Consider the following 113,503-nt stretch of genomic DNA (forward strand, 5'->3'; position numbering starts at 1 on the left):
AATTTTCTTGGGTGATTTTAGTTACTATGAATATCTTGAATTTGTAAGAAAGGCTAAGTTGAACCTAAGCAATGAAGTTGCTGAAAGGATATATTATTGGGCCTATGGTAATCCACGAATGACGTATGAAATATGCTCTGCAGTTGAGGATGTATTATTACTTGACTCTGCTATTGATGTAGAAATCATAGATAAAATCGTAGGTATGATGTATCTAACTACGTTTGATCGGGTGCCACTTGATAATATTCGTAGTATGATTCAGAAAGATCAAGATATAGCAAGGGCTGTTATAAGTCTGAGAAATAAAGATTATCAGGCTATAGCCATGGCCCAAAGAAGGCAACTATACCTTTTAGGTGTAGTTGGAGCAAATTTTGAAAACGATAAAATAGCAATTAAAAATAGAATTATTGACAAAGCATTGTCGAAGGAATGGTTATTGGAAATTGTTGATGATGATAATAGCCTAATGGAGTTGGCAACTCTTGCATTTGCTAGAAAGGATTATGATGGGGTCATTAGCTTGCTTGAGGAAAGCATTGACAAGTATACTGGACTTGATTTTGTTGTTTTGCAACACGCAATAATAAATTCATATTCATTAAAGAGAAATTACAGAAGCGTTATTGATCACTTTGACAAGCATGGTATTGAAATTGCTCCAGATCAGATAAAAGATGTATTAATTGTTAAATTAGAATCTCTGTTCCTTTATGCATCAGCACTCACTGAGCTAAGTATGTTCGATAAGGCTTGCTATGTTTATTTAAAAATTATATCATTTGAAATACGCGATTTTTACTATTTTAAGTCTCTGCTTGCTGTTACATATTTAATTACGAAAGAGGAATCATCTTTAAACTTATTTAATTATTCTAATTTTGGACTTGAACTTGAATTCATTGCTATTATCAACAAGATATTGACTGAGCTAGAGTTTAGTGATCCTATAATGACTGAAGAGCAGATTAAGTCTATTAAGGTGAATTCTCATGTTAGTCTCGGAATGTATTATAAAGACCAAGATAAAATTGAATTAGCATTTAATCATTTTAAAGAAGCATTTAGTCGTTCAGCTTCTTACATTCAGCCATTTGTGTTATTTAACATGGCTGTAACTGCTAAATCCGTTGTTGAAAAGAATGGTTATCTTATTGAATCAGTTAATGCTGTTGTAAATAACAAGATAAATCTTAGAGCATGTTTAAATGGTGATCCTATACGATTTAGTTATATGATGGCTTTAAGCCTTGTGAATCAATGCCTATTATTTAGTCGGGAATATTCATTTATCTTGGTTAGGCATTTTTATGAGATTGAAACAAAACTTGCAGATATCAAAATTGATAAGGCCAAAAATATAGATCTTAATCAGCAGTTGATAGCAAGAGAGGAATTTATACTATTATCAATAAATGAATTCAGCGCATCATTGACTAAAGATCAAATCAGGTACAGTTACAAAATATTTAAAGAATCTAATTACTTGACGGTTTTGAGAGGTAAAGAATTCTTTATATCTGCTACTAAGGATAACTTTCTTAGTGATATGGATTCATTGGACTTATCCTATTTCTCTGTAATTACTCATAATGCTATTTTAGAGGAGGATCTAGAGCTTTCTCAAGCTCTAGTCAAGTTTATGCGTGATAACTATTTTAATCGATCCGGGAGGTCAATCTCTGAAATCACGCTTATGGATTACTATGAAATGGAGATAATGCGAAAAAAATCTAATATAACTGAGGTATTCAGTAAAGCTAAGTCTATTCTGGCTTTACTCAAAGGATATAACTCTGATAATAGTGATTCTGTCTTTGTAGATAAGAAAAACATTGACAACATACGTAATACTGCCTTTCAAACTTATACTGAGTTAGTTCCTAAATTCTCAAACGCAATCGATAATAGTATAGGTGGGCGTAATAGAAAAGTTACTGTCCAATTTAAAGACGGTTCAGTCGCAACTGATAAATTCAAGAGATTTGAAAAAGATATTGCCAAAGGACTGTGTAAAATATTATAGCTTCTTGAAGTTCTCATGTTTCACGCTAGATACACCAGCGAACCTTACTGATACAGCTTGTGCTAAGAGAATAGCTGTACGGAAAGAAAATCCACTACAGGCTGAAGCGAACGTGAAGCCGCTGCACTGGTGAAGCATATGATGGAGAAGCATAGCAGCCGAGAAATAGCAGCTCAGCTAAACAGTGCAGGATATAGAAGCAGACGTGGTAACGACTTTACCAATGCTCAGGCACTACAGCTGATACACCAGCTAACAGCAGCACCAGTAGTGAAGGAAGCACTAGCTGAGTAGAGAGGCTGTAAATAAAAAACCCTATCCATTCCAGATAGGGTTTTTCATTGTAGCTGCTACCAGTCTACTTATCTTGTCTTATAACCTCCAACTATGCCTGAAGCCATTCTCTTTACCGCAATCAAAGTTTTAGGACCGGTCGCGAAGCTGCTGAGTCCATTCGTTTCCCCTATTCGGAAGTACTTTGAACAGCCGAAGGTAGCCGTACGCTTAGTTTTCCAGCATTCTGGCCGTAGAACACACGGTATGACTCAAAACAACAAGTTCCCGCCAAATGGAGAAGCAATTTCCATTGGAGACTTAGCCAACTACAACCACCTGTACGAACTGCGCTGGAATTTCGAGCTGATTCTAACGAACAACTCGGAAATAACCGCTTACCGGCTACGGTTCCCTGAGCACGAAGGCATAAAGGTTACGATAGAGCCTGCGTTCGACTACACCTTTCCGCTCGCTCCGAACGCTCGTCGAGTCTACACCCTGACAGCTACTATACCCTACGAAAGCACACCAGCCGAAGCAGATAAAGTAGTCAAAGAAGGCCCAGCTAGTGTACTACGCATCGAGTACGAGAACATCAAAGGCAGACGGTACTACACCGACTTCTATGCAAAGGAGAAGGACGAAACGAAAAAGAACGAGTACGGAGTAGTTGAATAGACACTAGCTAGGATAGAAGACTATGAGCCTGTTTGACGATAATGACATCAGCTATTCTCAGTTTAACCGAATCTATGTTATCGAAGTAGTAATACAAGGTGAATGGAGAACAGGTAAAGAATTATATGATGATACGCTAAGCAAATATGAGTTTAAACATCCTTGGTTCACATCGTCCTATCATCCTATCGACAGCAAGAAAGGTTTGCTTTCGCTGCTTAAGCAGATTAGGTCGGATGCTGCGACAAAACAGATATTCCCATACTTACACTTCGAAGCACACGGCAACAAGGTAGGCTTACAGGTGAGCAGGGGAGTTATAATGAAATGGGAAGATTTAGCGGACGAGCTGCGTAAAATCAATATCGTTACGAAAAACAACCTAATGGTTTCACTCGCTTCGTGCTACGGTAGCTACATCTTGAAAGGTGCTAGATTGAATCAACGAGCACCCTTTTACGGCGTTATAGCACCTGTTGAGAGGATAAAGAGCACAGAGATAATCGAAGCCTACAACATTCTATATGACAATATTGTAAACTCAGATGATATTCATAAAGCAATAGACTTAATCAGAGCCAATATTCAACAACCCACTAGTAGAATAACCTATATACATAGTGAGACCGTTTTCAGAGCTATATCAGAGAACCTAGCAAGGGATATGCGTGAGCCTATCTACAGGCAGAAGCGGATTCTAGAAATGACCGCTAAGCATATGAGTAATGTTCACTTGCGATTAAACAATACAATTCCACAAATAATAGACCGTATTACAAACGTTGTAAACAACAGTGATAATACCTTTATTCAAATGATTCAGCACTTCAGAATGGATGATTTGAAGTAGCCTAAGCTTTCTTCATCAGCCAGCCTTTGCGTTTGAAGACTGCTCTGGTCCTAGTGGTAAGTGTGGGAATGAAGGGACAGTGAGGCCAGAGTATGATAGAGGGAGTGAAATTTTATTTTTTTAATTCCACTGCCTACGGCGTTTGATGTACTCATCAACGTCCGAAGAGGAAACACGCCAAGCGGCCCGTAATGAGTTCCCTCCTGTATTGGTGTTAATACCCGGTAAATGCCCGTTGGCTATCAGCTTTCTGACTTGCGCTGTGCATACTTTAAGCTTTCCAGCAACATCGGCAACTGTAAGGAGCTTAGGTTCGGAAACAGGAGCCGGTTTGCTTGCGGCTGACTGTGCTGCGAGTATTGCGTTAGCAATGGCTGTTGCTAGTGGTTGCAAGTCTTCAGGACGAACGGAAAAAGTGAGGTTCATACAGGTTAGGTCTGGTTCGTTGTTATACCAGCAACTATACCCAAAATGTTACCTGCCTAGCTAACGAAAGAAAAATAAAGCAATAGCTGCAAAGCCAGATAGTAAAAAGGAAGGAAAATGAGTGCTACAGACGCACCCAATGCTCTATAGCGATACTAACACGATATCGATAAAAAGAAAAACACCCATAACAAGCTCATTTAAAGCCTATTATGGGTGTTGGATGTGGTCGCGCCAGGAATCGAACCTGGATCAAGAGCTTCGGAGACTCCTATACTATCCGTTGTACTACGCGACCGGTCGGGTAGGTTTGGGGTGGCAAAACTAAGCAGAAAACGCTCGGTGCACAACTTCAATCCCGAATTCCCCCGTTTCGCGTAACGATTGTTCAGCGAAGCTGTAATATCAGCCCGCGTAAATTTTTGAGTGCTAGGGAGTAGGCAACCTGTGCCGGGCAAAGAATTTATGCATTGTTGCTTACTGCCTGGGCGCTACTGGCCACCACCAGCCGTAGGATATTCGGCTTTGGCAGCCGGCAAGGCGGTCGGGACCGGTGGAGCGTAGAATGTGGCCAGGGAACGGGTATAGCGCATGGCAGCCAGCTTTTGCCGCTGGAAGGCCAGCAGCTTGCGGGCGCCCTCCGGTAGGAGCATCAGCCCCGTAGCCGCCGTTTTTACACCGAATCGGTTGTCGAGTACCGTATCAAAGTAATACAGGTAGCGGTGTAGCCATTTAAAGTAGCTTTTAGCGGAGGTGTCAGCTGAGCCAAGGATAGAGAGGCCTTTCGTGTTGGAAGCCAGGGCCTGCTGGAGTTCCACTGCGTTGACTGGCTGCCCGTTCAGCAGTGGGACGATGTCAAACTGGCTGTCGACCATAATCCACTTGCCTTGGTCCGGCAGCCAGGCCTCCGTGAGAGCGTGGCCCGCAGCCGATGGCCGAGTATCCGCATCCGAAGCTTTGAGAAATAAGGGCCGGGCCGGAATGCCTACTGCATTCAGGGCCGTGGTCAGTACGGCGCCAAACTCAACGCATTGCACCGATTTGCCCAGCATGGCGGCCCGCAGGATAGCAAAAGCGTCCCGGGTTTGCAAGTCCTGCCGACCATCGTGCTCTAACCGATTGTGTACCCAGCGCGAGAGGGCAGTTACCCGCTCCAAGTCAGTGGAAGCAGTACCCATGGCCTCGTCCAGCCCATACATTTCCCGGAAACGAACCAAATACTCCGTGTCGGAAGTACTGTACTGAAAGGTATAGGCTGTAACGTCGGGGGCCTCTTCAAACTCCAGTGGGGTCGAGGCAACTTCGGCAGAGGCAAACAACTGAGCTTCAGCGGGGAAAGAAACAGCCGAAGTAGAGAAAGACAACAGTATGGTATAAATCAAATTTTTCATAAGACTGCTCGGTGAAAACTCCTTAACGAAGACAATTCGTTCTGGGTTAACCTCTATTTTCTACTTTCGAGTCAAAAGTAGTCGGCAGTGCTATACGATGATATCACATAAACGGGTGATACTATTTCTCTATAGAATACAAAAGCCCTTCTGGTGAACCAGAAGGGCTTTTGCCTGACAAAAGATGGGAGCCGTTATTACGAAATTCCCTGCTCGGCCAGTACTTCTTTTACTTTCTGGGCCGCATCCTTCAGCAGCACGGCTGAATACACCTTCAGGCCCGACTCGTCGATGATACGGGCGCCTTCTTCGGCGTTGGTGCCCTGCAGACGGACGATGATTGGCACTTTGATGTCGCCGATGTTCTTGTAGGCTTCCACCACGCCATTGGCCACCCGGTCGCAGCGTACGATGCCCCCGAAGATGTTGATGAGGATGGCCTTCACATTCGGGTCTTTCAGAATGATGCGGAAGCCTGCTTCTACGGTTTGAGCATTGGCTCCACCCCCTACGTCGAGGAAGTTGGCCGGCTCGCCGCCGCTGAGCTTGATGATGTCCATGGTGGCCATAGCCAAGCCGGCGCCGTTTACCATGCAGCCCACGTTGCCGTCGAGCTTCACGTAGTTCAGGTTCGAGGCCGAGGCTTCTACCTCCAGCGGGTCCTCTTCGTTGGTGTCGCGCAGCTCTACGAAGTCTTTGTGACGGTAGAGGGCGTTTTCGTCGAGAGTCACTTTGGCGTCAACGGCGAGAATCTTATCGTCCGAGGTCTTCAGCACGGGGTTGATTTCGAACATGCTGGAGTCCGTCTCGTCGTAGGCTTTGTAGAGAGCCTGCACGAACTTCACCATTTCCTTCTGGGCAGCGCCGGTGAGGCCCAGGTTGAAGGCAATTTTGGCCGCCTGGAAAGGGCGCAGGCCCACGCGCGGGTCGATGGTTTCCTTGTGGATTTTCTCGGGGTGCGCCTCGGCTACCTCCTCAATGTCCATACCGCCCTCGGTGGTATAGATAATAACGTTCTTACCGGAGGTGCGGTCCAGCAGCACGCTCATGTAAAACTCTTTGGTTTCGGAAGCGCCGGGGTAGTACACATCCTGGGCTACCAGCACCTTGTGCACTTTGCGACCTTCGGGGCCGGTTTGCTTGGTTACCAGCTGCATGCCGATGATGTTGCCGGCAATTTCTTTCACCTGGTCCAGGTTTTTGGCGAGCTTCACTCCGCCCCCTTTGCCCCGGCCACCCGCGTGAATCTGGGCTTTGATAACGTGCCAGCCGGTACCGGTTTCGGCGGTCAGCTTTTTGGCGGCCTCTACGGCTTCCTCGGCCGTGTCGGCCGTGTAGCCTTCCTGCACGCGCACGCCGTAGCGCTTGAGAATTTCTTTACCCTGATACTCGTGGATGTTCATAGAGGGTCGTTTTGAGGGAAGATTCGGGTGGGTGTTTGCGGCTGCGAAAGTAGGCAATTATCGGTAGTGCCACCTTATGCCCGGCGAAGTAACCCCGCAAGTCAGCTGTTGTTCAACGGTCTTAGATCAGGTAAATAGGCCTCAGGCTTGTCATTTACCGCCCAAACCACTCCGTCATGACCTGTTCGGCGGGCTTGTGCTGGGGCGTAAAATCGAGGTGGCGCCGGGCTGAGCGGTCGGGAGCCAGGCCGGGGTACCACTTCCACACGAACAAGCCCCGGAACCACTTCTCGGGCCAGAAGGTCTCAAACATAGCGGCGTAGCAGGCCGCCTGGGTGGCCTCGTCGGCCGTAGTCAGTACTGCCATCCGGTCGGGCCAGGCCCAGGGCTCAATGGCCGCGTCGGGGGTGGTTTTGTAGCCGATTTCGGTGAATACCACGGGTTTCTTATAGCGTTTCTGCACGGCACGTATGCGGCGAAACGGCTCCTGCCAGGCTTTCAGCAGGGCGGCTTTGTCGGGGCTTGCCGTTTTGCTGAGCGGGAAATACGCTTGAATCCCGATGAAATCGAGGGCATCCCAGAACTGAATCTGCTCAAACTCCCCGCTCCAGTTGGCCGCGTAGGTGAGGGGGCCGTGGTACACCTGCCGAACCCGGGCAATGAGGGCGCGCCACTCAGCTTCGTGGCCGGCGGTAGCGTGCTGCAGCTCGGTGCCGATGCACAGCGCGGCCATCCTGTGCGCTTCGGCCAGCTGGGCGTAGTGGAGAATAAACACCGAATAGCTGGCAAACCATTGCTGCCAGTCTGCCTCCGTGGTCATGTTGATGTCGCCGGGCCAGGAGCCCGTACCACCGCGCAGCCACAGGTGGGGCTTGAGCAGGGTTTGAATGCCGCGCTGCCGGGCTTGTTTGGCCGTTTGTACCAGGCCGGCATCACTCTCACCCCAATAGTGGCGGCTGCCCCGGCCTGTGTGCAGGCGCACCTCGGGCACGGCGGCCCCGGCCTGCCAGCCGAAGGGCGTCTGGGCTATCCACGTGACCCGGGCCTGTACCAGCGGCTCCATATCGGAGGAAGAGGCCGAGTCGCCAGCCACCCAGCTCACGCCGCGTAGGCGGCCGTCGGCGGGCGGTGGGCCAGCCGCAGTAGCTGCCGAGAGTTGTGGTCGTGGGGCAGGGGGCGTTTGGGCTGCCTGGCGCTGCCACACGGCTATTCCTACGCTCAGCAGCAAGGCCAGCAGCAGCCAGCGGCGGGCAGAAAGAAAAGGCATGGCAACGGGGAGTAACGGCATGGCCAAGCAAGATAGCCTACCAGCGAATATGAGTACTACATCTGCCCAACGGATGCACCCGCAACGGCCGACATTACGTAGATTTGTTTTCCGTACCCCGGCTCACCCTATTTGCTCCCCGATTTTGCTGCAAGCCATTAACGTTCGTAAAAGCTATAATACCCTGGAGGTCCTCAAGGGCATTGATCTGACGATTGAAAAGTCCGAAATCGTGTCCATCGTCGGGTCCTCGGGCGCGGGCAAAAGTACGCTGCTGCACATCCTGGGCACGCTCGATAATCCGGACTCCGGCGAGGTGCTGTTCGATGGCGAGTCCATCAACTCCCTGAGCCGGTCTAACCTGGCCAAGTTCCGCAACCGGCACATTGGCTTCATCTTCCAGTTTCATAACCTGCTGCCCGAGTTCACGGCCCTCGAAAACGTGTGTCTGCCCGCTTACCTGGCGGGGCGCTCGGAAAAAGAAACCCGGGTGCGGGCCCGCGAACTGCTTGGCATGCTGAACCTGGAGCGGCGCGCCGACCACAAGCCCTCGGAAATGAGCGGGGGCGAGCAGCAGCGCACCGCTGTGGCCCGTGCCCTCATCAACTCCCCCGAAATCATCTTCGCCGACGAGCCCTCCGGCAACCTCGACTCACAGAACGCCCAGGAACTGCACCAGATTTTCTTTCTGCTCCGCAAAGAGCTGGGTCAGACCTTCGTCATTGTCACGCACAACGACCAGCTGGCCGAAATGGCCGACCGCAAGATTGTGATGAAGGACGGGCACATCTGGGAAGGGCAGCTGGCGTAACCTCCGCTGTTGACCCTGCGTAAAAAGCGCACCTGGAAGGCAACTTTCGGGTGCGCTATTCTTCTGACCCCTGGTAATGCGTCCGGATCGAGCCGGGCCATTCTGCTACGGCTGCTGCCGCGTTTTCGAGACGTAGCAGCAGCCGTTCTTTTATCAGGCAAAAACGGGAAGCGTAAGGAGCTTTTTAGGCTTCCAGTATGTTCAGGAAGCTATGTTTATTTGCTAAAAATATTGGCTGGGTAATAATTTTAGATTTATGTGTTATAATATCTTGATAATCAATGATAAAAAATTATAAAAAACTGACTGATATTTGCACCTTTTATTGGGGCGGGGCGTTATCTTCACGTAACACAATACGGTACTAAAGGACATAAAAGGAAAGACGCCATGAGCGAAGCAACCAAGAACATCAAAGAGCCAGTTCGTAAGACTAAAGTTGAGAGCTTTGATATCTCGCGTTCTGACGAGACGCTCCATCTGGCGACGGACCTGGCTAAATTCATTAAAGACAACAAGCTCAGCACCACGGTGCAGGGCAAAGAGTTTGTGAACGTGGAAGGCTGGCAGTACGCTGGCTCGCGGCTGGGCATCGTGCCCATCGTCGACCACGTTATCAACGTCTCGACCGACACGGAAATCAAATACCAGGCAAAAGTGACGCTCTTCGATATGCGGAGCGGCCACACGGTAGGCGCTGGCTTTGCCATTTGCTCCAATAAAGAGCAGGGCAAGAAGTTTTACCAGGAGTTTGCCATCATGAGCATGGCCCAGACGCGCGCCATCGGCAAGGCCTACCGTAACATCCTGGCCTGGATTATTCGGGCAGCCGGTTACGAGCCCACGCCCGCCGAAGAAATGGACTATGGTGGAAACACCACCGCAGCTGAAGCGAAGCCTGCCGCCGCTACGCCCGTAGCGCCCATGAAGGCCGTGCCCGCTGAGCCACTGGCTCCCGCCGCCGAAGCTTCGGTAGCGTACGCCTCGGCTCCGCAGAAAGAGGAAATTATCCGGTTGCTGAACCATCCAGTCATCACGCGTCAGGAAAAGACCAAGATGCTGCTCAACATCAACCGCCTCGACGAAGAGCGTGCCACCGGTGCCATTGCTAAGCTGAAGAAAGCTATTGAAGATCGTGAAAACGGTCAGGCTGCCACGGCGGCTTAATCTTCTCCACGTCTTGTTCGAAAGCCCGGTTCCATTAGGAGCCGGGCTTTTTTGTGCGCTGCTGCCTGGGTATTGGGTGCGCCCGGCTAGTACCTTTGCCCCATGTCTTCCCTGCCGGCCACCGACGATATCGAGCACGTACTGCGCCAGACGTGGGGGCACACGGCTTTCCGGCCCTTGCAGGAGGATATCATCCGGGCGGTGCTGGCGGGGCAGGATGTGCTGGCTTTGCTGCCCACCGGTGGGGGCAAGAGCATCTGCTTTCAGGTGCCGGCCCTGGCCCGCCCCGGGCTGTGCCTGGTCGTGTCGCCGCTCATTGCCCTGATGAAGGACCAAGTAGACAACCTGCGCAAGCGCGGCGTGAAGGCCGAGGCCGTGTACGCCGGCATGAGCCACCAGGAAATCGACCAGACCTTGGACAACTGCGTGTATGGCCCGGTGAAGTTCCTGTACGTGTCGCCGGAACGCCTCCTGACGGATATGTTTCGGGCTCGGGTGGCCAAGATGAAAGTCAGCCTGCTAGCTGTGGATGAGGCGCACTGCCTTTCGCAGTGGGGCTACGACTTCCGTCCCCCGTACCTGCGCATTGCCGAGCTGCGTGAGCTGCTGCCCGGCGTGCCGTGCATAGCCCTCACGGCTACCGCTACCGCGCAGGTGCGCCAGGATATTGTGGAGAAGCTGCGGTTTGGCGCTACGCACCGAGTATTCCAGCAAAGCTTTGCCCGACCCAACCTTTCGTATTCCGTCCTGAGCACCGAAGACAAGCTCAAGCGTCTGCTGGAAGTAGTGCGCGGGGTGGGGCCCGACAAAACCAGCATCGTATATGCCCGCACCCGCCGCCAGACCGAAGACGCCGCCGCCTACCTGCAGCAGCACCAGGTGCAGGCCGCGGCTTACCACGCCGGCCTGCCCGCCGAGCAGCGCACCCGCATTCAGCAAGACTGGATGCAAAACAAAATCCGCTGCATCGTAGCCACCAACGCCTTTGGCATGGGCATCGACAAGCCGGACGTGCGGCTGGTAGTGCACCTGGATGCCCCCGACAACCTGGAAGCCTATTACCAGGAAGCCGGCCGCGCCGGCCGCGACGAGAAGTACGCCTTTGCCGTGCTGCTGCAAGGGCCCAACGATGCCGATGAGCTTTGCCGCCGCACCCGGCAGGCCTTTCCGGAGCTGGCGGTAGTGCGTCGGGTATACCAAGCCCTAGCCAACTTTTCCCGCACGGCCGTGGGGGGCGGGGAGCTGGTGGCCTTCGACTTCGACCTGCAGCAGTTTGCCGAAACCTACCGCATCAAAGCCCTGGATGCCCATAACAGCCTGCGCCTGCTGGAGCGGGAAGGATTTGTGCAGGTGAATGAGGCCGTCAACAACCCGGCCCGCGTGCACATCCCCATCGACCACACCGACCTGTACCGATTTCAGGTCGCCAACGCCCAGCACGACCAGCTCATCAAAAGTCTGCTGCGGTTTCACGGCGGGGAGCTGTTCGCGGGCTTCCAGCGGATTTCGGAAAACAGCCTGGCCCAGCACCTGCGCCTGAGCGTAGTGGAGCTGCGCAAGATGCTGCTGTTTCTGCACCGCTCGGGCGTTATTCAGTTTCAGCCCCGTCACGAGTCGCCGCAGGCCCTGTTCACGACCCCCCGCTTCGATGCCGACAAGCTACCCCTGGAGGAGAAGCGCCTGCACCAGGCCCGGGAGCTGGCCCTGCACAAAACCGAAGCGGTGGTACGCTATGGCGCCGGGGGGCGCTGCCGCCAGCAGCTGCTGCTAGAGTACTTCGGCGAGCTAAGTGCCCCGGCTTGCGGAGTCTGCGACTTTTGTTTAGCCAAAAAGAAGGCTGCGCAAGCGCCTACGCCCGTGCCGGCCCTGCGCGAGCAGGTGCTGGCCTTGCTGAATGCGGTGCCCCAAACCCCGCGCGAAATACTTACGCAGTTTCTGCCCGGCCAGGCTACAGCCGTTACCGAACTGCTGCGGGAACTAGTAGACCTGGGCGAGCTGCGCTACGCCCCCGACGGGCGGCTGCTAGTCTAACCGGGTGCGTAGGCCCGGAAAACGCTTGGTCAGGTTGGTGAGGTGTATCCGGCTTTTATAGTATGTCCCAAAAAAAAGCCGCCCTGGTTGCGCCCGAAACAGGGGCAACCGGGGCGGCTGGGCTAGGAGCATGCTCGAAGCTACTTCTGCAGCAGCTTAAGCAGCTCTTCGGCGACCGGCTCCGACGAAGCGGGGTTCTGCCCGGTAATCAGGTTATCGGCTTTCACAACATACGGAGCCCAGTCGGGGCCTTTGGAGTAGTGGCCGCCGTTCTGCTTGAGCATATCCTCTACCAGAAAGGGCACCACGTTGGTCAGTTGCACGGCTTCTTCTTCGGTGTTGGTGAAGCCTGCCACATGCTTGCCTTTCACCAGCGGCTCTCCGCTAGCGTCTTTCACGTGGCGCAGCACGCCAGGGGCGTGGCACACGGCCGCTACGGGCTTACCAGCGGTGTAAAACGTTTCGATCAGCTCAATCGACTTTTTATCTTCGGCCAGATCCCAGAGGGGGCCGTGCCCGCCGGGGTAGAAAACGGCATCGTAGTCGGCGGCCGAAATGGTGTGCAGGGGCACGGTGCTGGCCAGGGCCTGCTGGGCGGCGGGGTCGGCTTTGAAGCGCTTGGTGGCGTCGGTCTGGGCGCTGGGGTCGTCGCTTTTCGGGTCGAGGGGCGGCTGCCCGCCCTTGGGCGAGGCTAGCGTGAGCGTGGCACCAGCATCCCGGAATACATAGTACGGCGCGGCAAATTCTTCCAGCCAGAAGCCGGTTTTGTGACCTGTCTCGCCGAGCTGGTCGTGCGAAGTCAACACCATCAGAATGTTCATGGGAATGGGGTAAAAAAGGTGGGGTAGAAACCCGGGACAACCGAGAAGCGCCCGGGGGAAGAACGTTAAGCGATTTTCACCACGGCTTTGCCGGTATTCTCGCCCGCAAACAAGCCCAGGAAAGCGGCCGGAATATTCTCGAAGCCTTCGACGACGGTTTCGTCGAACTGCAGCTTGCCTTGGTTGTACCATTCCGTCAGCTGGCGCACACCTTCGGGCCAGCGCGGCAGGTAGTCGCTCACGATAAAGCCCTGCAGGCGGGCACTGGTTTTGAGAAGTTTGGCTTCGGGGCGGGGCCCTACCGGCTCAGTGGTGCTATTGTACAGCGAAATCTGGCCGCACAGCGCAATGCGCGCGTGCTTATTGAGCAGGTTGTAGACGGCGTCGGTAATAGCGCCGCCCACGTTGTCGAAGTAGCAGTCGACGCCGTTGGGGGCGGCGGCCGCCAGGGACGCGGCTACGTCCGCGGTTTTGTAGTTGAAGGCCTCATCAAAGCCTAGCTGCAGCAGGCGGGCTACTTTCTCGTCGGAGCCAGCCGTGCCAATCACCCGCGCGCCCTGGAGCTTGGCCAGCTGGCCCACCACCATGCCCACGGCCCCCGCCGCCCCCGAAACCACCACGGTTTCGCCGGGCTTGGGCTGGCAGATGTCGAGCAGCCCAAAGTAAGCCGTGAGGCCGGGCATGCCCAGTAAGCCCAGGTAGTAGCTGGCCGGGGCCTGGCTTCCGGCCGGAATCAGGCTGACGCTTTTTTCTGGGGCCACGCAGTACTCCTGCCAGGGCAGGTTGCCCACCACCAAACTGCCCACCGGCAGGGTAGTACTCTGCGATTCTACCACTTCGGCTACCACGCCGCCACTCAGGGGCTCGTTCACCGCAAAGGGCGCCACGTACGATTTGGCGCTGCTCATGCGGCCGCGCATGTACGGATCAACGGACACGTAGCGCGTTTTGAGCAGCACGGTACCGGGCTGCAGCGCGGGCAACTCCTGTTCCTCAAAGCGGAAGTGGGCGGCCGTCGGCTCCCCGTGGGGGCGGCTGGCCAGTACCAGGGTGTTGGTTTTCATCGGCATGTAGAAAAAACGACCCTGCCGTGTGTGAGGAAGGCCGTAGGCTGGAAAAAACAAGGACTGAATACGGATTCCGACAGCGCAGGCCAGCGGATCCGTACTCAGTCCTTGCGGAAGATGCCAGCTTTTACGCGGGGTTGTTCGTGGCGTTGAGGGTTACTTCAATGTTGCCGCGCGTGGCGCGGGAGTAGGGGCAAATGCCGTGGGCGGCCTCCACCAGTTGCTGGGCCTGAGCCTGCTCTACGCCGGGAATGTTCACGTGCAAGTCGGCCGAGATGCCGTAGCCACCGTCTTCAGCCTGGCCAAACCCGATGAAGGCCTCCACCGTCACGTCGTTCAGGCGCACGCCGGCCTGGCGTGCGGCCACGCCAAGGGCGCCTTCAAAGCAGGCGGCGTAGCCTGCGGCAAACAGCTGCTCGGGGTTGGTGGCGCCAGTCTTGCCGGGGCCACCCATAGCTTTGGGCGTGCTGAGAGCAATGTTCAGCACATTGTCGTCGCTGGTAACCTGGCCGTCGCGGCCGCCTTTGGCTTTTGCCTGAGCAGTGAAGATTTTCTCGATTTTCATGAGCAGCGTTAAAAAAGAAAAGTGAAAATGGCTGTGCTAAGTCAGCCGGGTAAGTAAGGTGTTCAATTGGAGGCGTAGGGCCTCAAACTCGGGTATCGACAGCTGCATGCGCTCCAGCAACTGTTCCGGAATCTGGCAGGCCCGCTGCTGCAGCGTGTCGCCGGCGGGCAGAATGCTGATGATAACGGACCGCTCGTCGTGGGGGGCCCGGCGGCGGCTTACCCACTGCTTTTGCTCCATGCGCTTGAGCAGGGGCGTGAGCGTCCCGGAATCCAGCAGCAGCTTGTCACCCAGCTCCTTCACCGTCAGCTCCCGGTGTTCCCAGAGCAGCAGCAACACCAGGTATTGCGGGTAGGTGAGGTCAAGCTCCTGCAGGAAAGGCTGGTAGGCCTTCGTCAGCATTCGGGAAACGGCATACAGGGGAAAACACAGCTGGTTTTCCAGCTTAAGCAATTCGGCTTTATCGGTGGGAGAAAGGTGTGAGTCCATGGTTTGTACTGGATTAACGTAATTGATTGTACAATGTTTAATTGTGAGCAATCAAAATTTTATAGAATGAGTAAGCAATTGGGAATGAGAAAGTAAATTTTTGTCAGAATGTTCAAAGTTCGTTTAGCCTACAAAGGCAGCGGGACCCAGCCTGTGCTGAGTCCCGCCCGAAATGGCAAGCTAAAGCCGTGCAGGAGCTCAGGCCTGCTGATACGCCTGCATTCCTCCCAGCAGGTTGCGCACGTTGCCGAAGCCTTGCTGCGTCAGGAAAGCTTTGGCGGAAGCGGAGCGGCTGCCGCCTTTGCAGTGCACAATGATTTCCTGATCTTTGAGTTCGTCCAGCTCGTCGAGCTTACCCGGCAGCTCGCCCAGCGGAATGTTGCGGCTGCCATTAATGCGTACTTCCTCGTTTTCCCAGGTTTCGCGCACGTCGATGATGATGGGATTTTCGCCGTTGGCCTGGCGCTGCTTTAGTTCAGTAGGGGTGATATCAGCCATAAGGTGGGCAAGGTGAGGATGAGGAAAAAAGGCGGGCCGGGTCCGGCCGTTGATAAAGCAAAGTTGGGTATTTCAGCAGATAAATGCGCAGACCGTTAGCGGGCCACTACCAAGCGGCGGCTGGTCCGCCCGCCCCCGGGTAGCTCCAGCTGCACCAAGTAAACGCCAGCGGGTACGGAAGCGGGCAGGCGCAGCTCGGGCTGACCAGCTTCAGCGGCTGGCTGCTGCCATACCGTCCGCCCCAGGGCGTCGAGCACCGTAGCCCGGGTGTAGCGTCCCTGCACCCGCACCACGCCCGAGCTGGGATTTGGATACAGGGAAAGTGCCCCCGCCAATTCGGCCGGCTGGCTGGCAGTTACCGTGCCCGTCATCACGGGGCGCATCATGGGGGCACCGGCCGGGGTTGTGCTGGTGGTGTTCCAAGCGCCCCGGGCCTGGTAGTACAAGTAGTCGGTGGGCACGGGGCTGTTCAGATCGAGCCCAAACCGGATAAACTGGCCCGTGGATGGCTGGCCGTAGCCCACCAGGAACGAGCCGCTGACGGGTACCGGGCTGGCAAAGCTTGCTTCTACAAAGCCAGTGGGGCCCGCGGTGGCCGGAATGGTGAAGGTAGCCGAGGCCTTGGCTTGTTCCTTGGGCTTGCCCGTAGCATCCAGCTCCCAGATGGCCACCGTAATTGTGCGCCCCGCGCTGCTCGGCAGCTCAGGGTAGAGCAGCACGCCTTTCACCTGGTCGGGCCGGTTCAGATCAATGCGGTAAGCAAAGTAGGAGGGGGAGCCCCCCGACAAAGCCGGTAGGTTCACGCTGGCTTCGGCGGTGCCGTCGTCGTAGGCATAGTAGTCAGCCAGCTCGGTCACGCGCGAGATGGTGTCGTTGGGCAGCGTGAGCGGGTTAGTTTCCTTGGCATCAAGGATAATGCGGTGCCGGATGCGCTGCGGCGTGCCAGTCAGGAGCTGGTTAGCCACGGTTCGCAGGTCCCCGGTAATAGGCAACTGCCGGGAGTTGGCATCAATGGAGCGGTTGCCCACCAGGTACGTCAGCTCGGCACCGCTGGGCAGGGCCTTGACCGTGCCTGCCCACTCAATAGGCGTGGGCTCCTGCCCGATGGAAAAGCTGTTGATGGTAGTGTACGTCTGGTCGTTAAGCTCCTCGGCGGGGTTGGGGGCGGCGGCCAGCTGCACGGCGGGCATGCTGGCGTAGCGCTTCAGCAGGGACGTGAGCGGGGCACTGGTCGCAAAATCCAGAAATGTGAGGTCCGAGGCCGAGCGGTTGCGGTCCAGCTTCACGTAGTCGATGCTCCAGGAGTCGCGGGTGAAGGCCAGGTTGCCCTGACTGTGAAGGCGGAACCGGAAACCCGCGTGCAGGTAGCGGCTTTCGTTTACCGGAAAAAGCTCCTGGGCAAAATCAGTGCGCTGGCCGGTGCTGCGCTGGGTCCAGATGGTTTGCCAGGTGCCGGCATCATTCAGAAACTCGAGGCGCAGGGCTACCGTGCGCGAGGAGCTGGCGGCCGAAGGCGCCCCCACAATACTGCCCGCCTGCCAGAAAAAGCTCAGGAATACCCCGGAACCGGCGTTCAGCCCGCTTAAATCGATGGGGAGGGAAGTGAGCGTGTCGGTGTCGCCGTAGAAAGAGGAGCTGCCGTACGACTGCCCGTTGGCCCGGAGCCCGTCAAACGTGGCGGCATTCCGGGAAGGGGGCGCTACCGCAAACCGGTTGCTGACGAAGGTGCCCCCCGCGGGGTCCCAGTGCTCGGGGTTGGGTACGCCCTCGGGCTGCTGGGCAAAATCATCGAAAAAGGGCAGGGAAAGTGCCGCCTTGCGGGCCAGCGCGGCTTGGTGCTTAGGCGGCGCTACGCGGCTGGGGTCGGCCGCCAGGGGGCTGACCTGCTGCGCCCACGCGCCCACCGTGGCCAGCATCAACCCGAGCAGAATACCGAAAAAAGTAAGAATACGCTTCATCGTGGGCAAGTTACTGGTTGAATAGTTGTCTTGTTTAATAGCTAAACGGATGCCGATGACCAAGCAGCTTCCCTGCTCCTGGCACTGGCTGCAAGGCGGTGTAAGCAACCATCAACCGTCCAACCGGCAAATCATTCTGGCCTGACAGCTGCTTCAACGAAAAAAGCCCGCAACCAGTGCGGCCGCGGGCTTTTTTCGGGAGGTTTCTTACTCTTACTGAACTTCCTTAATAGGCGCCTCACCGGCTATCCACAAGTCCACCAACTGACCCGTGCGGATGGTAGCACCCGGTGCCGATACCGGCCGTTGCCGCACAACAGTACCTTCGGTTTGGCCTTCTTCGGGAGCTTGATAGAAAGTGGCGCCCATAAGTAAACCTTGGCCGGCCAATAGGGTGGCGGCTTCATCGGCGGGCATATTCACGACGTTGGGCACTGGAAATTCTTGGTTGCCCAGACCGTCACCAACTTGTAAGTCTACTTTAGTGCCTTTGGCGATGGGCGCGCCGGGCGCAATTTCCTTGCCGTTAACCAGTTGCTTGAGTACCGCATTTTGTGCTGGGTCTGGTACCAGTTGAATTTGACCGACATTCAAGTCGTAGCTTTTCAGAATCATCTGGGCGTTTTTCACCGAGCCCTCTGTGAGCTTTGGCATTTTGATGACGGGTGGGTTTTTCATGGCCACCGCAATGTAGATTTTGCGGCCCTGCTTTACCCGGTCGCCGGGGCGGGGCTCCTGCGTGAGCACCGTGCCAGGCCGCACCGAGGCGTCGTAGCTGCTGTCGTCCACGAAGTAGGCCAGGTTCCGCTCGTCGAGGTAATCCTCCAGGGCTTCCTGGTTCATGCCTGTAATTTTGGGGACCACAATCGTTTCGCCGTGGTTGGTGGTGAAGGGCAGGTATACGTAGAAAAAGCCCAGCACCAGCACGGCTACCAGCGCCGCAATGGCGGCCAGGTGCTTCACCACATCCAGGGGCGTATCCGATTTAAAAAAAGACATTTGGTGGAGAACTTAGAGGATAGAGCTTAGATCTGAGAGTTCAGAACGAAGAAGCAAAGCTAGCGAGAAGGGAAAAGTCCTGGGCTAAGCTAGGGGAAAAGCCAATTACGAGGATATCGGGACGAGCCGGCGCTTTATGATTTGAGGGCTGATTTCTCAACTCGCTGCTTGCCAAACTCCAGAATCCGGTCGATGAACTCGTAGGGCGTGTAGCCGGCCAAAGCCGTCTGGTGGAAGATGCAGGTGGCGGGCGTCATGCCGGGCAAAGAGTTTACCTCGATGATGAGTACCTCCACGGCCCCGTTCTGGCGCACCCGCACAAAGGCATCAATGCGGGCGTAGCCCTGAATATTCAGGATTTCGGCCACCCGGCGCAGTTCCTTCTTCACCTCTTCCGACACGCGCTGGCGCTCCGTGAGGTCGGCGGCATAGCGGGCCGGGGTAATATTCTGGCCTTCGCCGGCCAGGAACTTCTCCTCCAGGCTCAGCACCTCGCCGGTGGCCAGGGCTTCCGATGCCTCAAAGACCTCAATCTGCAGCTGGCCATTTTCGTCCCAGTGGGTGAGCAGGCCCCCGGTCACTTCCAGGAAGTGCGCGGCCCCGTCGCGGCTGATGAGGGTTTCTACCAGGAAGGCATCTTTCTGCGGAAACTCTTCCTTGAAGCCCAGGCTGAGCGTGGTAGCCTCGGCAGGCATCAGGTCTTCCTGGTTGCGGAAAATCAGGCGGGTGAAGGCTTCCAGCTCCGCGCGGTTCTTGATTTTCTTTACGGCCGAGGAGCAGCCGTCGTCGGCGGGCTTGGCAATGAAGGGGTAGGGAAACTGCGTCTCCAGGCTGCGGTAGAAGCCTTCGGCATCGGCTTCCCACTCCAGGCGGTTGGCCATGCGGTGCTCGGCCACGCGCAGGCCCGCTTCTCGCAGGCGCTTGTTGGTTTCGAACTTGTTGATGGTAATGCTGGAGCTTTCCACGCCCGAGCCGTTGTAAGGCAAGCCAAATGTCTCCAATTCCCGCTGCAGGGCGCCATCCTCGCCGGGGCGGCCGTGCAGGGCAATAAACACTTCGTCTACCATGCCCGCCAGCTCCTCAAACGACACGCGCCGGGGCTGGGCCGTGGGTTGCCCGGCGTAGGTGCTGGTGATGCCCTGGGCCTCGCGGCGGATACGCTCCAGAATGGGGTGAAGGCCGTGGCCTGCTTCCATGTACTCCACTTTCTCGCGGATGTCGTCGGCGTTGTCCTTCAGCATCACGTTGATGGGCAGCACGTAGAGGCGGAATTCCTCGCTGTTGCCGGTCAGGAATACCGGCACCGGCTCGTACTTGATGCTGGAGCTGAGCTTTTCGTAGATATTCCGGCCGCTTTCCACCGAAATGTGCCGCTCCGAGGAATAGCCACCCATAATCACGGCCACCTTCGTGCGGGTGCGCTCCTCCGAAGCCCGGGCTGCCACGGCGGCATCCAGCTGCGTGAGCAATCCAGCCAGCTTCACGGGCCGTAGCCCGCCGCGCCGCCGCGCCGCCAGGGAAGTGCGAATCAGGAACGTCAGGAACTGCGACGGGTTGAGGCCGATTTCGGCGGCCTGATGGAAGAAGAACGAGGCCGGCAGCATGCCCGAGGTGGTGTTCGGGTCGTTCAGGAACAGCTGGCCATCGGGCCCAATGAAGCCATCCAGGCGGGCATATACCTGGAAGCCGAACGTGCGGAACATTTCCTCGCAGGCTTCCCGGATGCGCTGAATGTCGGCTTCGGGCAAGTCGATGGGCGTGATTTTGCGCGAGAGGCCGGGCAGGTACTTCGAGCGATAGTCGAACATTTCCTCGCCCTTCACAATCTCCGTAGGCGGTAGCGCCAGCGGCTGACCGTTGGCATCTTCGACCACAATGCACGAAAACTCGCGGCCCTGCACGAAGCTTTCTACCAGCACCTGGGTTTCGCCCTCCACGCTGGTCAGGCGCACGGCTTCGGCCGTTTGCAGCCGCTCGTTCAGCACGTTCAGCAACTGCTCGGGCTGGTAGATGAGTTGCGTTTCAGGTTCCGGGTTTTGGGTTTCGGGTTGGTCGTGCGAACCTGAAACTTGAGACTCGAAACCCGAAACTACCACGGGCAGGCCGATACCGTCGCGGATGTCAACCAGCTGCTGCAGCCACACCATTTTCTGGGTGTCCGACAGGCCATGCCACTCCGTTTGAGTGACGGTTTTGCGGAACAGGCTGCGTTCTACGGCAGCCTGAAATTTGGTCACGTCGGCTTCGCGTAGAATGCTGATGCCGATGCTGCTGCCCTGGCGCGGGGCCTTGAACACCAGCGGCAAACCCAGCTCGCGCACCAGGTAATCCAGGGTTGCCTGCGCATCGGCGGCGTCCCATTCTTCGGCCGTAACAAGGCGGAAATCGGGCGTCGGGCGGTTCAGGGCTTTGAGTAGCTTTTTCTGGGCAATCTTATCAATGCCGAAGGCTGAAGGGAGAATGCCGGAGCCCGAGTACGGAATGCCGTACCATTCCAGCAGCCCCTGGATAGCGCCATCCTCGCCGGCGGGTCCGTGCAAAGCCAGGAAGGCGAAGTCAACCAGGCTGGCCAGCTCCCGGGGCTCCACGCGGCGGCCTACTTCCGCGATGATGCGGTCCTGCTCGTCCAGGCTCAGCTCGCCCAGGCTTTCGAAGTACATCTGCACCGGTAGCTCCGCGGGCGGCAGCGCCGACACGGGCGGGTAAAAGTCGCGAATGGTGCCTTTGTAGATGTATTCCCAGTTGAGCAGGATGAAGTTGCCGCGGCTGTCCACAAACACGGGCACGGCCTCAAACAGGGACTTATCCAGATTATCGTACACGGTGCGGCCGCCCGCGAAGCTGATTTCCCGCTCGCGCGACGGGCCACCGAAGAAGATGCCAATTTTCATATCAGGGGCAAAGGTAGTATTTCAAGAGGTGAGGAGAGAATAAGCCGCCTGATGAAAACAAGCACGCGAGATTCCTCGCTCCGCTCGGAATGACGTTCTACCTTCCTCATCCGTTCCTTTATCCTCTCATCCCCTCATTACCTATCTTCGCCCCAGCCAAACCCAATTCCTGTTCCATGAAAACCCTCGATCAGTACAACTTCGCCGGCAAGCGCGCCGTGGTGCGCGTAGATTTCAACGTGCCGCTCGACAAAAGCTTCGCCATTACCGACGATACCCGCATCCGGGCCGCTACGCCCACGATCAAGAAAATTCTGCAGGATGGCGGCTCCGTGGTGCTGCTCTCGCACCTGGGCCGGCCCAAAGGTGGCCCCGAGGATAAGTACTCGCTTAAGCACCTAGTAGCCCGCCTGGGTGAGGAATACGGCCAGGAAGTACAGTTTGCCACCGACGCACTCGACGCTGAAGCCCAGGCTCAGGCGCTGCAACCCGGCCAGATTCTGCTGGTGGAAAACGTGCGGTTCTACGCCGAAGAAGAAAAGGGCAACGCTGAATTCGCGGCTAAGCTGGCCAAGCTTGGCGACGTGTACGTGAACGATGCCTTTGGTGCCGCGCACCGCAAGCACGCCTCCACGGCCGTTATTGCCGAAAACTTCGCCCCCGAGGACCGCGTGGGCGGCTACCTGCTGCAGGGCGAGCTGGACAATGCCAAAAAAGTGCTGGAAGAAGCCGAGCGCCCTTTCACCGCCATCATGGGCGGAGCCAAGATTTCCGACAAAATCCTCATCATTGAGAAGCTGCTCGACAAAGTAGACAACCTGCTCATCGGCGGCGGCATGGCTTACACGTTTGCCAAGGCCCAGGGCGGCAGCATCGGCAACTCGCTGCTGGAAGCCGACAAAATGGACCTGGCCCTGGAGCTTATCGAGAAAGCCAAGGCCAAGGGCGTGAACCTGGTGCTGCCCACCGACAGTCTCATTGCCGACAAATTTGCCAACGACGCCGAAACCAAAGTGACGCCGAACAGCCAGATTCCCGACGGCTGGATGGGCCTCGACCTCGGCCCGGATTCCATCCAGGCATTTTCCGACATCGTGCGCCAGTCGAAAACCATCCTCTGGAACGGACCCATGGGCGTGTTTGAAATGAGCAACTTCGCCAAGGGCACCGAATCGGTGGCCCAGGCCATTGCCGATGCCACCCAGCAGGGCGCCTTCAGCCTCATTGGCGGCGGCGACTCCGCGGCGGCCGTCAACCAGCTGGGCTTCTCGGAGCAGGTAAGCTACATCAGCACCGGCGGCGGCGCCCTGCTGGAGTACATGGAAGGCAAAGAGCTGCCCGGCGTAACGGCCCTGGGCTAGGTTAGAACTTAGAACCGAGAGCTTAGAACTGAGAGCCAAGAAAAGAGCGGGGCTTATCGTTCTGGCAACGCGCCAGCAAACGATAAGCCCCGCTCTTTTCTTGGCTCTCAGTTCTTGATCCTATGCTCTAAGCTCTCGGTTCTAAGTTCTAATTCAGATACGGCGTTTCCAGGTCCTGACCCATGAGCTTGAGCGGGTCCAGGGAAAGCCGGCCGGTAAGGCGGGTGCTGAGTGTGCGCAGCTCTTGCTCCGACAACACGTTGAGGTGGTGCAGCCAGTGGAGGCGGTGCAGCTGCAACTCAATCGGCCCCAAGGGATTCACCTGGGCGTATTCACTGCGCAGGTAGCCGTGGGCGCGGTGGCGTAGCTCGTCGGTGAAAGCCTCGAAAGCGGCCCGCTGGCTGGCTCTCAGCGGCATGGTGATGCGCAGGCGGTTGGTGTACAGGGTAGTGGTAGCGCCATACCAGCGGCGCAAGGCTACGATACTGCCCACCACCAAGCCAAAGGCCAGCATAGCTACCCAGGCCTCCGGGTCGTCGGCCATGTGCAGCGCCGCCGAGGCTAGGTGGTACCCAAGCCACACCAGTACCCAAACCCAGGAAAAAGACCAGGTGGGCTGCGTGTGCTCCACCGACACCGGCAGCAGCTCTTCGTAGGGAATTTCACTTTCCAGCCACGCTACACCGTTCCGCTTCCGCTGGCTGATGTATAAGCCGTGTTGCCGCAAAACCAGCAGGCTGGTTCCGCGCAAAAAGTGCGTTTGAGAAAATTGGAGAAACGTCATCGTGCGTGCCGGCCCGGTGCAACGCCCTGGCCAGCGGATCCATTAAGTAAAGCTAAACGGCGAAGGCGTAAAGCACAGCACAAAAATAAGCAGCATCAGCCAGCCCAGCACCTTGCGGGCGGTACTAAGTGGCTGTTCGTTGGGCGCCGGGGGGTGGTAGATGCCCGTTACCGTGCCCAGCAGCAAGCCAAACGCCAGCCAGCCCGGCTGCCCCTGCAGGGTGGGCAGGGCCGAGGCCACGGCTATCTGGGCGGCCCACACCGCCAGGGCCAGCATGGCGCCCCGCCGTGGAGTAGGCAGGGCCCGCCGAAACACCAGAAACAGGTAAAGCCCATAGGGCAGGCCCCAGTACAACCAGGTGCTGGAACTGGTGCTCAGGGAAAACAGGCCCAGGCCCGCGTAGAAAATGAAGGCGATGAACAGGGCCGCCGACAGCCGGTTGGCCCGCCGGAACCCCAGCAGCCCGTACAGGATGTGGCCGCCATCCAGTTGTCCTATGGGTACTAGGTTCAGGGCCGTGAAAAACAACGACAGCGCCCCGGCCATCAGCACGGGGTAGTGCATCAGCTCATTAGGATGCGGTAGCCGCGCGGGGTCAGCAAACAGGTATTCCAGGCCCTGATACAATAGAGGCTTGGCCAGCGTAATGGTTTCGCCGGACTGCTGGTACACGTAGCGGGCATATTCGGCACCGTAGACGCGGTACTCCGGGTGAATGGTGAAGATATACTCCAGCGGCGGCAGGTGCGTGAAGCCGTAAATAAGCACGGGTATGGCTACCAGAAACCCCGCTAGCGGCCCCGCTAGCCCTACATCGAAATACTCCCGCCGCGAGTAAATGCGGTCCTTAATGCGGATGACGGCGCCAAACGTGCCCAGCGTATTGAAAAAGCCCGTGAAAAACGGAATGTAGTAGGGCAGCGAAGCGCGGATCCGGTTGTGGCGGGCCGTGAAGTAGTGGCCAAACTCATGCACCGTGAGCACACCCAGGAAGGGCACCGAAAACCACAGCCCCTGCACAACCTCGGCAACCTGGAAACCCGGCTCAGCAAAAGTAAACCGGCCCGTTATCCATTCGGCCCCGGCCAGAGTAGTGGTAGCAAGGGTGACCAGAAACAAAACCAGGTGTAGCAGGTAACGCTGCCACCGGGGCCGCGCGGGTCGCTCGTAGCGCCGGAAAGCAACCGGACTTTCGGCTGCGGGGGCATCAAAATCAGGCGGAAGGGGAGTCGAAGGCACGAAGGGCAGGGGGGAGGGCGTCGGTGAGGGTGAGGGGCGGGGCCAGAAACAACGTACGTAGGCCGAGCCGCCGGGCCGTCTCAATGTGTTGAGAACTGTCTTCGATAAAAAGGGTTTCGTCGGCGCGCCAGTTCATTTCGCGCAGGGCATGCCGGAATATTTCTTCCCCCGGCTTGCGCAGGCCCACTTCTTGCGAGTAAAACACGCGGTCCAGACAATCGGCAATGCCGTGCTCCAGGCCGTACTGGGTTTTCAGCCGCCGGTTGATTTCCTCGATGTGAATCTGGTTGGTGTTCGAGAGCAGGGCCGTTTCGTGGCCCTGGGCGCGTAGCTCGGCAATGTAAGCCAGTCGCTCAGCCGGCACGTCCAGGAGCATAGCATTCCAGGCAGCGTCCAGCTCCTCATCAGTGGCCTGCAGTTCGTAGTGCGTGCGCAGCCCGGCCCTAAAGGCCTCCGGCGTAAGCCGGCCGGTTTCCATCAGGTCGAACAGCTCACTTTGCGCGGCCTGGGTGAAGGCAATGGTGCTGCCATGCTGGTGCAGGCGGGCCATGGCATCGAGGGTGCGCTGGTAGTCGATGTTGATAATAACGCCGCCGAAATCAAATAGCAGGTGGGGTTTCTTTGCCATGAAAGCAGGGGGTAACGTATTGGTGGTTTGCTAATTGCCTGATGAGGTGCGCATGCAGACCAGCGTCAGCGGAAGGCAGAAAGCCAGGGCCGTTGCAAATTCGCCCGCAAAAGTCGAAGTTTGCAGGGCTGAAACCAACCGCACGCGGTAGGTTTCGCACCGGGCCTATAGCTCAATCGGTTAGAGCAACTGACTCATAATCAGTAGGTCACTGGTTCGATTCCAGTTGGGCCCACAAGTGTACAGGAAAAACCCCGTTAGCAACCTTCTGACGGGGTTTTTCTCTTTTTAGGTAAAACATGGCTTTTTGGCTCATGTATGGAGCTCTAAAACGACCCCGTTAAACCAGAGCCACTACCGCTAATACCCTCCTTTGGCCGCTGACTTTCCACTCGGTTTTCTCATCGCGTCCTGGAGTTGGGTGAGCAGCGTCGCAGTGACCTCCTGAAAGCGCGTGCGCATGGCGGTGAGACTTCTGGCTCCATCTTCGTTGATGGCTTTCATTTCAATTAACTCAACTTCGGCCGGCTCCTGTGTGGAATCGTCCGGCCACGCAAAGACAAAATTCGTTGCCTCGTACCGGTAGCGACCCTCCCGTAGGTACAGGCGCACGGTATAGTGCAGCCTCAGGGTGGTCGTACGAGTTCGGGGAAGGCCATTGCCCGTACTCTCCAAAGGATAGGTACAGGCAAAAGGTTGAGCCCCCGACATGATGAGCACCTCGGTGTCCGGCTCGTGCTTAATGACCGGCGGTGTATCCGGGTGAGCCGTTCCGGTGGCCCATTCGCACGCGCGAGTCAGCAAATCGGGTTGGCTGACACCGACGACCGTCACGACGGCCTGGTAGTGGATGCGGTGCGTAACCGGGTCAAGGGGCCATGCCATGGGGGCTTGGCCCCGCGCAACGCTGGCGAGGCACACAAGTAGGCACACAAGGGGGAATAGTGGTTTCATTGGGGAAAAGGATAGGGTAACGAGTTGTGGTTCAGTAGTTTTGTCGTCGGTGCAGATGCAGCTCGACTTAACAGATTATCACTGTTATAGATAAAAAGGGACGATGATCAGGGAAGGTACATGTCGCGCCAAAGTCGACAACAGGTGTCTGCATCAAGCGCGATGCGGCTAATGGGAAAACATCAATTGCTATGGTGTGTTTTGCGGGTTAACGGCGGGGGGCGCAGAAGTATTCTGTCGGGCATGGCAGCGGAAGGTAAGACTTCACACGGCCTGTTTTTACTCGGCCATGCCAGACTACCGCCCAGCCGGACGAAGCCCGAACCGATGGTGTAGGTGCTGCGGTTGGCCGTGGGCTTGTAGAAGCCCACGAAAACCCGCTTCACGATAACGTGAAGCGGGTTTTTCTTTTACAGTCATGGGGTTCTGAGAAGTTTTTTAGGCCTGCAGAAAGGCGGGCTGCTCACCCGTGTATGTAAGAGTAAGCTGGTGCATGGCCCGGGTGCAGGCTACGTAGAGCATACTCCGATCCACCTCCGTCTTGTAATTCCGGGCCGAAGCAAAGGGCACGATTACTTCGTCGAATTCCAGCCCTTTCGCCAGGTGGGCCGTGGTGATGATGACGCCTTCCTTGAATTTGGTCGACTCATCCGTGAGCAGATATACGCCCGAGGCCTGCAGAGTCTCGTAGGCCTGCTTGGCCTGAGGCAAGGTTTTGCAGATAATGCCCAGGGAATGACGGCCCGAAGTTTGGAAGTTCGCCAGCAGTTGCTGAATGGCCTGCAGTTCCTCTTCCTTAGTGCTGAAAGCCTGCACAGCGGGCTCCGGACCGTGTCGTTCCAGCGGGAGAATACGGGGGTTGGGGGTGATGCGCTGGGCGAAGGCGGTAATTTCGATAGTGGACCGGTAGCTGCGGTAAAGCTTCACCACATCGGCCTGCGGAAACACCCGCTCAATGGTTTCGGCCGAGGACGCACTGTACGGATTCACCGTCTGGCTGACGTCGCCCAGAATTGTTTTGCGGCAGTGGAACAGGCGCGACAGCACCGCGTACTGCACGGGCGTGTAGTCCTGCATTTCGTCTACCAATAGGTGCTTCACGTGGCCGTAAGCCGAGGCGCCTTCCAGGCGGATGCGCAGGTAAATCAGGGCAAACACATCGGCGTACTCCAGGGGCCGGTGGTGGTCCAGCTTCAGCAGCTCCGGCCGCCCAAGCCAGCGGTAAAAATCCCGGTACAGGTCCAGCACGTTGTTGAACTTGAACATGCGCGGAATACCTTCCCCAATGGTGGCTTTTTCCTGGCCCGTGAGCTTGCGCCCGGCTTTATCGCGCACGTAGGCCCGCACATCGTTAGCCACCAGCGCAAACCGGTTGAGCAGGGGCACCCGGTGGTAGGCCCGAAACCTCTGCTGGGTGAAGGCCGCTGGCACCACGGTGCGGCCCACGCGCAGGTCGGCCACGGCGAAATAAGTGTTTTCGATGTGCAGCAGATACTGGTTGAGCTGGCTCAGAAACTCAAACGACGACTTGAACTGAATGCGCGCAATAAAGGCCGCGTCGTGCTGCTCCAGCAAAGCCGCTACCTGGTCGAAGAACGTCTGGAACTGGTACCGGCCTTCGAGCAGGTCGGCGGCCAGCTCTTCCATGCCCATTTCCGGAATGTGCTCCTCGCCCAGCTCCGGCAGCACGTTGGAAATGTAGTCGGCAAAAACCTTGTTAGGTGAGATGATGAGAATATCCTTGGCCGAAATGGTTTCGCGGTAGCGGTAAAGCAGGAAGGCAATGCGGTGCAGGGCAATGGACGTTTTGCCCGACCCGGCCACGCCCTGAATAACCATCACCGTAGCTTCCTCGTTGCGGATCACCGCGTTCTGGTCGCGCTGGATGGTGGCGACGATGTTTTTCATCTTATCGTCGGAGGACTTGGCCAGCTCCTGCTGCAGCACGTCGTCGTGGATGTTTACGGCGCTGTCGAGCAGGAACTCCAGGCGCCCATCCCGGATTTTGTACTGCCGCTTCAGGCCGATGCGGCCGTGCACGGTGCCCGAGGGCGTGGCGTAGGAAGCTTCCCCCAGCTCAAAGTCGTAGAACAACGAAGAAATGGGCGCGCGCCAATCGTAAATCAGGTTCTGGCGCTGCTGCTCGTCGAAAAAGGAATGCACCCCGATGTACACCGGCGCAGCGGCCTGGTTCTGAGGCGCAAAATCGAGGCGGCCGAAGTACGGGGATTGAACCAGCTTAATGAGGCGGCGCTTGCGGGCCACGGCGCCTTCGCCCGTGAGGGCCATGCGGTTGATGGATTGGTCGGCGGCCACCATGTCGGCTTCGTCCATGCCCGACTGGTGCTCGTGGATGTACTGCTTTTTCTGGCGCAATTCCGTGGAAAACTGCCGGACGGCATCATCCACTCGCCGCACTGCCAGCGTGAGTTTCTCCTTGATTTCTTCCAGGTATTCTCTTTCTTCTTGCTCGGTGGCGTTCATCGGGGGCGGCGCTAGGAAAACGGACCCCAAAGGTGCCAGCAATTTCCGAGCTACCGAAGCAACGGGCGTATTTTGTCGGGTGTTGCCGGGGGCAGAAGCGGCCGGGCCAAGCTCAAGGCTTACGGGTGACACGCGGAGCGCGCGGCCGTTGAGCCCGCCCCTCCAAGCAAAAAGTCGCCCGGGAACCACGCGGCTCCCGGGCGACTTTCTGCTTGGATAATTCGGTAAACGGTGTGTAGCGGCGTGTTGGCAAAAATTACGTGCCAAAGGGTACCGTCCGGCGGGTAGGGCAGGCCGGGTAGTTACTGCTTTGGTAAGGCATGCAGCCCAGGTTTCGCTATTCCAGCTCCTCCATACTGTTTCGAAGCGCTTCGCGGGCCATAGCCAGACTGGTTTGCCGGGCATCGGCCACCAGATAAATGAACTTACTGCCATCCGCCGTTAGCTTAATCAAGTGCAGCTGCGTGGTAAGGCTGATCAGAATGTCGTCGATGCTTTCCGTGGTCAGCTGCAGGGCGGCCAGGGCCTTCTGCTTTTGGCGGACCACTTCCGCGTTGTAAGCGGCGGCGGTTTCGGGGTTGAGGCTGCCCGCAGTAGAATGGTGGGCCAGCGTGTCGCCGGTATCGGCCTGGACTATGGCTACGGCTACCAGCGCTGGCAGGCTCTTGAGCAAGCCTGCCAGCGCCTTTTGGGCTGCCGCAGCGGCCATAGTTGCGTTGCGGGTGGCGGCCACCTGTTTTCGATACGTGCGGGCTTTCACATCTGCGGAATTAGGGTCACCCATGCCGGGCCGGCGCAACAACTAGAGCGGTTAGAAAAACAGCCAGCGACGTGCTTTTTTGGTGGCTTTCTGCTCGGCTACCATGTCGCGGGGCAGCAGGGTAACGTCCTGCGTGCTGCTGCTGGCGACCTGAACTTCGTCGTTGGTGTAGCCGCCGTAGCCGTACACGAGGGTGTTGGTGCCGGCGGGCACGCGCAGGGCGTAGGCGCCTTCGGCGTTGGTGCTCACCCCACGCAGGCTCCCTTTTTGCAGGACCGTAGCGCCAATCAGGGGCCGGCCGTTCTCATCCAGGATGCGGCCACGCACCGTAATCATGCGGGGGGCATTGGCCGCTTCCAGGGTAGCTGGCGCGGCCAGGGTAGTTATATCCTCATCGGAGTTATTGGTGAGGTTGGTGCCGGCAAAAACGGCTCCGGCCAGCAGGGCGCCGCCCATAACCAGCGTGGCCGCCCGCTGGCGGAAGCGTTTGGGTTCGGTGCGCATCAGCTCAAACTGGCGCTGCACCCACCCAATGGGGCGCACCTGCTCGCCCTGCTGCTTCATCTCGTAGAAGCGGCGCAGCGTATCATCGGCGTGGTGGCTGTTGGATTTCAGATACGCATCCACTGCTTGCGTATGAGGTTGGGCGAGGTCACCACGTAGGTAGGCGTCGCGGTATACGGGGAGAATTTCGCCAGTGGCGGGGTCGAAAGGGTAGGCAGTCAGTTTCATTGCTTCAAAGAATAAAGGTGATGGAGGAGAAGTGCGAGAGAAGCATAAGCAGCGTCAGCTTATGCCGGAAGTAGGCCGATTATTCTCCGGCGCAGGCGCGTATCACTGCCCGGGCCAGAGCCAGGTTGGTGTCGCGGCTATCGACGGCGAGGTAGAGCAACTGACGGCCTCCGGGTAGCGGGCGTAACAAGTGCAGCTGCCCGCTGAGCGTGATGAGGATGTCGTCAATCTGTTCGTTGGGCAGGCGCAGGGCGTGCAGGGCTTGCTTGGTCTGGCGCACCACTTCCGCGTTATAGCCACAGATTTTGGTCACGTTGGCGTCGCGGGAGGTGGTGTAACTCGCCAGTGGCTGGCCCGAGCTTAGCCCGATGACGGCTGCAACCAATACTTCCGGCAAATCGGCCAGCACGCGCTTGAGCATGGCTTCGGCGGCGGTGCGCTCGGGGCCGGCGGCCGCATCCGAAACGATGCGGTGGGTGACGCGGCCCGCACCAAATGGCAGACGTTGCAGGAAATCAAGTTTCATGGAGGCGAAGGCGCCCCGACCCACAATCATCAGCTTCGCTGCCAGTGGTGGCGCAGCCGGGCGGGGTCCGAGGGTTTAGGCAGTGCGCTTAGTTGAGCTGGCTTACATGGTCGCGCAATACCTCGCGGGCAATAGCCAGGTTGGTGTCGCGGGAGTTCACCACCAGGTAAATGAATTTGGTGCCGTTATCCGTCAGCTTCAGCAAGTGCGACTGGTTGCTGAGGGAGATGAGGATGTCCTCAATTTTCTCGCCCTGCAGCTTCAGCGCCGACATGGCTTTCTGCTTCTGCTTCACCACTTCCGTGTTGTAAGCGGCGGCCGTATCGGGGTTGATGGCGGGAGAGTTGGAGTGGGATGCCAGGCTCATGCCGGAGGTAACGTCAACGACGGCTACTGCCATCAGGCCGGGCAGATCGGATAGGATGCCCTGCACTACTTTACCAGCAGGAGAATTGTCAGAGTACGCCATGGTAGGGGAAGGTTGAGTGGTGGAAAAATGAAAAAATAGAGTTTAGGAAAGGCACGCTCCGCCAGAGCTTCTGGTGAGGCGTTTTTTTATACTATTACTGGTGGTGGTAGAGTGCCGTTTTAAACGATTAAGGCTTTTTTAGGGCTTTTAGGGCGTTTAAATGCGCTTTAGGTGCTGCCTTAAGCCGGAGCTTAAGTAAAGAGGAGCAAGGCGTAGGATAAGTGATATGAGGTACTATATTGTAGTTTAATCAGTTTTTATATGCTTCTGCTTGTCTTTGATAAGTTCAATTCATCTGCTTTTCATGTTATCAAATTACAAGGGTAGAATCGATTTAAAAAATGACGTACATCACTTTTTCAGTTGATTCATCTCAATTTCTAAACATGCTGCAACCCCGACGGTTTACTTCCCTTGGGGCTCAGTCGTACTGGGTACTGATTTCAACCAGGGTCTGGGGCTGCAGGAGAGTAATACTACTGCCCTTGGTAGCTATAATACCCTCTTCCTTCAGTTCCGAGAGCAGTCGGCTCACGGTTTCCTTGGCGGTGCCCACAAGGGAAGCCAGGTCTTCCCGGGAAATAGCAATTGTAAAGAGCTGGGAAGCATCCTGATGGTAGGTATCACGCAAGAGCAGCAACGCTTCGGCCAACCGCTCCCGCACCGGCTTATAAGCCATAGTCAGGGTGCGGTGGTCGGCCATGTTCAGGGCCTGAGAAAGCTGCTTCATGATAGCCCCCACAAACTGTACGTTCGATTGCAGCAGCGTCAGGATGTCCTGGCGTGGAATCAGACAGGCTACGCAGTCTTCCAGCGCCACTGCCGAGGTTTGGTAGGTTGTTTCGCCCAGCAGCGCGCATACGCCCACCACGTCGCCGGTATTGGCCAGCCGAATAATCTGCTCTTTGCCGTCGCCCGCTATTTTGGTGATTTTGACTTTTCCCTGATAGATGCAATGTAAGCCCTGGCATTGGCTGCCTTGGGTGTAAATCAACTGGCCTTTGAGGTAGAACTGGCTGACTTTACTGGTGGAAAGCAGCGCCAGTTGCTCGTGCTGGCAGGCGCTGAGAAGGCCTTGTTGCGCGCAGGGGCAAGAAGAGCAGTTCGGAACGCCATGTTTTTTGGGTAAATGGGAACCGTATCTCATACCATAACTACCGTCAACATCAACAACACTGTTCAGTTATAAGTAAAGCTAACCTTTCAGCGGACTTGTTGATTAGGCTCCTCAATAAAAATATTAATTATTTTAATTTGATGCCCATTTGTGGGCTTGGAGTGACCTTCGGTATGATTATTTTAATTATATTATTAGTTAGATACTATTCCCAATAAGTGGAAGCGGCCCCTGTCTTTTCCCAGGTTGGGCCAGTAATTTCGGGTAGGCGTTTACGGCCCTGGGCTATACAGGCCAGGAGCCGCTGGCAGCCGAAGGCTTCGTAGCAGCGCAGGGCTCCTGCCACGCCTGAGAGACGACGCAGCAGCCCGGTAACCCGAGAAAAGAGCCGGGCTCAGCGGCCGAAATCGTCCTGCAGCCGCACAATATCGTCTTCATCGGAGGGCCAGCCGGCCTGCGTGTGCTGCCAGATTTCGGCTACTATTCCCCAGGTGGCCAGCCCTACGAGGCGGTGCCGCTCACCCTGGCGCAGCAGGAGAGACTGACCCGGCCCGTACGTCTGGAGGGGGCCTTCTTCGTTGGTGGAACTGGTAGCTACTCCAACCGGGCCCTGCACCACCCGCCAGATTTCGGCCCGGCGGTGGTGGTACTGCCACGATAGGCGCTGGTGCGGGGCCACGAGCAGCAGCTTGGGGCTTAGCTTGCCGGAAATACGGAGTTCCTCCACGCTCATACCCGCGAAGTAGGCGTCGGCGAAGGGCTGGGCCTGGGCCTCGTCGAGCACGAAGAATCCGCCCCAGGGCCGGGTTCGATCCTGCTGGATGATGCCAAAACCCTGCTCTCGGAGTTGGTGCTCAACTTGTTGAAATAATTCCTGCCGGGACAACGCCGTACGCATAAACCTGGGAAAGATGAAGAAGCGGGTGGGAGTGGCTTAGTCTACGGGGTGGGCTGGGGTTCCCGGGAGCGGTGCAGGGAAGAATCCCGGATAACCAGCTCGGGCTTAAGCACTAGGTGCGGCGGGGCATAGGCGGGGCCGCGCTTGAGTAGTTGCAGAAACAAGCGCACGGCCGTTTCGCCCATCTGCTCGGCCCGCTGGTCTACTACCGTGAGGCGGGGCTGGGTCATGGTCGTAAATGGCTCGTTGCTGAAGCAGGCCAGGGCAATGTCCTGGGGCACCCGCAGGTTTTTTTCCCGCAACACTTCCAGGGCTCCTACCGAGGGAATGGCGTAGGCCGCAAAAATACCGTTGAGGTCAGGCTCCAGGGCCAGCAGGTGCTGCATTCCCAGGCGGCCGGCGTCGTGTGTGAGCGAGGGTAGCGCGTACACGGCGTGCTCGTGGAAAGGCAGACCGTGCGACTCCAGGGCAGCCTGGTAGCCCAGAAAGCGGTTACGGCTGGTGTTCAGGTGCTGAGGGCCGGCCAGGTGCGCAATGCGCGTGCAGCCCTGCTCAATGAGGTGCTTGGTAGCTTGGTAAGCCCCTTGGTAATCGTCCAGAATCACGGCCATGCTGTTGGGTAGCTCCGGCATCCGGTCGAAAAAAACCAAGGGAGTACCTTGCTGCCGGACCTGCTCGAAGTGCTGGGTTTCCTTGAACGTTGTGGCTGATACCGACATCAGAATTCCCTCTACCTGAGCAGCCAGCAGGGCATCGATGTTCTGCTGCTCGCGGCGGAAGTCCTCATTCGACTGACACATCATGAGCGTGAAGCCCTCCTGGGTGGCTACTTTCTCGATGCCATTCATCACGGCCGGAAAAAAATAACCGTTGATGTGGGGCACAATCACGCCCAGCGTTTTGCTGTGGCCTTTGCGCAACGCCGCCGCCAGCTGGTTGGGGCGGTAGTTGAGCTCCTGGGCCACCTGCCGGATTTTTTCCTTGGTAGTTTCGCTGATATCCTTGTGGTTGGCCAAGCCGCGGGAAACCGTGGAGGTCGACAGGCCTAGCTGCTGAGCAATATCGCGAATAGAGGTTTTATGCTTGGAAGGAGGCATACGGCAGCGCTGAGGAAAAGAAAGGAAGTACCTGTTGACCCCAAATGAACGCAACAGATGGTTACCAACAAGCGCCGGTGCCCGATTATCTGTTGCCGGGGCTCCCTGAGGCTGCCTGCTCCTTGGCGTCAGCTACAGCTTTGCCCGGTGGCCAAAGCGTACCCGAGGAGTCCCTCGTAAAGACGATGCCGGCATCAAGTCAGCCGCAGTTGCTGCAGCCAGCTTCTTGGAAAAGTCTCCCGCATGGGTAAGAAACATGCTCCGGGAAGGGGCTCCGGGCCGGCTCGGATAAGGAAGCAGGGGCCCCGGCAGCCAACCAAAAAAGCCGCCCACCTACAATGCGTAGGTGGGCGGCTAAGCCAGCCAAGCACTACCGGGCCACTAACGGCGACGCAGCAGATATACGCTGCCGGCCACCGCTAGGCCCACACCCAGCGCCAGGGCCGGGACAACCGGAAAATGGACGGGGGGTACGTATGTTATCCCGGTTTCATCGGCCTCAGCTGGGGTGTTCACGTAGCGCCCGTGACGGGGAACGGCCTGCTCCGCAAAATGCTCGGCCAGGTTGACCAGCGCCTGCCGGAGTTCCGAGCCACGCATAGGAATACCATGCCCGGTGGCTGCTACCGTCGGCTGCAAGGCGGCTAGCAGGCTAACGGAGCGGCTGGCCTGCGGCCAATCGGGGGTGAAATAGGCGGGTGGACCGTGTACTTCCTGCTTCTGGGCCAGGGTAGCCAAACCCGATTCGGCCCGTACGGTGACAAAGGCGTCGCCGGCAACCAGCACGCGCGAAGCTTCCTGGAAGAACGAGACGTGCCCGGGCGAGTGGCCGGGAGTGGCTAGCCACCGCCACCCGGGTAAGTGCGGACAACTCCCGTCCGCCGGCAGGGTATGTACCCGCGGGCCCAGATCAAGAGGCTGCTTGGGGTAAAGAAAGGACATGGCCGCCATCAGGCCACCGCCGACGGTGGGGTCGGGCGGCGGATAGGCCGATAAGCCCTTGAGGTAAGGTAGCTCCAGGGCGTGAGCATACACCGGCACCTCGGGCCATACCTGGAGCAGGTGCCCCAGGGCGCCCACGTGGTCGAAATGGCCATGCGTAAGCAAAATAGCGGTGGGCGGTACGTCTGCCCCGAAAAGTAGCGCCGCCTCGTGTACCAACTTAGGCCCCGAGCCGGGCAGGCCGGCATCAATCAGAACCCAGGAAGTGGGACTGGTGCGCACGTAGTACAAATTGACAAACACGTTGCGCAGCCCCCAGAGGCCATCCACGACCGGGAAAAGCGCGGGCGTATTAGCCCGGTTGGCAGAAGCAGTCATAGCAAGCTTGCTGAGATGAAAGACTGGACAGGCTTACTGCCCACCGGTAGTGCTGCCCGTGCTGCCGCTGGTGCTACCAGCCGGGGTGGTAGTTTCCACGCTGCCATTGTTGTTGCCCCCAGATGAGCTGCCGGAGGTCATGCCCGTTTCCATCGTGCCCCCCGAGGAACCCTGTTGATCTTCGAGGGTGCCACTGCCCGATTCCATGCCCATACCTGTAGAGTCGGACGCAGTGCCGGAGCTGCCGTTGATATCGGCGCTGCCGTTACCGTCAACGTCTGCCGTGCCAGGGTTGGAGGAATTGTTGGATTCGGTGTTGTTGCAGGCGCTAAAGGTGAGCATGGAGCTCAGGAGTGCGGTGGCCAGCAGGAACTTTCGGAACTTGGTCATCATAATCAAAAACGTGAGGTGAAGGCAAACCGGAGCGGCCGCCGTTATTCTACGTTGGCTATACGAGCGTTTCTGCCGATGATTAGCCGGAATTGCGTGGTGGTAAACTGGTATTTTCGGGGAGAAAAACGGAGGTGGTATCCGGGTTTTTCGCAAAACCAGTGCGGTGCGAGGGGGAAGGTTCTGCGTGGTTGTGCCCGGCAGTACGCTGTGGGAGCCAGAGCGGTCTGGCGGAGAAACGGGCTAACCTGCCACGCAGGCTGAAGGCGGAGTGCTACCGCTACGGGAAGTCCCCAACCTATGAGCAGTGAATAAACGTCTCTGGTACTCCCTCCTGACAGCACGGAGCCAGGAGCTGTTCTGGAACCAGGAAAACCCGTTTGCACGGACGCGTACGCCATGCTTACGTCCGAAAAAATCAGCATCCCGAAGAACTATGACTGAGTCTGGCGGCAGCGTAGAACTACCGGCTTGATAAACGATAGCTGAACAGTAAGGGTCTTTCGCGTTTGGTGGGAAAAACCCCGACAGTAACATCCGGGAAAGTCGGTAATTTAGCTGAAATGGGCATTTTTTGCTTGGGCAACAGCAACCCATTTCCCCTAGAGTTCCGTTCCTTTAGCTATCTACTTCATCCTCTTTTTTACGATACTCATGGCTCTTACTCAAGGAACTCAGCGTGGTGGTGCAGCCACCGCCGCCAGCGGCCGCAAAGGCACGCAGTCTACTGCTCCTGAAACCAAGAAAACCAGTCTGCGGGGCTTTGCCTCGATGGACCCCGAAATGCAGCGTCGTATTGCCAGCGAAGGCGGCCGGGCTTCTCACCTGAGCGGCCGCGGTCATCAGTGGACGTCGGAAGAGGCGCGGGCCGCCGGCCGCAAAGGCGGACAGGCCAGCCGCACGCAGACTAACGAGGAAAAAGGCAAGACCAGCACCAGCCGCAGCCGCTAAGCCCGGATTGCCCTCGGGCGGATCGGACAACCACGGAATTGCGAAGTAAAAAGCCCCGGAGAAGCACTCCGGGGCTTTTTGCTGGGCAGCCGCCGCGAAAAATGGCTCGAGGCTTAGGCATAAAGGCGAGGGGCCGTGGGCAGCGAGTACCGTTCGCCGCGAGCCAGCAGGTGCAGCTGCACCCCGCGCATGGTGAAGGGCGTGCCGGGCGCTACCTCGTGGATGTTGGTGGAGCTACAGTTGCGCGCGTCCATGACGACCACCAAGCCGCTGCCGAGTACTTCCAGCTCCCGGCCTTCCGTAACCAGCACGGCTGTGTCTTCTTCCAGCCCCAGGCCTATGCACGCTGGGTTGGTAGCGAGGATCTGGGCCATGCGCACTATGCGGCCCCGCGCAATGAAGTGCGTATCCACGGCCACGTCGTGCAGCAGCTCCAGGCCAGTGGTAATGTGGATTTCTCCCTTCAGAAACCCGGCATCGTCCCGGCCCTGGTAAATCATAGGCGTGCTCATAGCGGTGGCCCCAGCGCTGGTGCCGGCCACCACCAGCCCCTCGTGGGCGTAGCGGGCCTGGATGCGGCGCTGCAGGGCCGTGCCGCCCAGCAGGGTAGTCAGGCGCAGCTGGTCGCCGCCGGTGAAGAGGATGCCGCCGGCCTTATCGACCAGCGCCAGTGTGCTTTCCTCGTTGGCCTCCGTACGAGTTGCTATGTTCTGCACCACCACCTTAGGCCCACTGAGCTTCCGGAAAGCCTCTACGTAGTCCTGGCCGGATTCTTCGGGCAGGCCGGAGGCCGTGGGAATAACAAGCAGCGGCCCCCGGTTGCCAATCTCCTGGGCCAGGCGCTCCAAAATGGCTTCCGGCGCGAAGTTCACGTTCTGTGCCGATTCGGTCTGTTCATCGGCAGGCTTGCCCTTGTCTTCGTGGCCGCCGATAAGCAGCAGTTTGCCCGTGGGAAGAGGGCAGGTTTGCGCCGAAGGGTGTTGTTTTTTGGAAGGCATAGGCAGTACGAGTAAGGCTGAATCAAAGAAAAGCAAGGCCGGCAAAGCCCCGCCAGCTTGCTGCTACGGGCACATACGAGCCCGCCTGCGCTAAGGTGACGTCCCGCCGCACCAATACCCCGTCGCCCGCTACGCAACACCCCCGGCGTTGCCATCGGGCCGGCGTCGTTTGCGGCGTAGTGCAGCAAACCGTTGGCTACTACCCGGGAACAACTCCACCCTATGAGCACAAAAAACGCCCCGGCTGGCTAGGCGGGGCGTTTTACGAACGAAGCAGAGTCGGGCTTACTGGTTATCGGTGGGCCGAAGCACAAAGTAGATGTCGTTGGGCTGGTGGCCGGTGCTGAGCTGCATGCCCTGCTGGCGGCAGCCCTGGGCAGTGCAGATCAGCGAAACCGGCCCGCTCGTGGGTAGCAGCAGGGCAAAGTCGCCCTTTTCATTGGTACGGGCGCAGGCCTCGCCTCCCTCCAGCCAGATGGTGGCCCCAGCCAGCGGCTGTCCATCAGCCCCCACTACGCTGCCCGTGAGGGTAATGGGCGTTTCGAAGTAGGCTGTGGCCGCGCGCCGGGGCTGGGCGGCCCGCCGGAACACGTTGCGCGCGAGTTGCCGGATGCCAACGGGCTTGCTAACGATGGGGGTGGTGCTGACAGCAACCGGGCTACTGTTAGCGGTGGCCGAAGTCAGAACCAGCAATACGAGGGCAAGGGTACTGGTGAGGGCGCGAAGGAGTTGCATGGTAGGGGCGTAGAAAAACGGGGCAAGTAGACAGTAGGGGACTTACTGGGCGCTCATTTCCAGCGTCAGCAGGTCGGCGGCGGGCTGGCGGTCTTCCAGCAGGCGGAAGCTGTTGTACTGGCCGGCGGAGAGAATGCGCAGCATGGCCAAGTCGTAGCGGTGCATGACCTGGGCAATGCTGGGCGTGGCCAGCAGCGTTTCGTCGTCGGCCAGCAGGGGCGAAACCTCCGACTGCTCCGTGGCCTGCTGCAGCGCCTGCAGTTTCGCCAGCGTGACCTTGTGCACGGCCAGGGCCTGCTTGTGCGAAAGGCGCAGTACGTCGGTGAAGTAGGCTGTTACCTCCTGCGAGCGGTTGGCTACCTGCTTGGCGTAGGCGGCGGGAGCCGTACACTCCTTGTCCTGCAGGCCTTTGCTGTGCTCTTTGGCTGGGCCGGCCGCTAGTACCGAACCACTCAGGAGAGAGAAACCAAGCAGGAAAGTGAAGATCTTTTTCATGGCGGCAGGGAAGTTAAAAAGCAGTAGGAGAGGAGGATTAGCGGGAAGACGATGCAAACATACCCGCTGCCCGGAGCCCGGGGCCGGCTTTTTGTCTTAACCCTGCCGGGCGCTGTGTGAACGGTGGCTTTTTCTGTCTGAATGAAAAAGGGTAACTGCCTGCCGCATACTTTCACTGCTAGTCGAGCTTATGGCGGGCTTCATCGAATGAGCTGGGCTATTCACTCAGGGAAAAGTACCTTCGACGCCCAAGGCTGCGGTGGCAGCCCGCCCGCGCCCGGTGCGTGGCTTGGCTACCACCGCAGCCTTGGGTCCTGCTCTCGCCCACACCTCATTGCATGCCTAGTCCCGCACCACTCACCTGCGTCATCGTCGACGACAACGAAATCAACCGCCTCACCCTGGAACACTTGGTGGAGCTTACGCCCACCCTCACGCTGGCAGCCTCGCTGCCGGGCAGCGTGGAGGCCCTGCAGTACTTCAGCCAAGGCAACCGTGCCGATCTGCTGCTGCTCGATATCGAAATGCCTCAGCTCTCGGGCCTGGAGCTGGTGCGCCTGTTGCCCAAGCCGCCGCCCGCCATTGTGGTTGTAACCAGCCACCGCGACTTTGCCGTGGATGCTTTTGAGCTGCAGGTGGCCGACTACCTGGTGAAGCCGATTGGTTTGGGGCGCTTCAGCCAGGCTATAGCCCGCGTGCTGGAGCAGCGGCAGCTGGCCGAGCAGGCTGCTGCCGCCCCCGAGGGTGGCCCCGTTGAGCCCCACGGGTCGGAGCTGTTTGTGAAAGTGGGCCCGCGCATGCTGCGCCTCAATTTTGAGGACGTGCTCTACATCGAAGCCCTGTCTACCTATTCGGTGCTCGTGACGAAAACGCAAAAACACATTGTTTACCTTACCCTGAAAGCCATTACCGAGCGGCTGCCGTTTGCGCACTTTGCCCGCGTGCACCGCAGCTACATCGTCAACACCCGCCAGATTGAGGCTATCGAAGACAATATGCTTAAGCTGGGGCCCTACGAAGTGCCCGTAGGCAAGTCCTACCAGGAAGCTTTTTTCAAGCAGCTGCGTGGGCTTTAAAATAGCCCGGTACTTACGCAGCCGGCAGCTCGCGGGGCAGTTCCTGCAGGGCCCGCTGGAGCTTGGCAACCAAGCGGGCAACCAGGCGGCTGGGCTCGGCCTGGAGGGCGGTTTCCGGCTGCTCCAGCTGGCTTACCACCTCAGCCACATCAGGAATGCCGAGGGCCTCGAGGTTGGGCTTGATGTGGTGTACCAACGAGGCTACCTGCTCCCAGTTGCCGGCTGTAGCAGCGGCTTCCAGCTGCGCGAGCGAGGCCGGAATGTTGGCCAGAAACGAGCGGATAATTTTGATTACGAACGCTTCGCGGCCGTGCGCCAGGGCCCGCAGCTTCTCCAGGTTATAGGCGGCGGGCGGAGCGGCCTTTTCTAATAGCTGCTTCAGCTGCTGATAAAGCTTTTCTTCCTCGAAGGGCTTAGTCAGACAGGCATTCATGCCTGCCGCCAGGTACTGTTCATTATCCGCTCGGAAGGCGTTGGCCGTGAGGGCCAGAATCGGAACGTTGGCCTTCGCCGCGTCGGGCAGCTGCCGGATAGCAGCCGTGGCCTCCAGACCGCTCATTCCCGGCATCTGAATATCCATCAGGACGATGTCGTAAGCCCGCTGGCGGTACAAGTCCAGGCCAATCAGGCCATTTTCAGCCTCGTCCACGTGCATACCCCATTCCTCCAGCAGCAGACGCGCTACTTCGCGGTTGATTTCGTTGTCTTCGAAAAGCAATGCCCGCCGGCCTCGCAGAATGCCGCTGTCGAAGGCTACCGGCGCAACCGGGGCGGGGGCAGCATGGGCGCGGGGTAAAGTAAGTGTAAAGGAAAAGGTGCTGCCCCGGCCTACTTCACTCTGCAGGCGCAGCTTGCCTCCATACTGCTCCACCAGGGCCCGCGAAATACTCAAACCCAGCCCGGTACCGCCAAAGCGGCGCGTGGTATCGGCATACGCTTGGGTGAAGCCCTCAAAAATGCGCTCCTGCTGGGCGGTATCAATGCCGATACCGGTATCTTCCACCGTTACTTCCACGGTGAGGGAGGTGTCGGTGCTGGCTACCTCGCGCGCAATAACGATGATGCGGCCGCCGGGCTCGGTGAACTTGATGGCATTGCTGACCAAGTTGAGCAGGATCTGGTTGAGGCGGTACGGGTCGCCCAGCACCCAGGGGTAAGAGCAGGAGTTACGAAGGGGAGTACCGGCCACCACGAGGCCTTTTTCGGTGGCTTGGTGAATAAGCGGCTGCAGAGCCTGGGCAAAAGAGTCGCAGAGGTTGAAGGGCGTTTGCTCCATTTCCAGCTTGCCGGAGGTGATTTTGGCCATGTCCAGCACATCGTTGATGATGGTGAGCAAGTGCTGGCCCGAGCTGCGGATGATGCCCAGCCACTCCCGCTGGCGGCTGTCGAGCTGGGTTTTACTCAGCTGGGCGGCCATACCCAATACCCCGTTCATGGGCGTACGGATTTCGTGACTCATGTTGGCCAGGAAATTCTCGCGGGCTTTCACGGCCGCTTCAGCTTCTTCTTTCGCCCGCAGCATGGCCTGCTCGGCCTGTACCCGCGCCGTGATGTTGACCAGGTAGATGTTGGCAAACCCGGATTCGGGCAGGGGCACGACAAAGGAAGCAAAGTGGCCCCGCGCTATGGCCAGGTCCATTTTCTGCTCGGTGCCCTCGGCCAGGGCCGCGGCCGCTATTTGCCGGGCCGCCGCCAGCAACTGCTGCTGCTCTTCGGGGCAGAGGGCCGCGTACAGACTATCGGCCGACTGATTGGTATAAATAAGCTCCCCGTGCAAATCTACCCGCAGAATAGGGTTGGGATTCTGGCCCGGAATACTGGCTATGGATTGCAGCTGCTGGTGCAGACGCTGACGCTCCGTAACGTCGCGCAGGCAAACCAGCAGGTGCTCCGGGGCGCCGGGTGCTTCCTGCATGGGCAGAAAGTCGCGCTCCAGCAACCGGCCATCTTTGAGTTCCACCAGCTCATTGTAGGCCGGCTGCCTGTCGACCAGAAGTTGGTGCAGGCGCTCCGCAAATGCCTCCGGATGCGCCACGGCCTTGCGGAAGCGCTGCTGGATAGCCCGCGAAGAATGGCCTACCCACTGGCTGGCCGGAAGGGGCATGCCCCAAAGCTGGCAGGCCTGGTCGTTGATGAGCAGGAGGGTACCGGCCTCATCCAGTAAAGCTACTCCTTCCTGTAGTTGGTTGATCAGCAGGTGCAGACGCGTCTGCGCCGTGGCCGTGGCCGCCGAGCTTTCGAGTAGTTGCTGCTCCAGTTCCCGGATGCGCTGTTGAGCCCCGTCCAGGGTAGCGGGCAAGGAGGGGGATGAAAAAACAGGAGCAGCCATAGAAAACAACGCAGAATGGGGAACTTCACTAAAAGTACAGGAACTAGCCAGTACTTGCCGCGCAGCTTAGCCAAACAGCAGCGTTTGCCGGGTGAATGGGGTGTTTTTACGGCCGTAAGCGGGCCACGCAGCCGGGCAAGCAAAACCCGTCGGGGCAGATAGCGGTAAGTACTTTCAAGCTCAGCCAGAAATACGGGCCTATTTCCGCCCCGCCCGGCCGCTTCTCCAGCCCAGGATATGACGCCACAATTCCTTTTTGCTACCGGTATCGAAAACAGTAACCCTACCATTGCGGGAGGCACCGTGCGGGTAGATGAGCTGGCCAAGTGCCGGCACTACGAGTTCTGGCAAAAGGATTTCGACCTGGTGCAGGAGCTGGGCATTTCCTTTCTGCGCTACGGACCACCCATTCATACCACTTGGCTGGGCCCCGGGCGCTACGACTGGACGTTTGCCGATGCCACCTTCGGCGACCTGCGCCGCCGCAACATTGCCCCCATCGTAGACCTCTGCCACTTCGGCGTGCCCGACTGGGTGGGTAACTTTCAAAATCCTGATTTTCCGGCGTTGTTTGCGCAATATGCCCGCGCCTTCGCCCTGCGCTTTCCCTGGGTGCAGCTCTACACGCCCGTCAACGAAATGTACATCTGCGCCGAGTTTTCGGCCCTGTATGGGTGGTGGAACGAGCAGCTGCAGTCAGACCGCGGGTTCGTGACGGCCCTTAAGTACATTGTGAAAGCCAACGTGCTGGCCATGCAGGCCATAGCCGAGGTGCGGCCCGATGCGCTGTTTATCCAGAGCGAGTCGTCGGAGTACTTTCACGCCGAAAACCCGGCCGCCATCCGCCCGGCAGAGTTGCTGAACGCCAAGCGGTTCCTGTCGCTGGACCTGAACTATGGTCGCCGCGTAGACTCGGAAATGTACGAGTACCTGCTCGATAATGGCATGACCCGGGACGAATACCATTTCTTTCTGGGCAACCACCTCCGGCACCAGTGCATTATGGGCAACGACTACTACCGCACCAATGAGCACCGGGTGCGGGCCGATGGCAGCACTACCGCCTCGGGGGAAATATTTGGCTACCACGTCATCACCAAGCAATACCACGACCGGTACCGCCTGCCCGTGATGCACACCGAAACCAACCTCTGGCAGGGGCCCTGCGGCGACGAAGCCGTGAACTGGCTCTGGAAGGAGTGGGCCAATGTGCTGCGGGTGCGCAACGACGGCGTACCCATCGTAGGCTTCACCTGGTATTCTCTCACCGATCAGGTTGACTGGGACACGGCCCTGCGCGAAAACAACGGCACCGTAAATCCGCTCGGTCTCTATGACCTGAACCGCAACATCCGGCCGGTGGGTGTGGCCTACAAGCAGCTTATCCACGACTGGCGCCAGGTGCTGCCGGCCCAGAGTGTGTGCCTGCAGGTACCTATTGTGCTGCCCCTGGAAAGCAACCAGCCCTGGGCCCGGCAAAAGCAGGACCAGGCCGAGCAAACCCGCCAGGACACCACCACCGCTTCCGCCAACACCACGGCAGTGTAAGCCCCTTACGCAATAAGCCCCGCGGTTAGGGCGCTATCCAATTCCCTTCACTGATTTTTTGTTATGCGCTTCGAGAACAAAGTAGTACTGATTACCGGTGCCACGGGCGGCATTGGGCTAGCCACCGCCAAACGTTTTGCCCGCGAGGGTGCCCGCGTGGTACTCGTGGGCCATCACCAGGAAGCTCTGGACGAAGCCGCCCCCGAAATACTGGCCGCCGGTGCCCCCGAAGTGTGGGGTAGCTGCTGCGACGTGGCCGTGGAGGCTCAGGTTCAGGCTACCGTGGCGGGCACGCTGGAACGGTTTGGCCGCCTCGACGCCATCGTGAATAATGCCGGGCTAATGGAGTTCAAGCCGCTTCAGGAACTTACGGGCGAAGACTGGTTGCGCGTTCTGGGTGTAGATCTGCTCGGGGCATTTTACTTTATCAAGCAGGGGTTTCTGCACCTGAAACCCGGCAGCAGCATCGTCAACGTTTCCAGCATTCACGCGGTGGAAACGAGTCCGCTGGTAGCACCCTATGCCGCTGCCAAAGCGGCCGTAAACTCCCTGACCCGCTCGGCGGCCCTGGAAGGTAGGCCCAAAGGAATTCGGGTAAATGCCGTGCTGCCCGGAGCCATTGACACGCCTATGCTCTGGGAAAACCCCAACGTGAAAAGCGGAGCCGAAACCATAGACCCGGCCTACGTAGGGCAGCCCGAAGATGTAGCCTCCCTTATCGCCTACCTGGCCTCCGACGACGCAGCTTTCGTGCAGGGCGCCGAAATCCGGGTAGATGGCGGCCGCCTGGACCTGCTCTGAGCCAGTAGCCACCGCGTGGAGGAAAGCTGGTTCGTCGTTGGAGGTGGGCCAAACGGAAGCCGGCCGACTCGGGAGCTCCGAATCGGCCGGCTACACTGTTTTCGTTTGCCAGCAGCAGCCTTGCGGCGCGCAGCTCCCGAAAAAAACCAGATGGGGTGGGGTTACACCTGGCTAAACAGGACGTGGGAATTGATCATCGGGAAACCGGGGGGATTTGCTTCCCGATGACAATGCAATACTACAACAATCGTTTGAAATGACAGTAAGTATTGCCTCACTTTTTTCTGTGAGTAATCACTCACCTTGATGTTATTATTACATAATGATCTGATTTTATGAATATTATAATGATGTATATAATTTTGTCTTTATTTTTTTTGATGTGAATTGGAACCTGCAAACGGTTGCGGAATCCTGAGTCGTTGTTTAACGAATAGGTCATCAAGCGCCAGCAATTCCCGACAACCAAGTACTTTCGAAGCAAAGCAGAAAGTCAGTTGGTGGTGTGCTGTTCAAGCGCCACCGCCAGCAAACCTAAGAGTATATATGATTTACACATTTAACGGCTACATCCCGGTCGTCCACGAAACGGCTTTTGTGCACCCCCAGGCTACGGTTACCGGCAACGTTATCATCGGGCGCCAGGTGTACATCGGCCCGGGGGCGGCCATTCGCGGCGACTGGGGCCAAATCATCATCGAGGACAACTGCAATGTGCAGGAGAACTGCACCCTGCACATGTTCCCGGGAACCACGGTGCGGCTGCGCGAAATGGCCCACATAGGCCACGGAGCTATTATCCACGGGGCAACCATCGGCCGCAACGCACTCATTGGGATGAATGCCGTGGTGATGGACCGCGTGGAAATAGGGGACGAAAGCATTGTGGGGGCGCTGAGCTTTATCCGCGCCGATGAGGTAATTCCGCCCCGCAGCTTGGTCGTCGGCAACCCGCACAAGATCATCCGGCAGGTGAGCGACGACATGCTGGCTTGGAAAACCGAGGGCACCCAGATCTACATGCGGCTGCCTGGGGAGTGCCACGCCACCTTGCAGCCCTGTGAGCCCCTGCGCGAACTGCCCGCCGACCGGCCCGCGCAGGCTGCCGGCTATGCCACCTGGGCCGAAAGCAAAAACCAAGCAGCGGCTGAATAACTTTGCCATGGGCTATCCGGCTGCCGGTGCCCGCCAACTTCCCACCCATACTTCCCATTCCCCGGAATGATTCCCACCCTCGAAAATTACGCTTTAGGCCGCTGGATGTCGGGCACTGGCGAACAGCAGGAACTGCTTGATGCCTCCACTGGCGAAGTCATTGCCATTGCCAATGGTGAAGGCCTCGACTATGAGGCCATGTTTGATTATGCCCGCCGGACCGGCAACCGGGCCCTGCGGAAGATGACCTTCCACGAGCGCGGCCGCATGCTGAAGGCCCTGGCACTGCATCTGGACAGCAAAAAGGAAGAGTTCTATACCCTGAGCTACCGCAGCGGAGCCACCCGCGCCGACTCCTGGATTGATATCGAAGGCGGCATCGGTAACCTGTTTGCCAACGCCTCCCTGCGCCGCAAGTTCCCCGATAAACCGTTCTACGTGGAGTCGGACCCCATTGCTTTGTCGAAGGCCGGCAACTTTATGGGGCACCACATCATGGTACCCAAGGAAGGAGTGGCCATTCACATCAACGCCTACAACTTCCCTATCTGGGGGATGTTGGAGAAAATAGCAGTGAATCTGCTGGCCGGCATGCCCGCCATTGTGAAGCCCGCCGTGCCTACGGCTTACCTCACTGAGGCTGTGGTGCGCGAGATTATTGCCTCTAAAATTCTTCCGGAAGGGGCGCTGCAGCTGGTATGCGGCTCCGGGCAGGGCATCCTCGACTACGTCACGTACCAGGATGTAGTCACGTTCACCGGCTCGGCCGAAACGGGGCGCAAGCTGAAGGGCCACCCCCGGATCCTGGCCGAGGCTGTGCCGTTCAATATGGAAGCGGATTCGCTGAACTCCGCCGTGCTGGGCCCCGATGCAGTGCCTGGCACCGTGGAGTTTGACTTGTTTATCAAGGAAGTGCGCAAGGAAATGACGGCCAAAGCCGGGCAGAAATGCACTGCTATTCGCCGCATCATCGTGCCGGAAAACCTGGTGGAAGATGTGCAGATTGCTCTGGGTAAGGCCTTGGCGCAAACCACCGTGGGGCACCCGCAGGCCGAGGGTGTGCGAATGGGCGCGCTGGCCGGTCGGGCACAGGTACAAAAGCTGCGCGAGCAGGTGCGGCACCTAGCCAAGAACACGCCCATCGTGTACGGCGACCTGGACAACGTAGCCGTGATTGGCGGAGACTGCAAAGTGGGCGCTTTCGTGTCGCCTATTGTCCTAATGAATCCCGAGCCTTTCCGCTTTACTGATACCCACGAAATAGAAGCATTTGGGCCGGTAGCCACAATTATGCCCTATAAGGATGTGGATGAGGCCATTGCCTTGTCGAACCTGGGCAAAGGCTCCTTGGTGTGCTCAGTGGCTACCAACAACCCGCGCACGGCCCAGGACTTTGTACTGGGTGCCGCCACGCACCACGGCCGTATTCTGGTACTCAACGGCGAAGTAGCCAAGGAGAGCACCGGGCACGGCTCCCCGCTGCCCTTACTGATTCACGGCGGACCGGGCCGGGCCGGCGGCGGACAGGAAATGGGTGGCCTGCGCGGGGTTGAGCACTTTATGCAGCGCGTAGCCATTCAGGGTTCCCCCAGCATGATTACGGCCATTACGGAGGTGTACCAGCCCAAAGCCCGCCAGATTGAGCGCGACAAGCACCCGTTCCAGCATTATTTTGAAGAGCTGGAGATTGGGCAGACGTACGTGACGCATAAGCACACCGTCACGGAAGCCGACATCAGCAACTTTGCCAACGTCTCGGGCGACAACTTCTACGCCCACGTGGATGCTACTTCGCTGGAAGGCACGCTCTTTACCGGGCGCGTGGCCCACGGCTACTACATTCTGAGTAAGGCGGCCGGCATGTTTGTGGACCCCCGCAAAGGTCCGGTGCTGCTCAACTACGGGCTGGACGAGTGCCGCTTTACCAAACCCGTGTATCCCGGCACCACCATTGGCGTGAAGCTAACGGTGAAGGAAAAAATAGGCCAGGAAAAGCGCGACGCCGACGACGTAGCCAAGGGTATTGTGCGCTGGCTGGTGGAAGTAACCGACCAGGAAAACGAAACCGTAGCCGTAGCCACCATCCTGACGATGGTTAAAAAACAGGACCAGTCGTAACCCTGGGGCAGAAGCCGTGGTTTGGGGTAGAAGAACACCTTACTTTTTTGCGTTGATGAAGATACTGCTGGTAGAAGATGAGCCCAAAGTGGCGGCCTTCCTGGAAAAGGGACTGAGTGAGCAAACCCACGCCGTGGACGTCGCTTATGACGGCCTGCAGGGCCTGCAGCAGGCTCTGGCCACCAGCTACGACCTGATTGTGCTGGACCAGATGCTGCCGGGCCTCAACGGCCTCGATGTGTGCCGCCGGATTCGGGCGCAGAACACCTCAGTGCCTATTCTCATGCTCACGGCCCTGGGCGAAACCGACGACAAAATCCGGGGCCTCGATGCCGGCGCCGATGATTACCTGGTAAAGCCTTTTGCTTTTCAGGAATTGCTGGCCCGGATGCGCGCCCTCACGCGGCGGCGCCAGGAAAACCCGGCCGGCGAAGCCCCCCTGCGCCTGGCCGACCTGAGCCTCGACCCCGTGCGCAAGCAGGTGACGCGGGCGGGCCAGCCTATTCAGCTTACGGCCCGGGAGTTTGCCCTCCTGCACTTTCTGCTGCGCAACCAGGGCCGGGTAGTGTCGCGGGTGGATATCCTGGAGCAGGTGTGGGAAACCTCCTTCGACACGGGTTCCAACGTCATCGACGTGTACATCAACTTTCTGCGCAAAAAAATCGACAAGGACTTCACTCCCAAGCTGATTCATACCCTGGTGGGCATGGGCTACGTGATGAAAGAAGACTGATTAGTTGTATGAATGGCTGAGTGGTTGACTTGCTGAAGGGTACATAGTCGTTGGCCGAAACCTGCGAGTCAACCATCCAGCCATCCATTTCCTCATGCTTGAAAGCCACGTACTCTCATGACGATACGGATGCGGCTGGCGCTGCAGTTTGGAATAATCCTGGCCGTGACGCTGATGCTGTTTTCGGCGGTGGTGTACTATTTCAGCTACCGTACCGGGCGTGCGGCCTTCACCAACAGCCTGTTTGCGCGGGCCCTGGTAGTGGGCCACGTGTATGCCGACGGTGCCAACCGCACCGACGAAGCCAGCCGGGTCTCGTACCGACGCTACCTGCGCCAGTTTTACCGCACCCTGCCCGAGGAAGAAGTGCGCGTCTACGATGAAAACTTCCGGTTGGTATTTCGCGAGGGGGCTTCACCCCGGGGAGTGGTTCCGCCGGCGCGCCTGCGGTCCGTACAGCAGTCGGGGCAGGAAGTGTGGCTGGAGCCCAACTACTACCAGATGGTAGGTCGGCGCTACCACGACCGGCAGCGGCAGCGTACGTTCATCATCATTGCCTCTTCGGTTGATACTGACCATGCCGAGCAACTCCAAAGTCTGCGCGTAATTCTGGCCGGGGGGTTGCTGGTAGCGCTGGTGCTGGTAGGCATTGGCGGCTGGTTTTTCGCGGGACAGGCATTGCGGCCCATGCAGCGCATGGTGCAGGAAGTAGATGGTATTACCGGGTCCGATCTGCACCGCCGGCTCACGCAGGACAAGGAAGGGCAGGACGAGGTGTCGCACTTGGCGCAACGCTTCAACCGCTTGCTCGACCGGCTGGAAACGGCGTTTGTGGGCCAGCGCACGTTTGTGCGGGATGCTTCGCACGAGCTGCGCACCCCGCTCACCTCGCTTATCGGGGAGCTGGAAGTGGCTCTGCTGCAGGAGCGCCCGGCCGCCGAATACCGCCGCGTGCTGCAAAGCACCCTGGATGCCGCCCGCCTGCTCAAGGACCTAACCAACGGCCTGCTGCAAATAGCCCGCGCCTCCAACGACCCTTCCCAGATAGCCCGCACCACCGTGCGCCTTGATGAGCTGCTGCTGCAGGCCCACGAAGAAATGCAGCGCCGCCACCCCACCAGCCGCATCGACCTGGAGTTCCCCGAATCTGCAGGCCCGGCAACTACGCCTTATCTGGTGTGGGGCAACGAAGCCTTGTTGCTTTCAGCCATGCTCAACGTGCTGGAAAATGCCTGTAAGTTTTCGGGCGAGGCCGGTCACCCGGTGGTAGCCAGCCTAAGCACGCAAGCCGGCCGGGTAAGCCTGCAGGTGCACGACCAAGGCGTGGGTATGAGCGAAGCCGACCGGCAGCAGGTATTCGTGCCATTTTTTCGGGCCGAGTCGGTCCGCACGGTGCCTGGGCACGGCATTGGGTTACCGCTCACAGCCAAGATTATGGACCTGCACGGCGGCGCCATTCAGGTGCAGAGCGAGTTGGGAAAAGGTACCCGGGTTCGGCTGGAGCTGCCACTAGCCTAGAAAGCAGCGTCATTTAATGCATTTTTAATTCTCTTTTAACTACGACTTAACGCCGGAGCGGTACCCTTGTATTTATTCCTGTCAGAAAATCCACGTTTGGGTTTCCCTTCTGCTACTTATACATGGTTTCCTCCACTATCTCGCCCGCCCCGCCCACGGCAGCCTCGCCGATGGCGAGTCCGCCCCGTTCCCCGTTTAGCTCAATCTCCAGCGATGCTCCGGCTGGGTTGGTGGTCTTCCTGGTAGCACTGCCCCTGTGTTTGGGTATTGCCCTGGCCTCGGGAGCACCGCTGCTTTCGGGCATCATTGCCGGCATGGTGGGTGGGCTGGTTGTGGCCTGGATTAGTGGTTCGCAGCTAAGCGTGAGCGGCCCGGCCGCGGGCCTTACCGCCATCATCGTCACGGCTATCCAAACGCTGGGCTCCTTTGAGGCGCTGTTGGCTTCCGTGGTTGTAGCCGGCTGCATTCAGATCTTGCTGGGCGTGCTACGGGCCGGGTTTATTGCGCTATACTTCCCCTCGTCCGTTATCCGGGGCATGCTGGCTGCCATTGGCCTCATTCTGATTCTCAAGCAGATACCCCACTTTCTTGGGGCCGACGCCGACTATTTCGAGGACATGATGTTCCTGCAGTTTGATGGCCAGAACACCTTCTCTGCCATTCAACACGCACTGCAGGCCATCAGCCCCGGCTCGGCCCTGATTGGGGTAATTTCGCTTAGCTTGCTGCTTCTTTGGGACAACGTACTGGCCAAAAAAGTAAAGGCCCTGCGGCTGGTGCCGGCGGCGCTGGTGGTGGTGGTGCTGTCCATCGGCCTGAATGCTCTGTTCGACTCCGCCGCCCCAACCCTGCGCATCCGGCCGGAGCACCTGGTGCAGCTGCCCATCATCAACTCCTTCACCGATTTCCTGGCTACCTTCACCATGCCCGATTGGTCGGCTTTTTCGCGACCGGTGGTGTATCAGGTGGCTTTTACTATTGCCATTGTGGCCTCGCTGGAGAGCTTGCTCAGCGTAGAAGCCGTCGATAAACTCGACCCGCACAAACGGGTGACCCCGCCCAACCGTGAGCTAATTGCCCAAGGCATCGGCAACACGGTGAGCGGCTTGTTAGGCGGCCTGCCCCTCACGGCCGTTATCGTACGCAGCTCAGCCAACATCAATGCCGGAGGCCAGACGCGCATGTCATCATTTCTGCATGGCTTGCTGCTGCTGGTGAGCCTGCTGTTTTTGGGTTCCGTACTCAACTACATTCCCCTAGCCGCGCTGGCGGCCGTCCTGCTGGTGGTGGGCTTCCGGCTCACCCGTCCGGCGCTGTACCGCGCGCAGTTTAAGCTGGGCTGGCAGCAGTTTCTCCCGTTTGTGGTTACGGTGCTGGCTATTCTGTTTACTGACCTGCTCAAAGGTGTAACCGTGGGGCTGGTCGTGGGTATTTTCTTTGTATTGAAGGCCAACTACGAGCAGGCGTTCTTTCTGCGCGGGGCGGGCGCTGCACCGCACGCGGCCGACACTATTTACCTGAAACTGGCTGAGCAGGTGTCTTTTCTGAACAAAGCCAGCATTGTGAAGGTATTGATGGAGCTGCCCGAAAACTCCCACGTGGTTATCGACGGCTCATCTTCCGCCTCCATCGATTATGACGTGTTGGAAGCAATTGAGAACTTTCGCACTTCTGCGCCCGACCGGGGCATCCGTCTGGAGCTGATAGCCGTACCTCAGGTGGGCGTCATGGGCCACTAGTGCATGGCTCCAGCAAAGCCCCGCGCTTCTCACTATCATTTCTTTTCTTCCCAAATGAAAGGCATCGAATCCATCCTGGACAATAACCGCAAGTGGGTAAAAACCATGCGCGCCTCCGATCCGGACTTTTTTAACCGCCTGGCTAACGGCCAGAAACCCCGCTACCTGTTCATTGGCTGCTCCGACTCCCGCGTGCCCGGCAGCGCCATCACCGGCACCGGCCCGGGCGAGATGTTCACGCACCGCAACATCGCTAACATGGTAGTCAACACCGATTTTAACCTGCTTTCGGTTCTGCAGTACGCAGTTGAAGTACTGGGCGTGCAGGATATTATGGTGGTGGGGCACTACGGCTGCGGCGGCGTGGCCGCGGCGGCCAGCAACAAGCAATACGGCCTGATCGACAACTGGCTGACGAACATCCGCGACGTTATCCGGGTGCACGAGACCGAGTTGCTGCGTATTTCCGATGAAGATGCCCGGCTGCGCCGCTTGGTAGAGCTGAACGTAGTGGAGCAAGTACGAAACCTGGCTAAAACCAGCATCATTCAGAACGCCCGCAAGCGAAAAAACCCGCCCCGTCTGCACGGCTTGGTGTACGATATTAAAGAAGGCCTGCTGAAAGACCTACAGGTAGAAGACGACCTGATCCAGGAGCTCGAGCATATTTACGGCACTAAAACCGATGCCGAGCACGCCCAGGACGAGCATGAGCAGTACGCTGAGCGAGTGTTGGAAGAGCAGGTGGATAAGCAGCTAACCGACGAAATAGCGGCGGCTATCAAGCCGGCCAACCAGAAAGTGAAAGTCGAGAAATAGGAGAAGGAGAGCTCCGAAAAAGCCCTGGCTGATTTTCTACCTGCAACACAGGAAAGAAATCGGCCAGGGCTTTTTGCTGCAGTTCTGTGTAGCGTCCCCCAAAGACATCCACCCTTGGCTGCCCGCACTCCTAATATAAGGTTTTAGCAGGCCTGCTGCCGAAAAAGGGGGCAGTAAAGCAGTAAAGAGGAAGACACAAAGAAGGCTTGGCAAGGCCAATTAACTTAAACTAGCAAGAAGCCGTAGCTTCGCCCACCCGGCTATGTCCGGAGTAGTGGAGCTTCTCTCTTTGTCTATGGCACTTCCAATTTATCAGGTCGACGCGTTTACGTCCACCATGTTTGCCGGCAATCCGGCCGCTGTTTGCCCTTTGCCCGCCTGGCTGCCTGCCGATACCATGCGCGCCATTGCCGCCGAGAATAACCTGGCCGAAACAGCTTTCTTCGTGGCCCGGGGTGGGCAGGAGTTCGATATCCGGTGGTTTACGCCGGCCGTGGAAGTAGAGCTCTGCGGCCACGCTACTTTGGCCTCAGCCCACGTGCTTTACCAGCACCTAGGGTTTGAGGGCACCGAAATTGTGTTTCATAGCCAGAGTGGCCCCTTGCGCGTGAGCAAGGCCGAGGGCGGCCGCCTGACCCTAGACTTTCCGGCGCGCCCCCCGCACCCGCTGGCTACCCACCCCGACGGCCTGCTGGATGGCTTACGGGCTACTCCGCTTCAACTCCTGGCGGGTCCCGATCTGGTGTGCGTATTCAGTACCGAGGCGGAAGTGCGGGCTCTGCAGCCCGACATGGCCTACTTGGTCAAGGTGGAGTACCGCGCCGTCATTGCCACGGCCCCGGGCTCAGATGGAGTGGACTTCGTGTCGCGCTTTTTTGGTCCCCGCGTGGGCGTGCCCGAAGACCCCGTGACGGGGTCGGCGCATATCACGCTGGTGCCCTACTGGGCCGCCCGCCTCGGCAAAGCCCACCTGCACGCCCGCCAGGTTTCGGCCCGCAGCGGTGACCTGTGGTGCGAGCTGCGCGGGGACCGGGTGCTGATGAGCGGCCACGCCGTCACGTATCTGCGTGGGGAAATAGAAGTGTAGCTGCAGGGAATGAAGCGAAAGGAGCAGTGGCGGCGCGGGCTTAGGTACAGTATAGCGGCGGTATGGCTGGTGAATGGGTTGCTGTGCAAGGTGATGAACCTAGTGCCACGTCACGAGGCTATTGTAAGCCGGATTTTAGGTGCTACATATGCTACGCCTATCACCAAGCTAATCGGCGTGGCCGAAATTGGCATGGCCATTTGGGTGCTTAGTAAGCGCTGGATAAAGCTGAATACTGCTACTCAGATAGCACTGGTGCTGACCATGAACCTGCTGGAGTATTTTCTGGCAGCCGACTTACTGCTTTGGCACAGCTGGAATCTGGTTTTTGCGGGCTTATTTGCGTTATCGCTGTACTACTACGGCTTTGGGCTATCGACTGGGGTACATACAGATTAAGGTAAATGGCTACGAAACTTAGGCATCATCCTTTCGCTGTGGAGGCACTGCTGGCCCGAACGACGGTGCTGACCTATGCAGCTCCCGCCGCCGAGTTACAGCGGTTGCTGCCGGCGTGTCTCACGCCCGATGCGCTGGACGGCACGTGGGGCTTTGTAGCGGCCGCATTGGTACAAACTCATAACCTGCGACCAAAAGGCTTGCCTGCTTGGTTGGGCCAAAGCTTTTTTCTGATCGGGTACCGGGTATTTGTGCGCTATACTACGCCCGCTGGTAGGCGGCTACGCGGCCTGTATATTCTCAAATCAGAAACGGATAAGCGGCAAATGCAGTGGTTGGGCAATCTGTTTACGTCTTACCGTTACAGCGCCATTGACCTTGCGTACACGGCCACGGAAACCTCACTAGAGTTTATTTCGCGACGAGCAGATGTAGCCATTCAAGTAAGCCTGCTGCCGGAGGAGGTAGGGCTGCCAGCTACGTCTCCGTTCGGGAGCTGGCAGCAAGCCCGACGGTTTGCCGGCCCTTTGCCATTTACCTTTCATTGTGGAAGGTGTACGAGAGGCATGGCAGCCAAGACCCGTACAAGTGGAGCACGCGCGCGTGGGTTTTCTGACCCAGCTGCCCGTAAGTGAGTTGCGCCTGGCCAGCGCGTTTACGATGGAAAATATTCCTTACAGCTGGAAAAAAGGCCGGTCCGAACAATGGCGCGCATAAGAAAGCCAGCCGAGGGCGTCTGGAATATCGTTCGGTTCAATTGGCAATTCTACGCCTTAGCTGCTGGTGCCCTCTGCTTGCTGTTGGTGGCAGCCAGCTTGTATTTGGGCGTTCGGGCCTATGTTTTCGCGCTGGCAATGCTGCTCAGTATGCCGGTGGTGATTTCGCTGTTGGTATCTTACTACGTTTACGACTATTCCGGTTTATATTCCTTTGACTGGCTGACGATAGAGCAGCCTGCTACACCAGCAACTATCGTAAACATTCACGCCGGGTTTGATGAAACCAGCCACTTACTGCGCGAAAAATTCCCACTAGCAAACTTGCGTGTTTTCGACTTCTACGACCCGGCGCTGCACACCGAACTGTCCATCCGGCGGGCCCGTGTGGCGTGCGCGCCATTTCCCGGGACGGAGTCCGTCCAGCCGCACGCGCTGCCCCTGACACGAGCCTCTGCCGATTGGGTATTTGTTTTATTATCGGCCCATGAAATTCGGCAGCCAGTTCAACGGGTGGCTTTTCTCAAGGAATTGCGGCGTGTTCTTCAGCCCCAAGGGAAGTTGATTGTGGTGGAGCACTTGCGCGACCCGGCAAACTTTATGGCCTACACCATCGGGTTTCTGCATTTTTACTCTCGCACTACTTGGTTGAATGCATTTCAACAGGCGCGCTTTCAACTGCTTCAGGAAAAGAAAATAACACCGTTCGTTTCGGCCTTTACCTTGCAAGCTGATGGAACTGCAGCTTAGAATCATTGGGGCTTCGCTGGTATTACTGGCGATGCTTCACGCTGGCTTTCCCCGCTACTTCAACTGGGCGGGTGAGCTGAAACCGTTGAGCTTAATCAACCGGCAGATGATGTATGTGCATACGCTCTTTATTGCCTTGGTAGTCCTGCTAATGGGGCTCTTATGCATAAGCTGCGCTCCGGACCTCCTTCATACTCGTCTGGGGCACGGCGTAGCGCTAGGCTTGGGCGTTTTCTGGCTGGTTCGTCTGGTTGTGCAGTTTTTCGGTTATTCCGCAGAGTTGTGGCGTGGCAAGCGGTTTGAAACCACCGTTCACGTGGTGTTTTCGTTGCTCTGGCTGTACCTGACCAGTTTTTTCTTTCTGGTTTATTGGCAGTAGTGCATACTGCAGGTAGCGCGGAGTTATCGTCTACGCAGCGGGCTTCTTGCGGGCGGCGGCCAGTTTTTTACCGGCCACCGGGGCCGCGAGCTTGTCGGGATTATCGGCCAGGAACTTGCCCCAGCTTTTACCGCCGGCCTTCACGTTGTTGCCTTTCTGGTAGTGGTGGCAGAGGGCCACGCCCAGGGCATCGGTAGCATCCAGAAACTTAGAGGCCTCTTCAATGGGCGGCAGCCGCAGCGTTTGGCGCAGCATGTGGGCCACCTGCTCTTTGGTGGCATTGCCCGAGCCCGTTACGGCCTGCTTGACCTTGGTGGGGGCATACTCCACGTACGGAATCTGGCGTGACAGGCAGGCGGCAATGGCCACGCCCTGGGCCCGACCCAGCTTGAGCATACTCTGCACGTTTACGCCAAAGAACGGCGCTTCAATGGCCAGCTCATCGGGCAGAAACTCGTCGATCAGCTCCAGCATTCGCTCAAAAATCCGCTTGAGCTTGAGGGCGTGGTTGCTGCCGATCTTCTTCATGTCGATGACGTCGTAGCGCAGCACGGTTACCTGCTGGCCGCGCACTTCAATCACGGCGTAGCCCATAATCTGGGTGCCGGGGTCTACGCCCATGATGACTTTGGGCAGGAGCTCAGAAGCAGAGGCAAGGGGCAGAATCATAGGGAAAACAAGGGAGAGGCACCGCTATCTGGCGCGTTGTTGCGGCCGGCTGGATAACTTGCCAACTCAGTATAGGAAATTCGCCGCCATTTTGCCCCCCGACCACCTACAAAACTACGCACGAAAGCCCGAAGAACCCACAAGTCGCCGACGCGTCTGGGTAATCCTGGGCAAGCTGCTCATTACCGGGCTCACGCTGGCCTTGCTGTACCACTCCGTGGTGGCCGATGCGGCTACGGCCGCGGCCTGGCGCCAGCTGCTGCAGTCGGCCCTGACGGGGGAGGGGAGGGCACCCGTGCTGGCGGCTCTGGCCCTGGTTCCCGTCAACTGGGGGCTGGAGGCCTGGAAGTGGTGGCGGCTGGCCCGGCACCTTGAACCCGTGTCGTTCCGGCGGGCATTCCGGGCAGTGTTGGTTGGCCTTACGCTGGGCTTTGTCACGCCCAACCGGGTGGGCGACTACGCCGGCCGCATCATCGAGCTCAAAAGCCGTCGGCTTGATGCCCTGGGCGCCGTATTTCTGGGGCGCTACTGCCAGCTGGTTGCCACCGTGGTGGCTGGCTCGCTGGGGCTGCTGTACTTCCTGTTCACGTTCTACCTGCCTGGTTTTCCGGCTACCAAGCTGGGCCTGGTAGTGGCAGCCTTGTTTCTGAATCTGGCCGTGCTCGTACCGCTGTACCGGAGCCGACTGTTGCTGTCCCTGTTCACCATAGTGCGGCCTTTGCGGCGCTTCCGCCGCTACGTGGCCGTGATGCCCACGTACCCGGCGCGTCTGCTGTCGGCGGTGCTGGCCGGGGCCGGCCTCCGCTACGCCGTGTTCTGCCTGCAGTTTGGCCTGCTACTTTACGCGTATGGTGCCCGGCCTGCGGTAGGCCCCGCGCTGGCGGCCATTGCCGGCACGTTGCTGCTGAAGTCTTTGGTGCCCTCGCTCAATGCCCTGGCCGATGTGGGGGTGCGGGAGTTATCGGCCACGCATTTGTTTGGGCTGTTGGGCGAGCCGGTGCTGCCAGTGCTCAGCGCCAGCCTGAGTTTGTGGGTTATCAATATTGCCTTGCCCAGTGCCGCGGGGCTGCTGTTTGTAATGCGCCTGAAGGTTTTTCGCAAGCGTAAACCGACTACCTCATGATGAGCCTGCTCACGATGCTGGGGGTGGGGGTGGCTGCCGCTTATTTGGAGCAAATGGTCCGCTTCCGGCGGGCCTGGCAGCGCCTGTCAGTTAGCAGTGCCGTCCCGCCCGCAGCAGCCAGCGCGGCCCCGGCTTTTTCCGTGCTCATAGCAGCCCGCAACGAAGCCGAGAACCTGCCTAAGCTGATTGCCGACCTAGCCCAGCAGCACCCAGTGCCCGGAGGATTCGAGGTGCTGATTGTGGACGACCACTCCACCGATGCCACGGCAGCCCTGGTAACGCAGGCAGCGGCTACCGTGCCGTTTTCGCTGCGCTTACTGCGCCTAGCCGACGACCTCGCCAAGCCTTCCGGCAAGAAGGCCGCCATTACGGCTGCCATTGCGGCTGCTCAGGCTCCCTGGTTGCTGCTCACTGATGCCGACTGCCGCGTTTCGCCCGGCTGGGTAAGTGCCTTTTCCACCGAAGCCCGGCCCGAGGTGCAGTTTATCAGCGGGCCGGTGCTGCTTACCGGGGCTGGCTGGCTGGCTACGCTGCAAGGGCTGGAGCTGGCCGGGCTGGTTGGTGTAGGCGCTGCTTCCATCCAGCTGAATGCGCCCACCATGTGCAACGGGGCGAATCTGGCGTACCGGCGGGGCGCTTTCGAGGCTGTGCGGGGCTTTGCCGGCAACGAAGCCATTGCTAGCGGCGACGACGAGTTTCTGCTCCACAAGCTGCACCAGCAGTTTCCGGCCGGCATCCGGTTTCTCAAAACGCCCGAGGCCATTGTCCGGACAGCGGCGCAGCCTACGTTGCTGGACCTGCTGCGGCAGCGGGTGCGCTGGGCTAGCAAGTGGAAGCACTACCAAACGGCCGCGCCCCAGCATTTGGCCGTGGTGGTACTGCTGGCTAATCTGCTTTACCCGCTGGGGGCCTTACAATGGTGGTGGCGCCCACAGGATGGCCTCTGGATTCTGGGTGCGTGGTTGCTTAAGCTGCTGGGCGACGTTGTGTTTCTGAGCCCGGTGCTGCGGTTTCTGGGCCGACCCCGGTGGCTGAGGTGGGTGCCGGCGCTGCAGCTGGCCTACGGGCCCTACGCCTTACTGGTGGGGTTGTTGGGGTTGCGCGGGGGCTACGAGTGGAAAGGGCGGGAGGTGAAGTAAACGCACTAACTCAGGCGCTTTTTTCTGTTTCAGAAGAATTTTAGGGAGCAGCCCGGTTACTAGCTAGGCCGCCGCGAGGAGAAACTGTCCTCGCCGAAGTCGGCCCAGGCATAGCTGCTCCCTTATCTTGGCAGTGAATGACCGCCCAGTGCCCTATCTTTGTTTTCGCCCTTGCCTTCCTGCCGTGACTGACGCCGAATTCGACCTGCTCGACGAACTGTACTTCGTTTCCTCCTTCAACGACCTGGCCCAACGCACTGCCCTGCCCCCCGCGGAGCTTGATAAACAGCTGCGTAACCTGCTGGAGCAGGGCCTCGTGCGCCTCTACTGGCCCGATGCCGACACGGAACTGGCCTTCGAACCATCGTCGTTCGGCGCTATCAGCCGCGACTCCTTCTACCTGGCCTCCAAGGAAGGCTTGCTGCAACATAATACCCGGTAAGGATGGCTTCTCCTGCCTTGGTTCAGGCCGCTGCGCCGGTCCGCTCGCCGGGCTACTACGTGCGGAAACGGCTGCTGCAGAACCGGCCGGCCATGGCTGGGCTGCTGTTTATTGGCTTGTGCACCCTGGTAGCCGTGTTGGGCTACTGGATTTTGCCCGATAACTCGCCCTCGGCCAACAATAGCGTGGTGCAGCTGCAAAAGGAAGCGCCCGGCTTTCAGGCCACCTTGCTGCGCCTGCCCGTTGCCGACTCCTCGCGGGCGGCTTCTTCGGATAACCTCTTTCGGATCTGGTGGCAGGGGCAGGCCCCGCGCTTCCAGGAGGTGCCCATTGGCAGCTACCGGTTTCAGGGCGACTCCCTGCTAACCATGCCTTACCAAAACCACTCGGCCCTGGCCGATCAGGCCCAGCGGTACTCGCTGGCGGCGATGGTGGGGCAGGCGGGGCCAGCGGCTGAGCTGCGCCGTCGGGTAGAGCAGGAGCACATCATCCGGCGTACTTACTGGCTCGGCACCGATAAGGCGGGCCGGGATGAGCTCAGCCGCCTACTGCTGGGAACCCGGGTAAGCTTGGGCATTGGCTTGGTAGCCGTGCTGATTTCCCTGGCTCTGGGCATGCTCATCGGGGCGGTGGCCGGCTACGTAGGCGGCTGGGTAGATAGTGTGCTGCTGGGCCTGATGACGGTGGTGTGGAGCATACCGGGCATCATGCTCGTCATTGCTATTTCCCTGGCCCTCGACAGTAAAGGCGTCTGGACGTCTTTTGTGGCTGTGGGCCTCACCATGTGGGTAGATGTGGCCCGCGTGGTGCGCGGACAGATGCTGAGCTTGCGCGAAAAAACCTTTGTGGAGGCCGGCCGGGTGCTGGGCCTGCCCCAGAGCCGCCTGATTGCCCACCACCTGCTGCCCAACATGACGGGGCCGCTGATCGTCATTGCGACCAGCAACTTCGCGTCGGCCATTTTGCTGGAAGCGGGCCTGAGCTTTCTGGGGCTGGGCGTGCAACCCCCGGCGCCTTCCTGGGGCCTGATGGTAAACGAAGGTTTTCAGCTGCTGGGCACCAGCGCGGGCCTGTGGCTGACGCTCTTGCCCGGCCTGGCCATCAGCTTGCTGGTACTCAGCTTTAACCTGCTGGGCAACGGCCTGCGCGATGCTTACGACCCCAAAACCCCGCTGAATTCGTAGGAGAGTGTTTACTTGCGGGCCGCACCAGGAGCTGGCTGCTTCCCCTGCTGCTTGCGGAATGGGTTGTACTTTTGTCCTTTCGGACCGTGCTTCTGTATCTGCTCGTTCTTTTCCGCCGCCTTGTATTCTTCTGTATATGCCCGCCTCCGAACGCCTTATTTCCCTCGAAAAGCGGTTCTTTCTCAAGGAACGGGAATTGAATGCCCTGCTGGAAATTACCCAGGCCATCAACCTCGACTCCCCGGAGAATTCCCTGTACAAAATCTTTCAGTTCACGTTGCTGGGGCAGTTGAATATCCGGCGGCTGGTACTGTACGTGCGCGAAGAAGACCAGTGGCAGTGTGTGCTTTCCTTCGGGGCCGGGCTGCCCGATTTTCGGCGCATCCCGCTTCCGGAAGTGGCCCGGCAGAAGTGCACGCAGCTGGCTTGCCCGGTGCGCAGTCTGGAACTGGGACCGGAGTGGGACTTGCTCGAAACCATTATTCCGGTGGTGCAAAACGCCGAAGTGCTGGCCTATATTTTCATTGGCAATGTGCACGAAGACTACGAGCACGGGGAAGCCACCAAGTTTCTGGAAACGCTTAGCAACATCCTGCTATCAGCCATCCAGACGCGGCGCCTGGCCCGCCAGCGCGTAGCCGATGCCGCCATCCGCAAGGAAATTGAAATTGCCCAGGAAGTGCAGAGCATGCTCTTCCCGCAGAAGCTGCCCAACGATGCTTCCGTAGCCGTGCACGCCAGCTATGTACCTCACACAGCCGTAGGTGGCGACTACTACGACGTCGTGAGCCTCGACGCGGACCGGTTTCTGTTTTGCGTAGCCGACGTGTCGGGCAAGGGCGTGGCAGCATCCCTGCTGATGTCGAACTTTCAGGCGGGCTTGCGTACCCTGGTGCGGCAGCAGGTAGAGCTGGCCACCATCGTACACGAGCTCAACCACCTGATCTTCCGCAACTCCGGCGGCGATAAGTTTATTACGGTGTTCTTTGGGGTGTACGACCGCCGCACTCGCCATCTGCAGTACGTCAACGCCGGGCATAACGACCCCATTCTGGTCCCCGACTCCGGCCCCGTGAAGCTCCTGAAGGAAGGCACCATCATGCTGGGCGTGATGGATGATCTGCCGATGATGACGGTAGGCGAAACCATTGTGCCTCCACGCACCCTGCTGCTGAACTACACCGACGGCCTCACCGAAGTATTCAACGAGGCACAGGATGAGTTTGGGGAAGAAGGTGTAGTAGCCGCCTTGCGCCGGGGCCGCTACCTCCCGCTCACGCGCCTGCACACCGAGCTGCTGGCCGAAATCAAGGCCTTCAACGCCAAAGGCAGCCATTTCTCCGACGACATCACCATTCTGAGCTGCCGGTTTAAATAAGTTGCTAGTTGCTGGCTGCTTGTTATTCAGTGAATAACAAGCAGCCAGCAACTAGCAACTTTCCTTCTCGGGAATGGTCACGTCCAGCCGCATCAGAGCGGCCAGGGCGATGAAGAAGAAGGAGCCAATTTTGTCGACTTCCACCAGTTCATTAAGCAGTAGGTGGAAAACGATGATAAAGAACGATAAGCCGGCCGCCAGCACCAGCCGCCGATGCTCAGGGCGGGCACTGCGGTGGTAGAGGCGCTCCACCAGCAGCAGGGCTGTGCCTACCACCAGCACAAACAGGGCGCACCCCGGCACGCCCTGTTCCGCCAACAGCAGCAGAAAGTAGTTGTGGGTAGTAGAACGCTCGGGGTTGTCGCTCACGTACGTGCGGAACCCTTTGATAGTATAGCGCTTGTACTCAGGGTAAAACGTGCTGGGGCCGCTGCCCAACCAGGGCTTCTCGTGGGCCATGCGCGCCGCGGCTATCCAACGGTACAGCCGCTCCATACCCGATACGTCCTTGAGCTCATACGTCGCCTCCAAGTGTTTCTCAAAGTTTTGGCCGTTGAAGACCGTTTGCTCGAAATCGGGGGCGTAGCGCATAAAATTGCTTTGATAAGCAAAATAGCTTCCCGCCGCCACCGCCGCTACGGCAATGCCCATCAGCAGCCGCCGCGTCTGGCGCCAGCGCAGCACTAGGTAAAACCCGGCTGCAGCCGGCAACGACAAAAAGGAGGCCCGGGTATAGGACGTAATCAAGCCAAAAAACAGCAGCACAATGGCCGCCTGCCAGGCCCGGCGCGTGCGCCCGGGCAGAGCGGCCTGGGCCCCGTACAGTGCGTAGGGCAGGAGCAGAGCCAGCACAGTGGCGTAGGCCACGTGGTTGCGGTAAAAGGGCTGCAGCGCCGGGTGAATGGAGGCAAACCCGAAGCCTGTGCCTGCGTGCCGTACTACGGTATAGACCACCGTGAGGCACGCACTAAGGGTGTAAATGCCGCTCAGCTGCCAGAGCTTGGCAGGTTTCCGTAGCAGCAGCAGGGTGCCCAGCACAAAGGGAATCAGGTACCAGAGCTTGGCCAGCAGGAACTTCACCGACTTGACCGTATCGACGGAGGTGAGGGTGCTGGCCCCGGCCCAGAGTAACTGTAGCAGCAGCAGCGCCAGCAGGGGGTGCTGCCATTCCCGCGTGGTTAGCTCCTGCTGGCGGAAAAGCAGGGCCAGGGCCACGCAGGCCATGAGCACCAGCATAAGGGGCTCCGAGGGCACATCCATGGCCAGACCGCCGGGCAGCTGAAACTCGTGCGCAAACCCGAGCGTGAACAGAAACAGGTAAAAAACCAGCCGCCAGTCGAGCAGGATGATGGTCAGGGCCAGGATGCCCAGACCGGGCAGCAGCCCCCGGATGTCCCCGCGCAGCAGCCACCATGCCCCACCACCTACCAGCGTGAGTACGAAGGTGCCAAACACCAGAAACTCCGGGGCCGGGGCCCACCGCGGCAGGGTCAGGCGCGGCGGAATCATGCCGCCTGCGCTATGGCCCGGGGCGCGCGGTACCATTCCAGCGCGGCAATCAGCACCACCGACAAGCCCAGCGTAATGGCCACGCCGCCCAGCACAATCAGCCAGCGGATAGGGCGGGCTTTCTTGGTGGCCGGGTAGGCGGGCTGCACCACATATAAAGAAGAAATCCGGCTTTTCAGGGCTATGTCGGCGGCTTCATATTCGCCGTAGGCGTTAGCCATGCGGTTGGAAAGGTCCTTAAGTCGGGTTTCTAGCATCTGCACCGAGTCCAGCCCCTGCGCGTAGCCTTCCAGGTTGAAGCGGTTGCCGCTGTTGGTTTCCGTGAGTCCGCGCAAAGCCCGCCGCAGGCCGGCAATGGTAGCTGACGAGGCCCCGCTGCCTTCGGCCTGGCGCAGGGCGGCTTCCACCCGAATGACTTCCCGGGCCAGGTAGCGCGACTCTTCCTCCAGCCCGTAAATGCCGTAGTGGCGGCGCGCCTTCAGCATCTGCTGCTGGGTGCGGCGAAACGACTCATTCAGGTATTGGTAGCGGGTGCGGTAGAGGTCTAGCACTTTGCGGCGGTTATCCACGGTAAGCTGCTGGTTGATGGAGTCAATCAGGCCAACCATGGTATTGGCAATGCGCGCGGCCAGGTGCTTGTCGGTGTCCAGAAAAGTCAGCTCAATGGCGTCGCGCTCATTGTGCACGATGGACAGGTTGGAGTTGAACTCAAAGAGCACGTAGTTATCGGCCTCGTCGTTGCCGGGCGTGCCGGCGCGGTAGTGCTTGTATAGGTCGAACCGGCGGATCAGCGCTTCCGCCACGGGCTGCGACTGGCCGATGGTAATCACCCGGTCCAGGTCTTCGCCCCGGCCACCGGGGTCGAGGCGGCCCCCTTCGGCCAGGGTTCGGTCGGGGTCAATGGCCTGCGGATTGCTGGGAATAAACACCGCCGTAGACGCATACTCGTTGGGTAGCAGCAAGGCCACAATAGCGCTTACCACCAAGGCCAGTAAACCCGCTCCCAGCAACCACAATTTCCACCGATACAGGAGCGGCCACAAGCCAAACAAGGAATACCGAGACAGCATAATAATATGTAAGCAGTGACTGGCGCACGACCGGCGCTGCGGCACGCAAAACCGGACAAATATAGAAGAAAAATCCCCTGGCCGGGTTGCTGCACGGGCAAAGGAGCGGAGGTACTTTTCGTAGCTTTGCCCGCTTCTCCTCATTATCTACCCCCATCCGGTATCAAACGGTTTTTCGGAAATATCAGCCTCGTAGTACTGCTCAACCTGCTCGTTAAGCCGGGTTGGGTAGTGGTAGAAAACCTGGTACAGGACCGACTAGGCCACGCGGCCTACGGCACGTTTGCCGCGCTGCTGGCCCTTACTACCGTGCTGGCCCTACTTTCCGACCTGGGTCTGACGCACTCAACCGTGAAGCGCCTGGCCTCGGAGCCTGCCTACCTGGGGGAGGCGTTTCCTACGGTGCTGCCTTTGCGGCTGGGGCTCAACCTGCTGGCCCTGGTGATCATGGAAGGGGTAGGCCTGGCCTTAGGCTACCGGGGCGAGGCCCTGGGGCTGTTGGCGGCCATCGGCGGGAGTTTGCTGCTCACGCAGTACGCCCAGTTCCTGCGCGGCCCCCTGCAGGCGCAGCAGCGCTTTAATACCGATGCCCTACTCTCGGTGCTGGAAAAGGCTTTGCTGCTGGGCGTGGTGCTGGCGCTGCTGCCAATGGGCCTCTCGCTGGAGCGGTACGTGGGCGCCCGGCTAACGGTGGCAGCATTTACGGCTGTCCTTATTTACGGACTGCTTATGCGCCTGTACGGCTGGGTCCGGTACCGCTGGCAGTGGCCCGTTGCCCGGGCGGCCCTGGTTGATAGTCTGCCCTTTGCGCTCATTACTTTGCTCTACGGCGTGAATGAGCGCATCGACATGATTATGCTGGAGCGGCTGGCATCTCCTACGGAGGCGGGCTACTACGCCGGGGCCTACCGCTGGGTTGATGCCGTGATGATGTATATCTGGACCATCATGCCCTTGTTCTTTGCCCGGTTTGCCGCCGCCGTCGACGACCCCCAGGAGCAGGCCGCTTTGCTGCAGTTCGGGCAGCGCGTGGTGGCGGTGCCCATGCTGCTGGTGTGCGCTTTTGGTTTGTTTCAAGGGAAAGCCTTGTTCTGGCAGTTCCAGCACAGTGCTCCAGCCGAGGTGCAGCGCATGGCCTTGTGCGTGGGTATCCTGTTCCTGAATGTATTGGTGCATTCCTTGTTTGCCGTGTACGGGGCGCTGCTCAACAGCACCAACCACGTGCGGGCCGTAAGCCGGCTGGTGGTAGCCAGCATTGTGCTCAACGTGGGGCTGAACGTGGTGCTGCTGCCGCGGTTTGGGGCCGTAGCGGCAGCGGTAGATACCTTGCTGAGCGCCCTGCTGGTTTCGGGCGGGTACCTATGGCTGCTGTGGCGCCGCACCAAGGTGGCCATGCCCTGGGGCTTGCTGGGCCGGCTGCTAGCGGCCTTTGCGCTGCTGTGCCTGGGGTGGTACGGACTCCAGCAGCTAGACCTGCCTATGTCGTGGCTTACGGAAAGTGCATTGATGGGGGTGGCGCTGGCGGGTTTGGTTGTACTTTTGGGCATTGTGCGCGTGGCGGAGCTGCGGCGGCTATGGCCCCGGTAGCGGCTGCGTAGCCCAAAGCCCGCTTCTATTCCCGTTTCTTGACTACCACTTCCTCTTCCGCCACGCTGCTGCGTCGCCTGGATAAAATCGAGCAGCTGGCCCAGGCCGGCCGGTTGCGCCGCTTGTGGCACGCGCCGGCCCGCTACCTGTGGGCCCTGGGCTTTCGCACGTTTGTGTATGCCCACACCCACCGGGGCAAAGTGTGCCAGACGCCCACCTTCTTTGGGGTGCCCATGACGGTGGTGCTGCCCGCCGGCACCGACATCTACCTGCTGGGAGCCAAGTCCCACGGCTCGGAGCTGCGGCTGGCGCGGTTTCTTATCCGGGAACTGCAGCCCGGACAGCACTTCGTGGATGTAGGCGCCCACTTCGGGTATTTCACGCTGCTGGCCGCGCAGCTGGTAGGGGCCGCTGGGAGCGTGCGGGGCTTTGAGGCCGGCAGCCATACCTACGCCGTGCTTCAAGATAATGTGGCGGGCCAGGCCAATGTGCAGATCTTTCACCGGGCCGTATCAGATAAGGCCGAGCCAGTATCTTTTTATGAGTTTCCAGTCCAGTATAATGAGTTCAACTCCATGCACGTGGGCCAGTTTGAGCAGGAAACGTGGTTTGGAAGCTTCAAGCCCGCTTGTACCACGGTAGAAGCGGTTTCCCTGGATGAAGCCGTATACGCGGCTGGACCAGCGCCGCACATTATCAAGATTGACGTGGAGGGCGCCGAAGCTCAGGTGATTCGGGGGGCTGAGCATTTGCTGCGCCAGCAGGCTCCGCTCGTTATTCTGGAGTACCTGGCCCCAGCCCGGCACAACGCCAGCCACCGGGAAGCCGCAGCTTTATTGGCTGAACTGGGCTACCACCCGCACCGCCTCAATGATGCCGGCCGCCTGCAGCCCTGCCCCGACTTGGAAGCCTTCCTGCTCGAGCAGCAGCTTGACTCCGATAATTTCGTATTCAAGAAAACGCCGGCCTGATTTAACCGGCCCTGCGCTGCGCATTTGTGGAAATAGCCGTCAACACCCGCTTCCTGCTGCCCGGCGACAAGCTCGAGGGCATTGGGCGTTTCACGTATGAGACGCTCCGGCGGCTGGTGCAGCAGCACCCCGAGCATACGTTTCACTTTCTCTTCGACCGGCCCTTCGACGAGCGGTATCTTTTTGGGGCCAATGTGGTGCCGCACGTGCTGTATCCGCCGGCTCGCCACCCGCTGCTGTGGCTCACGTGGTTTGAGGGCGCGGTAGCGGTTTGGCTGCTGCGGCATCGGCCAGCCGTGCTGCTCAGCCCCGACGGCTACACCACCCTGGCCACCCGGGTACCGCGCGTAACCGTCATCCACGACTTGGCTTTTGAGCATTTTCCGCAGGATATTGACCGCCTGACCCGGCGCTATTATCAGTACTTCACGCCGCGCTTTGCCCGGGCCTCGGCGCGGGTGGTGGCCGTGTCGGAAGCCACGCGCCAGGATATCATGAGCACCTACGGGCTGTCGGGGGAGAGAATTCGGGTGGTGCCCAATGCGGCCGATGCCCACTTTCAGCCCCAGCTGGCGCCCGAGCAGCAGGCCACGCGGGAACGGTACAGCGCCGGCAAGCCTTACTTCTTGTTCGTGGGCGCCCTGCAGCCACGCAAAAACCTGGTAAACCTGCTGCGGGCCTTTGATGAGTTCAAGCAGCGTACCGGCGCGCCCACCAAGCTGCTGGTGGTTGGCCGCACCGCCTGGCAGGCCGGCCCCATCTTCGAAGTGTACCGCCACTTAGAGCACCGCCGCGATGTGCACCTGACCGGCCGCGTCACCGACGCCGAGCTGACGCAGCTGTACGCCGCCGCGCGGGCCACTGTGTATGTGCCGTATTTCGAGGGTTTCGGCATTCCCGTCATCGAGGCCCAGGCCTGCGGCTGCCCGGTCATCACCTCCAATTGCAGCTCTCTGCCGGAGGTTGCCGGGGGCGCGGCCCGCCTTGTCGACCCTTTCTCGGTAGCTTCCATTGCCGAGGCGCTGGGCGAGCTGCACGACGACGCGCCCCGTTGCGCCGCCCTGGCAGCATTGGGCCTGCAAAATGCTGCCCGCTACTCCTGGGACCACAGTGCCCGGCTCTTGTGGCAGGCGGTGGCGGAAGTGGTGGAGCCGGAAAGTCCTGCTGTCTAAGAAAGGCTGAGTACCTTCCGGGTCTTGATGGGGTAGTTTGCCCCCTGAAGCAGCCGGCAGCCCAGGGTAACCGGCCGTGCTTTTTTGTTTGCTATTGACTTTCAGCTTGCCCGTATGCGCCTGTACCGAATGCCTGAACCCTTGCGCCGCTTGCTGCCGGAATGCTGGTGGCAGATGCCCGCTACGGGCCGCACCCTGTACCTGACCTTCGACGACGGACCCATTCCGGAAGAAACGCCCTTCGTCCTCGAACAGCTGGCTCGCTTCGATGCCAAAGCCACGTTCTTCTGCGTGGGCGACAACGTAGTGCGCCACCCGGCCATAGCGCGGGCAGTGCTGGCGGCGGGCCACCGCCTGGCCAATCATACCCACCACCACCTCAGCGGCTGGACAACCCCACGAGCCGAGTACCTGGCAGATGTAGCCCGCTGCCAGGAGGCCCTGCTGGACGTGCTACCGGAACCTGAAGTCCGGCCCTTGCTGCGGCCGCCCTACGGGCGTATTACGCTGCCGCTGGCGCGCATTCTGAACGAACAGTACCAGCTGATTATGTGGGACGTGCTTACCTGCGACTACGACCACACTCTGGCGCCCGAGGACTGCCTGCAAACGGCCATTGGTTATTCCCGGCCCGGTTCTATTGTGGTGTTTCATGATAGCCTGAAAGCCAGCCGCAACCTGCGCTACGTGCTGCCGCGCTACCTGGAGCATTTCGCCGAGCAGGGCTTCACCTTCGCTGCTATCTAAGCCTGCGCATGATGCTTACCGCTGCCCTGTTGTGCTTCGTGGCGTTGTGGTTTGCCATGCTGGGCACTGCTACTGTACTGTTTGCCCGCCGCCACGAGCCGCGGGCCGCACCCGTCCCGCAGCCGCTCCCCCGCGTAAGCATTCTGCTGGCCGCCCGCAACGAAGAAGTGGCCATTGAGCGGTGTCTGGCTTCCATCCGGGAGTTGGCGTACCCAGCGCCGCTGCTGGAAGTATTACTGGGCGATGATGCCTCCACCGACAATACCGTGGCTATTGCGCAGGCCGTGATGCAGGACTACGCGGGTAGCTTTCGGGTGGTATCTATTCAGACCAATAAAGGACAGGCCCGCGGCAAAGCCAACGTGCTGGCCCATCTGGCCCGGGCCGCTACTTCCGATGTATTCTGCATCACGGACGCCGATATTGCCGTGCCCCGTACCTGGGTTTCGGGGTTGCTGCGGCGGTTGCAGGGCTCCGTGGGCATCGTCACGGGCATCACCGTAGTGCAGGGACCGCGCCTGTTCGACCAGCTGCAGCGGCTCGATTGGCTTTTGTCCTTATCCTTGGTACAGGTGGTGTCGGACTGGGGCAAGCCCGTAACGGCTATGGGCAACAATATGCTCGTAACGCGCCAGGCGTATGAGGCCACCGGCGGCTACGAGGCGCTGCCTTTCTCCGTCACGGAAGACTATGCGTTGTTCCGGGCAGTGTTGGGGCGGGGCTTCACGTTCCGAAACGTGTTTTCCCCAGAAGTGCTGGCTGAGTCCCTGCCTATTGGTACGTTGGGACAGCTGTTGCACCAGCGGCGGCGCTGGCTGCGGGGCGTCGAGGCGCTGCCCTGGGGGCTGCAAGCGGCTTTACTGGTGTATTCTGGTATCTATCCGGCCATGCTTGGATTGGCCTTCACCAGCGGGCCTTTGGCGGCGCTGGCCGTGTTGGGGGCCAAAATGGTAGCGCAGGGAGTGCTGACGGCCCTTTGCTTTTACCGGGTTGGGCTTCGGCCGCCCTTGCGCCTGTTGCCCTTGTTTGAGCTTTACACCGTTGGGCTTACGCTGGGGCTGGTAGGCTTCCGGGTGCTGCCGCTACGCTTTACCTGGAAGGGCCGCCAGTATGCCTGATTATGAGGGCTGCTGTTTGCTAGGTGCTGGTTTGGGCGTCGATAAGCCAGCAGTTGCACCAGTACCTTTGTGAGCAACTGGAAACCAGAAACTAAAAACAGAAACTCCTATACAATGCACCTCACCGATTCGCACGCCCACGTTTATTCCGAGCAGTTCAAAGAAGACCGCGACGCCATGCTGCAACGCGCCTTCGAAGCGGGGGTGCAAACCATCGTCATGCCCAATATCGACCATACCAGCATCGACGTGATGCTCGAAACGGAGCTGCAGCATCCCCGGCAGTGCTTTGCCATGATGGGGCTGCATCCGTGCTCAGTGGGCCGGCACTTTGAGAAAGAGCTGTACGAAGTCGAGACTTGGTTGGGGCAGCGGCCCTTTGCGGCGGTAGGGGAGTGTGGCATCGATTTGCACTGGGACAAAACCACGCTGCCCTGGCAGCAGGAAGCCCTGCGGGTGCAGATTGCGCTGGCCAAAAAGCACGACTTGCCGCTGGTGCTGCACACGCGCGAAGCCTTCCAGGAAACCGCAGAGCTCATTGAAACGGCCCAGGATGGCACCTTGCGGGGCGTGTTTCACTGTTTCTCGGGCTCCCGTGCCGAGGCGGAGCGAGTCATCGGGCTGGGGTTCAAACTAGGCATAGGCGGGGTAGCGACCTTTAAAAACGGCGGCTTCGACCAAGTACTGCCGGGTCTGGCGCTGGAGCACCTGCTGCTCGAAACCGACTGCCCCTACCTGGCGCCGGTGCCGTACCGGGGCAAGCGCAACGAGCCGGCGTATTTGCCACTGGTAGCCCACCGCGTGGCCGGGCTGCTGGGCAAAGACCTGGAGGAAGTGGCCGAGGCGACCACGCGCACGGCCCAGGAGCTGTTTCGGCTCTAGCAAAAGTTGCCGCCGGGGTGGGAAAACCGTGGTTAAACCCTTAGCTTGCTCAGGCGCCGGCCTCACCCACCGGCGTGTGTGCCTCGTTTCCTTACCACCCAACCGCGCTGTGCTTCGCTCTCAACCGGGGCGAAACCAGCACCACCTTTCCTCACCCTTGACTCAGTTACTGGATATCAACATCGCCGCCCCGGCTGCCCCGGAAGCGTCGCTGCTGCTCATTTACACGGGCGGTACCATTGGCATGGCTTACAACCGCCGCGGCGAAATGGTCCCGATGGAATTCAGCAGCATGTTGCAGCTGATGCCGGAGCTTCTGCAGTTCAACGTGCGCCTCACCGTGCGCAGCCTCGCCCAGCCCATCGACTCCTCGAATGTGATGCCCGCCGACTGGTTTACGTTGGTGGATATCATTCGGGAAAGCTACGAGGAGTACGACGGGTTTGTCGTTCTGCACGGCACCGATACCATGGCCTACTCGGCGTCGGCCCTAAGCTTTCTGCTCGAAAACCTCACCAAGCCCGTCATTTTCACCGGCGCCCAGCTGCCCGTGGGTAAGGTGCGCACCGATGCCCGCAAGAACCTGCTGACGGCTTTGGAGCTGGCCGCCGCCCGCGACCGGGAAACGGGCCGCGCCTGCGTGCCCGAAGTCAGCATCTTCTTTCACAACGTGCTGCTGCGCGGCAATCGGGCCAAGAAAGTGGAAAGCGGCCACTTCAACGCCTTCAAAAGTGAAAACTACCCGCCTCTGGTCCGGGCCGGCATCGACCTGGAGTATAACGACGCCTTTATCCGCTCCGCCGTGCCCCCAGGCCCCCCGCTTTTCCACCGGGAACTGGACGACCGGGTGACCATTCTGAAGCTCTACCCCGGCATTGCGGAACGCATGGTGCGCGGCATTCTGGAGGTAGATGACCTGCGGGGCTGCGTGCTCGAAACGTACGGGGCCGGCAACGCCCCCACCGCCGCGTGGTTTACCCGCGCCCTCCGCGACTCCACCGACCGGGGCCTCCACATTCTCAACGTGAGCCAGTGCGACGAAGGCCACGTGCAGCAGGGCCGCTACGAAACCAGCGCCCACCTCCGTGACTTGGGCGTCATCGGGGGGGAGGACATTACCACCGAGGCAGCCATCACCAAGCTCATGTACGTGCTGGCTCACCCGCTCACGGCCGCCGATACCGCGGCTGGCCTAGCCCGCGACCTGCGGGGAGAAATTACGCCCGCTTAAAGCGCGGCCAGCTCGGAGAATTACGCTCCGGCTTGCGTTTCCGGAAAATCGGGTGTTATTTTGCGCCACTTCCCAGCACCCAGAGAGGTGTCCGAGTGGTTGAAGGAGCACGCCTGGAAAGTGTGTATGGGTCTAAAGCTCATCGTGGGTTCGAATCCCATCCTCTCTGCAATAAACCCCGCTTGCAAGCTGCCAGCGGGGTTTTTCGTTTCATAGCCGGGATGTAGCCGTATCGTTTTAAGCGTTTTACACCCAACTGGCAGTCAACCGTGTGGACACGGCTTCTATTGATAAGCCGTTGAGAAGTATTTACTTGGCATGCGCCGCCCAAGTCTGCTTTGTCAGCTCATACACAAAGTTGAGCTTGGGCAACTCGCCGTAGTACGTTACCTCCTGTTCGGCTACTTTGATAGCGCCTAGCCGCTGAATGGCAATCTGCGAACGTACATTGCCGGCCCCGATGTGGAAGCGCACGGTTTCCACAAACTGGAACACGTAATCCAGCAGCAGGGCTTTGGCCGCCCGGTTGATGCCTTTTCCCCAGGAGCCGGTGCCGTAGAACGTGTAGCCAATGAGGATGCTGTTGTCCTGTGGATTGTAGTCGTAGAGACGGGTACTGCCCAGCGTAGCCCCCGTTGCTTTGTCTACCACTTTGAATGCTCCTTCGCTTTGCATAGCGCCTGCAAAGAAGGTGGTAAACACTGACCGCTGCCAACGGTCCTGGTTGGGATGTTGCTCCCAGATTTTGGGGTCGGCGGCCACGCTGTATAGCGCGTCAAAATCAGACGGCTGCAGGGGAAGCAGCCTGATAGCGTCGTTTTCCAGAACGGGCTGCAGGGAGAAAGGGCACATACTGGGTCGGAAACTAAGTGCAATGGGCAAAAACAGTCTGCCAGGGAGCAGGAATTGTGGACAAAAGCGGCAGATACGGGCAAAGAATGCAGTACGGCCCCGTTCTCGGTTGAAAGCGGGGCCGTGACAGGTAGTAAAGCTTAAGACTAATCGGCCAAAGCTATGAAGCGCTGTTGCAAGGCTTGGGGCGCTGTTTTCTCCCATTCTTCCAGGCGGGCCAGCTGCAGGGGAGAGAGGCCATCATGAAATTGCTTTTGCAGAGCCGTGAGCGTAGGGCCTTTGGGAGTAGCCAGGGCGCGGCGCAAAAGCTGGGCCTGATGTGGCTGGAGCTGAAGCGTATTCGACAGACTGCGCACTAAGTCGGACGGAGTCACGTCGGCGGTTGCCGGGGGCGTGGTGGCCGTCTGCGCTATGGCTGAGAAGCTGCTGAGCGTCACGGCAGCTACAACAAGCAGGAAACGGAGTGCAATAGGGGTATTCATAGGAGCAGTGCGGAAAAGTGGAAGAGTGCGGAAGCTGGGGCAAACGGCGGGCCGTTGGGGCTACGCCCGTAAATGTGCCTATTGAAGGTCGGTACTTGGATGAAAAATAGACCAATACCCGCCAGTGGGCGACCAACGACCCCTGGTGCCCGACAAAATATATTTCGAGCGGAATATAGAAATTAGGTGGACGTGGCGTACCACCTGCTGTTTCGGCCCGGCAGGTCAGGCGCCAAAAAAGTGCGCCCTCCTGAAACAGGGGGCGCACCACTCACTTGCTACTAGAAAAGGCCATTTATTGCCGCAGTGCCGGCGCCGACTCCAGCACGGCTAGGTCGGTTTGGGGCGTAATAGCCAGCACGTTCGGCAGGTCGGCCGGTATGTGGATTAGTCGCTTGTTGCCATTAGACTGCATGTGTTTGGCCGGTGCCGTAATAGTTACGCCATGCTTGCTGGCATAGTTCATCACCTTGCTGATGGCTACGAGCAGGGTCTGAATTTCCTCGGGATTACGTTCCCAGGCTTCATCCGTCTGCACGGCGGCGGTGCTTGGGTCGTTGCGGAACTTGGCGTTACGCGGCACTACGGTGGCCAGGTCCAGGCTGACGATGTTGGCGCGTTGCGTTGCGGCGTAGTACAGGCCTTGCAGCATCCAGCCCAGGGAACCGGTGCCTTTGTCGCCCAGTACTTTCACAACCAGCACGCGGGCTTCAGGGGAGTTGGCGTCATAGGACCGCTGGGGAGCGGCGTGTACTTCCTCGCCTGGGACGAAAGAAGCAGAACCTACCACATGGTTTTTAAATGCGGGAAGGAGTTGATTTCCCCGGCCCAGAACGGCAACTAGCGCGCCTTTGCCAACAGAGCCGGCGCGGGCGGCGGCCCCAGCTTTGATGTTAGCCGTGGCCTTGGCTCCCGGCAGGGAGGTACCGTGCGCGCTAGAACCAAGCTGAAGGGCAGTGTAGCCTATTTTGGCGCGGGCGGCCTGGGGCTTGGGCGCTTGGTAGCTAAAGTCATGAATTACGGCGCGAATACCCGGGATGTGGCTGGCTTTGGCCAGGAAGGCAGGGTCGTCGGACGTAGCCAGGGCCAGCCCCACTTCCGGCATGGTCCCGGTGATAGTGCCATTCGCCAGCCAGGCCTGATCCGTCAGGTCACCGGGCAGCTGGTCTGTAGTAGCTACCAGCAGGTAGTGTTGCGGCAGGCGGGTGGCGGGTTCCAAGCTCGGGGCCGGAACGGCCTGCGTTACGGAGCGGCTACGCTGGGCGGCATTGGTAATAGAATCTTCGGTAGAGCACCCACTCAGCAGCAGTACTCCCAGGCCCAACATCGAAAAATTACGAACTGTGAAAAAGGAAGCCATAACGGTGAAGGTTTAGTGCAGTACTAATAAATAGTAAAATATTTCAATTAGCAAGTAAAGTGCAATAAAAGATGAAATTATGTACATTCGCGAGTTGGGTGCTGAATTTTGCGCCCTGGCACCTGAAGCCGACTCAGCCGACGTCTCCTGTTGCAAATATTTTTCTATTATATATCAGTATATTATAATATTAAAGAGGAGAGTTCCGGGCCGACAGTGAGGTAGCAGAATACTGTTGAGTTAGCCGTTTCCTGCCTGAGAAATACGCGGCCTAACGTCCCCGTTGTCCAGCAAAAAGTAAATTCTTCGGAGGCTAAAGCCGGCTTGCTGAGATAGGGCCTTCTGAACTGCTAAGCGTTATGCTGGTCATGCGCCAGCCCAGTGGCAGGCGTAACCCAGCCAAGCTGCAACGGCCAGAACGCACAACGGCCAGAACGCACAACGGCCGGCTCCCAGGAAGGAAGCCGGCCATTGTAAGGGCGCGCAGAGGATTTACGGCACCTGCGTTACGGCGCGCCGGGCATTAACGCGACCATAGCCGTAGTAAGGGTCACGGCCGGGCTTACCGAGGTCATCGGCTGAAGCACGCAATGTCGCCAGCACCTTGGCTGGGTCCATTCTACCCCCGTTCTTGCCCACGACCAACGCGGCTACCCCGGCGGCGTGCGGGCCCGCCATGCTGGTGCCGGCCGACCAAGTATAGCGGCCCAGGCTGGTGCAACTGAATACCATATCGAAGGCGAAGGTGTACTGGCGTACGCCCGCCACAGTGCTGATATCCAGACCAGGGTAGGCTGAGTCGCCGCCGGGAGCAGCAAAGTCTACGTCGGAAGTGCCGTAGTTAGTGTAAGTAGCTACGCCATCGAGGTTGGTGCCAAGAGGGTTAAGGGCCCAGCCAGTGGGTGCCGTGGCCGAGATGGAAATAACGTTGGCAGCACCCGAGGGAATGTGAACTAGGTCCTGGTCGCGCTGGCCGTTGTTGGCATCATTGCCGGAGGAGGCAATAACCGTGGTGCCCTGCCGGGTGGCGTAGGTGGTGGCTTTGCCGATGGCCACCAGCAGTTCCTGAATTTCCTTGGTTTCGTTTACCCAGGTATCGTCCGTGGCGTCGTCGGGGGTGCCGTTGTCGTCGCGGAACTTGCTGTTGCGGGGAATGGCGGCACCCAGGCTCATATTGATAACATCGGCCTGCTGCGCTACGGCGTAATAAATGCCCTGAATCATCCAGGAGAATGACCCGGAGCCCGAATCACGCAGGACTTTTACCAGCAGCAGCTGGGCATCCGGCGCTACGCCAATGACGCCCAGCCCGTTATCGGCGGCAGCAATGGTGCCTGCCGTATGGGAGCCGTGGCTGAACGTACTACGAGCAAACTGCGCCGGCTCCCCGGGAACAAACGAGCGGCTACCCACGATGTTGGGTTTCAGATCGGGGTGGGTGAGGTCGAAGCCGCCGTCCAGAACGGCCACCAGTGCCCCGGCCCCGCGGGCCCCGGTGTTCCAGGCCTCGGGTGCCTCAATGGCGGTGTGGCCCCACTGCAGCGGGAAAAACCGCTCGTTGTCGCCAGCGCTGCCGGGGTTGGTGTTATCGGCTTCGGCAATGGCCTCCACGCTCCGCGCCGCCTCGGGGTTGAAGCCCTGGAAGCTAAAATCGTGGATGACGGAGCGTACCCCGCTGATGCGGGCGGCTTTGGCGGCGAAGTCGGGGTCGGAAGACGTGGCCAGGGCCAGGCCCGTGCCGGGCAGCTCGTCGGTGAGGGTGCCGTTGGCCGCCTGGGTCTGGGTGGCGAGGGCTGCGGGTAGCTCGTTGGTGCTGGAGATGATGATGTACTGATGGGCACGGCGCACCAGGCTGTTGCCCTCCGTTGCAACGGCGCTGCTAGCCGCTACCGACTGCGGGGCAGCCTCAGTCAGCCGAATGTCTTCTTTGCTGCAGCTGGCCAGTAAGCCAAGCCCAAGGCTCAGCAGCGAAAAGGCGCGGGGAGTAGAAAAGGATTTGTTCATAAACGGGGGTGGGGTGGTGAAAACGAACTTTTAAAAGAAAGGCCAAAAAAGCAGTCGAATGGCAACGGAAGCGCCGGATAGCAGGCTGGTTCTGACGACAATCTTGGTTAAGCGTCGAAATCGGGAATCGGGATTTGCCTGGTCTGGTTGTGGGGAAAGCAGCATGCGCCGTAGATTAGTTCAACGAGTTGCCCGCCTCTCGCGTACCCTGCTACCGGGTCGGCTGCCTTTTTCACCCGGTTGTCCAAAGCCCTATTTGCCCCAAAATCCCCCGTAACTTCCCCCGTGGCCAGATCGGTCGGTCGGCCCGTGGGGCGCGTGCCGCGCACAGATTCCCCTAATTATGAACGAACTTCAACGCCTGCTCCAAGCCTACGACGCGCACCGCGCGGCCGGGCAGGCCTGCGCCCTGGCCTCGGTCGTAGATGTAGCCGGCTCCGCCTACCGCCGCCCCGGGGCCCGTATGCTGGTTACCGATCAGGGGGAACTGACCGGCGCCATCAGCGGCGGCTGTCTGGAGGGCGACGCCCGCCAGCGGGCCCGCCGCGTCATTCAGTCGGGCCGCCCTGCCATTGTCACCTACGACTCCACCGACCCCGACGATGACCTGCAGTTTGGGGCGGCCCTGGGCTGCCAGGGCGTGGTGCAGATTCTGCTGGAGCCGCTCGATTTCCAGAACCCCTATAACCCGCTGGAACTTTTGCGCCGCTGGACCCAGCTAGGGGAGCAAAGTGCCGTGCTGGCGACGGTATTCAGTGCTGCCAACACTGCGGTGCAGGTGGGAGAGCGGCTGCTGCTCACCACCGGGGGCACTGTCCTAGGCAACTTTTCGGAAGAAGCCGAAAGTTACACGCAGCTGCTGGCCGATGCCCGGGCGGCCCTGGCCGCGGGCCAGCCAGCCACGCGGCACTACGCCGCCGGACCAGCGGCCATGCGCGTGAGCCTGGAAATTCTGCGTCCGCCCGTCCGCCTGGCCGTGTACGGGGCTGGCAACGATGTGCAGCCCCTGGTAAAGCTGGCCAGCAGCCTGGGCTGGCGGGTGGAGGTAGTCGATGGGCGGCCGGCCCAGGCCCAGCCCGGTCGTTTTCCCGAAGCCCACCAAGTGCGGGTAGTGCCCCTGGCCCAGCTGGCCACCCAGGCGCCCGAGGCAGACTTTTCCCTGCTCATGACCCACAACTATTACTACGACCTAGCCGTGCTGCAGCACTTGCTGACTGCGCCCACGCGCTACATTGGGTTGCTGGGCCCCCGCAAAAAATACGAGCGGCTGCTGGAGGACCTGCGCCAGCACACCCCGGATGCTGCCGAGCGGCTGCAGGGCCGCCTCTACAGCCCCGTGGGTTTGAATCTGGGCGCCGAAACCCCGGAGGAAATTGCGCTATCGGTGGTGGCGGAAATGCAGGCCGTGCTGGCCGGGCGGCCCGCCGGGTTCCTGCGCGACTCGCCCCATCCCATACATCCGCCGCTGCACGCAAACGTCCCGCTGGTAACTGATAATCGGGTAGATGCCAGCTGCAGTCTCTAGCAAAAAGCCGGATAGGTTACCGCCAGCCATTCTGCTGCTGGCTGCGGGGGCCTCTACGCGCCTGGGCCGCCCCAAGCAGCTGCTGGCTTACCAAGGAAAAACCCTGCTCCGGCGGGCCGCCGAAACGGCGGTAGCAGCGGCCGATGGCAGCCCGGTGCTCGTGGTAACCGGGGCCATCCACGCGCCCCTGCTACCAGAGTTGCTAAACCTTCCGGTACACGTGCACCACTGCCCCGAGTGGGCGGCTGGCATGGGTGCTTCGCTGAAGGCCGGCCTGCACTGCCTGGAGGCTATGCACCCGCTGGTAGCCGGCGTCACGGTGATGCTCTGTGACCAACCCCACGTGACGCCGGACCTTCTGCACCAGCTGGGGCGAGCGGCGGCGCAAAACAGTCGCCCGATGGCCGCCGCCGAATATGCAGGGGTACTTGGCGCGCCGGCCTTTTTTAGTCAGGCGGTGCTGGGTTTCTTACGGCAGATTGCGGATAGAGCCGGGGCGGGCCAGCTGTTGCGCCAGCACCGGGAAAGGGTGGTGCCGGTGCCTTTCCCGGCCGGTTTGCTGGACGTGGATACGGAGGAGCAGTACGCCGCCTTGCTAAGTCAGCCCCCAGAATAGCGGCCCGGCGGTGCAGTCATACTAACCTCCACCGGTAATTCCCGTTATCTTGCCCGGCTCCTGACTTCCTAGCCGCCTTGTATGACTACTGCTGCCCCAGCTGCCCCCGACGCGGGCTTCCAAAACATTCCCAAAGACGATAAGCGCATTACCCGAGGCTGGACGTTCTACGACTGGGCCAACTCGGTGTATCCGCTGGTCATTACCTCGTCCATTTTTCCTATTTACTGGGGCAGCGTAACCAAAGAGCTGAGCCCGGAAACCGACGTAGTAAGCTTCTTGGGCTATCAGGTGCCCGGCTCCTCGCTGCTGACGTATGCCATATCGGCCGCCTTCCTGCTCATTGCCCTAGTAAGCCCCTTCCTCACTTCCCTGGCCGATTACTCGGGGCGCAAGAAGCTGTTTATGCAGTTTTTCTGCTACCTCGGGGCCGCTTCCTGCGCCGCGCTCTACCTGTTCGACAAGACCACGCTGGTCATGTCCACGTTCATCTTTATTGCCGCTACGGTGGGCTTTTCCGGCTCCATCGTGTTCTACAATAGCTATTTGCCGGTTATCAGCTCCGAGGAGAAGTTTGACTCTCTCTCGGCCCGGGGCTTTTCCATGGGCTACATTGGTTCGGTGCTGCTGCTGGTCATCTGCCTGGGGCTGATTATGGGCCACGAAACGTTTGGGCTGGAAACCGGTCAGGCCACCCGCATCGGCTTCCTGCTGACGGGCGTGTGGTGGGCCGGCTTCGCCCAGATTCCCTTTGCCACCCTGCCCAAGGACCCTGGCCGCGCCGCCGGGGCGGCTACTTCCGACTCGGGCTGGCTGCTGAATGGCTTCCGCGAGCTGGGTAAGGTCGTAGCGCAGCTCAAACACCTGCCCAACCTGAAACGCTTCCTGCTGGCGTATTTTACTTACAATATGGGCGTACAGACGGTCATGTACGTGGCCACCATCTTTGGCGACAAAGAGCTGCACCTGGAAAGCACTGCCCTGATTACGACTATTCTGCTGCTGCAACTAGTTGGTATCCTGGGTGCCTGGCTATTTGCCATGCTCTCGGAGCGCATCGGCAACACCCGGGCCCTGAGCTGGTCGGTGTTTATCTGGATGCTGATTTGCGTGGCGGGCTACTACGTGCAGGCGGGCTGGAGCTTCTACGCGCTGGCGGCCGTTATCGGCCTCACCATGGGCGCTATTCAAAGCCTTTCGCGCAGCACGTATTCCAAGATTATTCCCGAAAATACGCCCAATACAGCCGCCTTCTTCAGCTTTTTCGACGTGACCGAGAAGCTCAGCATTGTGATTGGCACGGCCGTGTTCGGGGTCATTGCCCAGCTGACGGGTTCCATGCGCAACAGCATTCTCTCGCTCATTGTGTTCTTCGTGCTGGGGCTGGTGTTTCTGCTCACGCTCCGCGGCAAAAAGCTGCGTGATGAGCCCACTGCCGGGGCCGAAGCCAGTGGCCCGCCGCCCGCTACGCCCGACGTAGCACTGCCTACCGCCTAAACAAGTCCGGCGACTTTCGCTACTTGCACGAGCATCGGGACGCCCGATGCTCGTGCTATTTTACACCCCCAATTCATTCCCACCAACCATGCACACGTCTTCCTTTCAGCAAAACATCCTGGCGGAGCTACACCACGAGCTGGCCGGCACCCGCACTATTCTGGAACGGGTGCCCTTCGAGCAAGCCGAGTATCGCCCTCATCCTAAGAGCATGAGCCTGTGGCAACTGGCTACTCACGTAGTCAACTTGCTGGCCTTTAAGAGCTTGTTTGTGACGCATGACTCCCGGGACTTCCTCGACCCCAATGCGCCCAAGCCCGGTCCCACGCCCACCAGTAAAGAAGAGCTGCTAGCCCGCTTCGATCAGTACAGTGCCCTACTGCGGGAGCAGTTGCAAGCCACCACCGACGAGAACCTGACCCATAACTTCCGGCTGCACCGGGGCGAACAAACTATCTTCGAGCAGTCGAAGGGGGCCGCCATCCGCCTTATGGGCCTCAACCACAGCATTCACCACCGTGGCCAGCTCACCGTGTACCTGCGCCTGCTCGACATTCCCGTGCCCGGTCTCTACGGTCCCTCTGCTGACGAGAAATAATTTTTCTAATATGCTGATGTGAGGAATGTGCTGAGGTGCTAATGATTCGCCGTCATTAGCACCTCAGCACATTCCTCACATCAGCATTTTACCTTTTATACACTTGCTCGCCGGCTATCCACGTCTGCCGGACTTTGGCGGTGCGCAGCTGCTCCTTGGGGGCTTTCAGCAGATCCGTATCCAGCACCACAAAGTCGGCGGCCATACCGGGGCGGATGCTGCCTTTCTGCTTTTCCTCGAAGGCCGCGTGGGCGGCCCAGGTGGTCATGCCGCGCAGGGCGTTGGGGCGGCTCAGGGCATTTTCGGGCTGGAAACCAGCGGCCGGGTAGTTCTTGGCATCCTGCCGGGCCACGGCCGAGTGAAAGCCGAATAGGGGGTTGATATCCTCCACCGGGAAGTCGGAGCCCAGGGCTACCTGGCCGTATTGCTTGCGCAGCTCCTCGTAGGCGTAGGCCGTTTTCAGGCGCTGTGCACCCAGCCGTTCCCCGGCCCAATACATGTCGGACGTAGCGTGGGTGGGCTGCACCGAGGGCACAATGCCGAACTGCCCGAACTTGGGCATATCGGCCGGGGTAATGACCTGGGCGTGCTCAATGCGCCAGCGCCGGTCCCGTTGGCCTTTCAGCGCTTCGCCATAGATGTTGAGAATGATGCGATTGGCCGAGTCGCCGATGGCGTGGGTATTCATTTGAAACTTGCTGGCCGCAATTTCCTTGGCGAGGGCACGGTATTCCTTTTCCGTAGACAGCAGGAAGCCGGTTTCCTTGGGCCGGTCGGCGTAGGGCTTTACCAGGCAGGCGCCGCGGGAGCCCAGCGCCCCGTCGGCGTACACCTTAAACGAGTTGATGGTGAGCCGGTCCTGGAAGACGGGGCCGTTTTTAAAGTAAAAGTCCCGGTTGGCCTTGGTCGGGGTGAGCATGGCGTAGAGGCGCAGCTTGAGCTTGCCGCTTTTTTGCAGGGCCGCCAGCTGGTCGATGTCGGATTTGTCGAGGCCGGCGTCGGCGAGGCTGGTCAGGCCCACGGCCAAGCAGTTCTGCTGGGCTTGCAGCAGCAATGTGGCCGTTTCGGCTGGCGTGGGGTCAGGGAGCTTGCTGCCGACCAGGCCCACGGCATTATCGACGAGCAGGCCCGTGAGGCGGCCCTGGGCGTCGCGCCCGATGACGCCCCCACTGATGGGCGTGCGGGCCGTGATGCCCGCCAGGTCCAGCATTTTCTGGTTGGCAATGGCCGCGTGCCCGTCCACCCGGCTGATAATCACCGGTACGTCGGGAAACAGCTGATCCAGGGTGTCCTTGGTGGGAAACTGCTTTTTGGGCCAGTCGTTCTGGTCCCAGCCCCGGCCGTAGAGCCACGTGGCCTGGGGGTACTTCCGGCGGTTTTGCTGCAAGCGCTGCACAACTTCGCCCCAGGAGGCGGTGCCCACCAGGTCAGCACTGGTCAGGCCCAGGGCGTAGCGGTAGAAGTGGCAGTGCGCGTCGTAGAAGCCGGGGTAGATAAACTGGCCCTGGGCATCCACTTCCTGCTTGGCCTGGTACTTGCCGCGCAGCTCGTTGGCCGTACCTACGGCCACGAACTTGCCCCCCTGCACGGCAAAAGCCTGGGCGGTGGAAAATGTGGAGTCGACGGTGTACACCGTGGCGTTGTAGACGAGCAGGTCGACGGACTGGCGGGTGCCGGACTGGCAGGCACTGAGCAGCACCGGGAGGGCGGCCAGCAGAGGACGCACGCGCCCGGCTAGACGGCGAAACAGGAAAAATGTCATGCGGCGAAAGTACGCAACCTGCCCCGATATGCTGCTATCGGCCCGTGCGGCAGCGGCGCAGCCAGCGCAGGGCCGTCGCCTCATCGGTAAACCGCTGCAGCTGATAAGGCGTACCGTTGATGGCGGCCAGGGGCGGAATGGCGTGGTTGGTGAGCACGCCGGCCAGCTGGTGCGGGGCCATCAGGAAGGCGAGGTACACGGTGGCCCCCAGGCGTGGGTACAGCTTGGGCAGAAAGGTTTCAATCATCCAAAGCACGGTGGCCGCATCGGCTGGGGCCTGCCAGCGCACCGTGTCTACCAGCCAGAACCGGCACTCATACGCCTCTGCCACCTCCAGCAGCCGATGGTAGCCCTGATTGAGCTCAAACGGCATGATGGAGCGCTGCCATTGCCCCACCAGCACCCGCCGCCGGGCGTGGTAGGTGATGGCGAAGTAGGCGGGCGAGGTAATCGGGGGCATGGGTTGGGAAGGCAGTGGGCCAAAACGCAACGGGGCGCCGGCTTCCAAAGAAACCAGCGCCCCGCAAATAGCATTTTTTTCGGCTACTCGAACCGCATGTGCTTCACCGATTCGCCCGAGTTCTTCAGCTCCAGCAAGGAGTCGATGCCGATCTGCAGGTGGGTAGTCACGTAGTCGGAGGTTACCTTCTTGTCGCTCTCGGCCGTTTTCACGCCTTCGGGCGTCATGGGATTGTCGCTGACCAGCAGCAGGGCGCCGTGCGGAATTTCATTGACAAACCCCACAGTGAAGATCGTAGCCGTTTCCATATCCACGGCCATAGCCCGGATCTGGCGCAGGTACTCCTTGAAGTTTTCGTCGTGCTCCCACACCCGGCGGTTGGTGGTGTACACCGTGCCGGTCCAGTAGTCTTTCTCGTGCTTCTTGATCATGGAAGACACGGCGCGCTGCAGGCGGAAGGAGGGCAGGGCCGGAATTTCGGCCGGCAGGTAGTCATCCGAAGTGCCCTCCCCGCGAATGGCCGCAATGGGCAGGATCAGGTCGCCGAGCTTGGTTTTGTTTTTCAGCCCGCCGCACTTGCCTAGGAATAGCGCTGCCTTGGGCTTCACGGCCGAAATCAGGTCCATAACGGTAGCCGCCATGGGGGAGCCCATGCCGAAGTTGATGATGGTGATGCCGTTGGCCGTAGCCGTTTGCATGGGCTTGTCGAGGCCGCGCACTTCTACGTCGAACTGCTCGGCAAACATGTGCACGTAGTTGATGAAGTTGGTCAGCAGGATGTACTGCCCAAACTCTTTCAGGGGCACGCCCGTGTAGCGGGGCAGCCAGTTTTCTACGATGTCGGCTTTGGTTTTCATATGATTTGGGGTCTTAGGGGCTTAGGGGCTCGGGAACTTGGGTTGAGATAGTAGCAATAGGTCCGATGATTACGAGCATCGTCGTTCCGTAGGCAAGTTTCTCTGCGCCAGGTTCCGTAAATAAAAAACCGCCGGAACCCTGGGAAAGGGGTACGACGGTACGGAGCGAAAAGCGGGAGCAAACTACCCGGGGCCGTACCTTTGGAGGTGATGCAAGCCTTGAACCTGCCGCCTTTCGACTACAAACTTACCCAATCGGGCGAAAATTTGCTAATCTGGGACGTACTCCGCCGCCGCCACGTGGTGCTCACGCCCGAAGAATGGGTGCGCCAGCACGTGGTGCACTACCTGATCGGGCACCGCGGCTACCCCAAAGGCCTGCTCAGCCTGGAGCGGGGGCACACGTACAACCAGCGCCGCAAACGCACCGACCTGGTAGCCCTGGACGCCACGGGGCGGCCCCTGCTGCTGGTAGAATGCAAGGCTCCCTCGGTCCCAATTACCGCCGCTGTGGCCCACCAGGCAGCCACTTACAATCAAACGATTGGGGCGCCGTTGCTGCTGCTTACCAATGGGTTGCAGCATTTCTGCTGGCAGGTAGATCCGATAAGCCGGACCAATACCCAGCTGGCGGAAGTACCAGCATATAGCGGCTTGGTGCAATAAATAATAGCAAGATGTCCGGAAACTCTTTACTTTAAGCCAGCTTCATCCGGATTACGTTGGCTTTTGCCGGGCCGGCCATGCGTTGCAGCTTTGTAAGCGCTTCTACTTTATGCTTCCCTCAGACCGTATTCCGGCCCACGTTTTTTTTGAGCAGCACCCCGACGCCGTGTTCACCCTGAATGCGGCGGGCGAAATCGTGCGGGCTAATGGCCCGTTTGCTGAGTTGCTGGGTTGCCCGGCTGCCCAGGTAGCAGGCCGTAGCTTCTGGGCCTGCCTGCAGCCCGGGGAAAGAGAGCGGGCTGGGCAAGGCTTTGAGCAGGCCCTGGCCGGGGAAACCTGTGTGCTGGACCTAGCCTTGGGCGGGGCCGTAAGCCGGCGTATGACGTGCACGCTGTTTCCGCTGCTGATCAACGAGCAGGTGCAGGGCGTCCAGGGCATCCTGCAGGACGTGGGCCCGCCGAGCCAAGCGGAGAAGGGGCGGGAGCCGGAACACATGTTGTCCGTCATCTTCAACACCATTGCCGACGTGGTATTTGTGCTGGAAGTGGGGGAGGCGGGCAGCTTTCGATTTTCTTTTGCCAATCGGGCTTTCACCCAGACAACGGGCATACCCCTGGAACAGATACTGGGCAAACGCATTGAGGAGGTAATCCCGGAGCCCTCGCTGTCCATGTATCAGGAAAAGTACCGGCTGGCCGTAGCCACCCAGCAGCGCCTTGGCTGGCTGGATACCACAGTGTTTCCGGCGGGCCGCGTCACCGGCCAAGTCAGCATTACGCCCGTGGTCGAAGCCGATGGCAGCTGCCGGCAGCTGGTAGGCATCGTGCACGATCAAACCTCGGTCCTGCAAGCGGCCGAGGCGCTGACGGTTAGCAACGAACGGTACAAATACGCCATCCGGGCCACTACCGACGCCATTTACGACTGGAATATTCCCGAAAATACCCTCTTCTGGGGAGAAGGATTCGAGGCCTTGTTCGGGCACATGCTGGTGCAGAACGTCTCGAACCTGGATTTGTGGGCCGAGTTTATTCACCCCGATGATTCGCAGCAAACGGTCTATAGCCTAATGCAGGCCGTGGAAGCTCCGCACGTGCGCTACTGGCAGGGGGAATACCGCTTTCGGCGCGCCGATAACACCTGGGCCACGGTATTTGACCGCGGCTACGTGCTGCGCGACGCTGCCGGGCAGCCCCTGCGCATGATTGGGGCCATGCAGGATATTTCGGAGCGCAAGGAGGCCGAGGAGCGGCAGCGCCGTATGGCCCAGGAAGTTTTCAAGCAGAACGCCGATTTGCAGCAGTTTGCCTACATCGTCTCGCACAACCTGCGGGCTCCTCTGGCCAATGCGCTGGGATTTGCCGACTTGCTGCTGCGCACCGGAAAAGACACGGAAGTGTTCGACAATTCCCTTAAAAACCTGCACGCCAGCCTCCGGGAGCTCGACGCAGTGCTGTCGGACGTGAGTACCGTGCTGGCGGTGCGTGACCGGCAGGAAGTGCCCCAACGGGAGCCAGTGCACCTGGCCGGCGTTTGCCAGCGGGTGGCCCAAAGCCTTATCGACTCGCTGCGGGAGGCCGATGCCACCATTTCCTGCCAGCTGCCGGATGACCTGCAGGTATGCGGGAACCGGGCCTACTTCCACAGCATCTTTTACAATCTGTTTTCCAACGCCATTAAATTCCGCGCCGACGACCGGCCCTTGTCAGTGGTAGTCACCGGCATGCAAACACCGGGGCAGGGCAGCACCATCACGGTTTCCGACAACGGCTCCGGCTTCGATACGGCCCGCGCCGGAACGGATGTATTTCAATTGTACAAGCGTTTTCACCCGGTCAAACGGGGCCGCGGCATCGGCCTGTTTTTGGTAAAATCCCACGTAGAAGCCATGGGCGGCACGGTCACCGTCGAGAGTCAGGTAAATGTAGGAACCCGGTTTATATTGCACTTCAGCTAAGATGCGCATGAAAACCTTCCTCATCGACGACGACGACTTAGGCAACTACCTCACCGAAACCCTGTTGCGGCTGGAAGGCTTCTGCGATGATATCCTCACGTTTCAGCTGGCCGAAGATGCCCTGCAGGCGCTGTTGCAGGCCCGCGGCAGCGAAATACCCCAAATTATATTCCTGGACCTGAACATGCCGCTCATGAATGGCTGGCAGTTTCTGGAAGCGCTGGCGCCTTACCAGGGCCAGCTGCTGGGCCGCTGCCACATCTACATTCTTACCTCCTCGCTGGCTCTCACCGACATGGAAAAAGCCAAAACCTACGACCTGGTGGCCGGCCTCATCCACAAGCCCATCGACAGCGACGAAATCCGCGCTATCCGCTCCCACCTGGAGGAGCAAAAAGCCTAGCGCGGGCGCGGGCTGGCTTGGGGTAAAGCCGATTTTGTACTAGCCCATTCACGTAGAACTGCACGCAGGCCCGCAGCTCCTGGCCGTACTGGCGTAGCTTTTGGGTGTCAGGGACGGCCACCGGGTGAGTGGGCAGCTGGTGCCGCTGGTAGGCATACTGGTGCACCTGGTCGTCGGCGGTAAGCTCCGTCACGTAGTCGTGGTGCACGAGATAGTACGAGCCATTGCTCAAAAACAGCGCACGGCCCGTACTGGCACTATCGAAAGCCGAATAGCCAAAGGGCAGCAGCTGTCGTGGAGCCCGGATGCCCAGCCAGTCCAACACCGTGGCCGGCACGTCGGCCTGCTGGGTGATGCGCGGACTGGTGGGCGCCGACAGGGCCTGCCCGGGCCGGAACAGCAGCAGGGGCGTTTTGTAGGCACCCAGTAGGTTTTGGTAGCCCCGGCGGTCGGTCTGGGAGGTGTGGTCGGCCAGCAGCACAAAAAGGGTACGGCTATACCAGGGCTGACGAGCAGCTGTTTTAAAGAACTGCCGCAGGGCGAAGTCGGCGTAGGCTACGGCGCGGTGAATGGGCAGGGTACCCTTGGGAAAACGGCCCGCATACTGGCTAGGTACCGTGAAGGGCTCATGGGCCGAAAGCGTGAACAGGGTGCTAAAAAACGGCTCGGGCTGGCGGCTTAGCTCCCGGCTGAAGTACTGCAGGTAAGGCTCATCAAAAATGCCCCAGTGCCCATCAAAGTCCGGGCTGTTTCGGCTGCCGGGGTATTCATTCAGCCCGTAATAGCGCTGGATACCAGCTACCCCCGCAAAGGTGTTGAAGCCCATGGAGCCATTCTCAGCCCCGTGAAATACGGAGGTGGTGTAGCCCTGCTGGCCCAGTATTTCTCCCAGGCCATGCAATTCGTTGGTTTGAAAGTTGGAGGTGATAAACGGCCCTTCCAGCAAGGACGGAAGGCCCGCCAGCACGGCCGGCAACGCCTCTATCGAGCGGCGCCCGTTGGCGTAATGGTCGCGGAACAGTAGGCCGCCGTGGGTAGCCAGCGAATCGAAAAAAGGCGTGTAGCCCTGCCCGCTGTTTTCTACTCCGGTGTACTCCGAGGCAAAGCTTTCCAGCAGCAGGATGACCACGTTGTCGCGGCGAGCCGGCGGCGGGTGAGTGGCAACCCGGCGAGCTGCCAGGGCCTGCTGCAACTCCTCGTCAGAGGCAAAGTAGGCTTTGGGCTCAATGGTCGTATAGCCCAGGCTTTTCAGGAACGTAAATGTGCTGTTCAGTGCCAGGTGGCCCAGGATGGCGGGTTGCTGAGCAAATGCCGCTCCCGTGCGCAGGGGCTTTAGCTGTAAGCCACCCCGGATGCCGACTACCGCCAGGCCGGCGACCAGCAGGGCTTCTACTCCCCAGCGCAGCCACACCTTTCGCGTTTGGCCAGCCTGATGCATAGCCGTGGTTTTGGGCATGGGGTAGAAATACCAGAGCGCGCCCAGCAGCAGGAAAAAGGGCACAAACAGGTACCAGTAATTGGCAAGCAGCTGCCCGGCCTGGCGCTGCACATCGTCCCCAATCGTCGTCAGCTCGTTGGAGGTGCGCCGCCCGATAAACTTGAAGTACTCCCAATCCGCCAGATTCACCATCAGCCCCAGGGCATTCAGCACCAGATACAGCAGGCGCAGGAGTTGCTGCCAGCCCCGCGCTAGACTCGGAACCAGGCTCAGCACTACCCACAGCAGGTTCAGCAACAGCAAGGCTGATACATCAAAGCGGAAGCCATGCCAAAAGGCCAGCAAGACCTGAGCAGGAGCAGCCGCTTGGAACACCGCTTGGTTCGCCAGATAAAACCCCACGCGCAGTAGCAGGTAGGTCCCGAGCAGCAGGGCAAAACGGCGGAGCAGCAGGCGCAGGTGTTCCGAAAGCATCAGCAAGCGTTATTCAGTGGGGCGAAACCGGATGCGCTGCCCGTCGGGCAGGTCTTTGATTTGGCGGTAAAAGTTGGCCAGCCACTGCAGACGGTCGGCGGCAGGGCGCGCGGCTAGCTGCGGCTTTTCCGAGGCGGTATGAATGCAGACGGGTGGGCTGACGCTCAACAGCTGGCCGGGCGCCAGCACGCCACCGCGCCGTTGAAAGTCGCGCAACAAATCGAGGCCCAGGGCATCAACCGGAAATTTCTCGGCCCCAAACAGGAAGTGCTTGAAGTCGACTTCCAGGTCGGCCAGCTCCCCGGTTTCGGTATCCAGGAACAGCACCGCGTCGCCGCGGAGCAGGAACTGATTGCCCACGCTGTCCTGGGCAAACGGCACATCAGTTTCCAATACGGTATCGTAGGTGCGCCAGAAGGCGTTTTCACCCTGCCAGGCTTCGGCTAGGGCGTGCCAGGCGGGCGCGCTCACGCAGCCCCGGATGTGCAGGCCGCCGAAGTAGGCTACCACCCCGTTCTGCTCGCGCAAAAAGGCCTGCAGGTAGGAGGGGAGGCGGGCAAAGCTCAGCAGGTCGGTTAGCTCCCCGCCGGTATACAGAATGCCTTTCATAGGGAAGGATGCGAAGCTCCAGCTTCACGCAGCGCCAGGCGGCCCGTGGGCCTGCATCGCCGCAGTTCGTTCAACAAGGCGCAAAGCTGGAGCTGAACACCACAGAAAAAGCCTTCCCGACCCACGGCCGGAAAGGCTTTCCACTTAGTCGATGGGAAACTTACGCAACGGCTTCTTCCATCACCGAGTCTACCGATTCCAGGGGCAGGCCCCAGGCCTCGGCTACTCCTTTGTACACCACCTTGCCGTGCACCACGTTCAGGCCCAGGCGCAGGGCTTCGTCGCGGCGGCAAGCTTCCTGCCAGCCTAGGTTGGCCAGCTTCACGGCGTAGGGCAGTGTGGCGTTGGTGAGGGCCAGCGTAGAGGTGTAGGGCACGGCACCGGGCATGTTGGCCACGCAGTAGTGCACGATGTCGTCGATGATGAAAGTGGGGTTTTCGTGGGTGGTGGGCTTGCAGGTTTCGATGCAGCCACCCTGATCCACGGCCACGTCTACCAGCACGGTACCCGGGCGCATGGTCTTGAGCATGTCGCGGGTGATGAGGTGCGGGGCCTTGGCGCCGGGAATCAATACGGCCCCAATGATGAGGTCGGCGGTTTTAATGGCTTCGCGGATGTTGTACTCGTTGGAGTACTGCGTTACCACGTTTTTGGGCATGAAGTCGTCCAGCTCGCGCAGGCGGTTCAGGCTGATGTCCATCACGGTTACTTTTGCGCCCAGGCCGGCGGCAATTTTAGCGGCCTGCGTACCCACAATACCGGCACCCAGCACCAGCACTTCGGCGGGCTTTACACCGGGCACGCCGCCCAGCAGAATGCCACGGCCTTTCAGGGGTTTCTCCAGGTACTTGGCACCTTCCTGCGGAGCCATGCGGCCGGCTACTTCGCTCATCGGGATGAGCAGGGGCAGGGCGCGGGTGGGCAGCTCCACGGTTTCGTAGGCCAGGCACACGGCTTTGCGCTCAATCATGGCGTGGGTCAGCTCCTCGCCTGAGGCAAAGTGGAAGTAGGTGAACAGCAGCTGGTTTTCCTTGATGAGCGGGTATTCCGAAGCAATGGGCTCCTTCACCTTCACAATCATCTCCGCCTGGCTATACACGTCTTCGATGGTAGGCAGGATGGTGGCGCCTGCCTGCTGGTACTCAGCGTCCGTGAAGCCGCTGCCGTTGCCGGCCGTCGCCTGGACAAATACCTCGTGGCCGTGCTTGCGGAATTCCGCAACGCCAGCGGGCGTCAGGCCCACGCGGTTTTCATTGTTTTTAATCTCTTTCGGAACGCCGATGATCATCGCAGAAAACTAAGTAAGGGTGGGTGGAGAAATGTGCTCGGTAAAGCGGGGGCAAAGATAAGGTGATGAGGGGAACTTGTCACTGCGAACCTATGGCACATCAAACAACGGTCGAGACAATTCAACCTAGCCAGAGCACTATGCCAGAGAATAAGAAAAGCCCCAGCCTTCATTGCTGACGGGCCGGGGCTTTTCCGTGGAAAATGCGGGAGGTAGTAATCAGGGCAAACAGCGCGTCCGGCCGCCTGCTGATGAGACGTTAATAAATGTTGTCCTACTTAAAAGGCACGGCAGCTTCGCCTTCCTTCAGCATGTTGGCGGCCTGCAGACTTTTTACCACGTTGGCTTTCAGCGTGAGGCGGGCGTCGCCGCTGAGGTCGTTGGAAGCAATAACCACTTCATCCGTCATGGCACCCAGTTTCCGTTGCGAGTAAATCAACTCGATGACGGCACTCTGCCCGGGCTTTATGGGCGCCGGTACGCTCTTGATGCCCACGCAGTAGCAGCCCGAGGAAAGGGCCCCCAGTACCAGGTCCGATTTGCCCGTGTTGCGCACCGTGAAACGCGCCGTGAGTTGCTGACCGGCCTCCATTTTGCCAAAATCATGTACGGCCCGGTCGAGCACCAGGCGCGGCGACTGCGCCAGCTGGGCCGGGGTCAGGTTCTTTTTCAGCTCGTCCTTGGTCAGCACTGTGCCTTTAATGGTTAGCACCTTGCTGGCTTCGGTGGCATTACTCGTGACGGTGATGGTTTTGTTGAAAACCCCGGGCCGGCCGGCGCTGCTATACACGGCTTTGATGACGCCGGATTTGCCGGGCAGCACGGGCGTTTGCGTCCATTCCGGCGTGGTGCAGCCGCAGCTGGCCTGCACATGGGCCACCACAATGGGCTGGTTGCCTGTGTTTTTAAAGCGAAACTCGTGGGTTGCCATGGTGCCTTCGGGCACGTTGCCAAAGTCGTGGAGCTCTTTGTCGAACGTTAGTACGCCTTGCGCATGCGCCCCAACAGCCAGTAGCAAGGCCAGCACCAGCAGGTAAGTAGTCTTGAGCATAACGAAACGAAATAGCGTAGGGAAGCCAACCAGCCCCGCCTCAGCTCAAAGATAGCCAAAATCCCGCCTTGGTCGTACAAAACGGCCGCCGCCGGGCTGTGTACACGGCTGCGCCCAAATCCGTACTTTTGAGGCGTCATGCCGGTTGCACACCCACTTGCCCGGTTTTCCTGCCCCTCTATTCCCCGCCCGCCCAGTTCGTATGCCTACTCCCGAATCTGCCGAAATCACCACTGCTGTGCTGACTAAAGAAGACCTGCTCCGCGACTACCGCCTGGGGTGTGAAAGTCGTCAGGCCTCGCTTGCGGGCCGCAAGGAAGTGTTCATGGGCAAAGCCAAGTTCGGCATCTTCGGCGACGGCAAGGAGCTGCCCCAGCTGGCCATGGCCCGCGCCTTCCGCCCCGGCGACTGGCGCTCCGGCTACTACCGCGACCAAACCTTCATGTTCGCCATCGGGGAGCTGACGCTGCAGCAATACTTCGCCCAGCTCTACGCCCACCCCGATGCTGATGCTGAGCCCTCCACGGCGGGCCGCGCCATGAATGGCCACTTCGGCACCCGGTTGCTGGATGAAGATGGCCACTTTAAAAACCAAGCGGAAACCAAGAACTCCTCGGCCGATATTTCGCCCACTGGCGGGCAGATGCCGCGCCTCGTGGGCCTGGCGTATGCCTCCAAGCTCTACCGCCAGAACGCGGAGCTGCAGCAGTACAGCCAGTTTTCGGTGAACGGCAACGAGGTGGCCTTCGGCACCATCGGCAATGCCAGTACGTCGGAGGGCATGTTCTTCGAAGCGCTGAATGCCGCCGGCGTCCTGCAGATTCCGATGCTCGTCAGCGTGTGGGACGACCACTACGGCATTTCCGTGCCCGCCGAGTACCAGACGACCAAGCAAAGCATTTCCGAAATCCTGAAAGGGCTGCAGCGCGAAGGCGAGGGCCAGCAGGGGTTCGAGATTTTCGTGGTAAAAGGCTGGGACTACCCGGCCCTGGTGGAAACCTACCAGCGCGCGGCCGAGCTCTGCCGCACCCAGCACGTGCCCGTACTCATTCACGTGACGGAAGTAACCCAGCCCCAGGGCCACAGCACCAGCGGCTCGCACGAGCGTTACAAGTCGAAAGACCGGCTTTCCTGGGAAGAGGAGCACGACTGCCTCCGCAAGATGCGCGAGTGGCTGCTCGTGGAAGGTTACGCCTCGGAAGAAGAGCTCAGCCAGATTGAAACCGACGCCAAGGAAACCGTACGCCTGGCCCGCACCGCCGCCTGGACAGATTTCTTCAACCCCATCAAGCAGGAGCGCGACGAGGCCGTAGCGCTGCTCAACAAGCTGGTGGCCGAAACCGGTACCGAAAATACCATGCACGAGCTGGTAGAGCAGCTGCAGCAAAACAGCACACCCATCCGCGCCGATATGGTGCGCACCGTGCGCCGCGCCCTACGCCAGGTGCGTGGCCTGCGCAGCGCCGCCCGCCGTGAGTTGCTGAACTGGCTGGAGCAGGCCCAGGCCGAAAACGCCGAGCGGTACAACTCCTATCTGTTCAGCCAGAGCGAGGAGGCCGTGCTGAATATTGAGGAAGTTAAGGTTGAATTTGCACCCAATGCCCCGCTGGTTGACGGCCGCGAAGTGCTGCAGGCCTGCTTTGAAGCCAACTTCCGCCGCGACCCGCGCATCTTCGCTATCGGGGAAGATGTGGGCCGCATCGGCGACGTAAACCAGGCCTTTGCGGGTTTGCAGGAAAAGTTTGGCGAGCTGCGCGTAACCGATACCGGCATCCGGGAATGCACCATTGTGGGGCAGGGGATAGGCGCCGCCCTGCGGGGGCTGCGGCCCATCACCGAAATCCAGTACCTCGACTACCTGCTCTACGCCATCCAGATCCTGAGCGACGACGTGGCCTGCCTGCAGTACCGCACCAAGGGCGGCCAGAAAGCCCCGCTCATCATTCGCACCCGGGGCCACCGGCTGGAAGGTATCTGGCACAGCGGCTCGCCCATCCAAATGATTCTGGGTGCCATCCGGGGGATGCATCTGTGTGTACCGCGCAACATGACGCAGGCCGCCGGTTTCTACAACACGCTGCTGCGCTCCGATGAGCCCGCCATTGTCATTGAGTGCCTGAACGGGTACCGCCTTAAGGAGCGCATTCCGCAGAACGTAGGCGAGTTTACCTTGCCCCTGGGTCAGCCCGAAATTCTGCAGGAAGGCCACGATGTGACGGTGGTAACCTACGGCTCTATGTGCCGCATTGTGCTGGATGCGGCCAAGCAACTGGCCGACATAGGCATATCGGTGGAAGTAATTGACGTGCAAACGCTCCTGCCCTTCGACGTAGACCATATTATTGCCGACAGCCTGCGCAAAACCAGCCGCGTACTCTTTGCCGATGAAGATGTGCCTGGTGGTGCCACGGCCTATATGCTGCAGCAGGTACTCGACGAGCAGCAGGCTTACCGCTTCCTCGATGCCCAGCCCCGTTGCCTGGCTGCCCAGGCGCACCGCCCGCCCTACGGCTCCGACGGTGACTACTTCTCGAAGCCCAACGCGGAAGACGTATTCGATGCCGTGTACGAACTGATGCAGGAAGCCGATGCCAAGCGCTTCCCCGCAATTTATTAGTAGCCTCAATTCTGTTACACGCACGGCCCCCGCCCTATTGACTGCGAAAGTCAGTAGGGCGGGGGCCGTGCGTGTAACAGGACGTACTGACTAGGGCAGCGTGATGGGGGTGGTCGTGATAACGTTGCTTTCGTTCAGGCCCCGGTCGGTAATGTTTATTTCGAGGCGGATAACGTCACCCTTGCGTACGGTTGGGCCGTCCAAGGTGCCATCAATTGGGATGCCGTACAAAATCGCTATAGTGTAGCGTAAATCACCCCGGATGGGAGCTGCCTTATCGGAAGGAGCCAAGTGGTCGAAGCGGCCATCGAAGCCAGGCTCCACATTCAGCGACCGAAATACCCCGTCGGTATCGCGCCGGAAGATCTTGATAAAGTAGTTGTTGAAATACCGATTGACCGAGCCATCCGGGTTGAATTGTTGAAAAGGAGGCTGTTTGATATCCAGCGAGTCAAGTCCCAGGTCGCCGGTGCCGTCCTTGAAAGCTAGCGTAAGCAAAATAGCTGCCTGTGTGCCGTCGGAAGTTGCCGTCGCCACTGCCGATTTAAACTCGATGCTGGGCTTATCCGGATATTCGGGTGGGGACACGCAGGACACTACCGAGGCGCTGAGCAGCAGCGTCAGCAGTAGTTGCGCTACAACAAGCCGAACCGTACGGGTGAACATCATATGCAGAAAAAGGCCGTGAGTGAGGGGCAAAAGGTACGGATTCTCAACGAAGCCTACGGACCTTTGTTGTGCCATCCATCAAACCCATACCAGGTGCAATGAGTTTCCGCGACGAGTACCTCCGTGAGCTGCCCACCCTCACTCCGGCCACGGCCGAAGCCGCCGCCCTGCGTCTGTTTCGACACCAAGCGCATCATTGTCCCATCTACGCCGAATACCTCACGCAGCTGGGTTGCCAGCGGGAGCACGTAGCCCAGCTGGAAGAAATACCGTTTCTGCCCATTGAGTTCTTTAAAACGCATCGGGTGCAAACCGAGCCGGCTGCCTGGCAACCCCAGGAAGTATTTTTAAGCAGCGGCACCACGCGGCAGCAGCGCAGCCAGCACCTGGTGCGCGACCCGGCCTTGTACCGGACCCACGCTGCCCGCATTTTTGAGCACTACTATGGTGCCCTTGGCGGCTGGACGGTGCTGGCCCTCTTGCCCTCCTATCTGGAGCAGGGTCAGTCGTCGTTGGTGGCTATGGTCGATTATTTCGCCCGGGAATCGGGCCAGCAGCAGCCGGCTTTTTTCTTGCACGACCAGGCCGCGCTGCTCGAAGCCATTCGGGTTGCCCGGCAGGTGCCGGGGCGGCGCGTGCTGCTCCTGGGCGTGAGCTATGCCCTGCTCGACTTTGCCACGACCTATGCCGGTAACCCGGTGCTGCAGGAACTTACGGTGCTCGAAACCGGCGGGATGAAGGGCCGGCGACGGGAAATGATCAGGGAAGAGCTGCACCAGGAGCTACAGGCGGCCTTTGGGCCCGCGGGCATTCATTCCGAATACGGCATGACGGAAATGCTGAGCCAGGCCTACAGCTTCGGGGATGGGCGTTTTCACACGCCTCCGCAGCTGCGTATTCTGCTGCGCGACCCTACCGACCCCTTCTCCGTGGATACTACGCGGGCCAGTGGGGCAATCAACGTCATTGACTTGGCCAACGTTGATAGCTGCGCCTTCATCGAAACCAAGGATCTGGCCCGGCTATACCCCGATGGGAGCTTCGAAGTATTAGGCCGGCTGGATAATTCCGACGTGCGCGGCTGCAACCAGTTGGCGGGGTAGGAACGCAACGAGCGGCCTCTGGGGAGGCCGCTCGTCGGAAATAAGCAGGATATGTGGGGTAATTATAAATGAGCAATAGCGTCAGCAGTACCGTCGGGGTCCGACTTCACGGTGCCGCTGCGGGTAAAGGCCTTGCCGCGGAGCAAGAGCACACCCGCCATGTGCGGGGCTGCCATAGAGGTGCCGCTCATTAGGGCGTAGCCGCCGCCTTTGTAGGTAGAGTTCACCGCTACGCCGGGCATGCAGTAGTCCACGGTAGGATTGCCAAAGCACGAGAAGGAAGCCCACGTATCCAGGTTATTCATGGCCGTCACGGTAAACACGTTGGCGTGGTTGACGCGGGAAGGGGAATGCAGCGTGGCGCTCTTGGCATCATTACCCGCCGACACGGCAAACAAAATGCCCTTGTTGGCGGCCCGCACCACGGCTGCATCCAGCGACAGGGAAGTACCCCCACTGATGCTCATGTTTACTACGTCCCCAGCCTTGGCCGTAGCGGCCACATAGTCAAGGCCCGCAATAACAACGGAAGAGGAGGAACTGCCGGTAGCGTCCATCACCTTTACGGCTACAATGGTAGCGCCGGCGGCTACGCCCACTACGCCCAGGGTGTTGTTCTTGGCAGCAATAGTGCCGGCTACGTGGGTGCCGTGGCCGTTGAGGTCATTGGCACTGGTGGCATCGGCGCCCAGCGGATAAAACGTTCGGCTACGGGTGCGGTCAACGGTCAGATCAGGGTGCGTCAGTTCCACTCCGGTATCCAGAATCCAGACGGTTTTGCCTACGCCGCTGGCCGTGCCTACGCGCTTGATGCCGTAGGGAATGGTTTGGGTAGAAGCAGTCGTCGTGGTGGTCGTTGTCGTCTGCTCAATGGTCATCACCTGGTCGGGCTCCACGTAGTCAACCCGGGCATCCTGGGCCAGGTCGGCGGCCTCAGCCGCGGTCAGATCAGCTGCAAACCCGCGCAATACCTGGCTGTAGGTGCGGCCTACTTTTTCGGCCCGCAGCCCGCGCTGCCGCAGCAGCCCCTGGGCTACACCGCGCACTTTCTCACCCCGTTCCGCGTAACGGGCCTCGGTGATTTCGGCCTCATTCGCAGCAATATCGTCCAGCGCATCACTTCCGTCTTTCAGCACCACAATGTACTTCCCGGCAACGGCCTGACCGGCTACTTTGCTCGCTGAGCTGATCGGGCTGGCGGGGCGAGGGTCGTTGGGGGTAATGGAGTCTTTGGCGCAGCTGGCCAGCAAGGAAGAACCTAAAATAGCTGTACCCAACCAGGCACTGAAACGGAAATTCTGAACGAGATTCACCATGCGTAATCAACAGGGGTTACGTGAGATAAAAGACTGCTCAGGGGCGGTCTGGAGGCCGGAAACCAGCTTATCCGTTTGATAAGTGTATGACCGGTTGCTTGCTTACCAGACAATAGCTACTTCGCTATAGTTCACATTTTTTTCAAAAATCGGCAACCAAATAAAAAAGCCGCTCGTATAGAAGCGGCTTTTTTTGCGAAAATGGCAAAATTATGTTGGCGGCTATTTCCCGGCAAAGGCGCGGGCATCAGCCTCCGTAATCGTGTCGTCGCTCATAATGACGAGGCGCTCTACCACGTTGCGCAACTCGCGGATGTTGCCGCGCCAGTCGAGGCTTTGTAGGTAGCCCAAAGCCGCGTCGTCAATCTTCTTGGGCTTGTCCCCGTAGTCCTGGGCAATGTCCTGCAGAAATTTCTGAATGAGGGCCGGAATGTCTTCGCGCCGGTCGTTGAGGGCAGGCACTTGGATCAGGATAACCGAGAGGCGGTGGTAGAGGTCTTCCCGGAAGTTGCGGTCGGCTATTTCCTGGAGCAGGTCTTTGTTGGTGGCGGCCAGCACGCGCACGTTCACCGAAATTTCCTTTTCGCCGCCCACGCGGGTAATCTTGTTTTCCTGCAGAGCCCGGAGCACCTTGGCCTGCGCTGAGAGGCTCATGTCGCCGATTTCGTCGAGGAACAAGGTGCCGCCGTCAGCCTGTTCGAACTTGCCGATGCGCTGCTTGACGGCCGAGGTAAAGGAGCCTTTTTCGTGGCCAAACAGTTCCGACTCAATCAGCTCGGACGGAATAGCGGCGCAGTTTACTTCTACCAGCGGGCCGCTGGCGCGGTTGCTGAGCTCGTGAAGCTGGCGGGCTACCATTTCCTTGCCGGCTCCGTTGGGGCCTGTTATGAGCACGCGGGCATCGGTGGGGGCTACCTTCTCAATGGCCTTGCGCACGGCACCCAGGGCCGCCGAGTCGCCCACCATTTCCGAGTTTTTGGCCAGCTTTTTCTTCAGGGTTTTGTTTTCCGTGGCTAGCTTGGTGGTTTCGGTGGCCAGCTTGGTGCGGTCCAGGGCGTTGCGCACCGTCACGAGCAGGCGGTTCAGGTCTGGTGGCTTCTGCAGGAAATCGTAGGCGCCTTTTTTGGTGGCATCCACGGCCATTTCCACGTTGCCATGAGCTGAGACCATAATAAAGGCGGCTTCCGGCGCCACAATACGGGCCCTTTCCAACACCTCAATACCATCCATCTTGGGCATCTTCACGTCGCAGAGCACTACGTCGTACTTGTCTTTGATGAGCATATCCAGGCCGGTAGGGCCATCTTCGGCCTGGCTTACCTGGTAGTTCTCATACTCCAGAATTTCTTTCAGGGTGTTCCGGATAGCGCGTTCGTCGTCAATAATCAGGATGCGGGGCATGGGCTGAGAAAAGGCAGGGGAGAAAAATCAAAGAAACGAAAAGCCGGCCGCAAATAGGCGGGCCGGAATGGGAAAACCTCGTTGCCGCCAACTTGGGTTACTTGTCGAGGATAAGTCTGGCAGCTCAGCTGCTTTTCCTGCGTACGCTTGGCGGCGGGCAAAGGTAGTGGCCATGTGCGACGGACAGGCAAAAACGGCCGCCGCACCCGAAGATACGACGGCCGCCTGGTAGCCGGTGATGAGTCTGTAAGCCGGGTTTTGTCCGCTGCCGAAGCCGCGGCCCCACCATTTATCTAGGCCAGTCCTCGCGGAAAGGCTCCATCAACCTACCCGCTGACGCCGGACGAGCCGCCCGGTGCCCGCCCCCGAAAGGGCCGGCGTGCCAGCTTATTTGGTCTTTCAACCCCTGAGGTTTACCCAGCCGGCATGGTTGCCCAGCCGCTGGTGCGCTCTTACCGCACCTTTTCACCCTTACCTTTTTTTGAGCTGATAGCTAGCTGCTATTAGCCTTCGCAGAACGAAAGCTAACAGCCAAAAAACGGCGGTAATTTTCTGTGGCACTAGCTGTCCTAGGAGGCTTTACGCCGCCTAGTCCTTCCCGTTAGGAAGCAGGGTGCTCTGCGTTGCCCGGACTTTCCTCGTCGCCTTACTTGCGTTTGGCGCCGCGGTGGGGCGACCCATCACTGCCAGCAAAGGTACGTAGCCTTTGCCGGGCTACCGCATCCGGCACCCGGTATTCGCGGAAGCAGGCCTCGGCAAGCCAGCGGCGGCTTGAGCCGAAGGGGCCAGTGTGGGTGACCAACACAAAGTTGCGCGGTGAGCAGCCTGGCCAAGCATTTTGCTAGTGGCTTATTGATGCGGTAAGAGTCAGATAGCCTGAGGTATAGGCTTATTGGGCAGACGGCAGTGCATTAAAAAGCTTTAATCATTTGCATTTAACCTATATAAAGTATTTCCTTGTGAAGGCAGGGCGTGTGGGACAGCGCAGTAGGGGGCGGGTTTGATGAGTGGGAAGGGAATGAGGTTAGAGCAGGCAGAAAACAAAAAGCAGAAGGTCTGAAACTGAACTGAAGACAGCACTAATTCAGCGACACATGAATTTCAGAAAGTACATCGAGAGAATTAAACATCTTGATTATCTAATAGGTAAAGAGGCTACCGGCACGCCCGTAGAGCTGGCGCAGCGTCTGGAGATAAGCCGTTCACAGCTGTATAATATTCTGGACTACTTACGGGACGAAGGGCTAACCATTGATTTTTCTCGTAAGCGCAACAGCTTCTACTACGCCGATAAGGCCAAGCTTAAAATAGAGTTTTCGCTGAAGGTTCTGCGGGATGATGATAGCCAAAATATTGTTGGTGGATTTTATAAAAATTATTTTCCGATTCAATTTTATTGGACGGAGTGAGGCTTCTTTTGTGCTATAGCAGCTGGGGTAACACCTACGCTGCTGGCTTACAAACGTGACCTCAAGGCGTAGCTGGCTGCCTACAAATGCCCGCGCATAGTATCTCTCTTACCAACAACACATGAACAACTTTTCTGCACAACTGGAAGAATTCGGCGTGATTTCAATGAACGCTGAGGACATGCAACAGGTAGAAGGCGGCCTGTTTCCCATTGTGGTTCTGGGCGTGGTTATCACCGCTGAAGCAGCTGGCTGGATTGCCGCTGGCACCGTAGCTGCTGGCCTGTTCGGGGCTGGTGTGTACGTAGGCTACACCACCGCTAAGTAGTCGGGTTGCGGTCTTCGGGGTACAGGGCTAGCACGTTGTGCAGTGCCGTTGATGTTCTCCGAGCCAGTCAGATGTTTCCTAACCACAAAATAATAAACGTATGAACGCTCAGTTGTTGAAACTGGACGAGTTCAACCTGGTTGAACTGTCCCACGACGAAAATGCCGAAATCGAAGGTGGCTTTCTGGTTCAGTTCCTGGCAATCGGTGCAGCTATGGCTGCGGGGGTTGCTATTTACGAGGCCGGCAAATACACCGGTGAGTTCATCTACCACGTAACGCACTAATTTAATTCCCGAATTATGAAAATGGCCGACACGGAATTGCTGGAGAAATTTGCTTATCTATTGCAAAATAAATACGCAAAACCTTTTCTTATTTTTTTCTCGGCTTATTTCATTTTTAGGTTCGGGAAATGCGTAGGTGAATTTATTTACTATGTAACCAGGTAAATTCACCTTTCAAGCAAAAAGGGGCCGCATGAATAGTCTATTCATGCGGCCCTTTTACGTTTTGCAATTACTGTATATGGCAACAGCCGTTTGGCAACCAGTGCGACCCGCAGTTAGTGGCTCCCCGAGTAATAGTAGCAGGAAAAGAAACTGCTAAGATCTGACCTTAGCTTGGTGTCCTAATAGTAGGATTTGATGCTCAGAAGGTTCGGTACGCTCATCCTGTTAGGCGCCAGGAAAAAGTAGCCGCACACCACCGGTAAAACAATGGCCACGGCCAGATCCAGGGCCTGTACTGCTCCTAGTACGTAGCGTTGCTGACTGACTATCGAAAGCAGCAGCCCCAAGAAATAGGGGAGGATAACGGAGTAAATCAGGTAAACAAAGGGTGGGGCCAGCGCGTGTAGCTTGCCTCTGATTTTCCAACGAAGCAAAGGCAAGAGCAGGCCGAGAGCAGCCAAGCCTACGCCCCCGCTAACCTCGACAGGGCTGAGCGGCCAACTCCCATAAGTCGCATATACTGCCAGGAACCAAACCAAAAGGCTGGGTAGAAACACAAACAGCAGGAGTATGCCCATAGCGGTACGCTTCTGGTTTTAAACGTATGACTTATAGCTTAAGGGCGCTTTGGTAAAGGACGAGGCTTCACAAAATATCTATCCAACTTCTCAATTTCTGCCTGAGTGTTTCGGGAAACGATGCGTTGGCAAATATGAAGATCTTGGCCTGAATTGGTGTAGAGGACATAAGTGCTACCCGCAACTAGGCGAATGCCGCAACTACTGCCAGTATGCAGCGTTAGGGTGTCAGCAGGCTGCCCGCGCCATGTTTTTAAGGGAACAAACCTGTAAGTGGCGCTGAAAGAAGTCGATGAATCGTTAAGCTGACTGACTTGAACTAGCTTTCCGAGGAAAATCAAAGAATTTGCCTTGACTGCACAGTTGAATTCGCGGGCCTGAATGCTGCATTTGCAGCCTATAGCTACTCCTGATGCCAGTAGCAACAGCGTAGAGACCAGCAAAAAAGTAGTTAACAGGCGCATGCTTGGAATAGGCGGGCTAGGGTTGAAAACGTACTGACTTACTTCCCTTCCCACACATTATCCTTCGGGTAGCTGTCGGGCACCAGCGTAGCGCCCAGCTTCACCTGCTTCACGGCTTTGGTGGTGGCTAGGGGCACCGTCACGGTGCGGGCGCCTGTTTCCCAGACTTCGATGGTGCGGTGCACCTGCTGGGCGGAGTTGTCCTGATACGTTACCGTGAGGTACACGGGCACGGGCTTGGTGCCTTTGGCTTCCACGGTCACGTCGTAGCCGGTGGCGGTTTTGGCCACGTTCTGGATGGCCAGGTCGGGGTAGCCGCCGTCGAAAAACCACCGTTGCCAGAACCAGTTGAGGTTGCGGCCCGCCCCGGCGTTCATCGAGTTGAAGAAGTCGTAGGGCATGGGGTGCTTGCCGTTCCAGTTGCGGATGTAGGTGTGCAGGGCTTTCGTAAACAGCTCGTCGCCCAGCATATCCTTCACGTAGAGGTAGCCCAGGCCGGGCTTGGGGTAAGAGTTCAGGAAGAAAGGCAGCCCGTTCTGCTGGGTCGTCAGGGTCATAATGGGCAGGTCCGACTCAGTATCGGCGTTCTGGGCGTAGGGGGCAATGCCATAATCGTCGTCCAGCGTGGGGTCAATCTGCTTGGAAATCAGCCATTCGCCAATGGTGGCCCAGCCCTCATCCATCCAGCCGTACTTGGTTTCGTTGATGCCCATGTAGAACGGAAACATCGTGTGGAAAATCTCGTGGTCGGTGAGCGTAATGGCGTCCTGGCGGCTCTCCACGGGGTTGTCGTTCACCATCATCGGGTACTCCATCTGGTCGAGGCCATCGAAGATAGTTTCGTGGGAGTAGGGAAACGGCCACTTGGGGAAGTTGTAGCTCATGGCCTCCACCGTTTTGCGGGCGAAGTGAATTACCTCCTCGTAGTCTTTGTGCTTGGTGTTGTACACGGCATCCACGCGGGTGCGGCGCTTGGTGGTGGGGTCCACAACCAAGCTACTAGATTGCCACACGTAGTGGTCGGCGGTGGCAAACACGAAGTCCGTCACGTTCTTAGCCTCAAAGTGCCAGGTGTTCTGCGCGTTCGGGGCGGTTATGTCTTGCTTCTTGAGGTCGGCTTCGGTGATGATGCTGGTAATGGCATCTTTCTTTTCCGCGTCGCGCAGGCGTTTTGCGTACTTTTTGCCCAGCACGGCGTCGGCGTTGGTCAGGTCGCCGGTCGCCCATACCACGAAGTTGCGGGGCACGGTGATGTCGGCCGAGAAGTTGGCGAAGTCGTTGTAGAACTCCTGGGAGCCGATGTAGGGGTGGCGGTTCCAGCCATCGATGTCGTCGTAGACGGCCACACGCGGGAAAAAGTACGCTACAAAGTCGGCCCCGGGCTCAATTTCCCCGGTACGCATGTGGGAGCCTTTGTTGAGCGTGTAGCTGTAGGTCACGCTGATCTGAGCCGTCTGCTTCGCGCCCAAAGTGCGGGGCAGGGGCACGAACATGTTGGTGGCGTCGGGCCGCAGCTTGGCCACGTCCACGGCCTGCCCATTGATGCTCAGGGCCTCAATTTTCATTCCCTCCGTAAGGTCTTCGGGGCTGATGCGGCCGGCCCGGGGGGCGCCTTGCTGGTAGTAGTTGGGGTAGATTTTAAACAGCAACTGCCGCAGCGAATCGGGGCTTTGGTTGTGGTAGGCAATCTGCGCGGTGCCCGCCACGCGCCGGCTGGCCGGGTCGAAGTTGACTTTGAGGGTGTAATCGGCCGAGTTCTGCCAGTAGTTGGGACCGGGCTGGCCATTTTCGGCGCGGGTGCCTTTGGCGTAGGTGGCCTGCAGGTTGCGCGGCACCGGCAGCGGCTGCTGGGCTAGGGCCGAGAAGGAAAGGAGGGAAGCGGCGAGCAGTAAGGGGAGTTTCATGCGGCGGAATGAGTTGCTGCCGCAAAGTACCCGTATGGCCCGGAATGGTTGCCTATTTGCAGAAAAAGGAACTGTCATCCTGAGCAAAGCGAAGGACCTTGTTACGTTTGGCTGATGTCGTTTTTCGATTTCGGGCAAACGTAATAAGGTCCTTCGCTTTGCTCAGGATGACAAAAGATTGGGACGGGTTACTTAAGCCGTACAAGCGTGGCGCCGTAGCCGAACTTTTCCTTCTTGGAGTCCTCGAAGAACTTGATGTCGCGGTTGCGGCTTAGGAGCTTGTGCAGCTCTTTGCGCAAGGTGCCGTTGCCGGAGCCGTGGATGAACACGATTTCGTGCATGTTGGTGGCCAGGGCCCGGCTCAGGGCATCCTCAAAGGCATCGAGTTGCAGCTTAAGAATAGCCGTGTTGCTCATGCCCTCCGCGCCTTGGGGCATTAGGGCTTCCAGGTGCAGGTCTACTTCGTGGTGAGGGGCCACAATAGGCTTGGCCGGTTCGGGCGCCAACGCGGCCGGTTTGGCGGGTCCGTTGCCCGTGAGCTGGGCTTTCAGGGTTTCGGCGAGCTTTTCGGGAGCAATAACAGCGGGCGGCGCGGGCTTTTCATCCAGCTGAAACAGGTAAGCCTCACGCTGAAGTACCGGCACGTTGGGTTGGCGGCTGGTGTAAAAGCTGGCCGCCTTAAACTGCAGGCGCTTGGTGAGCAGCTCGTAGGCCGTGTTGCTGTTGAGCTTATAGGGCAGCAGCTGCACCACCAGGGCCGGCCACTGGTCGAAATCCTTGAGGTGCCAATGCCCCAGCGGTGCGCTGGCCGCCTTGGCCGCCAGCTTATCGGCGCCCAAGGCGCGGTACTGCTCCTTGCGCTCTTCCCCGAATGTGTAGAGCACTTCCTGGTCGGTGTGGTTTATAAGCTGCACGGCCAAAAGCTCCGGTGACTGGTGGGTGAGGGCCAGGTATACGCCCTTCTGCACCACCGGCGCGGCGTTTTTGGCAGCGGGCAATGGGGCAGGGCTATTGTCTTTTTTAGCAGAGGCCGGGGCGGTTGGTACACCAGCCGCCTTGGCGGCTTTGGCGGCACCGCTGCTGGCAGCTTTTTTTTCGGCCGCTACCGAGGCAGCGCTTTGCCCAAAGGCTTTGGTTTCTTCGGCGGCTACCACCACCACTTCGCGGCGCAGCACCGGAATAGTGAAGTCGTTATCAATGGCTACTTCTACCAGGTCGTTGTCGAGCAGGCGGGTGATGATGCCTTCCTCGCGCCCGGTGAGCAGGCGTACTCGGTCTCCTACGTTCATAACTGGGGGATTAGCGCTGGTTTTTCCTGATTACGTAGTTTTGGCATTCAGTATCCCAGGCGCAGGCTGCAAAGGTCGCCAATGAATCGGGAAAAACGGCAGCCGGGTCGGGCCGCACGGCGACCTGCAGCGCCCAAACGTATTCTTTTTCGGCTTATCCCGCTATGTATAGTGTTCTGAAAAGCTTCGTGAAATCCTTACTGCCTCGGCGCGTGCTGTTTGCCGGTGAGCCGGTGCTGCGGCTGGCCGTGTACCAGCTGTACCGTGGTAACCGCTATGCGTGTCCGGTTTGTAGTCGGCACATGCGGGCGTTTATTGACCTACCCATGGGCGAAAAGCTGTGCCCGGCCTGCGGCAGCCTGGGCAGAGGGCGCCGCCTGTGGCAACTATTGCATGAGGAGTTCTACCGGCCAGGCCTCACCGTGCTCGACTTCTCGCCCTCGCGCAGCTTGTACCGGGCCCTGAAACAGGATGCGCGAATCCACTACGAAAGCACCGACCTCTCCGGCGACTTCATGGCCGATCAGCAGTACGACATCACCCGCATAGATGCCTCGTCTGCTACTTATGACCTGATTCTGTGCTACCACATCCTGGAGCACATTCCTGATGACCGGCAGGCCATGCGCGAGCTACGTCGGGTGCTGAAGCCCTGCGGCATCTGCCTAATCCAAACTCCCTTCCGGGAGGGAGGTATCTACGAAAACGAAGCAGTAAGAACCGATGCGGAACGCCTGGCGCACTTCGGCCAAGCTGACCACGTGCGGGTGTACTCGGTGGCCGGCTTAACCGAGCGGCTGCAAGCCAGTGGCTTTCGGGTGCAGGTTCGGGAATTTCAGGAAGCAACCGACAACCGTTTCGGATTCAAGCCACAAGAAGTCGTGCTGGTATGCAGCTAAGCTTCTGCCGTATTATTATCGTCTTGCTGAACAGAACGTCAAGGCAGAACTGAAGATTAGTAGTACAGCCCGTGCATGACTAAGCCGCGCTGACGGTTGAACTCCAGAGCCGGAGCCGGCAGGTGGAAAATGCTGGCCACGTAAAACACGCGCTTGAGCAGCTTGCTGCGGGTAGGAATGCGCCGTAAGTCCACGTCGAGGCTGAGGTAGTACTGGCGGTAGGGGTGCAGGCCGATGGCGGCGTTGGCCTTTGCATCGTTATACACCATTTGCTGAGCCCCGTAGCCCAGGGCGGGCTGGAGCCAGCGGGGCCAACGGGAGGTAGCCGGCAGCCAGGCCCCCACATCCACGCACAACCAGTAGGTCTGGCCATTGTAGTCCTTCAGATGCTGCTCGCCGAGGCTTTTGCCCAGCACGTTGGGGCGCAGTGCCGCGTAGCGGGTGGTATGAAACGAATACTTGGGCATGATGCGCACCTCGCCCCAGGCCAGCTGCTGCCCGATAAGGCCCGCCGAGCCCAGGAAGTTGGCTGCTAAATCCGTAGCCGAGGCACCGTAGGCCGGGTCGCGCCCGTCGAGGAGCTCAATGGGGCTTTGCAGCAGAAACCCCACGAAACCCCCGTACCACAACGCCCGCCGCTCGGGCACGCCGGCCCAGCGCAGCATGTCCACCGCGCCCCGGCTTTCGTGGAAAGCTCCCCAGAAGTGGCCGGCTTTATCCATCTGCTTCCACTCCCGCGCGTCATCAAACCAGTGCAGCGGCACCCGCTCGCCGGTGTACCAGCTTTTGCTTAGCAGATAGAGCGTGCCGGTGTAGGAAGCTGCCAGTCCGCCCGCCAGCACGGGCAAGCGGCGGCTGAGGCGGCTGGAATCGGCCATTGGAACAACGTTGGCCGTGCTGCTGGCAAGACTGTCGGGCTGGGTCCGGGGTACCTGCGCCCCCGCGGCCTGCGCCCCTGCCAGCAACACCCCCAACCAGAAAACGCGGACAACCCAGGCCATAGCAGACAGGCAGCCGGAAACATAGCGGAATGCCTCAACAAAACTACGATAAAACCATCCCGCGGCTTGGTTATGCTAGCCGTACGGGTGTAACTTTAAGAGAATTTACCCCGCAGAATCAACGAATTTTCGCTGTTTTTGGCTTTTGCGCGGTTTTCTCACGAAGTTATTTGTTCACCCTTACTGAATCCCATGAAAGCACTTCGACTTCTACTGCTCTGGGCGGTAGCGCTGACCGGTTTGCCGGCTGCCTACGCGCAAGTAGTAACCGCCGACCCGGTATTTTTTACCGAAACCACGCCCGTAACCCTCACCTTCGATGCCACCAAGGGCGACGCCGGTCTGAAAGACTTTGCCGGCGACGTGTACATCTGGACCGGCGTTATTTCCGACAAGAGCACCAGCAACACCGACTGGAAGGCCGTGGTAGGCACCGCCTGGACGCCCCCGATTGCCAAGGAGAAGATGACGCGCAGCGCCTCTAACCCTAACCTCTACACCATTTCCTTCACCCCGCGCACGTACTACGATAAGCTGCCCGCCGGTGACAAAATCCTCAAGCTGGCCATGCTGTTCCGCAGCGCCGACGGCTCGAAATCAGGCCGCGACACGGGCGGTAAGGATATTTTGGTAGACGTAGCGCAAACGTCGGCGCTGTCAGTGCGCATTACCGGGCCCACCACGGCCGGCAACACGCAGTTCGTCAACCAGAATGCTAAGGTGACGGTGACGGGCACGGCTTCGGCCGCCGCCACGCTTACGCTCACGCTCAATGGTACGCAGGTAGACCAGCAAACGAATGCTACGTCGCTCAGCAAGGAAGTAACCCTGACGCAGAGTGGCAACAACGTGCTTAAGCTCACGGCGACTAGCGGCTCCACCACGGCCACCGATGAAATCAACATCTTCGCCAGCCCGGCCGCCACGGTAGCGGCCCTGCCCGCCGGGGCCAAGAAGGATGGCGTAACCTACCTGAACGATGGAAAGTCGGCCATTCTGGCCCTCACGGCTCCCGGCAAAACGGCGGTTTACGCCATTGGCGAGTTCAACGACTGGCAGCCCGGCCTGCAGTACCAACTCAAGAAAACCAGCGCCACCGACGACGTGAATACCCGCTGGTGGGTGCAGATTGATGGTCTCACGCCCGGCCAGGAGTATGCCTACCAGTTCCAGGTAGACGGCCTGCGCATTGCTGACCCCTACACCGAGAAAGTACTCGACCCCAACAACGACCGGTTTATCACGGCGGCTACCTACCCCAACCTGAAGGCGTACCCTACCGGTAAAGCCACCGGCATCGTATCGGTACTGCAATCGAATGAGCCGGCCTATACCTGGCAGGTTACCAACTTCCAGCGCCCGAGCAAGCTGGATATGGTAGTATACGAACTGCTGGTCCGCGACTTCGTGGTGAAGCACGACTACAAAACGGTAACCGATTCCCTGGACTACCTCAAGCGCCTCGGCATCAACGTGCTGGAGCTGATGCCCGTGAATGAGTTTGAAGGCAACGAAAGCTGGGGCTACAACCCCTCGTTCTACTTCGCCCCCGACAAGTACTACGGCACCAAAAACGACCTGAAGAAGCTCATTGATGAAGCCCACAAGCGCGGCATTGCCGTGGTGTTGGATATGGTGCTGAACCACTCCTTCGGCCAGAGCCCCATGGTGCAGATGTACAGCAGCAACAGCCCCTGGTTTAACGCCGTAGCTACGCACCCCTACAACGTAGGCACCGACTTCAACCATGAAAGCGACTATACTCGCTACTTCAGCAAGCAGGTCATCAAGCATTGGCTGGATGAGTACCACGTGGATGGCTACCGCTACGATCTGGCCGGTGGTTTCAGCCAGGTTCAGAAAACGGAAGCCACCTATGAGTCAGTATTCGACCAGTCGCGCGTGAACATCTGGAAGGACTACTACGCCGCCCAGCAGGCTGCCAGCCCGGGTTCCTACGCCATCCTGGAAACCTTCGTCGCCAACGAGGAAGCTAAAGCACTGTCGGCCGCCGGCCTGATGCTGTGGGGCAAGATGACGAACAACTACAACGAGGCCACCATGGGGTACAACGACGGCAATAAGTCGGACCTAAGCTGGGGCTACTACAAGCAGCGCGGCTTCACCGAGCCCAACCTCGTAACGTATATGGAAAGCCACGACGAGGACCGGCTGATGTATAAGAACCTGCGCTTCGGTAACGCCTCGGGTAGCTACTCCACCAAAAACCTGAACACGGCCCTGAGCCGCATGGAAACCGCCGGCGCGTTCTTCTTCCTCGTGCCCGGCCCGCGCATGATCTGGCAGTTTGGCGAGGTAGGTTACGATAAAGGCATCTTCATGTGCCCAGATGGCACGTACCCCGGCGACAACGGCACGGACAATACCAAGTACGGCAAAGATGACGGCTGCAAGCTCAGCAACAAGCCCGTTCTCGATGACTACTACGATACCCCAAACCGCCGCCACCTCTACGATGTGTACCGCAGCCTGATTGCGCTGAAAACCTCGCAGCCCGTGTTCGAAAACACCAGCGCAACGTTTGCCCAGAATGTAACCGGGGCCGTGAAAACCCTGCACCTGAGTGACGCCAGCCTGAGCATGACGGTACTGGGCAACTTCGACGTAATAGCCAAAGCCGTGAGCCCCGAGTTTCAGGCCGCCGGTACCTGGTACAACTACCTCGATGGCACCACCCTTACCGTAGCCGGCGCCGACGTCAATAAGCAAATCACGCTGCAGCCCGGCGAGTACCGCGTGTATCTGTCCAAGAAAGTAGCCGTGCCCGCCAACACCGTACTGCCTACCAAGGCCGAGCGCGCCGCCCTGGCGTTGAGCTTCACCGCCGTTCCCAACCCCGCCGCCTCGGCCGTACGCCTGCAGTACACGCTGCCGCAAACCACGCAGGTCTCGGTGAGCGTGGTAAATGCGCTGGGTGCTACGGTACGTACCATTCCCGTAGCTGCCAAGCAGGCTACTGGTACGCACGAGTTGTTGGTGCCGGTACAGGACTTGGCCAACGGTATCTACATTGTGCGGCTCCAGGCCGCTGGCAAAGTAGCCACCACGCGTCTGCTGGTGCAACACTAAGCAACAGTCTTCACCTAACTAAAAAGGCCTCTTCACTCGCGTGAAGAGGCCTTTTTAGTTAGGCTAGCAGCCAGCACCGGGACGTATCCCGCGTAGCATTGGCAGACTATTTCGTGAGTACGGTGTGGTAGTGCACCAGGTCGTCGATAGGGGAGCGGATGATCTTCCCAACTTCCATACCGTAGCTTTTGGCCACCTGCTCCAGCGCATCGCGGAAGTTGTAGCCTACGGAGCCCACGCAGTTGAACGAGTAGTTCTGGTAGCTGGGGTAATGCGCTACCAAGTTGCGGAAGAAGGCTTCAAAGCCGTTCAGCACAATCTCGCGGCAGTAGCTGATGTTGTTGTGGTCGTAGGCAAACTTGCTGAACGAAGCCAGGAAACGGTTGGGCAGGGGCTGGTTGTAGAGGCGGTCGAAGATTTCCTCATTAGTTAGCTCATACTGGTCACGGAAGGCTTCCTGCAGGCCATCAGGCAGGTAGCCGCGCATAAAGTCGCGCAACAGGCGCTTGCCAATGTAGGAGCCGCTGCCTTCGTCGCCAAGGAAATAACCCAGCGAGTCGATGTTCATTTCTACATCCTGCCCATTGTAGATGCAGGAGTTGGTGCCGGTTCCCAGGATGGCGGCAAACCCGATGTCGCGGCCCAGCAGGGCGCGGGCGGCCGCCAGCAAGTCGTGGCCAACGTACACGCGGGCCCCCGTAAACACCTGACGCATGGCTTTGGCCACGGTTTCTACCTTCTCCGGTACCGAGCAGCCAGCACCGTAGTAGTACAGCTCGCTTACTTCCTGCCGCGCCAGGTTATCGGGCAGGCTTTTTTCCAACGACGCGACAATGCCGGGCGTATCGATGAAATACGGGTTGTAGCCTTCCGTGTTGAAGTAGATTTTGTTACCCTCGTTGTCCAGCAGGCACCAGTTGGTTTTCGTCGAGCCGCCGTCGGCAATGATGATCATAGGAGAAGAGTTGGTAAATGGTCAGATAGTCAGGGGGGGTAAAGATAGTAGCCTAATCTAAAATGGCGCGCATTACTTCGTGGTAGTAAGTAAGCCACCACCTACGGGCGAATATTATTTAGTTCTTTCCGATAAACAGGTTTGAAAAACCTACGTAAGGCGTATATTAAAACCACGAAACAGGCCATTCTGACCTTTTCAAAGCGAATTTTCACTATATCATTTCTTTTCTCAACCCCTTACCATTTCACATGAAAAAAATTCTTACCCTCGCAACGCTTGGTTTACTTTCTTTGGCCGCCAGCCCGGCCTTTGCTCAGATTACAGTTGATGGCAAACTGGACGCCGCCGAAGTAGGGACCGGCGAAGGCAAGTACCAGCTGGTGGGCGAATACACGGGTACGCACTCCTCGGCCGATAAGGGCCTGAAGGCGCTTTACGTGGGCAGTTCGGCAACGAAGCTGTATATCATGACAGTTGCCTCCCCCGAAACTACTGGCTACGATGCCTTGGTGCTGTACCTGAACGTGCCGGATAAAGCCGGGGTGGCAGCGGGCACAAAGCTCATCGGCGGTGCCGCCGGCGACAGTCCTCTTAAGCACAAGCCTACTTTCGACACGGAAGTGGACTACGGCATCCGGGCCACCACGGCCCCCTTGGCCGACAACAACGTGTACTATAGCTACACCGATTACACCAACGGCAACACGGCCGCCGTTCCCGACTCGTACCAGGGCAACTCAACGAAAGCAGGTGTAGCCATTACTGCCAGTGCGGCAGCTCCTGCGCCTCTGGCCGGTGCACGGTTTGCGTATACCAGCTCGGCTACGCTATCCACCAACCTAACGAATACCGGCGTAGAAATCGAATTGGACATGGCTGCCTTGGGCCTCAACGCTGGTGAGCGGGTAGATATCGTTGTTGGCTATACAAACGGCGACGGGGCTTACACCTCGGATTTGCTGCCGCAGATTGCCGGCCAGACGACGGCCATTGGTGCTGATCCTGATTTCAACGCTATTGCCGGTAAACAGTCATATGCTTACGTAATTGGTACAGGCGTACTGGCTTCGCGCTCGGCCAGTGCCCGCGCTCTTGATTTTGGGGTATATCCCAATCCAGCTCGCCAAGCTAAAATCAACTACACAGTAGCCGGGCAGAAAGACGTGGCTTTAGAAGTATTTAA

The 113,503-nt window shown here is 58.9% G+C and carries 103 protein-coding genes, 3 tRNA genes and 1 other RNA gene (2 of these 107 running past the window's edge); 52 read left to right on the forward strand and 55 right to left on the reverse strand.

Going from position 1 to position 113,503, the window contains the following annotated elements; genetic code table 11:
* The 4 genes from HER32_RS17530 to HER32_RS17545 all read left to right on the forward strand — a co-directional run.
* Positions 1-2,029: the 3' portion of an AAA-like domain-containing protein gene (locus HER32_RS17530; RefSeq protein ID WP_168682817.1), read on the forward strand. The gene continues 596 nt to the left of window position 1, outside the view; 2,029 of the gene's 2,625 nt are visible here — the last part of the coding sequence; the start codon falls outside the window, past its left edge; it ends in the stop codon at positions 2,027-2,029.
* A gap of 129 nt (positions 2,030-2,158) precedes the next feature.
* Entirely contained in the window at positions 2,159-2,323 is a 165-nt protein-coding gene (locus tag HER32_RS20455; protein WP_410503881.1) for a recombinase family protein, read from the forward strand.
* 93 nt (positions 2,324-2,416) lie between these two features.
* Positions 2,417-2,983, forward strand: coding sequence for a hypothetical protein (locus HER32_RS17540; protein WP_168682819.1), 567 nt, complete (start codon positions 2,417-2,419; stop codon positions 2,981-2,983).
* A 22-nt stretch (positions 2,984-3,005) separates the two neighbouring features.
* Positions 3,006-3,833 carry a hypothetical protein gene (locus tag HER32_RS17545; RefSeq protein ID WP_168682820.1) on the forward strand — a complete coding sequence of 276 codons (828 nt, stop codon included), beginning with the start codon at positions 3,006-3,008 and terminating at the stop codon, positions 3,831-3,833.
* A 120-nt stretch (positions 3,834-3,953) separates the two neighbouring features.
* Here HER32_RS17545 and HER32_RS17550 read toward each other — a convergent pair whose 3' ends face one another.
* The 5 genes from HER32_RS17550 to HER32_RS17570 form a co-directional block, all read right to left on the reverse strand.
* On the reverse strand, positions 3,954-4,259 hold the full coding sequence (locus HER32_RS17550; RefSeq protein WP_168682821.1) for a helix-turn-helix domain-containing protein: 306 nt from the start codon (positions 4,257-4,259) through the stop codon (positions 3,954-3,956).
* 226 nt (positions 4,260-4,485) lie between these two features.
* Positions 4,486-4,557, reverse strand: a tRNA-Arg gene (locus HER32_RS17555).
* A 193-nt stretch (positions 4,558-4,750) separates the two neighbouring features.
* On the reverse strand, positions 4,751-5,650 hold the full coding sequence (locus HER32_RS17560; protein WP_168682822.1) for a transglutaminase-like domain-containing protein: 900 nt from the start codon (positions 5,648-5,650) through the stop codon (positions 4,751-4,753).
* Between the two features lie 197 nt (positions 5,651-5,847).
* Positions 5,848-7,053 carry an ADP-forming succinate--CoA ligase subunit beta gene (gene sucC / locus HER32_RS17565; protein ID WP_149070457.1) on the reverse strand — a complete coding sequence of 402 codons (1,206 nt, stop codon included), beginning with the start codon at positions 7,051-7,053 and terminating at the stop codon, positions 5,848-5,850.
* A gap of 154 nt (positions 7,054-7,207) precedes the next feature.
* The gene (locus tag HER32_RS17570; RefSeq protein ID WP_168682823.1) at positions 7,208-8,320 is read right to left on the reverse strand and encodes a glycoside hydrolase family 113; all 1,113 of its coding nucleotides are present in this window, start codon (positions 8,318-8,320) and stop codon (positions 7,208-7,210) included.
* Positions 8,321-8,465: 145 nt separating this feature from the next.
* On the opposite strand from HER32_RS17570, the gene HER32_RS17575 reads away from it, so the two are divergent.
* The 3 genes from HER32_RS17575 to HER32_RS17585 all read left to right on the forward strand — a co-directional run bounded on the left by HER32_RS17575 (position 8,466) and on the right by HER32_RS17585 (position 12,329).
* Positions 8,466-9,131 carry an ABC transporter ATP-binding protein gene (locus HER32_RS17575; RefSeq protein ID WP_149070455.1) on the forward strand — a complete coding sequence of 222 codons (666 nt, stop codon included), beginning with the start codon at positions 8,466-8,468 and terminating at the stop codon, positions 9,129-9,131.
* A 390-nt stretch (positions 9,132-9,521) separates the two neighbouring features.
* On the forward strand, positions 9,522-10,298 hold the full coding sequence (locus tag HER32_RS17580) for a hypothetical protein (protein ID WP_168682824.1): 777 nt from the start codon (positions 9,522-9,524) through the stop codon (positions 10,296-10,298).
* Positions 10,299-10,400: 102 nt separating this feature from the next.
* Positions 10,401-12,329 carry an ATP-dependent DNA helicase RecQ gene (locus HER32_RS17585; protein ID WP_168682825.1) on the forward strand — a complete coding sequence of 643 codons (1,929 nt, stop codon included), beginning with the start codon at positions 10,401-10,403 and terminating at the stop codon, positions 12,327-12,329.
* Between the two features lie 140 nt (positions 12,330-12,469).
* Here the strand turns inward: HER32_RS17585 and HER32_RS17590 are convergent, their stop codons facing one another.
* The 8 genes from HER32_RS17590 to HER32_RS17625 form a co-directional block, all read right to left on the reverse strand.
* Positions 12,470-13,150, reverse strand: coding sequence for a type 1 glutamine amidotransferase domain-containing protein (locus HER32_RS17590; protein ID WP_168682826.1), 681 nt, complete (start codon positions 13,148-13,150; stop codon positions 12,470-12,472).
* Positions 13,151-13,215: 65 nt separating this feature from the next.
* Positions 13,216-14,214 (reverse strand): NADP-dependent oxidoreductase, encoded by a 999-nt coding sequence (locus HER32_RS17595; RefSeq protein WP_168682827.1) that lies wholly within the window; start codon positions 14,212-14,214, stop codon positions 13,216-13,218.
* A 130-nt stretch (positions 14,215-14,344) separates the two neighbouring features.
* Entirely contained in the window at positions 14,345-14,782 is a 438-nt protein-coding gene (locus HER32_RS17600; RefSeq protein WP_197748849.1) for an organic hydroperoxide resistance protein, read from the reverse strand.
* Between the two features lie 36 nt (positions 14,783-14,818).
* Positions 14,819-15,271: a MarR family winged helix-turn-helix transcriptional regulator gene (locus tag HER32_RS17605; protein WP_149070450.1), complete on the reverse strand. Its 453-nt coding sequence runs from the start codon at positions 15,269-15,271 to the stop codon at positions 14,819-14,821.
* A 198-nt stretch (positions 15,272-15,469) separates the two neighbouring features.
* Entirely contained in the window at positions 15,470-15,769 is a 300-nt protein-coding gene (locus HER32_RS17610) for a rhodanese-like domain-containing protein (RefSeq protein WP_168682828.1), read from the reverse strand.
* Positions 15,770-15,864: 95 nt separating this feature from the next.
* Positions 15,865-17,727: a T9SS type A sorting domain-containing protein gene (locus HER32_RS17615; protein WP_168682829.1), complete on the reverse strand. Its 1,863-nt coding sequence runs from the start codon at positions 17,725-17,727 to the stop codon at positions 15,865-15,867.
* Positions 17,728-17,940: 213 nt separating this feature from the next.
* The gene (locus tag HER32_RS17620; protein ID WP_168682830.1) at positions 17,941-18,726 is read right to left on the reverse strand and encodes a PASTA domain-containing protein; all 786 of its coding nucleotides are present in this window, start codon (positions 18,724-18,726) and stop codon (positions 17,941-17,943) included.
* 134 nt (positions 18,727-18,860) lie between these two features.
* Positions 18,861-21,617 (reverse strand): D-alanine--D-alanine ligase, encoded by a 2,757-nt coding sequence (locus tag HER32_RS17625; RefSeq protein ID WP_168682831.1) that lies wholly within the window; start codon positions 21,615-21,617, stop codon positions 18,861-18,863.
* A gap of 176 nt (positions 21,618-21,793) precedes the next feature.
* Between HER32_RS17625 and HER32_RS17630 the strand changes: the two genes are divergently transcribed.
* On the forward strand, positions 21,794-22,978 hold the full coding sequence (locus HER32_RS17630; RefSeq protein ID WP_149070445.1) for a phosphoglycerate kinase: 1,185 nt from the start codon (positions 21,794-21,796) through the stop codon (positions 22,976-22,978).
* Positions 22,979-23,126: 148 nt separating this feature from the next.
* On the opposite strand, the gene HER32_RS17635 is transcribed toward HER32_RS17630, so the two are convergent.
* The 3 genes from HER32_RS17635 to HER32_RS17645 form a co-directional block, all read right to left on the reverse strand.
* The gene (locus tag HER32_RS17635) at positions 23,127-23,729 is read right to left on the reverse strand and encodes a hypothetical protein (protein WP_168682832.1); all 603 of its coding nucleotides are present in this window, start codon (positions 23,727-23,729) and stop codon (positions 23,127-23,129) included.
* A 75-nt stretch (positions 23,730-23,804) separates the two neighbouring features.
* On the reverse strand, positions 23,805-25,001 hold the full coding sequence (locus tag HER32_RS17640) for a site-2 protease family protein (RefSeq protein WP_149070443.1): 1,197 nt from the start codon (positions 24,999-25,001) through the stop codon (positions 23,805-23,807).
* Positions 24,976-25,629 carry an HAD family hydrolase gene (locus tag HER32_RS17645; protein WP_149070442.1) on the reverse strand — a complete coding sequence of 218 codons (654 nt, stop codon included), beginning with the start codon at positions 25,627-25,629 and terminating at the stop codon, positions 24,976-24,978. The genes HER32_RS17640 and HER32_RS17645 overlap by 26 nt, the downstream gene beginning before the upstream one ends.
* Before the next feature lie 161 nt (positions 25,630-25,790).
* Between HER32_RS17645 and HER32_RS17650 the strand changes: the two genes are divergently transcribed.
* Positions 25,791-25,864 (forward strand) — tRNA-Ile (locus tag HER32_RS17650).
* 125 nt (positions 25,865-25,989) lie between these two features.
* Here the strand turns inward: HER32_RS17650 and HER32_RS17655 are convergent.
* The 11 genes from HER32_RS17655 to HER32_RS17705 all read right to left on the reverse strand — a co-directional run bounded on the left by HER32_RS17655 (position 25,990) and on the right by HER32_RS17705 (position 36,379).
* The gene (locus tag HER32_RS17655) at positions 25,990-26,514 is read right to left on the reverse strand and encodes a hypothetical protein (RefSeq protein WP_168682833.1); all 525 of its coding nucleotides are present in this window, start codon (positions 26,512-26,514) and stop codon (positions 25,990-25,992) included.
* 507 nt (positions 26,515-27,021) lie between these two features.
* Positions 27,022-29,067 (reverse strand): HelD family protein, encoded by a 2,046-nt coding sequence (locus HER32_RS17660; RefSeq protein WP_168682834.1) that lies wholly within the window; start codon positions 29,065-29,067, stop codon positions 27,022-27,024.
* Between the two features lie 337 nt (positions 29,068-29,404).
* Positions 29,405-29,827 carry a hypothetical protein gene (locus HER32_RS17665; protein ID WP_232066297.1) on the reverse strand — a complete coding sequence of 141 codons (423 nt, stop codon included), beginning with the start codon at positions 29,825-29,827 and terminating at the stop codon, positions 29,405-29,407.
* A 51-nt stretch (positions 29,828-29,878) separates the two neighbouring features.
* Positions 29,879-30,559, reverse strand: coding sequence for a carboxypeptidase-like regulatory domain-containing protein (locus tag HER32_RS17670; protein WP_149070440.1), 681 nt, complete (start codon positions 30,557-30,559; stop codon positions 29,879-29,881).
* Positions 30,560-30,638: 79 nt separating this feature from the next.
* The gene (locus tag HER32_RS17675) at positions 30,639-31,085 is read right to left on the reverse strand and encodes a hypothetical protein (protein WP_168682835.1); all 447 of its coding nucleotides are present in this window, start codon (positions 31,083-31,085) and stop codon (positions 30,639-30,641) included.
* An 88-nt stretch (positions 31,086-31,173) separates the two neighbouring features.
* On the reverse strand, positions 31,174-31,554 hold the full coding sequence (locus HER32_RS17680; protein ID WP_149070438.1) for a hypothetical protein: 381 nt from the start codon (positions 31,552-31,554) through the stop codon (positions 31,174-31,176).
* Positions 31,555-31,975: 421 nt separating this feature from the next.
* Complete coding sequence (locus tag HER32_RS17685) at positions 31,976-32,701, reverse strand: Crp/Fnr family transcriptional regulator (protein ID WP_262888174.1); 726 nt, start codon at positions 32,699-32,701, stop codon at positions 31,976-31,978.
* A 364-nt stretch (positions 32,702-33,065) separates the two neighbouring features.
* Entirely contained in the window at positions 33,066-33,569 is a 504-nt protein-coding gene (locus tag HER32_RS17690) for a phosphoheptose isomerase (RefSeq protein WP_168682837.1), read from the reverse strand.
* A 41-nt stretch (positions 33,570-33,610) separates the two neighbouring features.
* Entirely contained in the window at positions 33,611-34,666 is a 1,056-nt protein-coding gene (locus HER32_RS17695) for a LacI family DNA-binding transcriptional regulator (protein WP_168682838.1), read from the reverse strand.
* Positions 34,667-35,047: 381 nt separating this feature from the next.
* The gene (locus tag HER32_RS17700) at positions 35,048-35,986 is read right to left on the reverse strand and encodes an MBL fold metallo-hydrolase (RefSeq protein ID WP_168682839.1); all 939 of its coding nucleotides are present in this window, start codon (positions 35,984-35,986) and stop codon (positions 35,048-35,050) included.
* Between the two features lie 33 nt (positions 35,987-36,019).
* Positions 36,020-36,379, reverse strand: a complete 360-nt coding sequence (locus tag HER32_RS17705; RefSeq protein WP_168682840.1) for a hypothetical protein — start codon at positions 36,377-36,379, stop codon at positions 36,020-36,022.
* Positions 36,380-37,030: 651 nt separating this feature from the next.
* Here HER32_RS17705 and HER32_RS17710 point away from each other — a divergent pair.
* On the forward strand, positions 37,031-37,327 hold the full coding sequence (locus HER32_RS17710) for a KGG domain-containing protein (protein WP_149070431.1): 297 nt from the start codon (positions 37,031-37,033) through the stop codon (positions 37,325-37,327).
* A gap of 113 nt (positions 37,328-37,440) precedes the next feature.
* Here the strand turns inward: HER32_RS17710 and HER32_RS17715 are convergent, their stop codons facing one another.
* The 3 genes from HER32_RS17715 to HER32_RS17725 all read right to left on the reverse strand — a co-directional run bounded on the left by HER32_RS17715 (position 37,441) and on the right by HER32_RS17725 (position 39,555).
* Positions 37,441-38,325 carry a cyanophycinase gene (locus HER32_RS17715; RefSeq protein WP_168682841.1) on the reverse strand — a complete coding sequence of 295 codons (885 nt, stop codon included), beginning with the start codon at positions 38,323-38,325 and terminating at the stop codon, positions 37,441-37,443.
* A gap of 285 nt (positions 38,326-38,610) precedes the next feature.
* Positions 38,611-39,060 (reverse strand): carboxypeptidase regulatory-like domain-containing protein, encoded by a 450-nt coding sequence (locus HER32_RS17720; RefSeq protein WP_168682842.1) that lies wholly within the window; start codon positions 39,058-39,060, stop codon positions 38,611-38,613.
* 42 nt (positions 39,061-39,102) lie between these two features.
* A complete protein-coding gene (locus tag HER32_RS17725) occupies positions 39,103-39,555 on the reverse strand; it encodes a hypothetical protein (protein ID WP_168682843.1) in 453 nt (150 codons plus the stop codon).
* Positions 39,556-39,893: 338 nt separating this feature from the next.
* Here HER32_RS17725 and HER32_RS17730 point away from each other — a divergent pair, with 338 nt between their 5' ends.
* Positions 39,894-40,631 (forward strand): LytR/AlgR family response regulator transcription factor, encoded by a 738-nt coding sequence (locus HER32_RS17730; RefSeq protein WP_149070427.1) that lies wholly within the window; start codon positions 39,894-39,896, stop codon positions 40,629-40,631.
* 13 nt (positions 40,632-40,644) lie between these two features.
* Here the strand turns inward: HER32_RS17730 and HER32_RS17735 are convergent, their stop codons facing one another.
* Positions 40,645-42,960, reverse strand: a complete 2,316-nt coding sequence (locus HER32_RS17735) for an ATP-binding protein (RefSeq protein WP_168682844.1) — start codon at positions 42,958-42,960, stop codon at positions 40,645-40,647.
* 237 nt (positions 42,961-43,197) lie between these two features.
* Between HER32_RS17735 and HER32_RS17740 the strand changes: the two genes are divergently transcribed.
* The 13 genes from HER32_RS17740 to HER32_RS17800 all read left to right on the forward strand — a co-directional run bounded on the left by HER32_RS17740 (position 43,198) and on the right by HER32_RS17800 (position 56,722).
* Positions 43,198-44,508 carry a family 1 glycosylhydrolase gene (locus tag HER32_RS17740; RefSeq protein ID WP_149070425.1) on the forward strand — a complete coding sequence of 437 codons (1,311 nt, stop codon included), beginning with the start codon at positions 43,198-43,200 and terminating at the stop codon, positions 44,506-44,508.
* A 63-nt stretch (positions 44,509-44,571) separates the two neighbouring features.
* On the forward strand, positions 44,572-45,309 hold the full coding sequence (locus HER32_RS17745) for an SDR family NAD(P)-dependent oxidoreductase (RefSeq protein WP_168682845.1): 738 nt from the start codon (positions 44,572-44,574) through the stop codon (positions 45,307-45,309).
* 546 nt (positions 45,310-45,855) lie between these two features.
* Entirely contained in the window at positions 45,856-46,464 is a 609-nt protein-coding gene (locus HER32_RS17750; protein ID WP_168682846.1) for a transferase hexapeptide repeat family protein, read from the forward strand.
* A gap of 66 nt (positions 46,465-46,530) precedes the next feature.
* Positions 46,531-48,582 carry a phenylacetic acid degradation bifunctional protein PaaZ gene (gene paaZ, locus HER32_RS17755; RefSeq protein WP_168682847.1) on the forward strand — a complete coding sequence of 684 codons (2,052 nt, stop codon included), beginning with the start codon at positions 46,531-46,533 and terminating at the stop codon, positions 48,580-48,582.
* A gap of 55 nt (positions 48,583-48,637) precedes the next feature.
* Complete coding sequence (locus HER32_RS17760) at positions 48,638-49,315, forward strand: response regulator transcription factor (protein WP_149070421.1); 678 nt, start codon at positions 48,638-48,640, stop codon at positions 49,313-49,315.
* A gap of 117 nt (positions 49,316-49,432) precedes the next feature.
* Positions 49,433-50,833, forward strand: a complete 1,401-nt coding sequence (locus HER32_RS17765; RefSeq protein WP_168682848.1) for a sensor histidine kinase — start codon at positions 49,433-49,435, stop codon at positions 50,831-50,833.
* A gap of 122 nt (positions 50,834-50,955) precedes the next feature.
* On the forward strand, positions 50,956-52,572 hold the full coding sequence (locus HER32_RS17770) for a SulP family inorganic anion transporter (protein ID WP_317169646.1): 1,617 nt from the start codon (positions 50,956-50,958) through the stop codon (positions 52,570-52,572).
* Between the two features lie 54 nt (positions 52,573-52,626).
* Positions 52,627-53,391 (forward strand): carbonic anhydrase, encoded by a 765-nt coding sequence (locus tag HER32_RS17775; protein ID WP_168682849.1) that lies wholly within the window; start codon positions 52,627-52,629, stop codon positions 53,389-53,391.
* A gap of 295 nt (positions 53,392-53,686) precedes the next feature.
* Positions 53,687-54,478 (forward strand): PhzF family phenazine biosynthesis protein, encoded by a 792-nt coding sequence (locus HER32_RS17780; protein ID WP_168682850.1) that lies wholly within the window; start codon positions 53,687-53,689, stop codon positions 54,476-54,478.
* Positions 54,479-54,487: 9 nt separating this feature from the next.
* Positions 54,488-54,877: a DoxX-like family protein gene (locus HER32_RS17785; RefSeq protein ID WP_168682851.1), complete on the forward strand. Its 390-nt coding sequence runs from the start codon at positions 54,488-54,490 to the stop codon at positions 54,875-54,877.
* Positions 54,878-54,882: 5 nt separating this feature from the next.
* Positions 54,883-55,512 carry a DUF2071 domain-containing protein gene (locus HER32_RS17790; RefSeq protein WP_232066298.1) on the forward strand — a complete coding sequence of 210 codons (630 nt, stop codon included), beginning with the start codon at positions 54,883-54,885 and terminating at the stop codon, positions 55,510-55,512.
* 69 nt (positions 55,513-55,581) lie between these two features.
* The gene (locus tag HER32_RS17795; protein WP_168682852.1) at positions 55,582-56,343 is read left to right on the forward strand and encodes a class I SAM-dependent methyltransferase; all 762 of its coding nucleotides are present in this window, start codon (positions 55,582-55,584) and stop codon (positions 56,341-56,343) included.
* Positions 56,327-56,722: a hypothetical protein gene (locus HER32_RS17800; RefSeq protein ID WP_168682853.1), complete on the forward strand. Its 396-nt coding sequence runs from the start codon at positions 56,327-56,329 to the stop codon at positions 56,720-56,722. Before HER32_RS17795 ends, HER32_RS17800 begins: the two co-directional genes overlap by 17 nt.
* A 30-nt stretch (positions 56,723-56,752) precedes the next feature.
* Here the strand turns inward: HER32_RS17800 and ruvC are convergent, their stop codons facing one another.
* Positions 56,753-57,391 (reverse strand): crossover junction endodeoxyribonuclease RuvC, encoded by a 639-nt coding sequence (gene ruvC, locus HER32_RS17805; RefSeq protein ID WP_149070417.1) that lies wholly within the window; start codon positions 57,389-57,391, stop codon positions 56,753-56,755.
* A gap of 91 nt (positions 57,392-57,482) precedes the next feature.
* On the opposite strand from ruvC, the gene HER32_RS17810 reads away from it, so the two are divergent.
* The 5 genes from HER32_RS17810 (at position 57,483) to HER32_RS17830 (ending at position 62,657) form a co-directional block, all read left to right on the forward strand.
* Positions 57,483-58,514, forward strand: coding sequence for a YbhN family protein (locus HER32_RS17810; RefSeq protein ID WP_232066299.1), 1,032 nt, complete (start codon positions 57,483-57,485; stop codon positions 58,512-58,514).
* On the forward strand, positions 58,511-59,653 hold the full coding sequence (locus HER32_RS17815) for a glycosyltransferase (protein ID WP_168682854.1): 1,143 nt from the start codon (positions 58,511-58,513) through the stop codon (positions 59,651-59,653). Before HER32_RS17810 ends, HER32_RS17815 begins: the two co-directional genes overlap by 4 nt.
* A gap of 184 nt (positions 59,654-59,837) precedes the next feature.
* Positions 59,838-60,095 (forward strand): MarR family transcriptional regulator, encoded by a 258-nt coding sequence (locus HER32_RS17820; protein ID WP_168682855.1) that lies wholly within the window; start codon positions 59,838-59,840, stop codon positions 60,093-60,095.
* Between the two features lie 2 nt (positions 60,096-60,097).
* Positions 60,098-61,279, forward strand: a complete 1,182-nt coding sequence (locus HER32_RS17825) for an ABC transporter permease (RefSeq protein WP_149070414.1) — start codon at positions 60,098-60,100, stop codon at positions 61,277-61,279.
* 136 nt (positions 61,280-61,415) lie between these two features.
* Positions 61,416-62,657: a PP2C family protein-serine/threonine phosphatase gene (locus HER32_RS17830; protein ID WP_168682856.1), complete on the forward strand. Its 1,242-nt coding sequence runs from the start codon at positions 61,416-61,418 to the stop codon at positions 62,655-62,657.
* 51 nt (positions 62,658-62,708) lie between these two features.
* Here HER32_RS17830 and HER32_RS17835 read toward each other — a convergent pair whose 3' ends face one another.
* Together HER32_RS17835 and HER32_RS17840 are read right to left on the reverse strand one after the other, a co-directional pair.
* The gene (locus HER32_RS17835) at positions 62,709-64,166 is read right to left on the reverse strand and encodes an O-antigen ligase family protein (protein WP_168682857.1); all 1,458 of its coding nucleotides are present in this window, start codon (positions 64,164-64,166) and stop codon (positions 62,709-62,711) included.
* Positions 64,163-65,236 carry a hypothetical protein gene (locus HER32_RS17840; protein ID WP_168682858.1) on the reverse strand — a complete coding sequence of 358 codons (1,074 nt, stop codon included), beginning with the start codon at positions 65,234-65,236 and terminating at the stop codon, positions 64,163-64,165. The genes HER32_RS17835 and HER32_RS17840 overlap by 4 nt, the downstream gene beginning before the upstream one ends.
* 126 nt (positions 65,237-65,362) lie before the next feature.
* Here HER32_RS17840 and HER32_RS17845 point away from each other — a divergent pair, with 126 nt between their 5' ends.
* The 8 genes from HER32_RS17845 (at position 65,363) to HER32_RS17880 (ending at position 73,113) form a co-directional block, all read left to right on the forward strand.
* On the forward strand, positions 65,363-66,823 hold the full coding sequence (locus HER32_RS17845; RefSeq protein WP_168682859.1) for a polysaccharide biosynthesis C-terminal domain-containing protein: 1,461 nt from the start codon (positions 65,363-65,365) through the stop codon (positions 66,821-66,823).
* A 38-nt stretch (positions 66,824-66,861) separates the two neighbouring features.
* The gene (locus HER32_RS17850) at positions 66,862-67,794 is read left to right on the forward strand and encodes an FkbM family methyltransferase (protein ID WP_168682860.1); all 933 of its coding nucleotides are present in this window, start codon (positions 66,862-66,864) and stop codon (positions 67,792-67,794) included.
* 26 nt (positions 67,795-67,820) lie between these two features.
* The gene (locus HER32_RS17855; RefSeq protein ID WP_168682861.1) at positions 67,821-68,966 is read left to right on the forward strand and encodes a glycosyltransferase family 4 protein; all 1,146 of its coding nucleotides are present in this window, start codon (positions 67,821-67,823) and stop codon (positions 68,964-68,966) included.
* A gap of 114 nt (positions 68,967-69,080) precedes the next feature.
* Positions 69,081-69,713, forward strand: coding sequence for a polysaccharide deacetylase family protein (locus HER32_RS17860; RefSeq protein WP_232066300.1), 633 nt, complete (start codon positions 69,081-69,083; stop codon positions 69,711-69,713).
* A gap of 8 nt (positions 69,714-69,721) precedes the next feature.
* Positions 69,722-70,831 (forward strand): glycosyltransferase, encoded by a 1,110-nt coding sequence (locus HER32_RS17865; protein ID WP_168682862.1) that lies wholly within the window; start codon positions 69,722-69,724, stop codon positions 70,829-70,831.
* 114 nt (positions 70,832-70,945) lie between these two features.
* The gene (locus tag HER32_RS17870) at positions 70,946-71,713 is read left to right on the forward strand and encodes a TatD family hydrolase (RefSeq protein ID WP_168682863.1); all 768 of its coding nucleotides are present in this window, start codon (positions 70,946-70,948) and stop codon (positions 71,711-71,713) included.
* Positions 71,714-71,870: 157 nt separating this feature from the next.
* Positions 71,871-72,944: an asparaginase gene (locus HER32_RS17875; protein ID WP_232066301.1), complete on the forward strand. Its 1,074-nt coding sequence runs from the start codon at positions 71,871-71,873 to the stop codon at positions 72,942-72,944.
* Positions 72,945-73,025: 81 nt separating this feature from the next.
* Positions 73,026-73,113, forward strand: a tRNA-Ser gene (locus HER32_RS17880).
* Positions 73,114-73,253: 140 nt separating this feature from the next.
* On the opposite strand, the gene HER32_RS17885 is transcribed toward HER32_RS17880, so the two are convergent.
* The 4 genes from HER32_RS17885 to HER32_RS17900 form a co-directional block, all read right to left on the reverse strand.
* The gene (locus HER32_RS17885; protein WP_168682864.1) at positions 73,254-73,796 is read right to left on the reverse strand and encodes a GNAT family N-acetyltransferase; all 543 of its coding nucleotides are present in this window, start codon (positions 73,794-73,796) and stop codon (positions 73,254-73,256) included.
* Between the two features lie 146 nt (positions 73,797-73,942).
* A complete protein-coding gene (locus HER32_RS17890; protein ID WP_168682865.1) occupies positions 73,943-74,278 on the reverse strand; it encodes a hypothetical protein in 336 nt (111 codons plus the stop codon).
* Positions 74,279-74,573: 295 nt separating this feature from the next.
* Entirely contained in the window at positions 74,574-75,638 is a 1,065-nt protein-coding gene (locus HER32_RS17895) for a hypothetical protein (protein ID WP_168682866.1), read from the reverse strand.
* Positions 75,639-76,130: 492 nt separating this feature from the next.
* A complete protein-coding gene (locus HER32_RS17900; RefSeq protein WP_149070401.1) occupies positions 76,131-77,642 on the reverse strand; it encodes a S8 family peptidase in 1,512 nt (503 codons plus the stop codon).
* A 343-nt stretch (positions 77,643-77,985) separates the two neighbouring features.
* On the opposite strand from HER32_RS17900, the gene HER32_RS17905 reads away from it, so the two are divergent.
* From HER32_RS17905 to HER32_RS17920, 4 genes are all read left to right on the forward strand, one after another.
* Positions 77,986-79,167, forward strand: coding sequence for an XdhC family protein (locus tag HER32_RS17905; protein ID WP_168682867.1), 1,182 nt, complete (start codon positions 77,986-77,988; stop codon positions 79,165-79,167).
* Positions 79,148-79,783, forward strand: a complete 636-nt coding sequence (locus HER32_RS17910) for an NTP transferase domain-containing protein (protein ID WP_168682868.1) — start codon at positions 79,148-79,150, stop codon at positions 79,781-79,783. Before HER32_RS17905 ends, HER32_RS17910 begins: the two co-directional genes overlap by 20 nt.
* An 81-nt stretch (positions 79,784-79,864) precedes the next feature.
* Positions 79,865-81,280, forward strand: coding sequence for an MFS transporter (locus tag HER32_RS17915; RefSeq protein WP_168682869.1), 1,416 nt, complete (start codon positions 79,865-79,867; stop codon positions 81,278-81,280).
* 88 nt (positions 81,281-81,368) lie between these two features.
* The gene (locus HER32_RS17920; RefSeq protein WP_168682870.1) at positions 81,369-81,878 is read left to right on the forward strand and encodes a DinB family protein; all 510 of its coding nucleotides are present in this window, start codon (positions 81,369-81,371) and stop codon (positions 81,876-81,878) included.
* A gap of 88 nt (positions 81,879-81,966) precedes the next feature.
* On the opposite strand, the gene HER32_RS17925 is transcribed toward HER32_RS17920, so the two are convergent.
* The 3 genes from HER32_RS17925 to HER32_RS17935 all read right to left on the reverse strand — a co-directional run bounded on the left by HER32_RS17925 (position 81,967) and on the right by HER32_RS17935 (position 84,957).
* On the reverse strand, positions 81,967-83,640 hold the full coding sequence (locus tag HER32_RS17925) for an amidohydrolase (protein WP_168682871.1): 1,674 nt from the start codon (positions 83,638-83,640) through the stop codon (positions 81,967-81,969).
* Between the two features lie 34 nt (positions 83,641-83,674).
* The gene (locus HER32_RS17930) at positions 83,675-84,100 is read right to left on the reverse strand and encodes a hypothetical protein (RefSeq protein ID WP_168682872.1); all 426 of its coding nucleotides are present in this window, start codon (positions 84,098-84,100) and stop codon (positions 83,675-83,677) included.
* A gap of 83 nt (positions 84,101-84,183) precedes the next feature.
* Positions 84,184-84,957, reverse strand: a complete 774-nt coding sequence (locus tag HER32_RS17935) for an AMP nucleosidase (RefSeq protein WP_149070394.1) — start codon at positions 84,955-84,957, stop codon at positions 84,184-84,186.
* Between the two features lie 210 nt (positions 84,958-85,167).
* Between HER32_RS17935 and HER32_RS17940 the strand changes: the two genes are divergently transcribed.
* The 3 genes from HER32_RS17940 to HER32_RS17950 all read left to right on the forward strand — a co-directional run bounded on the left by HER32_RS17940 (position 85,168) and on the right by HER32_RS17950 (position 87,983).
* The gene (locus HER32_RS17940; RefSeq protein WP_149070393.1) at positions 85,168-85,623 is read left to right on the forward strand and encodes a type I restriction enzyme HsdR N-terminal domain-containing protein; all 456 of its coding nucleotides are present in this window, start codon (positions 85,168-85,170) and stop codon (positions 85,621-85,623) included.
* Positions 85,624-85,732: 109 nt separating this feature from the next.
* On the forward strand, positions 85,733-87,580 hold the full coding sequence (locus tag HER32_RS17945) for a PAS domain S-box protein (protein WP_168682873.1): 1,848 nt from the start codon (positions 85,733-85,735) through the stop codon (positions 87,578-87,580).
* Between the two features lie 7 nt (positions 87,581-87,587).
* Complete coding sequence (locus tag HER32_RS17950; RefSeq protein ID WP_168682874.1) at positions 87,588-87,983, forward strand: two-component system response regulator; 396 nt, start codon at positions 87,588-87,590, stop codon at positions 87,981-87,983.
* On the opposite strand, the gene HER32_RS17955 is transcribed toward HER32_RS17950, so the two are convergent.
* The 4 genes from HER32_RS17955 to HER32_RS17970 form a co-directional block, all read right to left on the reverse strand.
* The gene (locus HER32_RS17955) at positions 87,949-89,895 is read right to left on the reverse strand and encodes an LTA synthase family protein (protein WP_168682875.1); all 1,947 of its coding nucleotides are present in this window, start codon (positions 89,893-89,895) and stop codon (positions 87,949-87,951) included. The two genes, HER32_RS17950 and HER32_RS17955, sit on opposite strands and share 35 nt — an antisense overlap.
* A gap of 9 nt (positions 89,896-89,904) precedes the next feature.
* The gene (locus HER32_RS17960; protein WP_168682876.1) at positions 89,905-90,504 is read right to left on the reverse strand and encodes an SMI1/KNR4 family protein; all 600 of its coding nucleotides are present in this window, start codon (positions 90,502-90,504) and stop codon (positions 89,905-89,907) included.
* A 160-nt stretch (positions 90,505-90,664) separates the two neighbouring features.
* Complete coding sequence (gene ald / locus HER32_RS17965) at positions 90,665-91,792, reverse strand: alanine dehydrogenase (RefSeq protein WP_168682877.1); 1,128 nt, start codon at positions 91,790-91,792, stop codon at positions 90,665-90,667.
* A 274-nt stretch (positions 91,793-92,066) separates the two neighbouring features.
* On the reverse strand, positions 92,067-92,843 hold the full coding sequence (locus tag HER32_RS17970; protein ID WP_149070387.1) for a DUF1573 domain-containing protein: 777 nt from the start codon (positions 92,841-92,843) through the stop codon (positions 92,067-92,069).
* Positions 92,844-93,045: 202 nt separating this feature from the next.
* Between HER32_RS17970 and HER32_RS17975 the strand changes: the two genes are divergently transcribed.
* Positions 93,046-95,460, forward strand: coding sequence for a thiamine pyrophosphate-dependent enzyme (locus HER32_RS17975; RefSeq protein WP_168682878.1), 2,415 nt, complete (start codon positions 93,046-93,048; stop codon positions 95,458-95,460).
* Positions 95,461-95,550: 90 nt separating this feature from the next.
* Here the strand turns inward: HER32_RS17975 and HER32_RS17980 are convergent, their stop codons facing one another.
* On the reverse strand, positions 95,551-96,129 hold the full coding sequence (locus HER32_RS17980) for a hypothetical protein (protein ID WP_168682879.1): 579 nt from the start codon (positions 96,127-96,129) through the stop codon (positions 95,551-95,553).
* Between the two features lie 98 nt (positions 96,130-96,227).
* Between HER32_RS17980 and HER32_RS17985 the strand changes: the two genes are divergently transcribed.
* Positions 96,228-97,232: an acyl transferase gene (locus HER32_RS17985; RefSeq protein ID WP_149070384.1), complete on the forward strand. Its 1,005-nt coding sequence runs from the start codon at positions 96,228-96,230 to the stop codon at positions 97,230-97,232.
* Between the two features lie 62 nt (positions 97,233-97,294).
* Here the strand turns inward: HER32_RS17985 and HER32_RS17990 are convergent, their stop codons facing one another.
* From HER32_RS17990 to rnpB, 3 genes are all read right to left on the reverse strand, one after another.
* Positions 97,295-98,548: a S8 family serine peptidase gene (locus HER32_RS17990; protein ID WP_168682880.1), complete on the reverse strand. Its 1,254-nt coding sequence runs from the start codon at positions 98,546-98,548 to the stop codon at positions 97,295-97,297.
* A gap of 222 nt (positions 98,549-98,770) precedes the next feature.
* Positions 98,771-99,949: a sigma-54-dependent transcriptional regulator gene (locus HER32_RS17995; RefSeq protein WP_168682881.1), complete on the reverse strand. Its 1,179-nt coding sequence runs from the start codon at positions 99,947-99,949 to the stop codon at positions 98,771-98,773.
* A 231-nt stretch (positions 99,950-100,180) separates the two neighbouring features.
* An RNA gene (gene rnpB / locus HER32_RS18000) (RNase P RNA component class A) lies at positions 100,181-100,633 on the reverse strand.
* 410 nt (positions 100,634-101,043) lie between these two features.
* Between rnpB and HER32_RS18005 the strand changes: the two genes are divergently transcribed.
* The 3 genes from HER32_RS18005 (at position 101,044) to HER32_RS18015 (ending at position 101,972) form a co-directional block, all read left to right on the forward strand.
* Complete coding sequence (locus tag HER32_RS18005) at positions 101,044-101,358, forward strand: HTH domain-containing protein (protein WP_149070381.1); 315 nt, start codon at positions 101,044-101,046, stop codon at positions 101,356-101,358.
* A gap of 121 nt (positions 101,359-101,479) precedes the next feature.
* On the forward strand, positions 101,480-101,686 hold the full coding sequence (locus HER32_RS18010; protein ID WP_149070380.1) for a hypothetical protein: 207 nt from the start codon (positions 101,480-101,482) through the stop codon (positions 101,684-101,686).
* A gap of 100 nt (positions 101,687-101,786) precedes the next feature.
* Positions 101,787-101,972 carry a class IIb bacteriocin, lactobin A/cerein 7B family gene (locus HER32_RS18015; protein WP_149070379.1) on the forward strand — a complete coding sequence of 62 codons (186 nt, stop codon included), beginning with the start codon at positions 101,787-101,789 and terminating at the stop codon, positions 101,970-101,972.
* Positions 101,973-102,316: 344 nt separating this feature from the next.
* Here HER32_RS18015 and HER32_RS18020 read toward each other — a convergent pair whose 3' ends face one another.
* The 4 genes from HER32_RS18020 to HER32_RS18035 form a co-directional block, all read right to left on the reverse strand.
* The gene (locus tag HER32_RS18020; protein ID WP_168682882.1) at positions 102,317-102,571 is read right to left on the reverse strand and encodes a hypothetical protein; all 255 of its coding nucleotides are present in this window, start codon (positions 102,569-102,571) and stop codon (positions 102,317-102,319) included.
* A 182-nt stretch (positions 102,572-102,753) separates the two neighbouring features.
* Positions 102,754-103,179, reverse strand: a complete 426-nt coding sequence (locus tag HER32_RS18025; protein ID WP_168682883.1) for a hypothetical protein — start codon at positions 103,177-103,179, stop codon at positions 102,754-102,756.
* Between the two features lie 38 nt (positions 103,180-103,217).
* Positions 103,218-105,083: a M1 family metallopeptidase gene (locus HER32_RS18030; protein WP_168682884.1), complete on the reverse strand. Its 1,866-nt coding sequence runs from the start codon at positions 105,081-105,083 to the stop codon at positions 103,218-103,220.
* Between the two features lie 188 nt (positions 105,084-105,271).
* Complete coding sequence (locus HER32_RS18035; protein WP_168682885.1) at positions 105,272-106,372, reverse strand: Smr/MutS family protein; 1,101 nt, start codon at positions 106,370-106,372, stop codon at positions 105,272-105,274.
* 164 nt (positions 106,373-106,536) lie between these two features.
* On the opposite strand from HER32_RS18035, the gene HER32_RS18040 reads away from it, so the two are divergent.
* On the forward strand, positions 106,537-107,271 hold the full coding sequence (locus HER32_RS18040) for a class I SAM-dependent methyltransferase (RefSeq protein ID WP_168682886.1): 735 nt from the start codon (positions 106,537-106,539) through the stop codon (positions 107,269-107,271).
* Between the two features lie 56 nt (positions 107,272-107,327).
* Here the strand turns inward: HER32_RS18040 and HER32_RS18045 are convergent, their stop codons facing one another.
* Positions 107,328-108,272, reverse strand: coding sequence for a DUF2279 domain-containing protein (locus HER32_RS18045; RefSeq protein ID WP_168682887.1), 945 nt, complete (start codon positions 108,270-108,272; stop codon positions 107,328-107,330).
* Positions 108,273-108,464: 192 nt separating this feature from the next.
* Here HER32_RS18045 and HER32_RS18050 point away from each other — a divergent pair, with 192 nt between their 5' ends.
* Positions 108,465-111,362 (forward strand): alpha-amylase family glycosyl hydrolase, encoded by a 2,898-nt coding sequence (locus tag HER32_RS18050; protein ID WP_168682888.1) that lies wholly within the window; start codon positions 108,465-108,467, stop codon positions 111,360-111,362.
* Between the two features lie 106 nt (positions 111,363-111,468).
* Here HER32_RS18050 and HER32_RS18055 read toward each other — a convergent pair whose 3' ends face one another.
* Positions 111,469-112,317 carry an N-acetylglucosamine kinase gene (locus tag HER32_RS18055; protein WP_168682889.1) on the reverse strand — a complete coding sequence of 283 codons (849 nt, stop codon included), beginning with the start codon at positions 112,315-112,317 and terminating at the stop codon, positions 111,469-111,471.
* A gap of 251 nt (positions 112,318-112,568) precedes the next feature.
* Between HER32_RS18055 and HER32_RS18060 the strand changes: the two genes are divergently transcribed.
* Positions 112,569-113,503 carry the 5' portion of a T9SS type A sorting domain-containing protein gene (locus tag HER32_RS18060; protein WP_168682890.1) on the forward strand. It continues 148 nt past the right edge of the window, so the window shows 935 of its 1,083 coding nt (coding positions 1-935); it begins with the start codon at positions 112,569-112,571; its stop codon lies off the right edge, out of view.

The organism is Hymenobacter sp. BT18, assembly GCF_012273015.1.
Lineage (GTDB): Bacteria > Bacteroidota > Bacteroidia > Cytophagales > Hymenobacteraceae > Hymenobacter > Hymenobacter lutimineralis.

Bases quoted from the DNA above. Each gene is read 5' to 3' on its own strand.
- HER32_RS17540 (WP_168682819.1), top strand. From the start codon at position 2,417: ATGCCTGAAGCCATTCTCTTTACCGCAATCAAAGTTTTAGGACCGGTC.
- HER32_RS17545 (WP_168682820.1), top strand. From the start codon at position 3,006: ATGAGCCTGTTTGACGATAATGACATCAGCTATTCTCAGTTTAACCGA.
- HER32_RS17550 (WP_168682821.1), bottom strand. From the start codon at position 4,259: ATGAACCTCACTTTTTCCGTTCGTCCTGAAGACTTGCAACCACTAGCA.
- HER32_RS17560 (WP_168682822.1), bottom strand. From the start codon at position 5,650: ATGAAAAATTTGATTTATACCATACTGTTGTCTTTCTCTACTTCGGCT.
- sucC (WP_149070457.1), bottom strand. From the start codon at position 7,053: ATGAACATCCACGAGTATCAGGGTAAAGAAATTCTCAAGCGCTACGGC.
- HER32_RS17570 (WP_168682823.1), bottom strand. From the start codon at position 8,320: ATGCCTTTTCTTTCTGCCCGCCGCTGGCTGCTGCTGGCCTTGCTGCTG.
- HER32_RS17580 (WP_168682824.1), top strand. From the start codon at position 9,522: ATGAGCGAAGCAACCAAGAACATCAAAGAGCCAGTTCGTAAGACTAAA.
- HER32_RS17585 (WP_168682825.1), top strand. From the start codon at position 10,401: ATGTCTTCCCTGCCGGCCACCGACGATATCGAGCACGTACTGCGCCAG.
- HER32_RS17590 (WP_168682826.1), bottom strand. From the start codon at position 13,150: ATGAACATTCTGATGGTGTTGACTTCGCACGACCAGCTCGGCGAGACA.
- HER32_RS17595 (WP_168682827.1), bottom strand. From the start codon at position 14,214: ATGAAAACCAACACCCTGGTACTGGCCAGCCGCCCCCACGGGGAGCCG.
- HER32_RS17600 (WP_197748849.1), bottom strand. From the start codon at position 14,782: ATGAAAATCGAGAAAATCTTCACTGCTCAGGCAAAAGCCAAAGGCGGC.
- HER32_RS17605 (WP_149070450.1), bottom strand. From the start codon at position 15,271: ATGGACTCACACCTTTCTCCCACCGATAAAGCCGAATTGCTTAAGCTG.
- HER32_RS17610 (WP_168682828.1), bottom strand. From the start codon at position 15,769: ATGGCTGATATCACCCCTACTGAACTAAAGCAGCGCCAGGCCAACGGC.
- HER32_RS17615 (WP_168682829.1), bottom strand. From the start codon at position 17,727: ATGAAGCGTATTCTTACTTTTTTCGGTATTCTGCTCGGGTTGATGCTG.
- HER32_RS17620 (WP_168682830.1), bottom strand. From the start codon at position 18,726: ATGTCTTTTTTTAAATCGGATACGCCCCTGGATGTGGTGAAGCACCTG.
- HER32_RS17625 (WP_168682831.1), bottom strand. From the start codon at position 21,617: ATGAAAATTGGCATCTTCTTCGGTGGCCCGTCGCGCGAGCGGGAAATC.
- HER32_RS17630 (WP_149070445.1), top strand. From the start codon at position 21,794: ATGAAAACCCTCGATCAGTACAACTTCGCCGGCAAGCGCGCCGTGGTG.
- HER32_RS17645 (WP_149070442.1), bottom strand. From the start codon at position 25,629: ATGGCAAAGAAACCCCACCTGCTATTTGATTTCGGCGGCGTTATTATC.
- HER32_RS17655 (WP_168682833.1), bottom strand. From the start codon at position 26,514: ATGGCATGGCCCCTTGACCCGGTTACGCACCGCATCCACTACCAGGCC.
- HER32_RS17660 (WP_168682834.1), bottom strand. From the start codon at position 29,067: ATGAACGCCACCGAGCAAGAAGAAAGAGAATACCTGGAAGAAATCAAG.
- HER32_RS17670 (WP_149070440.1), bottom strand. From the start codon at position 30,559: ATGAAACTGACTGCCTACCCTTTCGACCCCGCCACTGGCGAAATTCTC.
- HER32_RS17675 (WP_168682835.1), bottom strand. From the start codon at position 31,085: ATGAAACTTGATTTCCTGCAACGTCTGCCATTTGGTGCGGGCCGCGTC.
- HER32_RS17680 (WP_149070438.1), bottom strand. From the start codon at position 31,554: ATGGCGTACTCTGACAATTCTCCTGCTGGTAAAGTAGTGCAGGGCATC.
- HER32_RS17685 (WP_262888174.1), bottom strand. From the start codon at position 32,701: ATGAGATACGGTTCCCATTTACCCAAAAAACATGGCGTTCCGAACTGC.
- HER32_RS17690 (WP_168682837.1), bottom strand. From the start codon at position 33,569: ATGCGTACGGCGTTGTCCCGGCAGGAATTATTTCAACAAGTTGAGCAC.
- HER32_RS17695 (WP_168682838.1), bottom strand. From the start codon at position 34,666: ATGCCTCCTTCCAAGCATAAAACCTCTATTCGCGATATTGCTCAGCAG.
- HER32_RS17700 (WP_168682839.1), bottom strand. From the start codon at position 35,986: ATGACTGCTTCTGCCAACCGGGCTAATACGCCCGCGCTTTTCCCGGTC.
- HER32_RS17705 (WP_168682840.1), bottom strand. From the start codon at position 36,379: ATGATGACCAAGTTCCGAAAGTTCCTGCTGGCCACCGCACTCCTGAGC.
- HER32_RS17710 (WP_149070431.1), top strand. From the start codon at position 37,031: ATGGCTCTTACTCAAGGAACTCAGCGTGGTGGTGCAGCCACCGCCGCC.
- HER32_RS17715 (WP_168682841.1), bottom strand. From the start codon at position 38,325: ATGCCTTCCAAAAAACAACACCCTTCGGCGCAAACCTGCCCTCTTCCC.
- HER32_RS17720 (WP_168682842.1), bottom strand. From the start codon at position 39,060: ATGCAACTCCTTCGCGCCCTCACCAGTACCCTTGCCCTCGTATTGCTG.
- HER32_RS17725 (WP_168682843.1), bottom strand. From the start codon at position 39,555: ATGAAAAAGATCTTCACTTTCCTGCTTGGTTTCTCTCTCCTGAGTGGT.
- HER32_RS17730 (WP_149070427.1), top strand. From the start codon at position 39,894: ATGCCTAGTCCCGCACCACTCACCTGCGTCATCGTCGACGACAACGAA.
- HER32_RS17735 (WP_168682844.1), bottom strand. From the start codon at position 42,960: ATGGCTGCTCCTGTTTTTTCATCCCCCTCCTTGCCCGCTACCCTGGAC.
- HER32_RS17740 (WP_149070425.1), top strand. From the start codon at position 43,198: ATGACGCCACAATTCCTTTTTGCTACCGGTATCGAAAACAGTAACCCT.
- HER32_RS17745 (WP_168682845.1), top strand. From the start codon at position 44,572: ATGCGCTTCGAGAACAAAGTAGTACTGATTACCGGTGCCACGGGCGGC.
- HER32_RS17750 (WP_168682846.1), top strand. From the start codon at position 45,856: ATGATTTACACATTTAACGGCTACATCCCGGTCGTCCACGAAACGGCT.
- paaZ (WP_168682847.1), top strand. From the start codon at position 46,531: ATGATTCCCACCCTCGAAAATTACGCTTTAGGCCGCTGGATGTCGGGC.
- HER32_RS17760 (WP_149070421.1), top strand. From the start codon at position 48,638: ATGAAGATACTGCTGGTAGAAGATGAGCCCAAAGTGGCGGCCTTCCTG.
- HER32_RS17765 (WP_168682848.1), top strand. From the start codon at position 49,433: ATGACGATACGGATGCGGCTGGCGCTGCAGTTTGGAATAATCCTGGCC.
- HER32_RS17770 (WP_317169646.1), top strand. From the start codon at position 50,956: ATGGTTTCCTCCACTATCTCGCCCGCCCCGCCCACGGCAGCCTCGCCG.
- HER32_RS17775 (WP_168682849.1), top strand. From the start codon at position 52,627: ATGAAAGGCATCGAATCCATCCTGGACAATAACCGCAAGTGGGTAAAA.
- HER32_RS17780 (WP_168682850.1), top strand. From the start codon at position 53,687: ATGGCACTTCCAATTTATCAGGTCGACGCGTTTACGTCCACCATGTTT.
- HER32_RS17785 (WP_168682851.1), top strand. From the start codon at position 54,488: ATGAAGCGAAAGGAGCAGTGGCGGCGCGGGCTTAGGTACAGTATAGCG.
- HER32_RS17790 (WP_232066298.1), top strand. From the start codon at position 54,883: ATGGCTACGAAACTTAGGCATCATCCTTTCGCTGTGGAGGCACTGCTG.
- HER32_RS17795 (WP_168682852.1), top strand. From the start codon at position 55,582: ATGGCGCGCATAAGAAAGCCAGCCGAGGGCGTCTGGAATATCGTTCGG.
- HER32_RS17800 (WP_168682853.1), top strand. From the start codon at position 56,327: ATGGAACTGCAGCTTAGAATCATTGGGGCTTCGCTGGTATTACTGGCG.
- ruvC (WP_149070417.1), bottom strand. From the start codon at position 57,391: ATGATTCTGCCCCTTGCCTCTGCTTCTGAGCTCCTGCCCAAAGTCATC.
- HER32_RS17815 (WP_168682854.1), top strand. From the start codon at position 58,511: ATGATGAGCCTGCTCACGATGCTGGGGGTGGGGGTGGCTGCCGCTTAT.
- HER32_RS17825 (WP_149070414.1), top strand. From the start codon at position 60,098: ATGGCTTCTCCTGCCTTGGTTCAGGCCGCTGCGCCGGTCCGCTCGCCG.
- HER32_RS17830 (WP_168682856.1), top strand. From the start codon at position 61,416: ATGCCCGCCTCCGAACGCCTTATTTCCCTCGAAAAGCGGTTCTTTCTC.
- HER32_RS17835 (WP_168682857.1), bottom strand. From the start codon at position 64,166: ATGATTCCGCCGCGCCTGACCCTGCCGCGGTGGGCCCCGGCCCCGGAG.
- HER32_RS17840 (WP_168682858.1), bottom strand. From the start codon at position 65,236: ATGCTGTCTCGGTATTCCTTGTTTGGCTTGTGGCCGCTCCTGTATCGG.
- HER32_RS17860 (WP_232066300.1), top strand. From the start codon at position 69,081: ATGCGCCTGTACCGAATGCCTGAACCCTTGCGCCGCTTGCTGCCGGAA.
- HER32_RS17865 (WP_168682862.1), top strand. From the start codon at position 69,722: ATGATGCTTACCGCTGCCCTGTTGTGCTTCGTGGCGTTGTGGTTTGCC.
- HER32_RS17870 (WP_168682863.1), top strand. From the start codon at position 70,946: ATGCACCTCACCGATTCGCACGCCCACGTTTATTCCGAGCAGTTCAAA.
- HER32_RS17885 (WP_168682864.1), bottom strand. From the start codon at position 73,796: ATGTGCCCTTTCTCCCTGCAGCCCGTTCTGGAAAACGACGCTATCAGG.
- HER32_RS17890 (WP_168682865.1), bottom strand. From the start codon at position 74,278: ATGAATACCCCTATTGCACTCCGTTTCCTGCTTGTTGTAGCTGCCGTG.
- HER32_RS17895 (WP_168682866.1), bottom strand. From the start codon at position 75,638: ATGGCTTCCTTTTTCACAGTTCGTAATTTTTCGATGTTGGGCCTGGGA.
- HER32_RS17900 (WP_149070401.1), bottom strand. From the start codon at position 77,642: ATGAACAAATCCTTTTCTACTCCCCGCGCCTTTTCGCTGCTGAGCCTT.
- HER32_RS17905 (WP_168682867.1), top strand. From the start codon at position 77,986: ATGAACGAACTTCAACGCCTGCTCCAAGCCTACGACGCGCACCGCGCG.
- HER32_RS17910 (WP_168682868.1), top strand. From the start codon at position 79,148: ATGCCAGCTGCAGTCTCTAGCAAAAAGCCGGATAGGTTACCGCCAGCC.
- HER32_RS17915 (WP_168682869.1), top strand. From the start codon at position 79,865: ATGACTACTGCTGCCCCAGCTGCCCCCGACGCGGGCTTCCAAAACATT.
- HER32_RS17920 (WP_168682870.1), top strand. From the start codon at position 81,369: ATGCACACGTCTTCCTTTCAGCAAAACATCCTGGCGGAGCTACACCAC.
- HER32_RS17925 (WP_168682871.1), bottom strand. From the start codon at position 83,640: ATGACATTTTTCCTGTTTCGCCGTCTAGCCGGGCGCGTGCGTCCTCTG.
- HER32_RS17930 (WP_168682872.1), bottom strand. From the start codon at position 84,100: ATGCCCCCGATTACCTCGCCCGCCTACTTCGCCATCACCTACCACGCC.
- HER32_RS17935 (WP_149070394.1), bottom strand. From the start codon at position 84,957: ATGAAAACCAAAGCCGACATCGTAGAAAACTGGCTGCCCCGCTACACG.
- HER32_RS17940 (WP_149070393.1), top strand. From the start codon at position 85,168: ATGCAAGCCTTGAACCTGCCGCCTTTCGACTACAAACTTACCCAATCG.
- HER32_RS17945 (WP_168682873.1), top strand. From the start codon at position 85,733: ATGCTTCCCTCAGACCGTATTCCGGCCCACGTTTTTTTTGAGCAGCAC.
- HER32_RS17950 (WP_168682874.1), top strand. From the start codon at position 87,588: ATGAAAACCTTCCTCATCGACGACGACGACTTAGGCAACTACCTCACC.
- HER32_RS17955 (WP_168682875.1), bottom strand. From the start codon at position 89,895: ATGCTTTCGGAACACCTGCGCCTGCTGCTCCGCCGTTTTGCCCTGCTG.
- HER32_RS17960 (WP_168682876.1), bottom strand. From the start codon at position 90,504: ATGAAAGGCATTCTGTATACCGGCGGGGAGCTAACCGACCTGCTGAGC.
- ald (WP_168682877.1), bottom strand. From the start codon at position 91,792: ATGATCATCGGCGTTCCGAAAGAGATTAAAAACAATGAAAACCGCGTG.
- HER32_RS17970 (WP_149070387.1), bottom strand. From the start codon at position 92,843: ATGCTCAAGACTACTTACCTGCTGGTGCTGGCCTTGCTACTGGCTGTT.
- HER32_RS17975 (WP_168682878.1), top strand. From the start codon at position 93,046: ATGCCTACTCCCGAATCTGCCGAAATCACCACTGCTGTGCTGACTAAA.
- HER32_RS17980 (WP_168682879.1), bottom strand. From the start codon at position 96,129: ATGATGTTCACCCGTACGGTTCGGCTTGTTGTAGCGCAACTACTGCTG.
- HER32_RS17985 (WP_149070384.1), top strand. From the start codon at position 96,228: ATGAGTTTCCGCGACGAGTACCTCCGTGAGCTGCCCACCCTCACTCCG.
- HER32_RS17990 (WP_168682880.1), bottom strand. From the start codon at position 98,548: ATGGTGAATCTCGTTCAGAATTTCCGTTTCAGTGCCTGGTTGGGTACA.
- HER32_RS17995 (WP_168682881.1), bottom strand. From the start codon at position 99,949: ATGCCCCGCATCCTGATTATTGACGACGAACGCGCTATCCGGAACACC.
- HER32_RS18005 (WP_149070381.1), top strand. From the start codon at position 101,044: ATGAATTTCAGAAAGTACATCGAGAGAATTAAACATCTTGATTATCTA.
- HER32_RS18010 (WP_149070380.1), top strand. From the start codon at position 101,480: ATGAACAACTTTTCTGCACAACTGGAAGAATTCGGCGTGATTTCAATG.
- HER32_RS18015 (WP_149070379.1), top strand. From the start codon at position 101,787: ATGAACGCTCAGTTGTTGAAACTGGACGAGTTCAACCTGGTTGAACTG.
- HER32_RS18025 (WP_168682883.1), bottom strand. From the start codon at position 103,179: ATGCGCCTGTTAACTACTTTTTTGCTGGTCTCTACGCTGTTGCTACTG.
- HER32_RS18030 (WP_168682884.1), bottom strand. From the start codon at position 105,083: ATGAAACTCCCCTTACTGCTCGCCGCTTCCCTCCTTTCCTTCTCGGCC.
- HER32_RS18035 (WP_168682885.1), bottom strand. From the start codon at position 106,372: ATGAACGTAGGAGACCGAGTACGCCTGCTCACCGGGCGCGAGGAAGGC.
- HER32_RS18040 (WP_168682886.1), top strand. From the start codon at position 106,537: ATGTATAGTGTTCTGAAAAGCTTCGTGAAATCCTTACTGCCTCGGCGC.
- HER32_RS18045 (WP_168682887.1), bottom strand. From the start codon at position 108,272: ATGGCCTGGGTTGTCCGCGTTTTCTGGTTGGGGGTGTTGCTGGCAGGG.
- HER32_RS18050 (WP_168682888.1), top strand. From the start codon at position 108,465: ATGAAAGCACTTCGACTTCTACTGCTCTGGGCGGTAGCGCTGACCGGT.
- HER32_RS18055 (WP_168682889.1), bottom strand. From the start codon at position 112,317: ATGATCATCATTGCCGACGGCGGCTCGACGAAAACCAACTGGTGCCTG.